The 98,347-nt window shown below is 65.0% G+C and carries 90 protein-coding genes, 1 tRNA gene, 1 rRNA gene and 2 pseudogenes; 50 read left to right on the plus strand and 44 right to left on the minus strand.

All coding sequences use genetic code 11. The annotated features are described in order from the left end of the window. Positions 1 to 159: 159 nt before the first annotated feature. From MKI88_RS07300 to MKI88_RS07310, 3 genes are read right to left on the minus strand one after another with little or no spacing between them, the layout of a single operon-like run. Entirely contained in the window at positions 160 to 477 is a 318-nt protein-coding gene (locus MKI88_RS07300) for a DUF3325 family protein (RefSeq protein ID WP_241630353.1), read from the minus strand. Beyond that, on the minus strand, positions 467 to 2,056 hold the full coding sequence (locus tag MKI88_RS07305) for a PepSY domain-containing protein (protein WP_241630355.1): 1,590 nt from the start codon (positions 2,054 to 2,056) through the stop codon (positions 467 to 469). Before MKI88_RS07305 ends, MKI88_RS07300 begins: the two co-directional genes overlap by 11 nt. Then, a complete protein-coding gene (locus MKI88_RS07310; protein WP_241630357.1) occupies positions 2,053 to 2,352 on the minus strand; it encodes an iron transporter in 300 nt (99 codons plus the stop codon). Before MKI88_RS07310 ends, MKI88_RS07305 begins: the two co-directional genes overlap by 4 nt. Positions 2,353 to 2,442: 90 nt before the next feature. Between MKI88_RS07310 and MKI88_RS07315 the strand changes: the two genes are divergently transcribed. Beyond that, positions 2,443 to 4,758 carry a TonB-dependent siderophore receptor gene (locus MKI88_RS07315; RefSeq protein WP_241630358.1) on the plus strand — a complete coding sequence of 772 codons (2,316 nt, stop codon included), beginning with the start codon at positions 2,443 to 2,445 and terminating at the stop codon, positions 4,756 to 4,758. Positions 4,759 to 5,156: 398 nt separating this feature from the next. Then, positions 5,157 to 6,329: a MaoC family dehydratase N-terminal domain-containing protein gene (locus MKI88_RS07320; RefSeq protein WP_241630360.1), complete on the plus strand. Its 1,173-nt coding sequence runs from the start codon at positions 5,157 to 5,159 to the stop codon at positions 6,327 to 6,329. A gap of 86 nt (positions 6,330 to 6,415) precedes the next feature. On the opposite strand, the gene MKI88_RS07325 is transcribed toward MKI88_RS07320, so the two are convergent. Further along, a complete protein-coding gene (locus tag MKI88_RS07325) occupies positions 6,416 to 7,420 on the minus strand; it encodes an AraC family transcriptional regulator (RefSeq protein ID WP_241630362.1) in 1,005 nt (334 codons plus the stop codon). A gap of 322 nt (positions 7,421 to 7,742) precedes the next feature. Between MKI88_RS07325 and MKI88_RS07330 the strand changes: the two genes are divergently transcribed. The 7 genes from MKI88_RS07330 (at position 7,743) to arsH (ending at position 12,960) form a co-directional block, all read left to right on the plus strand. After that, a complete protein-coding gene (locus tag MKI88_RS07330) occupies positions 7,743 to 8,015 on the plus strand; it encodes a helix-turn-helix domain-containing protein (RefSeq protein ID WP_241630485.1) in 273 nt (90 codons plus the stop codon). Between the two features lie 6 nt (positions 8,016 to 8,021). Further along, positions 8,022 to 9,737, plus strand: coding sequence for a SulP family inorganic anion transporter (locus tag MKI88_RS07335; RefSeq protein WP_241630363.1), 1,716 nt, complete (start codon positions 8,022 to 8,024; stop codon positions 9,735 to 9,737). A 100-nt stretch (positions 9,738 to 9,837) separates the two neighbouring features. Then, positions 9,838 to 10,191: a helix-turn-helix transcriptional regulator gene (locus MKI88_RS07340; RefSeq protein ID WP_241630364.1), complete on the plus strand. Its 354-nt coding sequence runs from the start codon at positions 9,838 to 9,840 to the stop codon at positions 10,189 to 10,191. A gap of 88 nt (positions 10,192 to 10,279) precedes the next feature. Then, positions 10,280 to 10,711 carry an arsenate reductase (glutaredoxin) gene (arsC, locus tag MKI88_RS07345; protein ID WP_281063722.1) on the plus strand — a complete coding sequence of 144 codons (432 nt, stop codon included), beginning with the start codon at positions 10,280 to 10,282 and terminating at the stop codon, positions 10,709 to 10,711. A gap of 1 nt (position 10,712) precedes the next feature. Beyond that, positions 10,713 to 11,777 (plus strand): ACR3 family arsenite efflux transporter, encoded by a 1,065-nt coding sequence (gene arsB / locus MKI88_RS07350; protein ID WP_241630365.1) that lies wholly within the window; start codon positions 10,713 to 10,715, stop codon positions 11,775 to 11,777. 2 nt (positions 11,778 to 11,779) lie between these two features. After that, positions 11,780 to 12,217: an arsenic resistance N-acetyltransferase ArsN2 gene (gene arsN2 / locus MKI88_RS07355; RefSeq protein ID WP_241630489.1), complete on the plus strand. Its 438-nt coding sequence runs from the start codon at positions 11,780 to 11,782 to the stop codon at positions 12,215 to 12,217. Continuing rightward, the gene (gene arsH, locus MKI88_RS07360; RefSeq protein WP_241630367.1) at positions 12,217 to 12,960 is read left to right on the plus strand and encodes an arsenical resistance protein ArsH; all 744 of its coding nucleotides are present in this window, start codon (positions 12,217 to 12,219) and stop codon (positions 12,958 to 12,960) included. The genes arsN2 and arsH overlap by 1 nt, the downstream gene beginning before the upstream one ends. 79 nt (positions 12,961 to 13,039) lie before the next feature. Here the strand turns inward: arsH and MKI88_RS07365 are convergent, their stop codons facing one another. The 7 genes from MKI88_RS07365 to MKI88_RS07395 form a co-directional block, all read right to left on the minus strand. Continuing rightward, positions 13,040 to 15,295, minus strand: a complete 2,256-nt coding sequence (locus tag MKI88_RS07365) for a triacylglycerol lipase (RefSeq protein ID WP_241630368.1) — start codon at positions 15,293 to 15,295, stop codon at positions 13,040 to 13,042. A gap of 282 nt (positions 15,296 to 15,577) precedes the next feature. Then, on the minus strand, positions 15,578 to 16,024 hold the full coding sequence (locus tag MKI88_RS07370; protein WP_241630370.1) for a DUF411 domain-containing protein: 447 nt from the start codon (positions 16,022 to 16,024) through the stop codon (positions 15,578 to 15,580). Between the two features lie 28 nt (positions 16,025 to 16,052). Further along, positions 16,053 to 17,102, minus strand: a complete 1,050-nt coding sequence (locus MKI88_RS07375) for a copper resistance protein B (RefSeq protein ID WP_241630371.1) — start codon at positions 17,100 to 17,102, stop codon at positions 16,053 to 16,055. Continuing rightward, positions 17,099 to 18,940: a copper resistance system multicopper oxidase gene (locus MKI88_RS07380; protein WP_241630373.1), complete on the minus strand. Its 1,842-nt coding sequence runs from the start codon at positions 18,938 to 18,940 to the stop codon at positions 17,099 to 17,101. Before MKI88_RS07380 ends, MKI88_RS07375 begins: the two co-directional genes overlap by 4 nt. Before the next feature lie 74 nt (positions 18,941 to 19,014). Then, positions 19,015 to 19,578: an RNA polymerase sigma factor gene (locus tag MKI88_RS07385; RefSeq protein WP_241630375.1), complete on the minus strand. Its 564-nt coding sequence runs from the start codon at positions 19,576 to 19,578 to the stop codon at positions 19,015 to 19,017. Further along, positions 19,575 to 20,018 (minus strand): periplasmic heavy metal sensor, encoded by a 444-nt coding sequence (locus tag MKI88_RS07390; RefSeq protein WP_241630376.1) that lies wholly within the window; start codon positions 20,016 to 20,018, stop codon positions 19,575 to 19,577. The genes MKI88_RS07385 and MKI88_RS07390 overlap by 4 nt, the downstream gene beginning before the upstream one ends. Further along, positions 20,015 to 20,290 carry a hypothetical protein gene (locus MKI88_RS07395; RefSeq protein ID WP_241630378.1) on the minus strand — a complete coding sequence of 92 codons (276 nt, stop codon included), beginning with the start codon at positions 20,288 to 20,290 and terminating at the stop codon, positions 20,015 to 20,017. Before MKI88_RS07395 ends, MKI88_RS07390 begins: the two co-directional genes overlap by 4 nt. A 132-nt stretch (positions 20,291 to 20,422) precedes the next feature. Between MKI88_RS07395 and copC the strand changes: the two genes are divergently transcribed. The 5 genes from copC to MKI88_RS07420 all read left to right on the plus strand — a co-directional run bounded on the left by copC (position 20,423) and on the right by MKI88_RS07420 (position 25,039). Continuing rightward, positions 20,423 to 20,809: a copper homeostasis periplasmic binding protein CopC gene (gene copC, locus MKI88_RS07400; RefSeq protein ID WP_241630380.1), complete on the plus strand. Its 387-nt coding sequence runs from the start codon at positions 20,423 to 20,425 to the stop codon at positions 20,807 to 20,809. Positions 20,810 to 20,812: 3 nt separating this feature from the next. Beyond that, a complete protein-coding gene (gene copD, locus MKI88_RS07405) occupies positions 20,813 to 21,745 on the plus strand; it encodes a copper homeostasis membrane protein CopD (protein ID WP_241630382.1) in 933 nt (310 codons plus the stop codon). 78 nt (positions 21,746 to 21,823) lie between these two features. Then, entirely contained in the window at positions 21,824 to 24,190 is a 2,367-nt protein-coding gene (locus MKI88_RS07410; protein WP_241630384.1) for a heavy metal translocating P-type ATPase, read from the plus strand. After that, positions 24,187 to 24,576, plus strand: coding sequence for a Cu(I)-responsive transcriptional regulator (gene cueR / locus MKI88_RS07415; protein WP_241630385.1), 390 nt, complete (start codon positions 24,187 to 24,189; stop codon positions 24,574 to 24,576). Before MKI88_RS07410 ends, cueR begins: the two co-directional genes overlap by 4 nt. Positions 24,577 to 24,694: 118 nt before the next feature. Further along, positions 24,695 to 25,039, plus strand: coding sequence for a Rap1a/Tai family immunity protein (locus MKI88_RS07420; RefSeq protein ID WP_241630388.1), 345 nt, complete (start codon positions 24,695 to 24,697; stop codon positions 25,037 to 25,039). Positions 25,040 to 25,221: 182 nt separating this feature from the next. Here MKI88_RS07420 and MKI88_RS07425 read toward each other — a convergent pair whose 3' ends face one another. From MKI88_RS07425 to MKI88_RS07440, 4 genes are all read right to left on the minus strand, one after another. Further along, positions 25,222 to 25,608, minus strand: a complete 387-nt coding sequence (locus tag MKI88_RS07425; protein WP_241630389.1) for a nuclear transport factor 2 family protein — start codon at positions 25,606 to 25,608, stop codon at positions 25,222 to 25,224. A gap of 61 nt (positions 25,609 to 25,669) precedes the next feature. After that, positions 25,670 to 26,116: a hypothetical protein gene (locus tag MKI88_RS07430; protein ID WP_241630391.1), complete on the minus strand. Its 447-nt coding sequence runs from the start codon at positions 26,114 to 26,116 to the stop codon at positions 25,670 to 25,672. Positions 26,117 to 26,169: 53 nt separating this feature from the next. After that, positions 26,170 to 27,495, minus strand: a complete 1,326-nt coding sequence (locus tag MKI88_RS07435) for an MFS transporter (protein ID WP_241630393.1) — start codon at positions 27,493 to 27,495, stop codon at positions 26,170 to 26,172. 162 nt (positions 27,496 to 27,657) lie between these two features. Continuing rightward, positions 27,658 to 29,787 (minus strand): hypothetical protein, encoded by a 2,130-nt coding sequence (locus MKI88_RS07440; RefSeq protein ID WP_241630395.1) that lies wholly within the window; start codon positions 29,785 to 29,787, stop codon positions 27,658 to 27,660. 203 nt (positions 29,788 to 29,990) lie between these two features. Between MKI88_RS07440 and MKI88_RS07445 the strand changes: the two genes are divergently transcribed. From MKI88_RS07445 to MKI88_RS07465, 5 genes are all read left to right on the plus strand, one after another. Beyond that, complete coding sequence (locus MKI88_RS07445; RefSeq protein WP_348636246.1) at positions 29,991 to 30,224, plus strand: RtcB family protein; 234 nt, start codon at positions 29,991 to 29,993, stop codon at positions 30,222 to 30,224. A 3-nt stretch (positions 30,225 to 30,227) separates the two neighbouring features. Continuing rightward, the gene (locus MKI88_RS07450) at positions 30,228 to 30,461 is read left to right on the plus strand and encodes an RNA 3'-terminal phosphate cyclase (protein WP_241630397.1); all 234 of its coding nucleotides are present in this window, start codon (positions 30,228 to 30,230) and stop codon (positions 30,459 to 30,461) included. 132 nt (positions 30,462 to 30,593) lie between these two features. Further along, positions 30,594 to 32,195: a DUF4153 domain-containing protein gene (locus MKI88_RS07455; RefSeq protein WP_241630398.1), complete on the plus strand. Its 1,602-nt coding sequence runs from the start codon at positions 30,594 to 30,596 to the stop codon at positions 32,193 to 32,195. A gap of 11 nt (positions 32,196 to 32,206) precedes the next feature. After that, on the plus strand, positions 32,207 to 32,911 hold the full coding sequence (locus MKI88_RS07460) for a response regulator transcription factor (RefSeq protein ID WP_241630401.1): 705 nt from the start codon (positions 32,207 to 32,209) through the stop codon (positions 32,909 to 32,911). Further along, on the plus strand, positions 32,908 to 34,482 hold the full coding sequence (locus MKI88_RS07465) for a HAMP domain-containing sensor histidine kinase (protein WP_241630403.1): 1,575 nt from the start codon (positions 32,908 to 32,910) through the stop codon (positions 34,480 to 34,482). Before MKI88_RS07460 ends, MKI88_RS07465 begins: the two co-directional genes overlap by 4 nt. Positions 34,483 to 35,193: 711 nt before the next feature. On the opposite strand, the gene MKI88_RS07470 is transcribed toward MKI88_RS07465, so the two are convergent. Beyond that, on the minus strand, positions 35,194 to 35,424 hold the full coding sequence (locus tag MKI88_RS07470) for a hypothetical protein (RefSeq protein ID WP_241630405.1): 231 nt from the start codon (positions 35,422 to 35,424) through the stop codon (positions 35,194 to 35,196). 212 nt (positions 35,425 to 35,636) lie between these two features. Here MKI88_RS07470 and MKI88_RS07475 point away from each other — a divergent pair, with 212 nt between their 5' ends. The 3 genes from MKI88_RS07475 (at position 35,637) to MKI88_RS21520 (ending at position 36,665) form a co-directional block, all read left to right on the plus strand. Beyond that, positions 35,637 to 35,858, plus strand: coding sequence for a hypothetical protein (locus tag MKI88_RS07475; protein ID WP_241630406.1), 222 nt, complete (start codon positions 35,637 to 35,639; stop codon positions 35,856 to 35,858). A gap of 274 nt (positions 35,859 to 36,132) precedes the next feature. Continuing rightward, a complete protein-coding gene (locus MKI88_RS07485) occupies positions 36,133 to 36,423 on the plus strand; it encodes a HigA family addiction module antitoxin (RefSeq protein ID WP_407073314.1) in 291 nt (96 codons plus the stop codon). A gap of 71 nt (positions 36,424 to 36,494) precedes the next feature. Continuing rightward, complete coding sequence (locus MKI88_RS21520; RefSeq protein WP_407073316.1) at positions 36,495 to 36,665, plus strand: Lar family restriction alleviation protein; 171 nt, start codon at positions 36,495 to 36,497, stop codon at positions 36,663 to 36,665. 23 nt (positions 36,666 to 36,688) lie between these two features. On the opposite strand, the pseudogene MKI88_RS07490 reads toward MKI88_RS21520, so the two are convergent. The 3 genes and pseudogenes from MKI88_RS07490 to MKI88_RS07500 form a co-directional block, all read right to left on the minus strand. Beyond that, positions 36,689 to 37,066: pseudogene (locus MKI88_RS07490) on the minus strand (tyrosine-type recombinase/integrase); the annotation flags it as partial. A 55-nt stretch (positions 37,067 to 37,121) separates the two neighbouring features. After that, positions 37,122 to 37,256: pseudogene (locus tag MKI88_RS07495) on the minus strand (Arm DNA-binding domain-containing protein); the annotation flags it as partial. A gap of 151 nt (positions 37,257 to 37,407) precedes the next feature. After that, positions 37,408 to 37,483, minus strand: a tRNA-Thr gene (locus MKI88_RS07500). A gap of 160 nt (positions 37,484 to 37,643) precedes the next feature. Here MKI88_RS07500 and MKI88_RS07505 point away from each other — a divergent pair. The 6 genes from MKI88_RS07505 (at position 37,644) to MKI88_RS07530 (ending at position 46,844) form a co-directional block, all read left to right on the plus strand. Further along, complete coding sequence (locus MKI88_RS07505) at positions 37,644 to 38,924, plus strand: hypothetical protein (RefSeq protein WP_241630410.1); 1,281 nt, start codon at positions 37,644 to 37,646, stop codon at positions 38,922 to 38,924. Positions 38,925 to 39,028: 104 nt separating this feature from the next. Next, entirely contained in the window at positions 39,029 to 43,702 is a 4,674-nt protein-coding gene (locus tag MKI88_RS07510; RefSeq protein WP_241630413.1) for an NAD-glutamate dehydrogenase domain-containing protein, read from the plus strand. An 83-nt stretch (positions 43,703 to 43,785) separates the two neighbouring features. Beyond that, positions 43,786 to 44,457, plus strand: a complete 672-nt coding sequence (locus MKI88_RS07515; RefSeq protein ID WP_348636245.1) for a PepSY-associated TM helix domain-containing protein — start codon at positions 43,786 to 43,788, stop codon at positions 44,455 to 44,457. A gap of 10 nt (positions 44,458 to 44,467) precedes the next feature. Further along, on the plus strand, positions 44,468 to 44,995 hold the full coding sequence (locus MKI88_RS07520) for a DUF2271 domain-containing protein (protein ID WP_241630416.1): 528 nt from the start codon (positions 44,468 to 44,470) through the stop codon (positions 44,993 to 44,995). A gap of 14 nt (positions 44,996 to 45,009) precedes the next feature. After that, positions 45,010 to 45,837, plus strand: a complete 828-nt coding sequence (locus MKI88_RS07525; RefSeq protein WP_241630418.1) for a DUF4198 domain-containing protein — start codon at positions 45,010 to 45,012, stop codon at positions 45,835 to 45,837. Between the two features lie 80 nt (positions 45,838 to 45,917). Further along, a complete protein-coding gene (locus MKI88_RS07530) occupies positions 45,918 to 46,844 on the plus strand; it encodes an FAD:protein FMN transferase (protein ID WP_241630420.1) in 927 nt (308 codons plus the stop codon). A gap of 31 nt (positions 46,845 to 46,875) precedes the next feature. Here MKI88_RS07530 and MKI88_RS07535 read toward each other — a convergent pair whose 3' ends face one another. The 4 genes from MKI88_RS07535 to MKI88_RS07550 all read right to left on the minus strand — a co-directional run bounded on the left by MKI88_RS07535 (position 46,876) and on the right by MKI88_RS07550 (position 52,235). Continuing rightward, complete coding sequence (locus MKI88_RS07535) at positions 46,876 to 47,115, minus strand: hypothetical protein (protein WP_241630421.1); 240 nt, start codon at positions 47,113 to 47,115, stop codon at positions 46,876 to 46,878. A 68-nt stretch (positions 47,116 to 47,183) separates the two neighbouring features. Then, entirely contained in the window at positions 47,184 to 47,867 is a 684-nt protein-coding gene (locus tag MKI88_RS07540) for a Fe2+-dependent dioxygenase (protein ID WP_241630424.1), read from the minus strand. A 99-nt stretch (positions 47,868 to 47,966) separates the two neighbouring features. Next, complete coding sequence (locus tag MKI88_RS07545; protein ID WP_241630490.1) at positions 47,967 to 50,297, minus strand: TonB-dependent siderophore receptor; 2,331 nt, start codon at positions 50,295 to 50,297, stop codon at positions 47,967 to 47,969. Positions 50,298 to 50,450: 153 nt separating this feature from the next. Continuing rightward, complete coding sequence (locus MKI88_RS07550; protein ID WP_241630425.1) at positions 50,451 to 52,235, minus strand: ABC-F family ATP-binding cassette domain-containing protein; 1,785 nt, start codon at positions 52,233 to 52,235, stop codon at positions 50,451 to 50,453. Between the two features lie 87 nt (positions 52,236 to 52,322). Here MKI88_RS07550 and MKI88_RS07555 point away from each other — a divergent pair, with 87 nt between their 5' ends. From MKI88_RS07555 to MKI88_RS07570, 4 genes are all read left to right on the plus strand, one after another. Further along, positions 52,323 to 52,637 carry a PepSY domain-containing protein gene (locus MKI88_RS07555; protein ID WP_241630426.1) on the plus strand — a complete coding sequence of 105 codons (315 nt, stop codon included), beginning with the start codon at positions 52,323 to 52,325 and terminating at the stop codon, positions 52,635 to 52,637. A 65-nt stretch (positions 52,638 to 52,702) separates the two neighbouring features. Next, positions 52,703 to 53,368 (plus strand): response regulator transcription factor, encoded by a 666-nt coding sequence (locus tag MKI88_RS07560; RefSeq protein ID WP_241630428.1) that lies wholly within the window; start codon positions 52,703 to 52,705, stop codon positions 53,366 to 53,368. 42 nt (positions 53,369 to 53,410) lie between these two features. Further along, a complete protein-coding gene (locus tag MKI88_RS07565; protein WP_241630429.1) occupies positions 53,411 to 54,793 on the plus strand; it encodes a HAMP domain-containing sensor histidine kinase in 1,383 nt (460 codons plus the stop codon). After that, positions 54,790 to 55,284: a GNAT family N-acetyltransferase gene (locus MKI88_RS07570; protein WP_241630430.1), complete on the plus strand. Its 495-nt coding sequence runs from the start codon at positions 54,790 to 54,792 to the stop codon at positions 55,282 to 55,284. Before MKI88_RS07565 ends, MKI88_RS07570 begins: the two co-directional genes overlap by 4 nt. 9 nt (positions 55,285 to 55,293) lie before the next feature. On the opposite strand, the gene MKI88_RS07575 is transcribed toward MKI88_RS07570, so the two are convergent. After that, positions 55,294 to 55,572, minus strand: coding sequence for a chorismate mutase (locus tag MKI88_RS07575; protein WP_241630431.1), 279 nt, complete (start codon positions 55,570 to 55,572; stop codon positions 55,294 to 55,296). Between the two features lie 101 nt (positions 55,573 to 55,673). Between MKI88_RS07575 and MKI88_RS07580 the strand changes: the two genes are divergently transcribed. The 3 genes from MKI88_RS07580 to MKI88_RS07590 all read left to right on the plus strand — a co-directional run bounded on the left by MKI88_RS07580 (position 55,674) and on the right by MKI88_RS07590 (position 59,516). Further along, positions 55,674 to 56,690, plus strand: coding sequence for a polyprenyl synthetase family protein (locus MKI88_RS07580; RefSeq protein ID WP_241630432.1), 1,017 nt, complete (start codon positions 55,674 to 55,676; stop codon positions 56,688 to 56,690). Positions 56,691 to 56,718: 28 nt separating this feature from the next. Next, the gene (gene hrpB, locus MKI88_RS07585) at positions 56,719 to 59,172 is read left to right on the plus strand and encodes an ATP-dependent helicase HrpB (RefSeq protein WP_241630433.1); all 2,454 of its coding nucleotides are present in this window, start codon (positions 56,719 to 56,721) and stop codon (positions 59,170 to 59,172) included. Between the two features lie 65 nt (positions 59,173 to 59,237). Beyond that, positions 59,238 to 59,516, plus strand: coding sequence for an ETC complex I subunit (locus tag MKI88_RS07590; RefSeq protein WP_241630434.1), 279 nt, complete (start codon positions 59,238 to 59,240; stop codon positions 59,514 to 59,516). Between the two features lie 43 nt (positions 59,517 to 59,559). On the opposite strand, the gene MKI88_RS07595 is transcribed toward MKI88_RS07590, so the two are convergent. Together MKI88_RS07595 and panC are read right to left on the minus strand one after the other, a co-directional pair. Beyond that, on the minus strand, positions 59,560 to 59,856 hold the full coding sequence (locus MKI88_RS07595) for a hypothetical protein (RefSeq protein WP_241630435.1): 297 nt from the start codon (positions 59,854 to 59,856) through the stop codon (positions 59,560 to 59,562). Positions 59,857 to 59,975: 119 nt separating this feature from the next. Continuing rightward, entirely contained in the window at positions 59,976 to 60,815 is an 840-nt protein-coding gene (panC, locus tag MKI88_RS07600; RefSeq protein ID WP_241630436.1) for a pantoate--beta-alanine ligase, read from the minus strand. 78 nt (positions 60,816 to 60,893) lie between these two features. Between panC and MKI88_RS07605 the strand changes: the two genes are divergently transcribed. From MKI88_RS07605 to pgmG, 3 genes are read left to right on the plus strand one after another with little or no spacing between them, the layout of a single operon-like run. Beyond that, positions 60,894 to 61,679: a division plane positioning ATPase MipZ gene (locus MKI88_RS07605; RefSeq protein ID WP_241630437.1), complete on the plus strand. Its 786-nt coding sequence runs from the start codon at positions 60,894 to 60,896 to the stop codon at positions 61,677 to 61,679. Continuing rightward, positions 61,679 to 61,954, plus strand: coding sequence for a DnaJ domain-containing protein (locus MKI88_RS07610; RefSeq protein ID WP_241630438.1), 276 nt, complete (start codon positions 61,679 to 61,681; stop codon positions 61,952 to 61,954). Before MKI88_RS07605 ends, MKI88_RS07610 begins: the two co-directional genes overlap by 1 nt. Positions 61,955 to 61,969: 15 nt before the next feature. Next, positions 61,970 to 63,352: a phosphoglucomutase/phosphomannomutase PgmG gene (gene pgmG / locus MKI88_RS07615; protein ID WP_241630439.1), complete on the plus strand. Its 1,383-nt coding sequence runs from the start codon at positions 61,970 to 61,972 to the stop codon at positions 63,350 to 63,352. Between the two features lie 258 nt (positions 63,353 to 63,610). Here the strand turns inward: pgmG and MKI88_RS07620 are convergent, their stop codons facing one another. Next, on the minus strand, positions 63,611 to 64,438 hold the full coding sequence (locus tag MKI88_RS07620) for a LytTR family DNA-binding domain-containing protein (protein WP_241630440.1): 828 nt from the start codon (positions 64,436 to 64,438) through the stop codon (positions 63,611 to 63,613). A 67-nt stretch (positions 64,439 to 64,505) separates the two neighbouring features. On the opposite strand from MKI88_RS07620, the gene MKI88_RS07625 reads away from it, so the two are divergent. Further along, entirely contained in the window at positions 64,506 to 64,964 is a 459-nt protein-coding gene (locus MKI88_RS07625) for a hypothetical protein (protein ID WP_241630441.1), read from the plus strand. Between the two features lie 690 nt (positions 64,965 to 65,654). Here MKI88_RS07625 and MKI88_RS07630 read toward each other — a convergent pair. Both MKI88_RS07630 and MKI88_RS07635 read right to left on the minus strand, forming a co-directional pair. Next, on the minus strand, positions 65,655 to 66,653 hold the full coding sequence (locus MKI88_RS07630) for a ligase-associated DNA damage response exonuclease (RefSeq protein WP_241630442.1): 999 nt from the start codon (positions 66,651 to 66,653) through the stop codon (positions 65,655 to 65,657). Between the two features lie 6 nt (positions 66,654 to 66,659). Continuing rightward, positions 66,660 to 67,097, minus strand: coding sequence for a hypothetical protein (locus MKI88_RS07635; RefSeq protein WP_241630443.1), 438 nt, complete (start codon positions 67,095 to 67,097; stop codon positions 66,660 to 66,662). Between the two features lie 144 nt (positions 67,098 to 67,241). Here MKI88_RS07635 and MKI88_RS07640 point away from each other — a divergent pair, with 144 nt between their 5' ends. The 4 genes from MKI88_RS07640 (at position 67,242) to pdeM (ending at position 71,948) form a co-directional block, all read left to right on the plus strand. Next, positions 67,242 to 69,650: a ligase-associated DNA damage response DEXH box helicase gene (locus tag MKI88_RS07640; RefSeq protein WP_241630444.1), complete on the plus strand. Its 2,409-nt coding sequence runs from the start codon at positions 67,242 to 67,244 to the stop codon at positions 69,648 to 69,650. Positions 69,651 to 69,785: 135 nt separating this feature from the next. Beyond that, positions 69,786 to 70,766 carry a retroviral-like aspartic protease family protein gene (locus MKI88_RS07645; protein WP_241630445.1) on the plus strand — a complete coding sequence of 327 codons (981 nt, stop codon included), beginning with the start codon at positions 69,786 to 69,788 and terminating at the stop codon, positions 70,764 to 70,766. Then, positions 70,766 to 71,245 (plus strand): MgtC/SapB family protein, encoded by a 480-nt coding sequence (locus tag MKI88_RS07650; protein ID WP_241630447.1) that lies wholly within the window; start codon positions 70,766 to 70,768, stop codon positions 71,243 to 71,245. The genes MKI88_RS07645 and MKI88_RS07650 overlap by 1 nt, the downstream gene beginning before the upstream one ends. Before the next feature lie 40 nt (positions 71,246 to 71,285). Continuing rightward, positions 71,286 to 71,948 (plus strand): ligase-associated DNA damage response endonuclease PdeM, encoded by a 663-nt coding sequence (gene pdeM / locus MKI88_RS07655; protein WP_241630449.1) that lies wholly within the window; start codon positions 71,286 to 71,288, stop codon positions 71,946 to 71,948. Between the two features lie 221 nt (positions 71,949 to 72,169). Here the strand turns inward: pdeM and MKI88_RS07660 are convergent, their stop codons facing one another. The 5 genes from MKI88_RS07660 to pabB all read right to left on the minus strand — a co-directional run bounded on the left by MKI88_RS07660 (position 72,170) and on the right by pabB (position 77,348). Then, positions 72,170 to 73,192, minus strand: coding sequence for a bestrophin family protein (locus MKI88_RS07660; protein ID WP_241630451.1), 1,023 nt, complete (start codon positions 73,190 to 73,192; stop codon positions 72,170 to 72,172). Positions 73,193 to 73,237: 45 nt separating this feature from the next. Next, positions 73,238 to 73,915 carry a peptide-methionine (S)-S-oxide reductase MsrA gene (msrA, locus tag MKI88_RS07665; RefSeq protein WP_407073315.1) on the minus strand — a complete coding sequence of 226 codons (678 nt, stop codon included), beginning with the start codon at positions 73,913 to 73,915 and terminating at the stop codon, positions 73,238 to 73,240. Between the two features lie 78 nt (positions 73,916 to 73,993). Continuing rightward, positions 73,994 to 74,137: a hypothetical protein gene (locus MKI88_RS07670; protein ID WP_241630498.1), complete on the minus strand. Its 144-nt coding sequence runs from the start codon at positions 74,135 to 74,137 to the stop codon at positions 73,994 to 73,996. Between the two features lie 141 nt (positions 74,138 to 74,278). Continuing rightward, entirely contained in the window at positions 74,279 to 75,481 is a 1,203-nt protein-coding gene (locus MKI88_RS07675; RefSeq protein WP_241630453.1) for a pyridoxal phosphate-dependent aminotransferase, read from the minus strand. A gap of 82 nt (positions 75,482 to 75,563) precedes the next feature. Then, a complete protein-coding gene (pabB, locus tag MKI88_RS07680) occupies positions 75,564 to 77,348 on the minus strand; it encodes an aminodeoxychorismate synthase component I (protein WP_241630494.1) in 1,785 nt (594 codons plus the stop codon). A 66-nt stretch (positions 77,349 to 77,414) separates the two neighbouring features. Between pabB and MKI88_RS07685 the strand changes: the two genes are divergently transcribed. Then, entirely contained in the window at positions 77,415 to 79,328 is a 1,914-nt protein-coding gene (locus tag MKI88_RS07685; protein ID WP_241630455.1) for a prolyl oligopeptidase family serine peptidase, read from the plus strand. A 121-nt stretch (positions 79,329 to 79,449) separates the two neighbouring features. Further along, complete coding sequence (locus MKI88_RS07690; RefSeq protein ID WP_241630457.1) at positions 79,450 to 80,829, plus strand: L-serine ammonia-lyase; 1,380 nt, start codon at positions 79,450 to 79,452, stop codon at positions 80,827 to 80,829. A gap of 190 nt (positions 80,830 to 81,019) precedes the next feature. Here MKI88_RS07690 and MKI88_RS07695 read toward each other — a convergent pair whose 3' ends face one another. From MKI88_RS07695 to MKI88_RS07720, 6 genes are all read right to left on the minus strand, one after another. Then, complete coding sequence (locus MKI88_RS07695; RefSeq protein ID WP_241630459.1) at positions 81,020 to 82,594, minus strand: carboxylesterase/lipase family protein; 1,575 nt, start codon at positions 82,592 to 82,594, stop codon at positions 81,020 to 81,022. Next, complete coding sequence (locus tag MKI88_RS07700) at positions 82,581 to 83,591, minus strand: sugar kinase (RefSeq protein ID WP_241630461.1); 1,011 nt, start codon at positions 83,589 to 83,591, stop codon at positions 82,581 to 82,583. The genes MKI88_RS07695 and MKI88_RS07700 overlap by 14 nt, the downstream gene beginning before the upstream one ends. 18 nt (positions 83,592 to 83,609) lie before the next feature. Further along, the gene (kduD, locus tag MKI88_RS07705; protein WP_241630463.1) at positions 83,610 to 84,365 is read right to left on the minus strand and encodes a 2-dehydro-3-deoxy-D-gluconate 5-dehydrogenase KduD; all 756 of its coding nucleotides are present in this window, start codon (positions 84,363 to 84,365) and stop codon (positions 83,610 to 83,612) included. Then, positions 84,362 to 85,201 (minus strand): 5-dehydro-4-deoxy-D-glucuronate isomerase, encoded by an 840-nt coding sequence (kduI, locus tag MKI88_RS07710; protein ID WP_241630466.1) that lies wholly within the window; start codon positions 85,199 to 85,201, stop codon positions 84,362 to 84,364. Before kduI ends, kduD begins: the two co-directional genes overlap by 4 nt. Positions 85,202 to 85,225: 24 nt before the next feature. Continuing rightward, positions 85,226 to 86,674: a glucuronate isomerase gene (uxaC, locus tag MKI88_RS07715; RefSeq protein ID WP_241630468.1), complete on the minus strand. Its 1,449-nt coding sequence runs from the start codon at positions 86,672 to 86,674 to the stop codon at positions 85,226 to 85,228. Between the two features lie 99 nt (positions 86,675 to 86,773). Beyond that, positions 86,774 to 87,808 (minus strand): LacI family DNA-binding transcriptional regulator, encoded by a 1,035-nt coding sequence (locus MKI88_RS07720; RefSeq protein ID WP_241630496.1) that lies wholly within the window; start codon positions 87,806 to 87,808, stop codon positions 86,774 to 86,776. 104 nt (positions 87,809 to 87,912) lie between these two features. Here MKI88_RS07720 and MKI88_RS07725 point away from each other — a divergent pair, with 104 nt between their 5' ends. Both MKI88_RS07725 and MKI88_RS07730 read left to right on the plus strand, forming a co-directional pair. After that, complete coding sequence (locus MKI88_RS07725) at positions 87,913 to 89,403, plus strand: UxaA family hydrolase (protein WP_241630471.1); 1,491 nt, start codon at positions 87,913 to 87,915, stop codon at positions 89,401 to 89,403. Beyond that, positions 89,400 to 90,836 carry a mannitol dehydrogenase family protein gene (locus tag MKI88_RS07730; RefSeq protein ID WP_241630473.1) on the plus strand — a complete coding sequence of 479 codons (1,437 nt, stop codon included), beginning with the start codon at positions 89,400 to 89,402 and terminating at the stop codon, positions 90,834 to 90,836. The genes MKI88_RS07725 and MKI88_RS07730 overlap by 4 nt, the downstream gene beginning before the upstream one ends. A 3-nt stretch (positions 90,837 to 90,839) precedes the next feature. Here the strand turns inward: MKI88_RS07730 and MKI88_RS07735 are convergent, their stop codons facing one another. Next, a complete protein-coding gene (locus MKI88_RS07735) occupies positions 90,840 to 91,691 on the minus strand; it encodes a DUF6807 family protein (RefSeq protein WP_241630474.1) in 852 nt (283 codons plus the stop codon). A gap of 82 nt (positions 91,692 to 91,773) precedes the next feature. Between MKI88_RS07735 and MKI88_RS07740 the strand changes: the two genes are divergently transcribed. Both MKI88_RS07740 and MKI88_RS07745 read left to right on the plus strand, forming a co-directional pair. Continuing rightward, a complete protein-coding gene (locus tag MKI88_RS07740) occupies positions 91,774 to 92,589 on the plus strand; it encodes a 2-keto-4-pentenoate hydratase (RefSeq protein WP_241630476.1) in 816 nt (271 codons plus the stop codon). A gap of 14 nt (positions 92,590 to 92,603) precedes the next feature. Then, positions 92,604 to 93,890 (plus strand): MFS transporter, encoded by a 1,287-nt coding sequence (locus tag MKI88_RS07745; RefSeq protein WP_241630478.1) that lies wholly within the window; start codon positions 92,604 to 92,606, stop codon positions 93,888 to 93,890. Between the two features lie 82 nt (positions 93,891 to 93,972). Here the strand turns inward: MKI88_RS07745 and MKI88_RS07750 are convergent, their stop codons facing one another. The 3 genes from MKI88_RS07750 to MKI88_RS07760 all read right to left on the minus strand — a co-directional run bounded on the left by MKI88_RS07750 (position 93,973) and on the right by MKI88_RS07760 (position 96,777). Further along, the gene (locus tag MKI88_RS07750) at positions 93,973 to 95,322 is read right to left on the minus strand and encodes an alpha/beta fold hydrolase (protein ID WP_241630480.1); all 1,350 of its coding nucleotides are present in this window, start codon (positions 95,320 to 95,322) and stop codon (positions 93,973 to 93,975) included. 103 nt (positions 95,323 to 95,425) lie between these two features. Continuing rightward, positions 95,426 to 96,178 (minus strand): TetR/AcrR family transcriptional regulator, encoded by a 753-nt coding sequence (locus MKI88_RS07755; RefSeq protein ID WP_241630482.1) that lies wholly within the window; start codon positions 96,176 to 96,178, stop codon positions 95,426 to 95,428. A 98-nt stretch (positions 96,179 to 96,276) separates the two neighbouring features. After that, complete coding sequence (locus MKI88_RS07760; protein ID WP_241630483.1) at positions 96,277 to 96,777, minus strand: MarR family winged helix-turn-helix transcriptional regulator; 501 nt, start codon at positions 96,775 to 96,777, stop codon at positions 96,277 to 96,279. Positions 96,778 to 97,449: 672 nt separating this feature from the next. Between MKI88_RS07760 and MKI88_RS07765 the strand changes: the two genes are divergently transcribed. Then, a 16S ribosomal RNA gene (locus MKI88_RS07765) occupies positions 97,450 to 98,347 on the plus strand; the annotation flags it as partial.

Consider the following 98,347-nt stretch of genomic DNA (forward strand, 5'->3'; position numbering starts at 1 on the left):
TTAATACCCAAAACACAACACTCACAGCCCCTCGGCAACCAAGCCCAGGGGCTTTTTTCATGGCACCAGCACCCCACGACCGACAACAATACGCGGCGGCCAGAACGCCATAGGACGCCGCCGACAGGCCGTGCACGCGGAACGCGACAAAACTGTCTGCTACAACAAGGCCAGCAAGGTACCGGTGAGTGCAATTGGCGCCCAAAGGCCCAGAGCCAGTTCGCGCGACCTCGACATCAGCAAGACCAGCGCCAGCCCGCCAAGCGACAACAGGCCGATCCAGGCAACCATGCCCTGATATGGACCAAATCGCATCCAGGCGAGCACTGCCGACAGGATAAGCAGCGCGATCCCCGCGACGATCGCCGCGGGGCGCGGGATAGCGCTGCGCAGCGGCCGTGCCGGACGATAGCGCCTGCTGGCGAGGGCGATATTGGCAAGCCCGGCATAGGCGATAAGGGCCGATTCAAGCGGCATCGACTACCTCCCTGCTGGCCGTTGTGACCGGTCGCCGTAGCGCTCTGCCGCGCGCCGGCGCTCCTCGCGCGATCGCAACGCGCCAGGCGGCAAAGCCGAGAGCCGCAGCGATCGTCAGCGCGACTATATCGAAAGCCATGAACAGTTCGTCGCCCGCCATGAGCGAGCGGATGAAGGCGCGATCGGTGGTGAGCGCGTTGACCAGCGGGATTGCGGCAAATGCGGCGGCAGACGCCGTCAGCGTCACGATCCAGGCGCGGCGGACCGAGAGCAGTACCGACAGCGATGCGAGCCCGAACCATGTCCAGAACATCGCGGCAACCTCGATGTCGGCACGCCCCGGCAGATCGGCGGCAAGCAGCCGATTGGCGAGCAGAAATGCGGCGAGCCCGGCGGGCAGGCAGGCGATCGCGCCGATATTGAGCCTTTCCACCACGCGAAATCCGAAAAAGGGCCTTGCGCCCGGCTTACGCCGTTTTGCCGTCCAGAGCACAAGGCCCGTTCCGACCATGGCCGTGCCTGTCAAACCGAGGAGGAAATAGGTCCAGCGCAGCGTCGGTCCTGCAAAGACGCCAAGGTGCAACCCGAGCATCACGCCGGCGGTGGTGATGGCAGGGCCCGGCGCCGGCGAGCCAGAGATTCTCCGTCCGTTCACGGCCGAATAGGTGACCGACTGGCCGCGTGCGTTGAGCGTATCGGCGTTGCTGCGGATCAGCGTCACCGTGGCGGCCATATCATTGGGATTCTGCACGACGATCCGCGCGGGCTGTCCGCCTGACCATTCGGCGGTCGCAGCGGCGGCGAGGCGCGATATCGGGATCATCGGTGCGCGCACGCCCGACGGCTCCTGCTCGGCCTCCATGCCGAAGGCCTCGGCGCTGAATGCGGGCGGCGACGCGTAGTTCGCGGCGATGGGCCAAGGCATGTACATCACCACGAGCGTGATCAGCCCGGTGTAAGTGATCATCGCGTGAAAGGGCAGCGCCAGCACTGCCGACACATTGTGCGCGTCGAGCCAGCTTCGTTGCCCTTTGCCCCATCGCAGCATGAAGAAGTCGACGAAGATGCGCTTGTGCGTGATTACGCCCGACAGGATCGCGCCCAGCATGAACATCGCGCACAGTCCCGCCAGCCAGCGGCCCCAGGGATGGGGAAGCTGGAGCTGGAAGTGGAAGCGGTAGAAATGCTCGCCCCCGCGCGTGTCGCGCGCCGTCAATGGCGTGCCCGTCGCGGGATCGAGGCGCAGTTCGGGCTTGCGCGGTTTGGGCGGCGCCTTTGGATCGGGATTGGGCCGCGCACGCGTGAATATGCGCGTCGTCGTCGTTCTGTCGTCGGGAAGGTAAATCGTCCATTGCGCGTCGTCGGGCGCTACCTTCTGCATGCGCGCGATAGCGGTTTCGGCGGCGCGGGTTGGCGATACCTGTGCGGGACGCAGTTCGGGCTGCATCCAGCGCGTGATCTCGGGCCGGAAATAGCTCGCGGTCCCGGTCAGGAACATCGCGAACAGGATCCAGCCCGCGACCAGCCCCAGCCATGTGTGGATCCACGCCATCGACTGGCGGACGCCATTCCCCTTCATGGCCGGACACCCAGAATCAGAACCGCGCCGATCGAGAGCAGCGCCGATCCCCAGACGACGCCCGCCACACGCCCCAGTCGCGGCTCGTGAAACGCCCAGAGGCCGAGGCATGCATAGATCAGGAAGGAGAGGATCATGCCCCAGCCGGTCGCCTCGGCGCGTGCCACGGGCAGCAGCCGCGCCATGAGGCTCGCCAGGCCCGCAGCCGCGGCATAGTTCCCGATCAGCGCAGTCGCGGAGCGCGCCGCAATCGCCAGTCTTCCTGCTCGTGTTCGCCCGAGCGTATGTCCAGCCACGGCCAATCCCTTATTGCAATCGACTTGCAACTAACACTTATTCGCCCTAACGGCAATTGCGAATCGGTATCAATAGCAAAGGGGTGCAAGATGCAAGTCGTTAACCGGCGCGGAAAAATTCTGGTGGGATTGTCGCGCGTGGCGCTGATCACCTCGGCGCAGACAGCGCCGGTGCCGGCATTCGCGGAAGGTGCCGATGACACTATCGCCAATGACACCATCGTCGTCACCGGCGTGCAGGAAAAGGGCACCGGCTCGGGCACCAAGACCGATACGCCGCTGATGGAAACGCCTCAGAGCATCACCGTCATAGACAATGAGGAGCTGACGCGGCGCAACGCGCTGTCGATCAACCAGGCGCTGACCTATGTCGCGGGTGTTTCCCCCAATCAGCGCGGCGGCATGGTGACGCGGTACGACCAGCTCATCCTGCGCGGCTTTGCGCCCGGCCTCTATCTGGACGGAATGCGGCTGATCGCAGGCCCCTATTCGACGCCGCAGATCGACTTCAACCGCGTCGACCATATCGACGTCGTCAAGGGGCCGGCCTCGGTGCTCTACGGCAACTCGACGCCCGGCGGCCTCGTCAACCTGACAAGCAAGCTGCCCGAGGCCGATGCCTTTGGTCGTATCGAACTGCAGGCGGGCAATTACGACGCGCTGCGTGGCGCGATTGACGTCAACCAGCCACTCGACGCTGACGGACGCCTGCTCTTTCGCGTCGTGGGCGGTTGGCAGAAGAGCGACGGCCTCACTGCGATGACCGAAAGCGAGCGCTATCACGTCAGCCCGATGCTGACCATTGCGCCGGGCCCCGACACCAGTTTCACGCTCGTTGCGGGCTATCAGCATTCGCCCTCGGGCGGCGGCTATTCGGGCGTGCCAGCCTATGGATCGGTGCTGCCCAATCCGGGTGGCGAATTGCCGCGCGACATCAATACCGGCGATCCGGGCTATGAGCGCTACAATCATCACCAGCGCTCGATCGCAGCCTTTTTCCGCCACGATTTCAACGAGCACCTGACCTTCCGCTCGAACGCGCGCTTCCAGAACAACGAGCTCAGCTACCGTCAGCTCTATGTCGCCGGGTTCGCGACGACGGGCACGGGCGTCAACCGCAATAGCAACTATTCGATCATCACGCGCGGCGGCGGCGGGGCCGACGAGGATTATGACACGCTGACGCTCGACAATCATCTGAACGCGAAGTTCGCGACCGGTGCGCTTCGCCACAACGTGCTGGTGGGCATCGACTATCAGAACATCACGGGCGAGAATGTCCAGCAGTTCAACACCGGGCAGACCGCCAATCCGGTGACGAGCATTCCCAACCTCAACCTGTTCAACCCCGTTTATGGCGGGACGTTGCCGAGCTTCGACCTGACGGCTCTCTCGGCGGGTTATGTCAACACCTATGGCAAGCGCAATCAGGTGGGCATTTACCTGCAGGACCAGATCGCCATTGGCCGGCTGCAGTTGATCGCAAGCGGGCGCTATGACTGGTACGATCAGACCACGCGCAACAAGAAGATCGCGGCGGGCCAGCCGGGCGCGGTGACGACGCTGTCGCAGACCGCCTTCACGATGCGGCTCGGGGCGCTCTATGAGTTCGAGTTCGGCGTCTCACCCTATTTCAGCTATTCGGAATCCTTCGAACCACAGGCGGGACAGACCTGGGACGGCATCCCGTTCGACCCGGTCACCGGACGGCAATATGAAGCCGGCGTGAAGTTCCAGCCCAAGGGCACAAACGCGATCTTCACCGCCTCGGCCTATGACCTGCGGCGCCAGAAGGTACCCGTGGGCGATCCTGCCGCGGGCACCGGGGGAATCCCGACCAATGCCCAGATCCAGATCGGCGAGGTGCGCGTGCGTGGCGTGGAACTGGAAGGTCGCGGCGAGATTACGCCCGGCTTCGATATCGTCGTCGCGGGCACCTATACCGATGCGATCATCACCAAGGGCGCGCCCGCCATCGCGCCGACCGCCACCAACAGCGGCACGCCGACGACCACGGGCACGCGCCAGCTCGGCACGCCCGAATGGCTCGCCTCGACGTTCCTGTCCTATGATCTCGGACGCAACACCGGGATCGAGGGGCCATTGGGCGGCCTTACCTTCGGGGGTGGCGTGCGCTATGTCGGCGGCTCTGACGGCACCACCAATTACGCGGTGATCAATGGCGTCACGACCTTCCAGCGTTTTCACACCGACGGCTTCGTCCTGGTCGACGCACTGCTCGGCTATGACCTCGGTCGGGTGAGCACGGCGCTCGAGGGCGTAAGCCTTGCGCTCAACGCCGCCAACCTGTTCGACAAGCGGCACGTTAGCGCCTGCCCCTTCCAGAACAGCTGTTATTTTGGAGCGGGCCGCACCGTGATGGGCTCGGTGCGCTTCGGTTGGTGATGCAGCCATCGTCTTGCCGTGACTCGGCCAAGCCAGACACCTGAAATCCTGATTGCGACGGCTGCTTTTCAGCGTGAAAGCTCGAAAAGCAGCCGTTGATCGCAATCAGCTGCGAAAGCCCACCTTGTCTCTCGCAGCGATGGTTGGCGCAGGGGGCAGCCGGCGTGAATCCTGACCTATCGAACCCCTCGTCCTTTTGACGCTTGCGGCCGTCCGATTTCGCCTGAAATCGCTCACGCGAAGCGTGAGACTTGTCCAAATCGGTCAAGTCATCCAGGGTCGGCCCCACTAGCGTACCCGGCTGACTGCTGTCTCCGGATGCACATCAGGCTGCAGAGCAGCGACCCAGAGCTTCGTCAAATGGGCAGCCGGAGCGCAAATATGACAGGAGAAGATGTGTGACAACGCCGACGCTCGATTGCTCTGATATCGATCGGTATCTGGGCAAGCCAATGCAGCCCGCCCGCATGGTGGAACCTTTCGCCAACAACGACATCCGGCGCTGGGTGCAGGCGATGCACTATCCCAACCGCCTGCACTATGACGCGATGTACGCGATGCAGAGCCGCTTCGGGCAGCTGATCGCACCGCAGAGCTTTCCGGTGACGATGGACGACGGGCACGGATCGGCGCCATCGTGCATCGGCCTGATCCCCGATTCGCACATGCTGTTCGGGGGCGACGAATGGTGGTTCTACGGCCCGCGCATCGTCGCCGGCGACCGCGTGTGGAATGAGCGGATCCCGTTCGACTACACCGTCAAGGAAACCAAGTTCGGCGGGCCGACCTGTTTCCAGCGCGGCGACAATTTCTACTACAACCAGCATGGCGATCTGATTGCCAAGCAGCGCTCGACCTCGATCCGCTACAGCCAGGCCGCCGGCCAGTTGAACACGCCGACCGACAATCAGGACGATCCCGTCTGGACCGACGACGAACTGGAGGCGCTTGAGGCGCGCAAATATGAGTGGATCAAGATGCTCCACGATCTGGGGCACTCGGCACGCTATTGGGATACGGTGAAGGTCGGTGACACGCTGCCCGAGCGCGTGTTCGGCCCGCATTCGATCGTCAGCTTCACCACCGAGTGGCGCTCCTACACCTTCACCCAGTGGGGCTCGATGCACCGCCGCACCGATCTCAACATGGCCGAACTGGGCTTCACCGGCCCGATGGCGGGGCCGGAGCAGGACCCGACCGAGGAGGCGAACAATCCCGAGAATACCGACGGCGCCTATATCGGCCCGTCGCGCGGCCATCTCTTCCCGCGCTGGGCGCGCTTCATCGGCATGCCGCGCGGCTATGGCTATGGCGCGTCGATGGGCGCGTGGATCACCGACTATTTCTCGGGCTGGGCCGGCGAATGGGGCATGGTCCGCCATTCTGCTTGCAACTATCGCAGCCCGGCGCTGACAGGCGATATCACCATCACCACCGGCAGTATCCTCGACAAGTTCGTCGACGAGGCCGGCCGGCATATGGTGCAGGTCGATTGCAGGATGACAAACCAGTCGGGTGCCGTACTGGCGACCGCCAAGGCTGAAATTGAACTGCCGAAAAGGCCGGCCTGATACGACCCAAGCGAGCGGATGAGCGTCCGCTCGCGCCTTCCTGTCGGATCGCTGCGGTTCAAATACTGACCAAATGCAGCGTCGGCTCAGCCGTTCTGAAGACGGCGCTCGGCGCGGATTCGTGTCGGTGAAACCGAAAACCAGCGGTTGCAGCTCCGTGTCATCACCGATTGCTCCGCGAAGCCCAGCTTTTCGGAAATAGCGGCAAAATCCAGGTCGGTCTGCTGAAGATAGTAGAGCATGATGTCGCCGCGGACCTCGTCCTTGATCTGTTGAAACGAGGTTCCCTCCGCCTTGAGTCGCCGGTGCAGAGTGCGCGGATGCAGATTGAGATCCGCGGCGATGTGCTCGTTCGAGCACTCGCCCGTCCACACCCGCTGCATGATGAGCCCGCGCGCCTGCGCATGGAGCGGGGGATGTCGCCGCGTGAATTCGCGGTCGATAAACGCGGTCACCGCGGCATAGGCCTTTGCGTCGGGATCTGTGATCGCACAGGCCAGATCCTCATAGGAAAAGGTCACGCCGTTTTCATTCTGGCCAAAATGGACATCGCATCCGAAAGCCTGGCGGTAAGCTTTGAGCGATGACACGGGCTGATGCCGGAAGTGGACACGGCGTACCTGTGCGCGTCCTCCTGTCAGCTCCATCGCCGCGAGATGGCCGAGCAACAGCATCTGCTCAATCGCCTGACCCTTGTTCGGCATGCGGTCCAGCAGGATGTCGTGCCCGACAAACACGTGCTTCACCGACGGGAAATGCCTCAACCAGACATGCACCGCGAGGCTGTGCGCGTAGCTGTGCTTACAGGCATAATCGAGCGCCTCGCCGAACGTTCGTGAATAGCGCATCGCAAAACCCAGCGGCCCGAACATGCTGCCGCTTTGACGCTTCGCCAGTCGCATCCCGAAATCGGGACAATCGAGTTCGGTGGCCGCAAGCTCGAGAAGATGGACCATCTGCCGGTAGCTGATGGCGGGCTCGACCTCCGAGAGTGCCCCTGACCCGAATCCGGCCTTCCGGAGCATGGCTTGCAGGTCGCCGCCCAGCTCGGCGACGAGATCGGGGAAGAAGCGCAGCACTCTTGCGTGCACGACGTCGAAATCCTCGCTGGACCGGGATCTTTCTTCGACCGGCGACCTGGGCACACTTGCGTGCACGACGTCGAAATCCTCGCTGGACCGGGATCTTTCTTCGACCGGCGACCTGGGCACACTGTCTCCTGATATCTGCGCGCAGGAGCGCACGAGCGCACGCGCATTTTCGCGATGCGCTAGCGAGCGCAAATGTCCGAAAAGATCAAGCGGTCATCGCCGTTCCGCTCGACCTCGGCGATGACCAGCAGATCACGGACCAGTGCTCTTGGCAGGGTCCAGCACATGACTTATGATGCATGAAGCATCAGGAGTGAATGATATAATTACTGCAAGCCAGCTTCGTGCCGCACGGGCGCTACTCGGCCTCGACCAGCGTCAGCTCGCCGAACGCGCTGGCGTGTCACTCCCCACAATCCAGCGGATGGAGGCCTCGGACGGTGTGGTGCGAGGGGTGATCGATACACTGATGAAAGTGATCGAGGCGCTGGAATCGGCGGGGATAGAACTTATTGGCGAGAACCAGCAGAGCGCCGGGACCGGGCGGGGCGTTCGTCTGCGGGAGCCGGCACCGCGGCCACCCAGGGAAGGCTGAGCGGCGATGCCGATGTTCGACACGATGGCCGATCGGCTGAATGCGAGACGGCGGGACAGGGTGCGCGCCCCGCGCGAGCCAGGCGGTTTCACGCCCAAGCTCCTGACCGTGTTGCGCGAGGGTTATGGATTTGATCGCTTCCGCGCTGATGTCGTTGCGGGGTTGACCGTCGCAATCGTGGCGCTTCCGCTCGCCATGGCGCTTGGCGTGGCCTCGGGGGCGTCGCCCGACAAGGGGCTCATCACCGCTATCGTGGCCGGCCTCTTCATTTCGTTGCTGGGTGGCTCGCGCGTCCAGATCGGTGGGCCGACGGGGGCGTTCGTCGTCGTCGTTTTCAATGTGATCGCCGCGCATGGCTATGACGGGCTGATGCTCGCGACATTGATGGCGGGCATAATCCTGATCGCAGCGGGCTACATGCGGTTTGGGCGGCTCATTCGCTACATCCCGCATCCCGTGATCACCGGTTTCACGGCCGGCATCGCGGTGATCATCGCATCGAGCCAGATCAAGGATTTCCTGGGGCTCGCCGTCGTTGACGTTCCCGCGGACTTCATCCCCAAATGGATCGCCTATGCGCGCGCAGCGGCCACGACTGATCCGGCAACCGCGGGCATCGGTCTGGGTGCGCTCACACTGATCCTCATGCTGCGCCGTTTCGCGCCGAAGCTTCCCGCCTATCTGATCGTGATCGTCCTCGCGTCTGTCGCAGTGACGCTGTTCGGCATAGCGGTCGAAACGATCGGCTCACGCTTTCCCGACATGCCGCACGGGCTCCCGATGCCGACTTTGCCCGCCTTTTCGCTTACCAAGGTCCAGGAAGTCATGCCCGCGGCTTTCACCATCGCCTTTCTCGCGGGGATCGAGGCGCTGCTTTCCTGCGTCGTTGCCGATGGAATGACAGGCTTTCGTCACCGCTCCAATCAGGAGCTGGTCGGTCAGGGCGTGGGCAATGTCGCCTCCGCTCTGTTCGGCGGGCTTCCCGCCACCGGTGCGCTCGCACGCACGGCCACCAATGTGAAGGCAGGCGGACGCTCGCCCGTATCGGGAATTTTTCACGCGTTGTTCCTGCTTGTCTTCGTGGTCTTTGCCGGCAAGCTGATGGCCTATGTGCCGCTTGCGGCGCTTGCGGCGGTCTTGCTGATGATTGCCTGGGGGATGAGCGAGGCCGAGCGTTTCGTGGCGCTTCTCCGCATGCCGATTGGCGAGCGGGGCGTGCTCATCCTGACTTTCCTGCTCACGGTGCTCGTTGACCTGACGGTCGCGATCGGCGTCGGCGTCACGATTGCGAGCCTGCTTTTCATGGCGCGGATGAGCGAGACGGTGACCGTCACGGCAACGCGGATCGACGAGAGTGAGGACGCGGCGCAGCGCGACCGGTTGCCCGAGGATGTCGAGGTGTTCCGGATCGCGGGGCCGTTTTTCTTCGGCGTGGCCGGGGAGTTGCTCGATGCGCTCAAGCGAATCGGTCGCCTGCCGCGCGTCATCATCCTCCGCCTGGAGCTCGTGCCCTATCTCGACGCGAGCGGTGTTGCGGCGCTGCAGGAGTTCATCGCGCAGGCGCGTGCCGACGGCACGGTGGTGATCCTGTCAGAAGCCCGGAGCCAGCCCTTTCGTCTGCTCAAGCGCAGCGGGCTTGGCCGATCGACCGGCGTGGTGCGGCATGCACGGAATTACGATGCCGCGCTCGTTCTGGCTCGAAAGCTGAGCATCATCGACTGACAGAGCTTGCAGCCCTCGGCTGCCAGTTCGGCGGAGATCGGGCCCTTCACCCAAATGTAAGGGGTTGCGTTATCATCAATACTTCCATTAATCTGGATACATGGATAATGAGTCGGCGATTGGCGCGCTCGGTGCGCTCGCACAAGGGACGCGCCTCGATACATTCCGCCTGCTGGTGCGACATGAACCTCATGGCATCGCGGCGGGCGAGATTGCCCGGCGGATCGACGTGCCGCAGAACACGATGTCCGCGCACCTTGCGATCCTTGCGCGCGCTGGACTCGTCCGGTCCGAGCGCCAGAGCCGCTCGATCATTTACCGCGCCGATCTGGAGCGCCTGCGCGAGTTGACCTTGTTCCTGATCACCGATTGCTGCGGTGGCAGTGCGGACGCGTGCGCGCCGCTCATCGCCGAGCTTATTCCATGCTGCCCCGACATGGTGGCCGTGCCGTGAATACCGAACGCCAGCCCAAGGGCGAGATCGGGAGCGATTTCGGGCGTGCAGACATCAATTCCCAGACGGAGCCTCCGGCGTGAGCGACATCGACATCATCATCTACCACAATCCCGATTGCGGCACCTCGCGCAACACGCTGGCGATGATCCGCAATGCCGGCATCGAGCCGCATGTGATCGAATATCTGAAGACGCCGCCATCGCGCGCAATGCTCGTCTCGCTGGTCGCGCGGATGGGCCACGGGCCGCGCCCGCTGCTGCGCGAGAAGGGCACGCCCCATGCCGAGCTCGGGCTCGGCGACGAGACGCTCTGTGATGAGGCACTGATCGACGCGATGATGGAGCATCCGATCCTGATCAACCGGCCGATCGTGGTATCGCCGCTTGGCGTGAAGCTCTGTCGCCCGTCGGAGGAGGTGCTCGATCTGCTGCCGGTCGCGCAGCAGGGCGCCTTCACCAAGGAGGATGGCGAACATGTCGTCGACGCCGCGGGCAACCGCGTCTCGCAAGGCGCCTGACATGGCGACCGCCGCTTCCGCAGCCCCACCCGCGATCAGCAGCTTCGAGCGCTGGCTCTCGGTCTGGGTGGCACTGTGCATCGTCGCGGGGATCGCGCTCGGCTACGCCTTTCCCGGCCTGTTCGCGCTGATCGCATCGGCCGAGGTCGCGCGCGTCAATCTTGTCGTCGCGGTGCTGATCTGGCTGATGATCATCCCCATGCTCCTGAAGATCGACTTCGGCGCGCTGGGTTCGGTCAGGCAGCACTGGAGGGGGGTCGGCGTCACGCTCTTCATCAACTGGGCGGTCAAGCCCTTCTCGATGACGCTGCTCGCCACCTTTTTCCTCGGCTGGTTGTTCGCGCCTTTGCTGCCCGCGAGCGAGATTTCGTCCTATATCGCGGGGCTCATCATCCTTGCCGCCGCACCCTGCACCGCGATGGTCTTCGTCTGGTCGAACCTGTGCGAAGGCGAGCCCAACTATACGCTGAGCCAGGTGGCGTTGAACGACCTGATCATGGTGTTCGCCTTTGCGCCGATCGTGGGGCTGCTGCTCGGCGTCGCCGCGATCACCGTGCCGTGGAACACGCTGCTCCTGTCGGTCGTGCTCTATATCGTCGTGCCCGTCATCATAGCGCAGCTGGTCCGCCGCAATGTGCTTGTGCGCGGCGGGAAGCCAGCGCTCGACCGGCTGCTGGGGGGGCTTGGACCGGTCTCGCTGGTCGCGCTGCTCGCCACGCTCGTGCTGCTCTTCGGCTTCCAGGGCGAAGCGATCGTCGCGCGCCCGCTCGTGATCGCGCTGATCGCGGTGCCGATCCTGTTCCAGGTTTATCTGAACGCGGGGCTGGCCTATTGGCTGAGCCGCCGCTTCGGCGTCGCATGGTGCGTAGCGGCGCCCGCCGCGCTGATCGGCGCATCCAACTTCTTCGAGCTGGCGGTCGCTGCCGCGATAAGTCTTTTCGGCCTCAATTCGGGGGCCGCACTCGCGACCGTGGTTGGTGTCCTCGTCGAAGTGCCGGTGATGCTCTCGGTCGTCAGCCTCGCGAAGCGGACGCGGCCATGGTACGAACGCGGGGCCGTGGCTTGACCGTGCTGCAGGGATTGAGGCTTGATCCCGCGAATCTGGGTGAGCTGGCGAACGCGCTCGCGGCCGAGGGGCTTCCCGTCGCTGACCTGGCCGAGCCCGGGCGCATCTTCTTCCGCTTCGATGACGGGACGCTGGCGGGCTATGGCGGGCTCGAGGGCACGGGCGCCGACCGGCTGCTGCGATCGCTCGTCGTTCCTTTCGGCCGGCGATATGCCGGCGTTGGTTCGTCTTTGCTTGCTGCGCTCGAAAAGGAAGCGGTCGCCCTCGGCGTCGCGCGCCTGCATCTGCTCACCACCACCGCCGCGCCCTTCTTTCGCGCGCATGGCTATGTCGACGCACCCCGAGCGGCCGCGCCTGCAACCATCGCGGCCTCGGCCGAGTTCACGGCGCTCTGTCCGGCAAGTGCCGCCTATCTCATCAAGACACTGGAAAACCGATAATGCGCCTTCGCACGCTTTCTGATCCGGATGGCCTTCCCAACCTCGACGACCGATTTGCATATGGGCGCCCCGCGTTCGGCCTCGGCGCCGTTGACCCGGCCCCGCGCATCCTGTTGCTCTATGGTTCTTTGCGCGAGCGATCATTTTCGCGCCTGGCCGTGGAAGAGGCTGCGCGGCTGCTTCAGTATTTTGGTGCCGAGACGCGCATCTTCGATCCTTTCGACCTGCCACTGCCCGATCAGGTCCATGGTGACGATCATCCGGCAGTCCATGAGCTGCGCGAGCATGCGATGTGGTCGGAAGGCATGGTCTGGTGCAGCCCCGAGCGCCACGGCCAGATCACGGGCATCATGAAGGCGCAGATCGATCATCTGCCGCTTGAAATGAAGGGCATGCGCCCGACCCAGGGGCGCACGCTGGCGGTGATGCAGGTTTCGGGTGGCTCGCAGTCGTTCAACGCGGTCAATACGCTCCGCCTGCTCGGACGCTGGATGCGGATGTTCACGATTCCCAACCAGTCGTCGGTTGCGATGGCGTGGAAGGAATTTGACGAAGCGGGTCGCATGAAGCCCTCGAGCTACTATGACCGCATCGTCGACGTGATGGAGGAGTTGGTGCGGTTCACCGTGCTGATGCGCCCCCACGCCGTCCAGCTCGTCGATCGCTACTCCGAGCGCAAGTCAGCCGGCCTTGTCGTCGATCCCGCAAGGGACCTGTCCAGCGTGGCCATAACGGGCAGGTAAGCCGGGGCACGATCTCTCCGCCGAAATGATCGACAACCCGATTCGAACGCCGTCGCCGGCGGCAGCAGCGTTCGCGTCGTCAATGGGCGTTCGACCAGGTCGAGAGGACGACCTCCCGTTCGGCTTGGTCCTCGTTTTGCAGTGTCAGTGTCCAGTTTCCCCTGGCGATCGGGTGGGCGACGAAGAAGGATCGAAAGATCTGGCTGGCTTCGGGCGTGCCGGTCAGGCTGGTGCCCATAACCGCGCCCTTGTCGTCGATCAGCGTCGCCGACACCATGTTCGCGGCGACGAACGTCAGGCCGAAGTTCCGTGCATCTTCGACCGGGAGGGACACCTTCATGGTCTCGCCCGGAGCAAGCCGCACGATCTTCGCGAAATCGGGCGCTACCGAAACGGAGCCTGTCAGCTGCTCAAGAGACACGAGCAAGGCGAGACTGGCAGGTGCAGCGGCGAGCCCGCCCGCGGCTCCGCTGGATGACGGCTTCTGCGCGGATGGATTGCTGCCCGATTTCTGCTTGTCGGGCCCGATCGCGATGCGCGGCCTGACAAAGGACGAGAAGACCGAGGCGGTCGCCATTTTGATGTGAATAACGTCCTGCTGCGCATTGTCCTCGATCGTCCAGGTCGCAGACGGCACGGTGACCACCCCGTCATTGCGGTCGAACATATAGCAGACGACGGGCAGCGGGTTTCCGGCGAGGATCGAGAACTCCACGCCCTTGCGGTTGGTGTGCTCGGAGTTGAACTGCGCCACCACGCTCGGCCGCAATTCGCGCAGCGCGTTCATCGTCCGGTCGGTCGTCTCCAGCGGCGCGCTGATCAGGTCGGCGCAGCGGCTGCCCATATTGGGCGTGCCGAGCATGACGAGATGCGACACCTGCGGCTTGCCATCGGGATAGACCGGCATCGCCGCGTGGATGTAGCGCCGGCTGATCAGCCCGCCCATCGAATGCGCGACGAGATCGACATGCCAGGCGTTGCGGTCCTTCTGGGCATAGTTGATGTAGCTGCGCAGCTCACTGGCGTTGTCGGCGATCGTGTTGGTGGGCCCAAGATTGCCGACGAACTCGCCGGTGCTCATCTTGCCGTGCTCGGCCTTCTGCCCGACCGGGAAGGCTTTCCAGTCATAGCTATGGGCGCTGGTCAGGATGTTCTGCCAGCTTTCCCACGCCGTCCAGTTCGACCACAGACCATGCACGAGCACGACCGGCCTGGGCGCGACCTTCAGGTTCCTGGTCGTTTCGTCGACCGTCTTGCCCGAATCCACGACCTCGGCCTTGATGCGCTGCGTCGTCCGCGGGCGCCCGTCATCGTACCAGGCATAGCCCGAGCTATCCCATTCGAACGTCACTTCGCGCTCTTCGCCGGAGGGCACGGTGACCGAAAGCTCCTCGAGCAACCCGTCGGGGCGTGCGCCGTCCCATCTGTCGCCCTTATAGGTGTCGCGGAACTTGATCGTCGCTGATTTCTCTTCGGGACCGTCATTGGCGACGACCGCGGTGATCTGGACGAGGTTGCCGTCGATCGTGCCGGTCTGCTCCGGAATTTCCTGCCATTCGCCCCAGTTGGGAAAGCGCATATGCTCGAACTTGACGTCGACCAGGCGCAGCGCACCGCCGCAGCGGCGCAGGTTCCAGCGAAGCGTCTCGGTCACGTTGTAGGCGGTGACCGAATGGCTGCCCGCGAGCCGGTCGGGGCTGGACGGGTTGAACCGGTCTTCGCCGCTGCTGGAAAAGCGCACCCCGTCGATCGTCGTCGGCATGTCGGCGATATTGTTGCTCGTGCCCTGTCTGGCAGTGCACTGGCCGCCGAAGCTCGACGAGGTCGATCCCGATACGGTTCCCTGCACCTCGGGGAGCCGGACGCCAACGCTGTAGGTGCCGTCCGAATCCATAGTGACGTCGACATCGGCGTCCAGCCCGCTGCCACTCGCCCGGGTCTGGCTTTGCGTGATGAAACTGCCCGACATCGAGCGCGGGGTGCGCTCATGCGGGCAGACATAGCGATCCTGCGCGGATTTGGTCTCGGTCGAGACAGAGTTCAGGCTGATATTCGCCTTGCCGGCGCTGACATCGGGATCCGGCGTCTCGCGGACCGCCACCTGCGCGGCATAGTCATAGGTCATCGACCAGTTGGTGGTTTCGTTGCCCTTGCCCGTAACGCGTTGCTCGGTCCTGGAGTCGCTGTTGGACTGGGATCGCGTATATTGCACCGATCCCGTCCAGCCGCGCGCACATCGCGCGGCGGACCCCGACGCGCTGGCCGTGACCGGGATGGCCGCGCCCGACAGCATCAATCCGATCGCGAGTGCCGGCAAGGTGCGCGCAACGATCATCCATATCCTCCAGTTCGTGCTGCGGCGCAGATTCGCAGATACGCCGCGCTGGCGAAGGATGCGCCCCCGGGTCCGCGATTAGTCGCGGGGCACGACGGCGCATCTCACATGCTGCCAATCCGGGGGGCTGCGCGACGCAAACGTTGCCCGGCGATGAGATCCGTCCTGGGTGCGACGAGGCCGTCCGCAAAGGACCTCGCGCGCGATCATCAGGACAGTCCGGGCAGCTTCAGCACCGCCCGTACATGTGCGGGACGGAGATGGCAGCGTGCATGACGTTCCTCAGCTGTTGTGGCGTGCGTAGACGCGCCGACCGGCCGGCCCGAACGCAATGACGTCATAGGCCTGGGGCCGGACGCCAGCCACTTCCATGCCGGGAGAGCCGAGGGGCATGCCTGCGACCGCCAGCCCCTTGATCCCCTTGGGACGCTGAGCCAGCACACGCTTCATGTCGGCGATCGGCACATGTCCCTCGAAGACCATGCCGTCGACAATGGCCGTGTGGCACGACGACAGATCCGCCGGCACACCGCGGGTCTTCTGAAACGCAGCGCGCCGTTGATCGTCGATCATGGTGACGCGCCGGCCGAATTGTTGACGGACCTGCGCGGTCCATTTTTCGCAACAGCCGCAGCCTGGGTCGCGATGGACGAGAATGTCGCTGGCGGCGATCGCAGCGGCAGGCGCGCCAAGCGCCAGCAGCGCGGCCAGGAACGTCGGCTTCTTCATCCAGCATCTCCCTTTGATCTTCGGCTTCTCAAAACCAGGCGCGCACGCCGACGACGAAGCTCGTGGCCTCGACATCCTCGCCTTCAGCGCGCGCGAACCGCGCCGTGTCGCCGATCCGGCGGTCCCACGACACGCCGATATAGGGCGCGAATTCGCGTGCGATCTCGTAGCGCAGCCGCAGGCCCAGCTCGACGTCGCTCAAGCCGGAGCCGATGCCCGTTTCGGGCACGTCCTGCGCGGCGAAGTTGAGTTCGGCACGCGGCTGCAGGATCCATCGCTGGGTGATGCGCTGGTCGTAATAGCCTTCCAGCCGGCCGAGCACATCACCCTTGTCCGAGACGAACAGCGCGCCTTCGACCTCGAACCAATAAGGCGCCAGGCCCTCGAAGCCGATGGTCGCGTAGGTGCGCGACGGATTGGGCTTGATGTCGTAGCGAACACCCGCCTGAACGTTGAAGTAAGGGCCGATCGCACGGGCATAGAGCGCCTGGATCTCGGCATCCTCGACGCCCTCGCCAAAAGCGCCGGAGCCCTCGGACTTCACGACCAGGCGGTTGATGTCGCCACCGAACCAGCCTTCGCCATCCCAGCGGAATCCGTCATGGCCATTTTTGACCTGATATTCCGCGAGGTTGAACATCAGCTGCGAGAACGTGCCCCCGCCATGCTCCTGGCGGAGCTGCCGGCGCGAGCCGGACATCGCCGCCTCGCCCCAGACGGTATCCGCATAATTGGGCTCGGACGCTGCCGGCGCCGGCGCTTCGCCCGGGGCAAGCGCGGTGCCGCCCGTGCCATGGCCGGACATCTCCTGGCCGCCCGTTTGCCGCATCGTCGACATGTCGTGCCCTGCATGGGGATCAACTGGCAGCGTGTCGGCCGGTTGCGGTGGAGCATTTTTGCGGGCCGGCGTGGGGGTGCAGTGCCCCATGGCGGCGTGCTCCGGCGGGCAGTCCGCCTGTTCCTGCGTGGCCGGCTTCGCAGGCGCCATGTGCATCTGGCCATGGTCCATCGTCTGCGCCCCGGCAGGGGCGGCGACGGCCAGGAGCGAGCTGCCTGCGAGAAGACGCAGCACCTTCATGCGCCTTCTCCAAGGCGCGGCCGGACGGTCACGACCTGCATCATGCCGGCATGCATGTGGTAAAGCAGATGGCAGTGAAACGCCCAGTCCCCGACCGCATCGGTGGTGACGTCGAAGGTCACCTTGCCGCCCGGCTGGACCTGCACCGTGTGCTTTCTCGGCGCATATTCACCGTGACCTGTCACCAGCTCAAAGAAATGGCCGTGGAGATGGATGGGGTGTCCCATCATCGTGTCGTTGACCAGCGTGACACGGACGCGCTCGTCCTTGAGGAAGGGGATAGGCTCCTTCACCTCGCTCAGCTTCTCGCCGTCGAACGCCCACATATAGCGTTCCATATTGCCGGTGAGGTGGATTTCCATCGCGCGGTCGGGCGCACGGACGTCGGGATTGCGCCCGAGCGCCATGAGGTCGCGATAGACCAGCACCTTGTGGCCCACATCCTCGAGCCCCTGTCCGGGTTCGCCGGTGCGATCGACGGGCATCGGCGAGATCGACTGGACAGTGGGCGTGTCCTTCACGGTCGGCGCAAGCGACATGTCGCGCATCGAATGCTTCATCCCGCCGGCGCCATGATCCATGCCAGCCATTTCGGCGCCGCCTGCCGGCATGGCATGCCCCATTGCCGCATGGTCGACCGCCGGTTGCGCGGGCGTGCAATGACCCATCGCGGCATGTTCCGGCGGGCAGTCCCCTGCGGCGGGCGTGGTACCCGTCTGACCATGGTCCATCCCGCCCATGCCCATGTCCTTCATCGTCGCGAGCGGGCGCGGGCGGAGCGGAGGAATCTCGGCGGCCATGCCCGCGCGCGGCGCGAGGGTCGCGCGCGCCATGCCTGACCGGTCGACGCTCTCGCCGACGAGCGTATAGGCACGGTCGTCCGTGGGCTGGACGATGACGTCATAGGTCTCTGCGACGGCGATCTGGAATTCGTCGACCGTGACCGGCCTCACATTGAGACCGTCGGCCTGCACGACCGTCAGCTTCAGACCGGGAATGCGCACGTTGAACGTCGTCATCGCCGATGCGTTGACGAAGCGCAGACGGACGCGTTCGCCCGGGCGGAACAGCGCGGTCCAGTTGTCCATCGGGCCATGGCCGTTGACGAGGAAGGTGTAGGTCGATCCGGTCACGTCGCTGACGTCGGTCGGGTCCATCCGCATGCCGCCCCACATCATTCGCTCCTTGAGAGGCTGGTCCTTCCCCTTGAGAAGCCCTGCGAGCGTCTGCTTCTGGTAATTGAAATAGCCGCCCTGCAGCTTGAGCTTGCGGAAGATCGCATGCGGATGGAGCTGGCTGTGGTCCGACAGCACGATCACATGCTCGCGGTCGGACTGGATGGGATCATCACCGGCGGGGTCGATGACGATGGGCCCGTAATGGCCCATCTGCTCCTGAAGACCCGAATGACTGTGATACCAATAAGTGCCCGCCTGCTGGATCGGGAATTCATAGGTGAAGGTCGAGCGCGGCTTGATGCCGGGGAAGCTGACGCCGGGCACCCCATCCATCTGGAAGGGTACGAGCAGCCCGTGCCAGTGGATCGAACTGTCTTCGTCGAGATCGTTGGTCACCGACAGGCGGACCGTGGTGCCTTCCTTCAGGCGAACGAGTGGCGCGGGCACGGTGCCGTTGACTCCGATCGCATGGCTTTCGCGTCCGTCGATCATCATCATCTGATGCGCGATCCGAAGCGAGATGTCGGTTCCCGACACCGTGGGCAGCGGCTTTGCGATCCCGGCCGACACCGGTTGGGCCCAGGCGGGGAACCAGGCCGACAGCGCGGCCGTGCCGCCTGTGAGCGCCGCGCCGCGCAACAGCGTCCGGCGATCGAGCATGGATAAGGTCATTTTTGTGCGGGCGTCCCTGAACGTTGCGTATGTCCCATGAAGACCAATACGCAAGGGCGCGTTCAATCCCTCAACATTTCTTCCAGTTTCTTCCGCGCGCGATAGAGGCGGGTCTCGACAGTTTTTTCACTGACACCAAGCACTTGCGCTGTTTCGGCCTGCGAGAGGCCCTCGATCATGCGCAGCACCAGCGGCTCCTTCAGCGACGCGGGCAGAGCCGCGATCGCCTCGGCTGCACGGGCCAGTTCTCCCCGGTCGGCCAGCGCGACGTCGATCGGAACCGCGGTGTCCGCAACCTGCTCGGCATCGCTGATCGGTGCGGCAAAGGTCAAAAATCTGCGAACGAGGCGTCGCCGTGCCCAGTCATGGCATTTGTTGAGCGCGATGCGCGAGATCCACAGGCGAAAGGGTCGTGACCCATCATAGCGCGCAAGTGCCGAAAAGGCAGCGATGAAGCTGTTCTGGGTGACGTCGAGCGCCTCGTCAGCATCGCCGATATTGCCGCGCACCAGCCGGTATACCGCATCGCGATGGCGCCGCATCAGTTCGGCATAGGCGGCCTGCCGCCCCGACAATGCGAGCGCTGCCAACTCGCCGTCCGAACGATCGGCAAGGTGTGGCGTCACCGGTCCGCGGCCGTCAGCGCTTTCACCACGGCCTCGTCGAACCTGGCGGCCTGGTCGGGCCTGAGCACGCCGCGCATCGCAAAGATGTGTTCGAGCGTCTCCTTCTGGAGCTGTCCCATCGCCGCATGCGAACGATCGACCGCCGCGCCGACCTTCGGCCCATATCCGCGTTCGGCCTCGATGGCTTCGGCGAGGCGCGCATTGTCGGCCCGGAGTTCGAGTTCGAGCGCGCGACGCCGCACCGCGAAACGCTTCTCGATCAGCTCGATCTTTGCGTGCTGGGCGGCATCGAGTTTCAACTCCTGGTGCAGCAGTTCATGAAGTTCGTTCTCGACCGGTCGTTCGGGCACCACGAATTCGCGGCCAACGATCACGCCCGCGATCGCCGCAACGAAGGCGATCACGGCCATGAGGACGATATATTTATTGTTCCGGGTCATTCGGTGCCGAGCAGCGTCGAAGGCGCAAGCTCAGACGGAGCCCCGAAGGGCGAGATCGGTGCTGCCCTGGCCGGCGCGCCAGGCATTGCGGAGCCGGCCACGCCGATGATGAGCGCGAACGCGGCCGCCATGCCGAGCCCGGTCGCGCCCGGTGTCGCAGGTGCGTTCGCTCGCGCCGCCAGTTCGCTGAAGACGGCGGTGTCGATCGTCGACAGCTCCGGATGAACCGGGCTTTGCGCCAGGCGCGCCAGCATGGCGTCAATGTCGGTCATGCATCATTCTCCCGTGCATCATTCCCTATACGCAGCCGCAGCGATTTTCCCTCACCGGGCTTTTGCGAAATGTTCTCGAGGGATCGGCCCCCGGCCTGCGTATTGAGCATATCGCCCCTGAAGGAGATACCAATGAACTTTGCGCGTACATTCATCGCCTCGGCCTTGCTCGGTGGTCTGGCCATGGCCTCGCCTGCGCTTGCGCACCCCAAGCTCCTGTCGTCGCAGCCGGCGGCGAACGCCACCGTCAGCAAGCCGACGCGCATCACGCTCGCCTTCAGCGAAAAGCTGGTGCCGCAGATGTCGGGCCTGAGCGTTGTGATGACGGGCATGCCCGGCATGGCCAATCATGCGCCGATGAAGATGAGCGGCTTCAAGACTACGGTCTCGCCCGACGGCAAGACGCTCGTCGCGACCTTCGCGCGTCCGCTGCCCGCAGGCACCTATCAGGCAGAGTGGCATGTCGTCTCGGCCGACACGCACCGTGTGGAGGGCAAGGTCGCCTTCACAGTGAAGTAAGCCGTGGACGATTGGCCGGTCATCATCGTCCGCTTCGGGCTCTTCGCCGATCTGGGGCTGTTGTTCGGCATCCCGCTGTTCGGGCTTTATGCTATGGGCGGCCGGGCGGATCGACATGACCTCGTGCCGTTTCGATCGCTGATCCCGGGTCTCGCGGTCGGTGGCATCGGCCTCTCGCTCCCTGGCTTTGCACTCCAGGCCGCGGCGATGGCGGGAACGCGACCTGAGGAGGTGGATAGCGCGACGCTCGCCATGCTCGTGACCGAGACGAGCCTTGGCTGGGCGCTCATCGCACGATTGGCTGCGCTGCTTGTGGCGGCGGGATGCGCCTTTGCGTTCGCGGGACGGCCGGCTGCGGCCCTGACGATTGCGACGGTTGCCGGAGCCATCGCCGTCGCAACGCTCGCCTGGTCGGGGCATGGGGGCGCGACCGAAGGTGCCTTGGGCATCGTCCACCTGCTTTCCGACATCCTCCATCTTCTCGCGGCGGCCGCGTGGCTCGGGGCGCTTCTCGTCTTCCTGATCCTCGTGGTTCGCCATCGCACCCGCGAGGACGCCGGAATGGCCCGGCTGGCCCACCGCGCACTGGCGGGATTTTCGGTCGCAGGCACGATCATGGTCGTGCTGATCATGGCAACCGGGCTGGTGAACGGTGTGTTCGTTGTCGGGCTGGCGCAACTCCGGGACTTGCCAGCGACGCTCTATGGCCAGCTCCTGCTCGTGAAGCTGGCGTTGTTCGCAGCAATGCTGGTCCTTGCCGCAATCAACCGCTTCCATCTGACACCGACGTTTGAAGCCGCGATCGAAGCGGGCGACATGCGAGAGGCGATATGGCGATTGCAGCGCAGCCTCGCGGTGGAGACCGGTTTCGCGCTGTTGATCCTCGCGCTGGTGGCCTGGCTCGGGACGCTCGCACCCCCGGCGGCCGCGGCATAGCGCGGCCAAGTGGAATCGCTCTTGACCCTGACATGATGTCAGACCCTAGATCGGTCCGCGTCGAAAAGGAGAAGAGCAATGACCGATTCGAAACCAGCGACGCACTCCACTGCGCATGGCGGTTGCGGCGGGCACGATGGTCATGCCGCGCACGCCGTGGCGCACGATCCGGTTTGCGGCATGACCGTCGATCCCGAACAGACCCCGCACAATGCCCGCCATGCAGGAAGTATCTATTATTTCTGCTGCGCCGGATGCCAGGCCAAGTTCGTGGCCGATCCCGGGCGCACATTGTCCGACAGCCGCTCAGAGCCCGCTGAGGTGCCGCCCGGCGCAATATGGACCTGTCCGATGCATCCCGAAATCCGGCAGGATCATCCGGGCGCATGCCCGATCTGCGGCATGGCGCTCGAGCCCGAAATGGTCAGCGCCGATAGCGGCCCGAGCCCCGAACTTGCCGACATGTCCAGGCGATTCTGGGTGGCCCTGGCGCTGACCGTCCCCGTCTTCCTTCTCGAAATGGGCGGCCACCTCATCCCCTCGCTCCATCATCTGGTGACGCCAAGGGTATCGACCTGGATCCAGTTCGCGCTGGCCACCCCCGCGGTGCTATGGGCGGGCTGGCCGTTCTTCGAGCGCGGCGGGGCTTCGGTCAGGACGCGCAACCTCAACATGTTCACGCTGATCGCAATGGGAACGGGGGTGGCCTGGGCCTACAGCGTCGTCGCCACCCTCGCTCCCGGCATCTTTCCCGCTGCCTTTCGGGCAGCGGATGGATCAGTTGCCGTCTATTTCGAGGCGGCGGCGGTCATCACGGTGCTCGTGCTCCTTGGTCAGGTGCTCGAACTTCGTGCCCGCGAAAGGACATCGGGTGCGATCAAGGCGCTCCTCAACCTCGCGCCCAGGACCGCGCGCCGTATCGGTGCGGGCGGGGACGAGGAGGAGATCACACTCGACCTGGTCGACGTCGGTGACCGGTTGCGCGTCCGCCCCGGCGAGAAGGTGCCGGTCGACGGCGTTGTGGAGGACGGGCGCTCGTCGCTCGACGAATCCATGGTCACCGGGGAATCGATGCCCGTCACCAAGTCCATGGGCGACGTCGTGATCGGTGGCACGCTCAACCAGACCGGCGCGCTCGTGATCCGTGCCGACAAGGTCGGACGCGACACGCTGCTCGCGCGGATCGTCCAGATGGTCGCCGAGGCGCAACGCTCGCGGGCGCCGATCCAGCGCATGGCGGACCGCGTATCCGGTTGGTTCGTGCCGCTGGTACTCGGCGTGGCGGTGAGCGCCTTCATCGTCTGGGGCATATGGGGGCCGGAACCGCGCTTCGCGCATGGTCTCATCGCCGCGGTGGCAGTCCTCATCATCGCCTGCCCGTGCGCACTGGGGCTTGCGACGCCCATGTCGATCATGGTGGGCGTGGGGCGCGGTGCGGGCCTTGGCGTGCTCATCAAGAATGCCGAAGCGCTCGAGCGCATGGAGAAGGTCGACACGCTCGTCGTCGACAAGACCGGTACGCTCACTGAGGGACGCCCCTCGGTCACCCGGATCGTTGCGGCCGAAGGGTTCGAGGAAGGCGAGGTGCTGCGCCTGTCCGCCGGCGTGGAGCGCGCATCCGAGCACCCGCTGGCACTCGCGGTCGTAGCTGCCGCAACCGACCGGAAGATCGCGATACCCGATGTCGCGGAATTCGACTCACCGACCGGCAAGGGCGCCCTGGGAACCGTCGAAGGCAAACGGATCGCGCTCGGCAATGCCGCCTTCCTCCAGGAAATGGGGGTCGACACATCGTCGCTCGAAGGTCAGGCCGATGCGCTTCGCGCGGATGGAGCCACAGCGATCTTTGCCGCGATCGACGGTCGCGTTGCGGGAATCCTCGCGATCGCCGACGCGGTCAAGCCGACGACGCCCGAGGCGCTCGCGGCTCTGCGCGAGGCGGGCATTCGCGTGGTGATGCTGACCGGCGACAATCGCACCACGGCCGAGGCGGTTGCGCGGCAACTCGGCATCGAGGAGGTCGAAGCCGAAGTGTTGCCCGATCAGAAAAGCGCGGTCGTCGCGCGTCTGAAGGCCGAGGGGCGTGTGGTCGCGATGGCAGGCGACGGCGTCAACGACGCGCCGGCGCTCGCGGCAGCGGACGTCGGGATCGCGATGGGTTCGGGCACCGATGTCGCGATCGAGAGCGCCGGCGTCACCCTGCTCAAAGGTGATCTGAACGGAATCGCGCGCGCCCGAAGGCTCAGTGAGGCGACGATGTCGAATATCCGCCAGAATCTCTTCTTCGCGTTCATCTACAATGCGGCAGGTGTGCCGATCGCCGCCGGGCTGCTCTATCCCGTCTTCGGCATCCTGCTTTCACCGATCATCGCTGCAGCGGCGATGGCGCTCTCGTCGGTGAGCGTCGTCGCCAACGCGCTGCGTCTCAATCGGGCGTCGTTGTGAACATCGGGGCGGTGTCGGAGGCGAGCGGCGTCTCGCAGCGGATGATCCGGCATTACGAGAAGATCGGTCTCATCCCGGCACCGCCCCGCCGCGACAGCGGCTATCGCGACTATTCGCAAGCCGATGTCTACCGACTGCGCTTCATCGCCAATGCGCGCGATCTTGGCTTTCCGATCGAGGAGCTCCGCGCCCTGCTTGGACTATGGTCGGATTCCGCTCGCGCCAGCAGTGAGGTCAAGCGGCTCGCGCTTGCCCGGGCCGAGGAGCTGAAGCGCAAATCCGAAGCGCTCGATGCATTGCGCAGGACGCTCGTCGATCTCGCCGAGCGGTGCCATGGGAATGAGCGGCCCGAATGTCCCATCATCGATGCGCTTGCGGCCCGTTGACCATGAAGTGGTCCGCGACGCTGTTGCGGTTGCCTGGCAAGCGACATCGGCTCTAGCCGACTTGCCCGGCCCCGCCGGGCGTTGCATTGTCAGCGCGTTCTAATTCCGGGAGGAATGAATGAAACGGCTTATCGGTGCTGTTACGATCGCGATGTCGATCGCGATTTCGACATCGCCAGCGCAAGCGAAATGGATGGATGGCAATGAACTGCTGGCCATTTGCGACAGCTCTGACAGCGCCGACAAGATACAGTGCATGGGCTATATTCAAGGGGTGCTGGATGCGTCGGATTCGTCGCTCGGCTCGAAGGAAATCCCGCCGGTCGACACGCCCGACAACGTTACCGCCGGGCAGTTGAAAGATATTGTGATCGCCTATCTGAAAGCAAATCCGGAAAAGCGGCACACGCAAGCCTCTGATCTGGTGTTTACCGCTTTGGTGCGCGCATTTGGCCAAAAATGACCTGGCCCCGAATTTTCCCAATTGTGCCGAGAGACAACAATTGGGCCGCGAGCAGCGGGAAGCGCCTCGTCTCTTTCATAGGGTCTCCCGGTCTCTTTCCTTTCGGCGCCTTGCCACCCGCATCGCTCCCTGCGGCGGTGCAGAGGACCGAACCGCCGAATGCGCGGTGGGTAAGAACGGCGTCAGTCATAGAAATGGCGCTCCTCTGCGATCTGGCCGCCGCGCACGGTGTAGAGGGCGATTTCGGTGAAGGGCTGGCGCTCGCCGCTGGCGCGGTCGACGATCACCATGTCGAGAAACAGCGCGAACTGGTTGCCGGTCACGAACGGGCCATCGATGCCGATTTCGTCGATTCGGGAGCTGCCGAAGCGGGCATTGCACTTGATCCGCGCCGCATCGATTCCCGCAGCCGTGGCCTGAATGCCGCCGGGCAAGGCAGCCGGTTCGATGCTGGTCACGTCCGGCGCCCAATATCGATCCCCGGCGGCCTCGAACCGGCCCGCGCGCAGCATTGCGGTGAAATCGCGGGCGATCTCTTCGATGGATGCCATGGCCGCCTCCCCGGACATTGGTGAACGTGGCAGGCGGTGCGGGGGTATGTGCCGCCTGCCATGATCCCGGAATGGATCCCTATTTCAGGATCAGTTCCTGATATTCGGTGCTGCCGAGCTGTTCGCGCATCTTGCCGCGCTCGCCCGAGGCCGCGACCGCCTGGCGATCGTCCTGCGACAGCAGGGCGTTGACCTTTTTCCGCATCGCTTCCTGCTGCGCGGTGGTCTGGTAATCCTTATATTCGACGACCAGGACCAGATCGGGCTCGCCGGCGCGGGGGTTGTTTGTCGCCAGCACATGATAGTTGACGACCACGCCTTCGGTCTTGCCCAATTCCTGGATCTTCTTCCAGCTGGTCGCCAGCCAATCCATGTAATTTTCGAACTGGCCGGGCAGCACGTCGATGCGACCGACCTCCCAGACCGTACCGGGCTTGTAGCTCGATTCCTGCGCCAGAGCGGGCGTGACCTGCGCGGCGGCGATCAGCATCGCGGCCCCGGCAACGAATGTTTTCATCATCGTCATTGTCTCCTCCTCTCAACCTGCCGCCCGGGTTCGGGCGGCCATTCACGAACGAGCTAGGCCGGCACGGCGCCTGCAGAGATGTCCCGCATGCGCAGTTGATGGCGCAGAAGCAGGATCAGCGCCGACATCAGCAGCGCGATGAGCGAAAAGGCGATCAGTGCGAGCTGGAAGCTGCCGGTCGCATCCCTGGCCGCGCCCCATCCATAGGGGGCGACGAAGGCCCCGATCTGAGAAATGGTGTTGATCGCCGCCGCCCCGATGGCGAGCTCGCGCACATGCAGAGCTTCCGCCCAGCCCGACGACGTCAGCATCGGAATGGCGAAACACAAGGTCGCGAAGGCGAGATAGGCGATGCAAACCAGAAGCGGCGACGGCGACAGGCCCATGACCAGCACCGCGCCGGCGAGCATGATGCCGCACCAGAAGGCGGCACCCCAACGGTCGCCGCGGCGGTCGGCATGGTTGCCGAGCACAAAGATGGCTGCCGCGCCCGAAAGACCGCCGAGCGCGACCAGATAGCCGATCGACCTGGTATCCAACGGGGTCGCGTCATGCAGGATCAGCGGTGCGTTGAGGATCACCGTCGTGATCACGCCAATCAACAGAAAGCCGATCGCGCCGAGCAACAGGACGCGCGGATTGCGGAATGCAGCCAGGACATTGTGCCCCATGGGCGCGCCGATCCGTGCCTGTTCGCGCGCCAGCGCGGTATGGATCCACTCCTTTTCGGCCGGCGTGAGCCACGCCACCGTTGCCGGTGCATCGGGCAGGTAGCGCAGCACCACCAGTCCGAACAGGACGGTCGGAAGGCCCTGCACGAGGAACAGCCATTGCCAGCCATGCAGTCCGCCGGTGCCATCAAGCGCCAGCAACCATCCCGACATGCTCCCCATCGCCACCGATGCCAGCGGCGAGGCGATGAAGAAACGGCTGACCGCGCGGCTGCGATGGCAGGGCGGAAACCAGCTCGCGAAATAGAAGATGACGCCGGGGTAGAACCCGGCTTCCGCCACGCCGAGCAGGAAGCGGAGCGCGTAAAATTGCAATGGCGTCGCGACGAGCATCATCGCCGCGGAGAGCAGTCCCCATGTGATCATGATCCGCGCAATCCATTTGCGCGCGCCAAAGCGCACGAGCATCAGGTTGGACGGGATTTCGAATAGAGCGTAACCTAGGAAGAACAGGCCGCCACCGAGACCGTAGATCGTTGCGCTGAACTTCAGATCCTCGTTCATGTGCGCCGCTGCGAAGCTGACGTTGACGCGGTCCATATAGGCAAAGAGATAGGCGACCAGGATCAGCGGCAGGATGCGCCAGAACGCCTTGCCCATCGCCGAGCGTCCTATCGCCGATACGTGCCTGGGGTGGTCCGCCGCCATGACCTTCTCTCCGGTGCAGACACGGTTTCCCCGTCGCCGGAACCGGGGGTTTCCCGGCTCGCGCCAGCCGTTTCAAAATGTCTGCGATGTCCGCCGCGGAGTGTGCGTTTCCGTAACGTCAGCCGTCAACCGCGCCTTCGTCAATAAAGCGTCAATCGGGCGTCAATTCGATGAGGATGGCGGCGTTTCCACGCGATTGCCGGGCGATGGCAACAGGTCGGGCCAGCCATATTTGTCCCACGCGGCCGCCATGCCGATGCGCTGGGCAAAGGGAATGAATTCGGGGTGCTGCCAGATTCGCCGGATCGGATCGACATCGGCCCAGATCGACAACAGGCATAGCGTGTTGGCGGGCGTGATCGCCCTGCCGACCGCATCGAACAGCCGTTCGGCGTGGCCCGTGAAGATCGCGGGCAAAACGATCGTGGGATCGGCGGGATCGTGCAACTGCGTCTGCAACATGTCCAGCATGGCGCAATAGGTCGCGCGATCCTCGTCACGGCCACTGCACACGCCCCTGGCAGCGACCTGCCAATAGGCGTCCATCACGGCCGGAGGCATCGGCTCGGTCCCGGCCGGCGGGAAGATGACCTTGTTCAGCAGCGCCCGGGTTTGCTGATATTGCGCGACGGCAAGGTCGTGCTGACCCGATGCCGCGGTTGCCACCGCAAGCCACATCGAGGGAAAGCCAAGATCGACCACGCGCTGCCCCGCCTCGATCGCCGCATCGATGTCGCCCAGATTGAACTGCCCGACCGATCGCAGGTTGAATTTCCTGCCATCGACCGGATCCTGATCGATCGCCGCCTCGACATATTGCATCGCTTCGGAGGTTCGTCCGCAATACAGCAGGAACGAGCCGAGCCGCATGCAGACCGCCGGATTGTTGGGTTCAAGCCGATAGCCCCTGAACGCCAGATCGAGAGCTCCGACGATATCGTTCCGGGTCCACTGATGGACCCCCAGCAGCGAATAGGCGTAGCCAACGCCGGGGGCCAGGCCGATCGCGGTGCGCGCGCAGTCTGCCATGCGTTCTGATTCCGCGGCCCGGTCGAGGCATGGCGTATAGACCGCGATGAGCTGATGCGCTTCGGCCAGCGCGATCCACGCTTCGGCAAATTGGGGATCGAGCGCCACGGCCTGCTCGAGCAGGCCGACCGCAGTGCCCAGCACCCCATCGCCGAACACCCGCGCGCTCAACGCGCGGCCTTGCAGGAACAGGTCGTAGGCTTCCTTGCTACGGGTCATGCCGCGCGCGGGCGGCGACGCCATCGCGATACCAAGTGCATTGCCGATCGCACTCGTCACGGCCTGCGCCACGGTTGCCTGCAGCGCGAATATTCCGTCGAGCGATCCATCGTAGCGCTGGCCCCAGCTCTCGAAACCCGTCGCGCCGTCGATCAGGTGGATATGGATGCGCAACTTTTCGCCTTGCCGTTGAACCGAGCCTTCGATGAGGTGCGATACGCGCAATGCTTTTGCGATTTCGGGCGGCGCCAACGGCGAGTCCCTGAAGTGGAACGAAGAGGTCCGCCCGGCGACCAGCAATTGCGGCACCTGACCAAGTGTCGTGATCAACTCCTCGGCGAGGCCGTCGGCAAAATATTCCTGCGCATCGCGCGCACCGACGGACTGGAAGGGCAGGACCGCGATTCGCGTCCGGTCGCCGCCCGCTGCAGCGATTGCGACCGGCGGCACACCAGAGCTTCGCATGGGCCAGGCACCGCGCAGCCGTGCGTGCATCTCCCGGTTGCCCGCGCGTTCCAGCGCGGCCAGCGCCGCCTCCACTATGGCGTGCAGCCGCTTCTCGGAATCGCCGCTTCGCCGCGCAAGCCATTGGTTGAACAGGCCGCCAAAGTCCATCTGGTCGAGAACCGGTTTCGTGCCGATGGCATGGAGTTGCTCGATGGCGCCCGCAAAATCACCGCCCGCCAAAGCGGCCTCAAGCGCATCCAGATCGGTCAGGATCGAACCGGGACGAAGCGCGACGCTGTTTCGCGAGACATCGAGAATCTCGGCTCCGCGTGGAGCGAGCAGCTTCCCGAGATCGAGCAGACATTGTCGCAAGCTCGCTCTGGCATGCGCTTCGAAGCGGCCGGGCCACAGGAGCTTGCTCAGGAAATCACGTTCAATCGCTTCGTTCCGGGCAAGGCACAGCATCGCGAGCAAGGCGCGCGCACGACGGTTGGTGATGATGATTTCGTCGTTGTCGGCGGTGCGGAGCTGGAACGTGCCGAACAATGTGGCGTAGGCCGCCGGCTGGATTGGGCCTGGTGCCCCCACCTTTTCCATTTGCCAGATCCCACCCTCCCGGCCAATGCCTGTCACTAGCGCAGGCTCGACCGAACCGGCAATCGCAATCTCTCGCGGTCTCAATCCTCGAAGCGATGCGACGACAGCTCTGTGGGTCGTCATGGTATCCCTGACAGTGAAAGAACGGCGCGCGATGCCGGGCGAATCACGACACCGGGAACGCCAAGCCCTTCGACGCGGAGCTGGAGGCGGTGAACTGCCATCACAATTATGTGACGCGCGAGAACCATTTCGGCGCGAACGTGCTCGTCACCCGCAAGGGGGCGGTGCGCGCGGCGATGGGCGTGATGGGGATCATCCCCCGCTCGGTGGGGGCGCAGGCCGACCTTGTCGAGATCGTCCACACATTGAAGCAGCTCGTGTGCGTGAAAGGCGAAGAGCCTTTTCGCACACCACAGGGGATATCACGATCATAATCGATGGATCCGAAGGGGAGGGCGGAGGCCAGATCGTCCGCAATGCCTGCGCACTGGCGCTGGCCACCGGCCGACCAGCTTCTGCTGCCATTCGCGCTGGCGGGCGGAGGGCGGTTCACGACCGTCAAGCCGAGCCAGCACGCGCTGACTGCGGCCGATGTGATTGCGCTCTTCACGGACAGGCGATGCTCGTTCGAACAACAGCCGGACGGCGTGCATCTGGTGTCGGTGGCGTAAACCGCGATGAGATCCCGTGCGGCGCGCTGCACGGGATCTGCACAGGATCGAGACGGTTTGCGCGCACGTTGCCCGCACGCATTTGGGATTCGATCGGGCATATCTCTCCGGGTATCAACCGGGGAGAGATTTGTGGCCTCGATTTTGTTGCCGCCGCGGCGGCTCACATTTGCTTTCAAGGTCTGTGTCGCGGTCGCGCTTGTCGTGGTCGCGGACATACTGTTCTACCAGCGTCAGCAATTTGGCGGGTTCATCGGCCTGTTCGCGCTCATATGGCTCGTCGGTACTGCGTTCTGTGCCCCTGCGCTCTGGCGGCGTAGAAGCGCATGGATCGCGGCGCTGTGCGCGGTGCTGGCGGGCGGCGCACTGGTATTCGATCCCAGCCTGCTGGCCTGGACCTTGTTCTGGACCGCGCTCAGCATGGCGGCACTGCTTCCGGCGACCGGGCGGTTCGACGATGGCTGGCGATGGTTTCAGCGCCTTTTGATTCATGCCGTCCGCAGCATTGCCGGGCCGATCGCAGACGTCTTCAGGCTTCGACGGATCCGCCGCGGTCGGCGGGTGATGTCGGCGGTTGTCGCCATGTTGCCGGTGCTGGTTCTACCGATAGCCGGCAGCGCCGTCATTCTGCTGCTCTTCGCGCTGGCAAATCCGGTCATCGGCGACGCGCTCGGCGCGATATCGCTACCGGAATTCTCGCCGACCACCATCGCTCGCTCGCTCTTCTGGGCCATACTCTTCACGCTCGTCTGGGGGACGCTGCGTCCCAGGCGAGCATCCCAGCTGCTTGCCACGTTCGATGGCAGCGGCGATGTCACGCTGGCTGGCGTAAGCCTTGGATCGGTGACGCTGTCGCTCGTCCTCTTCAATCTGCTCTTCGCGCTGCAGAATGCGCTCGACATCGCCTATCTGTGGGGTGGCCTGCCGCTCCCCGATGGCATGACGCTGGCCGAATATGCGCATCGCGGCGCCTATCCCCTGATCGCGACCGCGCTTCTCGCCGGGCTTTTCGTGATCGTGACGCTGCGGCCGGGTTCACAGACGGCGGCCAATCCGCGCGTCCGCCGGTTGCTCGTTCTCTGGATCGCGCAGAATATCCTCCTCGTCGCCTCCACGATCCTGCGGACGCTCGACTATGTCGACGCCTATTCACTGACGCGCCTGCGCATTGCGGCGCTTGCGTGGATGGGGCTGGTTGCGCTCGGCCTGGTCCTGATCTGCTGGCGGATGCTGAGGGGCAAGAGTTCTGCCTGGCTCATCAATTCGAACCTGATCGCCGCGGGCTCGCTACTCATGGCATTCTGCTTCGTGGATACCGGCGCGGTTGCCGCGGCGTGGAATGTGCGCCATGCCCGTGAAGTCGGCGGCAGGGGAACGGCGCTCGATCTCTGCTACCTGAACGCCCAGCGCGGTTCGGCGCTGATTTCGCTCGTCGAACTCGAGCAGCGCAGGCTCGCCCCTCAATTCGGGGCTCGCGTCCGCGCGGTGCGCCATCGGGTGATGGCCGATCTGGCCTATCAGCAGAACAATGGCGGCTGGACATGGCGAAATGCCCAACGCCTGGCTGCAGCGCGCCAACGTATCGGCCAGCAACCCGACATCCCGGTGCCGGGCCAGCGCGATTGCGCGGGGCGCCTCATGCCGCCGCCCGAACCGCAGTTGACGCCGGATGAAGCCGAGACACCCTCCCCCGCGACCCCACCCGCGCCGTTGACACCGGAAGCGCAACGATGATCATGTGTCCCATGCCCCGCAAGATATTGATCGTCGACGACGATCCGCACATTCGCCAGCTCCTTGCCTTTGCCTTCGGCAAGGCCGGGCTCGAGGCTCTGGAAGCGCGTGACGGCGAGGCAGCGCTGGAGGCCGTGGCGGCGCACGCGCCTGATCTTGTCGTGCTCGACATCAACATGCCCCGCATGGATGGGCTCGAGGTCTGCCGTCGGCTGCGTGCCGAGGGCGATGTACCGATCCTCTTCCTGTCGTCGCGCGACGAGGAAATCGATCGCATTCTCGGGATCGAGCTGGGCGGCGACGATTATGTCGTGAAGCCATTCAGCCCGCGCGAGGTGGTGGCAAGGTCGATGGCAATCCTGCGCCGGACGGCGGGGCATCCGCCCAAGGTGGAAGCCGCGCTCGTCGCGCGGCACGGGGACCTGTCGCTCGACGCCGAGGGCTGGCAGGCACGTTGGCGCGATCGCGAGGTCACGCTCACCGTGACCGAGTTCACGATATTGCGGACGCTGGTTTCGATGCCCAACAAGATCTTCAGCCGTGATGCGATCATCGATCGCCTGCACGGACCGGGTTTCGCGATCACCGACCGGACGATCGACAGCCATGTCCGCAACCTGCGACAGAAGTTCGCGTCGGCGGGGTGTGACGATCTGATCGAGACGCGCGCCGGCATCGGCTATCGCCTCGGGAGCTGCACCGGCTCTGCCGCATGATCGGACGCTTCAAGTCTTTCGTGAAACGGCACTGGCCCGTGCTCAGGCTGCGGACCATCATCTTCGCAATCCTGTTGTTTGTTGCCGCACTGCCCGGCATCAGCGCCCTGTTCCTGCGCGTGTACGAGAACACTTTGGTCCGCCAGACCGAAGCCGAGCTCCTTGCCCAGAGCGCTGCGCTCGCCGCTACCGCCCAGGCGCTGTGGCCGCGCGGCACGCCGCCGGCATCAGATCGCGCGCGGGTGGTGGTCGATGCCTCGCCGCAGTGGACGGCGATCGATCTGCGGACGTCCGATATTCTGCCCGAACGCCCGGGGGCAACGCCAGCTACCTTGCCACCCGACCAGGACGCGCAGCGCGTTGCGCAGCTGCTGGCCCCGATCCTCGAGACGACCGAAGCCAGGACGCTTGCCTCGATACAGTTCATCGATCGCAACGGGGTGGTCGCGACCGGTTATGAAGCGGGCGGCAGCTATGCGGCCTTGCCCGAAATTACGTCGGCGCTTGCGGGCAGGCCGGCAACGGTCTTTCGACGCAACGGCAATTACCGTCCTCGCTATTCGTTCGAGTGGCTCAGCCGCGCGTCGGCGCTGCGACTGCATCATGCCCATCCCGTGATTGTCGGTGGGCAGGTGAAGGGCGCGCTGCTGCTCTCACGCTCACCGCGTGCATTGTTCCGTGGACTGTACGAGGATCGCGGCAAGATCCTGCTGGGCGTGGTGGCGATATTCGGGCTGCTCGTCCTGCTCTCGGGCGTGCTCTCACGCGCCATCGTCCGCCCGATCGAAGCGCTCAGCCGGGCCACGCGCGATGTCGCGGCCGGGCGCGGCAGCGTCCCGCCCGACCCGGACCTGTCGGTGACCGAGATCCGTGCGCTCTATGAGGACTTTCGTGTCATGGCCGAAAGCCTTGCGCATCGCTCGCGCTACGTGCGCGATTTTGCCGCGTCGGTAAGCCATGAGTTCAAGACGCCGCTCTCGGGCATTCGCGGTGCGATCGAGTTGCTCGAAGACCATGGCGAGAGCATGACGAGGGCCGAGCGTGGTCAGTTTCTTGCCAACATATCCGCCGACGCCGATCGCCTCTCGCATCTGGTGGGGCGCCTGATGGAACTCGCCCGCGCCGACATGCGCGTGCCCGATTCGAACTCGCGCGCCGATGTGCTGCAGGGTCTCACCCGCGTGGCCGACGGTTTCCGCACGGAGTCGTTCCATGTCGATATCCGACAAAGCGTGCCGCTTCCCAAGGTGCGGGCCGAACCGTCGACGATCGAGGCGGTGGCGGCGACGATCATGGAAAACAGTCGTCAGGCCGGCGCCTCGACATTGACCATCGCCGGTGCTGCCGATCGCGACTGGGTCATCATCGACTTGCGCGATGATGGCCCAGGCATTCCCGCAAGCGACCGGGAACATATCTTTGCCCCCTTTTTCACCAGTAAAAGAGAGGCGGGCGGCAGCGGTCTCGGGCTCGCCATTGCCAGGTCGCTCGTTGAGGCAAGCAGGGGGCAACTGCTGCTGGTTCCATCGGCAATCGGCGCGCATTTCAGCCTTCGATTACCTTCCGTTTAGGCCATCCGTTGTTGGATGCACGTCCCAGCGGCGAAGCGCCGCCCTTCCCGCTGTCGGCGGCGTTCAATACTCGATGCTGGAACTGCGGCGGCGCTCGGATGCGGGGGCCGGGCTGTTGCCCTCGGTGCGGAAGATAGATCGGAGGCCAGCAGAGCTTGCGGGGGGCAATGGCAAATACCCGCCGCGCTGGCTTCGGGGAGGAAGCCAAGTTCGACCAATATCTTCTGACCACTGTTGCGGATCGGGGGACTTTGTCCCCTGCGCCCCCGATCCGCATCCCCTCCCAGTATCCCCGCCACATCCCCCAAAATGAATTCCGAGTTCGTTGCGCGGTGAGCACGCCAACGGGCACGCCATGTCAGCGCTGCGGCAGATTGGTGCGCGGCAAGCAGAGCTTATGCGGTAGACACTGCCCGCCGCGCTGGCATTGCAGGAAGACAAAATGCGGCGAGCCGATCCTAATAGGGGGAAGGATAAACCCGTCGTATGTCGTTCTGCGTCTCAACTGTGAAAGCGAATTGCGCGGCGCGCCTTAACATAGGTCAGCCTTTGGCTAGGCGAATTGCAATTTCCACCGCGCGGGCCGCTCACTCCGGTCGAGCGAGAGGTGTGACGCGGATCGGGGAAATTTCAACGAGGGGATTTGCCCGGCCCGGTCGGTGTATATCCAAGGGCGCCGGGATGCCGCCCGCGCTGCGGGAGCGCCCGCCCTCACTGACAGTCGGCGATATCGTCGACGGTGACGCCAAGCGCCGCCGCGACGCGCTCAAGCTCGTAATGTTCGAGAATGTCGTCGTCGGTGGCGATCGCGTGAAGCTTGGCGACCGGCACATTTGCAATTACCGCGATCTCGTCGAAGCTCATCTCGATCTCGTCGGCGAGAACGGTAAGCCAAGGCGCGCCGTTGACGATGCGGGCGTGACAGTCCGGGTTGATCGGCATTTGCGAGCCTTTCGAATCGCCAAAGCGCGATGATCCCGCTTCGAGCTCGGACATTCAACCGCTGGGCTGGATAATTCGGCGCTCCGAAGTGCGCTGTCCTAAAAGCCCGCACCTGTCCATGATCGCTTGCATGCCCGAAGCGCGCTTTGTCTTTCCCGAGTACTCCCGCCGATCCGCCGCCGTATCCCGGCGGGCGAGCCCTGGCTTTGCGTTTGGCATCAGCAGAAGGCGCGATCGTCGAGCGCGATCACGCGGAAAACCAAATCCCGCTCGACGACCTCATTTCAATGACACAAGGCGCGATCGAGCCCGACGCCGATCAGCCAGGGGCGAGCGCGGCCGCGCTCGGCGTGACGGTCGCGGAGATCGGGAGGAGCCGCATGCGGCCAACGCCAACGCGACGCGAAAGCCTTCGCGTTATTGCGGTGCCATGAACCGCTTTGCAGAAGAAAATTCGGCGCGCCAATGTCCGATCCGCGGCACAGACACACTGCTGCATACGCTGCCCAAAATACTGGCTATATCTGAGGGAGCACATAGCGAGCCTCCGTTCGAAGCGGCAGCTCTGCAATAGCATCCGCTCACCGGCGATCGTGCCGGAACGTGGGCGATGACGGTGACCAGAAACTGGCGCATGACGTTTGTAAAGATCGATGACCGGACGATCGCCGATGTCGATTTGGAGGATTATCACTGATGGCTCTGACTATGCACCCCTCGCTTGCCGTTCACCCGGGCGACTGGCTCAAGACGGAGATCGTCGAAGCGCACGGCGTTGGCATCAGCCTGCTTGCCGAGAAGTTTCATGTCAGTCGCCAGGCGTTGAGCGCGGTCCTGAACGGACGCTCCGCTCTCAGCGCCGACATGGCGATCCGCTTCGAGAAGGCGTTCGGCGTGAAGGCCGACACGCTCATGCGAATGCAGACGGCCCATGATCTGGCGGTGGCCCGTGCGCACCAGGACGAAATCAAGGTCGACCGGGTCCTTGAAGCGGCCTGAAGAATAGGCTTGCCAGCAAGACCGAGTCACATCGAGCGATGAAACCCGATAACGTGCAGTTCGTCTCAAGGATGGGAAGCGATAGGTTGGCGCCGTGTCCGTTCTGCGGCTCCATCGACATCGGCTTCTATGAATATCATTATGCACAGCATTTCGCCGTTGCCTGTGGCGCGTGCGGTGCTCAAGGCCCGAGCAGGCCCGAGAGAGACGCGGCAATCGCACTCTGGAACGGCCGACCGTAAGGCGTGCCGGGATCGGCCTGGCTTTATCTTCTCAATGAAATCGGAACCACCTCACCGCGGCGCCGATACAAGTCCAGCTGGTCTGACCACCATTGCGCCATTTTTACGCGCTCCGGCCAATGGGCGCCGCGATGATAGGCGGCCCGCACGCGATCGCTGTCCTTGTGCGCAAGTGCGCGCTCGATCGCATCCGGATGCCAAAGACCTGACTCGTTCAGGAGCGTGCTCGCCATCGCGCGGAAACCATGGGCGGTCATTTCCTCTTTCGAATAGCCGATCCGGCGGAGCGCGCAGTTGATTGTGTTCTCGGACATGGGTCGGTGAATCGAATGAATTGCCGGAAATACAAATCGACCCGGACGCCCCAGCCACCGCAATACGTCGAACAGCTCCAGTGATTGCCTCCGCGATGCTCGTGCAGGGGTATTGGCCAAGCGACAATTTGCGCTCCACGCCTCGGCAGTGATATTTCAGTCGCCAAAGTTTGGACCCTGAGGCCTGGACGAGAACGTAAAGTCCCTGGCCGTCGGCAAGCTTGTAGGGCCTGTCTGATGGCGCGGCATTGAGATTGTCCGAATCTTGCAGTTTCATAGCGGGGCCACGAAATATTATTTTCCTCGCGGCCCCCAATATGGCCCCAAATGGCCCCGGATTGGGGTGGATTTGGGCGGACAAAATGGATGGCCAACTGCTCCGAAACTAGCAGATTTCTGCGATTTTTCAAGGTTTTGGAAGTGGTGGCTGGTGCCGCTTACAGGACTCGAACCTGTGACCCCCGCATTACGAATGCGATGCTCTACCAACTGAGCTAAAGCGGCGCGCGCGCTCCATGAGGAGCGTTTGAGCGGGGTGCGCTTACCAGCGCATCGGACTTTGCACAAGCGGGCAACGCCAAAGAAATCGCTGGCCCGGCTTAACCCGGTGTCAACCATGTCGGTGCACAATATGGCAGTTCGGCGGCTGCCGTGGGGGGCTTGAATGGACAGTTTACGCGGTTTTGACGGGGAAGAGGCGATCGTCGACCATGACGATTCGGACCATTCCGGCGTGGAAACCCCGCTTGCGATCGGCGCGGATGAGCGCCGGATGCATGTGCGCGCCTATAACCACTGGGCTTCGCTGCTGTACGGCCGCGCCTTTCCCTCGATCGAGGATCTCGAGCCCGACGCGGTCGAGGATTTCGGGCCGCATAGCGTATTGCTCGATTTCACCGCAGGCGCAGAGGCGCCCGCGATCGCCTATCTCGGTCACCGGCTGCGCCGCGAATGCGCGCTCGACGAGGGGATCGACTCGGTTGCCGACGTGCCCAGCCGGTCGCTGCTGTCGCGGCTGACCGATCACTATCTCCAGATCATCGCCAATCGCGCGCCGATCGGGTTCGAGGCCGAGTTCATCAGCCAAGGGGGCGTCAACACACTCTATCGCGGAATTCTGATGCCCTATTCGTCCGATGGCGAGACGATCGACTTCATCTATGGCGTGATCAACTGGAAGGAGCGTGCAGATCCGACGCTCGAGGCCGAGCTGGTGCTCGAGGTCGAGCAGGCGATACTGAGCGCGCCGCGCGCCGCCGAACATGCGCCGGTCTGGCCCGACGAGCCCCTCGGGGCCGATGCGGACGGCGGGATCGAAGACGATGAGATTCTCGATCTCGACATGCCCGTGATCGACGAGGATGCCGGGCTTGCCGATCTGCTCGACGCCGCGCGCCAGGGCGCCGACGCGGTGCGCGTCGCCGATGGCCGCAGCCGCGCCGCACTCTACCGCGCGCTCTCGCTCGCCTATGATTTCGCGCTGGTCGCGGCGGCGCGTCCGCAGGAATATGCCGAACTGCTCCAAGATTCGGGGCTCAAGGCGCAGGACCGCGCGCCGATGACGCCGATCGTGAAGCTCGTCTTCGGTATCGACTATGATAAGACGCGCCTGACCGAGTTCGCGGCCGCGCTCGCGCATGGCCGGCGCGCGGGGCTGGGTGTCGGCGAGCTGCGCGATCTGCTCGAAAAATTCCCGGGCGGGCTGAAAGGCATCGTCAGGGCCGAGCGTGCCGCGCGTGCGCCCGCGCCCCGGCCGCCGCGCGACGAGGCCGCCGCCGAACAGCTTCGCCGGATGGCGCCGCAAGCGATCGTCGAGCTCGATTCGGGCGATGGCGAGTTCGTCGTGCTGGTTGCCCGACGTGTGAGCGAGCGCGGGCTCGCGGTCCTGGGCGCCGTGCTCGACGACGCGCTTGTCGCACGTGCCATGGTCAAAGCCGCCAAATAACTGCCCTGACGGGTTGAGTTTGCGATCCGTCAGGCGTAGTTCCGCCTTATAATAATATTGCGCGGCTCCGTTTCGTGGGACCGCGGATTTGCAGGCGGAGATACATGGCGGACTCGAGCGATTCGCAACCCGAGGCGCGTGCGAAGGCATTTTGCGCCCCGATTTCAGCAGCCCTGGTCGAGGGCGCATTGCCCGGAGAGATTCAGGACTTCGGCAAGAAAATGCGCGAGGAGGCTGCCGCCTTCATTGCCGGGACCGCTTTCGTCCGGCGGCAGGACACACCCGCAATCAGCCTCGAATCGATCGGCGCCGACGACGATAGCGGCCTGCGCCGCATGCGGCTGGCGGTGATCAACCGCGACAAGCCATTTCTGGTCGATTCGGTTGCGGCGACGGTCGCGGCGCATGGGCTCGCGATCGACCGTGTGCTCCACCCGGTGGTGCCCGTCGCGCGCGACAAGGACGGCGCGCTGGTCGCGATCGGCAAGAAGGCTGGCAAGGACGCCGAGCCCGAATCGATGATCTATATGGAGATTGAGCGTGCCGACGCGAAGGATCGGCGCGCGCTTGTCGCCGCGATCCGCAGCACGCTCACCGATGTCCGTGCGGCGGTGCGCGACTGGCCGAAGATGCAGGCGGCTTTGCGCGCCGATGCCGAAGCGCTGGGCGACAGCGAGGGCGGGGCGCTGCTCCACTGGTTCCTTGACGGCAATCTGACGCAGCTGGGACATGAGGTGCGGCTGCGCGACGGCACGACCGAGTCGGCGCTGGGTATCGCATCGACCGCGGGCGACGAAACCCCGACCCTCGCGGACTCCTCGCGCGAGCGGGCATTCAAATGGTTCGAGACCAAGGGCAATTCCGCGCCGCTGATGCTCAAGTCCAACCGCCTCGCCACGGTGCATCGTCGCGTGCCGATGGACCTTGTGATCGTGCCCGTGATGAAGGGCGGCAAGATCGTGGCGATCTCGATCCATAGCGGGCTCTGGACCAGTGCCGCGCTTGCGGCTGCGCCGGGTAAGGTTCCGGTGCTGCGCGCGGGGCTTGCGCAGATCCAGCAGAAATACGGCTTCAGCGCGAGCGGCCATGCGGGCAAGGCGCTGGCGCATGCGCTATCCGAGCTGCCGCATGACCTGCTGATCGGCTTCAAGCCGGAGGCGCTCGAGGACACCGCGCTCACCGCGATGTCGCTCGCCGACCGGCCGCGACCCGCGATGATGCTGCACCGCAGCCCGCTCGGCCGGCATCTGTTCGTGCTGGTCTGGTTGCCGCGCGACGAGGTCTCGACGGGCCGGCGTACCGCGATCGGCGAGATGCTGAAGCGTGCGTCGGGTGCCGAGATCCTCAACTGGGCACTCGAACTCGACGACAGCGAGGTGGCGCTGCTGCGCTATACACTCGATCTGCGCGACGGTGGGCAGGTGCCCGATGCCGCCGAGCTCAATCGCGAACTTGTCCAGATGGTGCGCGGCTGGGTGCCCGGCGTCGAGGCAGCGCTCGCCGAACTGGGTGAGGGGCAGCGTGCTGCGCGGCTTGCGATCCGCTACGCCAATTTCTTCCCCCAGGCCTATCGCTCGGCCTATGGCGCCGCTGAGGCCGCGCGCGACATTCTGCGTCTGCGCGATCTCTCGAGCGAGGGGCATCGCGGCGCGCGGCTGTTTCACCGCGAGTCCGATGGCGAACGCAAGCTGCGCCTCAAGGTCTATCATCTGGGCGGTTCGATCCCGCTTTCGGACATCGTGCCTGCGCTCGAGAATTTCGGCTTTCGCGTGCTCGAAGAATTGCCCACCGCGCTCGACGGCGGCTTCGGCTATGTGCACGACCTGTTGCTCGAGGCTTCGGGCGGCACGACCGCGAAGGATATGCTGGCGCGCGCCGATGTGATCGAAAGCGCGATCGCGGCGGTGCTCGAAGGCCGCGCCGAGAACGACTCGTTCAACCAGCTGATCGGCTCGGTCGGGCTCGATCCATCCGCGGTCGTGCTGTTCCGCGCCTGGTTCCGCTATCTGCGCCAGACGGGCATGTCCTATGGCCTCGACACCGTTGCGGGCGCATTGCGCCGCGCGCCGGTGGTGGCCAACCAGATCATCGCATTGTTCAACGCGTTCCACGATCCCGCGCAGGCGAGCGAGACCGCGGCCAGGGTTGCGGGCGAGGCGATCGATGCCGCGCTCGCCAAGGTCGCGGCGATCGACGACGATCGCATATTGCGGCGCATCCGTGGCGTGGTCGACGCGACGCTCAGGACCAATTTCTTCTCGCACGCGGCGCAGGAAGCGCTGGCCTTCAAGCTCGACAGTGCCGCCGTGCCCAACCTGCCCGCGCCGCGTCCGTGGCGCGAAATCTGGGTCTATAGCCCCCGCGTCGAGGGCATCCATCTGCGCGGCGGCCCGATTGCGCGCGGCGGGCTGCGCTGGTCCGACCGGCGCGACGACTTCCGCACCGAGATCCTCGGGCTGATGAAGGCGCAACTCGTCAAGAACGCGGTGATCGTCCCCACCGGCGCCAAGGGCGGCTTCTATGCGAAGCAGCTCCCTTCGCCGGCTACGGACCGCGACGCCTGGCTCGCCGAGGGAACCGAGAGCTACCGCATCTTCATCCGGACGTTGCTGTCGGTCACCGACAATATCGTCGAGGACGCGGTGGTGCATCCCGAGCGCGTCGTGATCCGCGATGGCGAGGATCCCTATTTCGTCGTTGCCGCCGACAAGGGCACCGCGAGTTTCTCGGACGTGGCCAACGCCATCGCGCTCGAACGCAATTTCTGGCTGGGCGACGCTTTCGCGAGCGGCGGTTCGCAGGGCTATGACCACAAGGGCATGGGCATCACCGCCAAGGGGGCCTGGGTTTCGGTCACGCGCCACTTCGCCGAAATGGGCGTCGACGTTCAGAAGGATCCGGTGACCGTCGCGGGCTGCGGCGACATGTCGGGCGACGTGTTCGGCAACGGCATGCTGCTGTCGAAGAGCCTCAGGCTCGTCGCGGCGTTCGATCACCGCCATATCTTCCTCGATCCCGACCCCGATCCCGCCGCGAGCTGGAAGGAGCGCGCGCGCCTGTTCAAGCTCCCGCGCTCGTCCTGGGCCGATTATGACGAGAAGCTGATCTCGAAGGGCGGCGGCATCTTCCCGCGCACGCAAAAGGAGATTCCGCTCTCGAAGCAGGTCGCCGCGCTGCTCGGGCTCGATGCCAGGTCGGTCGATCCTTCCACGCTGATCGCGGCGATCCTGAAGGCGCCCGTCGACCTGCTCTGGTTCGGTGGCATCGGCACCTATATCAAGGCGCGCGACGAGAATAATGCGGAGGTCGGCGATCCCGCCAACGACGCGCACCGCGTCAATGGCGAGGAGGTTCGCGCCAAAGTGATCGGTGAAGGCGCCAATCTGGGCGTCACACAGGCGGGCCGTATCGGCTTTGCCGAAAGGGGCGGTCGCATCAACACCGACTTCATCGACAATTCGGCGGGCGTCGATTGTTCGGACAACGAGGTCAACATCAAGATCCCGCTCAACCGCGAGATGCGCGAGGGCCGTCTCAAGTTCGACGATCGCAACACCTTGCTCGCCAGCATGACCGACGATGTCGCCGCGCTGGTGCTCGAAGACAACCGCCTCCAGACGCTGGCACTTTCGCTCGCCGAACGCGGCGGTGCGGACGCGCTTCCCGCGCAGGTCCGTGTCATCGAGATCATGGAGACGGCGGGCCGTATCGACCGCGCGGTCGAGGGGCTCGAAAGCTCCGACGATCTCCTGCGTCGGGCGCAGGACGAAAGGGGGCTCACGCGCCCCGAACTCGCGGTCATATTGTCGCACGGCAAGCTCGCGCTCCAGAGTGCGATCGAAAATACGGCCATCACGGGGGATCCGGCGCTGACGCCGCTGCTCCGCGCCTATTTCCCCGGCGCGATGCAGAAGCGATTTACCGCAGCGATCGACGCGCACCGGCTGCGCCCGCAGATCATCGCGACCAAGATGGCCAACCGCGTCGTCAACCGGCTCGGCCTCGTCGCACCCTTCGAACTCGCCGAGGAAGAGGGCGTGTCGCTCTCGCAGGTCGCTGCCGCCTATTTTGCGGCGGACATGATCTTCGGGCTCGAGGGCGTGATGGAGATGATCGAGAAGGCGGCATTGAGCGAGGAGAACAGGCTGGCGCTGTTCGATCTCGCCGCGGCGGCCGCGCGCCTCCATGTTGCCGACCTGCTGCGCATCACCAGCGCCGAAGCGCAGCCCGGGACGGTCGCCGAGCGGCTCCGTAGCGGCGTGAAGCGGCTCGATCAGGCGCGCGACAAGCTGCTCAAGGCCGAGGCGCGCACGCAGGCGAACACGCTGCGCGCGCGCGTCGAAAGCCATGGTGCGCCCGGCGCGCTTGCGGACCGCATCGTCCGGCTCGACGAACTCGACGGCGCGGTCGGCATCGCCGATCTGTGCGAGACGCGCGGCTTCGATGTCATCGCGGCGACGCAGGCCTATGTCCGGCTCGGTGAAGCGCTGGGTATTGACTGGGCCAAGGCCGCTGCGCTGCGCTGCATCGCCGTCGACCAGTGGGAGCGCCTGCTGATCGCCGGCCTCAGCAGCCATTTCGAGCAGCTCCGCTTCGACTTTCTCGCAAAGATCGGGGGCAACGATCCCGAGAGCGCGGTCGAGCAATGGATCGCCGCCAATGCGCCGCGCGTTGCGCAATTCCGTGCGCTCGTCGAGCGTGCGCGCACCGCGGCTGTGCCGACTCCTGCGATGCTCGCACAGATCGGCGGACAGGCGCGCATGCTGCTGTTGCGCTGAGCCAGCCTAAGCGCCCCCGCTTGCAGAAGAACGGGGGCGCTTTACTGTTGTAATTGAGAATCGTTCGCGTTATGCGGCGGCGCATGAGAGATGGCGCCGAAGTGACCGCGATTGATCGCCCCGCGTCCCTGCGCGCCGCGCCCAGGCGCGGCCGCAAGACCTTCTGGCTCAAGCAGTTGCACACCTGGCACTGGATGAGTTCCGCGATCAGCCTCATCGGGCTGCTGCTTTTCACGATCACGGGCTTCACGCTCAACCACGCCGCCGAGATCGAGGCGGCCCCCGTCATCACCGAGCGCAATGCGCAGCTCCCCGCCGACCTGTTACCGCAGATCGCGCCCGACGACGCGTCCGACGCGAAAAAGCCATTGCCGCCCGCGGTCGCGGCGTGGGTGGGCAAGGAGTTCGGCGTGAAGTCGGGCGGCGACGCCGAATGGTCGGCTAACGAAGTCTATCTCGCGCTGCCGCGCCCGGGCGGCGACGGCTGGGTCGCGATCGACCGCGCTTCGGGCGCGATCACCAGCGAAAACACCGATCGCGGCTGGATCTCCTATCTCAACGATCTTCACAAGGGCCGCAATTCGGGCGCCGCGTGGAAATGGTTTATCGACATATTTGCGGCCGCCTGCCTGGTCTTTGCGATCACCGGGCTGGTCCTGCTTCAGCTCCACGCCGCCAAGCGCCGCAGCACCTGGCCGATCGTCGGCTTCGGGCTGCTGATCCCGGTGCTAATCGCCGTCATCTTCATCCACTAGGGGTATATATATGCAGCTTACCCACCGCATCGTGCTCACGGGCGCCTCGCTCGGCGCAGCGCTTGCCCCGGGTGTCGCGCTCGCGCAGACGATGGATGTCAGCATCGCCATCCCTCGCCTGACGGTCGCCGAATATCATCGTCCCTATGTCGCGGTGTGGATCGAGGCGCCGGGTGCGCCCGCCAGGACGCTGTCGATCTGGTACGATTTCGACATGAAGGGCGACGAGGGCACCAAATGGCTGCGCGACGTGCGCCAGTGGTGGCGCGTCTCGGGTCGGAGCCTCAAAATGCCCGCCGACGGGATCACGGGCGCGACGCGCGCGCCGGGCACCCACAAGATCAGCTTCACCAATGGACGCGGGGCGCTGGGCACTCTCGCGCCGGGCAATTACACGCTCGTCGTCGAGGCGGCGCGCGAGGTTGGCGGCCGCGAACTGCTGCGCCTGCCCTTCGCCTGGCCTCCCAAACCGGGCCAGACCGCACGCGCGGCGGGAACATCCGAGCTCGGCGCGGTCAGCGTCGCCTTCAAGCGTTGAACAGGGGAAGAAAGATGAAGAAGACCGTCGCACGCACGTTTTCTGCCGCCGCGCTGCTCGCAGCACTGGTGACGCCCGCAACGCTCAACGCGCATCGGCAGTGGATGCTGCCCTCGTCGACCGTCGTTTCGGGCGACGATGTCTGGATCACCGTCGATGCCGCGGTCTCCAATGACCTCTTCTATTTCGAGCACCAGCCGCTGCGGCTCGAGACCATCAAGGCATGGGCGCCCGATGGCAGCGAGGTGAAGATCGAGAATGGCGCGACGAGCCGCTATCGCAGCACCTTCGACGTGCACCTGCTCCAGAAGGGCACCTACAAGATCGCCGATGCGCGCACGATGGTCGGCGGCACCTATATGCTCGCGGGCAAGCAGGAGCGTCTTCCCCGCGGCGTGACCGCCGACAAGCTGGCGACCGCCATCCCGGCGGGCGCGACTGATGTGAAGATCAGCGAGAGTCAGAACCGCAACGAGATCTTCGTCACCTCGGGCGAACCCACTGACACCGTGCTCAAGCCTTCGGGCAAGGGGCTCGAGCTGGTCCCCGTCACGCATCCCAATGATCTGGTCGCGGGTGAGGCTGCGACCTTCCGGTTCGTGATCGACGGCAAGCCCGCCGCCAATCTCGGCGTCACCGTGATTCCGGGCGGCATCCGCTACCGCAACGACCTCAAGCAGGTCGATCTGAAGACCGACGCCGAGGGCAAGGTCACGATCAACTGGGCGGAGCCGGGCATGTATTGGGTCAACGCCAGCGCGACCGACAGCAAGACCAGCGTGCCCGCAGCCACCGAGCGGCGGCTGGGCTATGTCACCACGCTCGAGGTGCTCGCCCCCTGAGCGCCGAAGCCGCCCGCGTCCTGATCCCGCTCACGCTCTCCCCCGCCGCCTTTGCCACGCGCGAGGCGAAGGGCCGGGTCGTGACGCTTCAGGGTTTGACGATGGGGACGAGCTGGTCGGTCCGGCTCGTCGCCCGGCCGTCTGGCGTCGCCGATGCTATGCAGGGCATCGAGCGAGTGCTCGACCGCGTCGTGGCGCAGATGAGCAACTGGGAAACCGGCAGCGACATCAGCCGCTTCAACCGCTCGACGCCGGGCACATGGCTATTGCCGCCCCCCGAGTTCCTGACGGTGCTCGACGCCGCGCTCGAGATCGCGCGGCTCAGCGATGGCGCGTTCGATCCCGCAATCGGCGCGCTCGTCGATCTCTGGGGTTTCGGGCCCGCCGGACCGCGCAAGACGCCGCCCGCCGACGACGCGGTCGCCGACGCGCTGGCCCGCTCGGGCTGGCGGCGGATCGAACATGACATGGCCGCGCTGCGCGCTCGCCGCACTGCCACGGCGGCGCTCGATTTTTCAGGCATCGCCAAGGGCTTCGCCGTCGATCGGGTTTCCGAATGGCTGGCGGGGCAGGGGCTCGTCCATCATCTTGTCGAGATCGGCGGCGAACTTCGCGGATCGGGGCTCAAGCCCGATGGCCAGCCCTGGTGGGTCGATCTCGAAGCGCCGCCGGGGGTTGCGGTGCCGGTCAACCGCGTCGCGCTCCACGGATTGTCTGTCGCAACCTCGGGCGACTATCGCCGCTGGTTCGAACATGATGGTCGCCGCCACGCGCACAGCCTCGATCCGCGCACAGGCCGACCGATCGCAAACGGCGTGGCATCGGTGACGGTGCTTCACCCGAGCTGCATGCTGGCGGACGCATGGGCGACCGCACTCACGGTGCTCGGCACGGAGGCCGGGCTGGCGCTGGCCGAGGCGCAGGGACTGGCGGCACGCATCATCGAACGCGCGGAGCAGGGCGTGCGGGAATGGCATTCGTCCGCGTTCCGGGCGATGGCGGGCTGAGCCGTAAGCGCGTAGTCACCAGGCCGCGAGATCACCCCTCGCTGTTCAGTCTCTCGGCCAGTTGCGCGATCTCGTCGGGCTCGAGGATCCAGGTGCGCGTTTTCCTGCCTTCGCGGTGTACTGGCACGGTCAGCAATATCCGGGCCTGCGCCTTTGCAAAGGGTTTGAAGATCGCGAAATGCATCGCGCAATCGCGGATCGTCCCGATGAAGGGCGCCTTGCCGTCGAGATCGATCAGCGTCGCGGGTTGATCCCAGGGGATTGGGGACATGTGCTACCTTCCATTTTCTGCCCCCTCTCAAAACACCCGGAGCGTTTCGGAAGCAAGCGCGGCGTCGCTCAGCTGTCGGCCCAGCGCCGCAGCAGATTGTGGTACACGCCCGTCAGCTGGATGATCGCGGGATCGGTCTGGCCGCGATCCTGCGCGATCGTCTGGATCGCGGTGTCGAGTTCGAACAGGCTGCGCCGGGCCTCGCCGTCGCGCACCATCGACTGGATCCAGAAAAAGCTCGCGATCCGCCGCCCGCGCGTCACCGGCTCGACCTTGTGCAGGCTGGAGGCGGGATAGAGGATCATGTGCCCCGCGGGCAGCTTGACCGCCTGCGCACCGAACTGGCCCTCGACCACCAGCTCGCCACCGTCATAGGCTTGCGGGTCCTCGAGGAAGAGCGTCGCGGAAAGGTCGCTGCGAATGCGGAAATCGGTGCCGCGCTGGATGCGCACCGCATTGTCGACATGCACGTCAAAGCCCTGACCGCCCTCATAGGAATTGAACAGCGGCGGGAAGATTTTGAGCGGCAGCGCGGCGGCGATGAACAGCGGCACGCGGCCGAGCGCGTCGAGAATGATCGCACCGGCTCGCCGTGCCGCGCCACTGTCCTCGGGCAGCTGGAGGTTGCGCTTGGCGAGCGCCGACTGGTGGCCCGAGGTGGCGTTGCCGTCGATCCAGTCGGCCGCGTCGATCAGCGCGCGAACCTCGGCGAGCCGCGCGGCATCGAGCACGTCGGGGATCTGGATCATCATGGTCTTGTGCCTCCCTCTTTACCGGCGTGTACGGCCGTGACGGGGATCAGGCAAATGGCCGGCAGAGAGGGGATCCGCCGGCCATGCCCCCTGTTGGCGTCAGAAACTGTAGAACAGGCTCAGCACCGCCGAACGGTCCTCGCCCGGCATAGCCCAGCCGCCGCTCACTGCGCCTGTCGTCGCATTCACATTGTTGCGGATGCCGGTGAAGTAGCGCTCATTGGTCAGATTGGTGACGTTGAGCTGCGCGGTCAGGCCGTTGTCGAAGGCATAGGACAGGAACGCGCGGTGGGTCAGATAATCGTCCGACCGAAATTGAGCGGATTGCAACGCGGTGCGCTGGTTCAGTGCGAAGCTGCCCTGATAGGTAAGGCCATAGCCGATCTCGAGGCCGAAGGGCAGTTTATAGGTGGTGAACAGGCTGCCCGAATGCTTGGGCGTCTGGATCAGCACATCACCACGCTGCGGATCGGTGGCCCCGGCATCGCGCTGGAAATCGGAGATGCTCTGCAGCACCTCGCTGTCGAGATACGTATAGTTGGCGAAGATCGTCCATTCGGGCGTGATGTTGCCCGTGGCGCCCAGCGCGATGCCGTCGACGCGCGAGCGGCCATCGAGCACCTGAAGCCCTGCGGGCAACGACGGATCGTTTGAGGGGACGCGGAAATTGCTGCGCTCGTTGCGGAAGAGGGCCGCATTCAGTTGCAGCGTGCCTTCAAGCACATCCGCCTTGGCGCCGACCTCGTAGTTGCGCGCCTTTTCGGGGGCGACCGCGCAGGGGTCAGCCGCGCCCGGTGTCGCGATCACGCCGCAGCCTGCGCGCACTGTGGCTGAAGACGGCGTCTTCGAATTGCCATAGGCGGCGTACAGGCTGACACTCCGGGCGGGCTTGAACACCGCGCCGAAGCGATAGGAGAACAGATCCTCGTCGCTCACCTGCAGCGCCTGCTGCGCGGGCGTCAGCGGGGTCGTTCCCGCCGGATAGAAGGCGAGCGGGATATTGCGGAATTCGCCGCGATTATTCTCGTAGCGAAGCCCGGCGTTGAGTTCGAACATCTCGCCGATCTCGAGCGTGTCGAAGGCATAGACGGCCTTGTTGCTCGAGTGACTCTTCGACTTCGAGGTGACGGTGAAGTTGATCGGCCCCGTATAGATGGTGGCGGGGTTCGCAAGGTTGATCGGCGGCAGCGTGACCGCCGAGCCGTTCGCGTTGCGCGGCAGCGACGCCTGGGTGATGCTGTAATCTTCCCGGGTGAACGACGTGCCGACAACGAGCGTGTTGCGCAGCTTGCCCTTTTCGCCCGAAATGACGCGCAGATCGGTCTGATTGTGGAGCAACTGGTTTTCCTGATCGCGCACAAGCCCGCGAGGACCAGAGGGATTGAAGAAGCCGGGCGCGAGGCCCGCGGGGCAGGCAAGCCCGACGGTCGCGGTGCCGTTGGCGCCCACTGGCTGCAGTCCCGTCGTCGAAAGGCAGAAAGTGCCCTGCGGCGCGCTCGTCTGGCTGTACTGGCCGACGCGTTGCCAGCGGGTCAGGTTGCGGATCGAGATGGTATCGCTGAACTCGTGGCGGAAGGTGGCGGTGAGGCGGTCGACCGTGATTTCCTGCTCATCGAGATTCTCGATGCCGAAATAGTCGCTGTCATTCACTTCCTCGAGCGGGCCGTCATTCACGAAGCTCTTGAAATAGGGGACGCCATAGATCGGCGTGTTATCGTCGCGCTGGTGGACATAGGCGAGCGTCAGGCTGGTCGGGCCGTCGATGCCCAGCGTGATCGAGGGCGCGATGCCCCAGCGCTTCAATTCCTCGACGTCGCGGCCGGGAATGTCGTTGCGGTGGTACATGGCGTTGAGCCGCACCGCGATCAGATCATTGACGCGCAGGTTGCTGTCCACTGTCGCGCGATAATAATTGTCCGTGCCGATCGCCGCCTGAAGGATCGTCAGATCCTCGGGCTGGGGCACCTTGGTGACGAGGTTGATCGTCCCGCCGACCGAGCCCGATCCGTTGAACGCCGAGTTGGCGCCGTTATAGACCTCGATCTGCTGCAGGTTGAACGGGTCGGTGCGGCTGTACTGCGCGCTGTCGCGCACGCCGTCCTGCGTCAGGTCATTGTTGGCCGAATAGCCGCGCAGGTTGATCGAGTCGCCATAACCTCCGCCGCCTTCGCCTGCGCCGAAGGTGATGCCCGGGATCGTCGTCAGCGCGTCGCGCAGCGTCAGCAGGTTCTGCTTGCGCAGCGTCTGGTCCGAAATCACCGTGATCGTCTGCGGCGTGTCGAGCAGCGGCGCGGTCGCCTTCGGTGACTCGACCTCTGCGCCCGGCTCGCCTGTTACGATGATGACGCGCTGCTCGGTCGGGTCGATTGCGGGGGCATCGGCCGCGTCCTCCGCCAGTGCGGGCGACGTGAGGAATCCGACACACGCCATCGCGAGAAAGGCGGGCGATGCGACACTGGATGCGGGCTTGGACGAAGACTCGATGGACACGGCAATAGACCCCCTTTGTTGTCGGGGGTGCTGCTATTGAGAGCCACTCGCATTGTCAATGATATTGCGAGCCATTCTTAATACTGTCGCAAATTAACCCAGCGCCTCGACCATCTCCGCCAGTTCCAGCCAGCGTTCCTCGGCCGCATTGCGTTCGACGCGCGCCGCGTCGATCGTCCTGGTAAGCTGCTCGAAAAGTGCAGGGTTTTTCACATAGAGATCCGGATCGGCGAGCGCGGCCTCATCGCGCGCGATTGCCGCCTCGATATCCTCGATCCGGCCGGGCAGAAGGTCGAAATCGCGCTGATCCTTGTAGGAGAGCTTGGTGCGCTGCTGCGGCCTGGGCTGTTCCACATTCGCCGCGGGGGCCTTGCCGGCCTTTTTGGGTTCGGCGCGCGCAACGCGCTTGGCTTCCCAATCGGCATAGCCGCCCGCGACCACGTCGACCTTGCCCGAACCGTCGAGCCCGAGCGTCACCGTCACGGTACGGTCGAGGAAGTCGCGGTCGTGGCTGACGATCAGCACGGTGCCGTCATAGTCCGCGATCACCTCCTGCAGCAGGTCGAGCGTCTCGAGGTCGAGATCGTTGGTCGGCTCGTCGAGCACGAGCAGGTTGCTCCGCCGTGCGAACTCGCGCGCGAGCAGCAATCGCGATCGCTCGCCGCCCGAAAGCGTGCCGACCTTCGCGTCCGAAAGCCCGGGCTCGAACAGGAACTCCTTGAGATAGCCCTGGATGTGCTTCTTGACGCCGCGCACTTCGATCCAGTCACCACCCTCTGCGAGCACGTCGCGCACGCGCTTTTCGGGTGCCATCAGGCTGCGCTGCTGGTCGATGATGACGCCGTCGAGCGTCTTGGCGAGTGTGACCTTGCCCTCGTCGGGCGCAAGCTCGCCGGTCAGCAGCTTGAGGAGCGTCGTCTTGCCCGCGCCATTGGAACCGACGATGCCGATGCGGTCGCCACGCTGCACCTTGAAGCTGAAATCCCTGATGACGGCGCGTTCGCCGAAGCGCTTGGTGACGCCCTCGGCGGTGATGACGCTCTTGGTCCGGACGTCGTCGCTCTCGATCGCGAGCTTGGCCGCACCCTGCGGGCCGATCATCGCGGCGCGCTGCGCGCGCATCTTGTGCAGTGCCTCGAGCCGGCCCTGATTGCGCTTGCGCCGCGCGGTGACGCCGCGCGCAAGCCAGTGGAGTTCGAGCTTCAGCTTGGCGTCGAGCTTCTCGGCGGCGCGCTCCTCCTCCGCGTAAACCTTCTCGGTCCACGCATCGAAGCCGCCAAAGCCGATCTCGTTGCGCCGGATATTGCCGCGGTCGAGCCACAGCGTCTGCCGGGTCAGCCGCGTCAGGAAGGTGCGGTCATGGCTGATCGCGATAAATGCCCCGGAATATCGTCCCAGCCAGTTCTCGAGCCAGTCGATCGCAGCGAGGTCGAGATGGTTGGTCGGCTCGTCGAGCAGCAGCACGTCGGGCTTCATCGCGAGCGCCCGCGCGATCGCGGCGCGGCGGCGTTCGCCTCCCGACGCGGTCGCCGCCTCGCGCGACAGGTCGATGCCGATCTGGTGCGCGATCGCCTCCACCTCGTGCTGTTCGGGCGCGTTCTCGCCCCCCAGCGTGAAATCGAGCAGCGTCGCGTGCCCCGCCATCGCGGGTTCCTGTTCGAGCAACACGACATTGGTGCCGGGCACGATCGTGCGCCGGCCCTCGTCGCAGTCGATCGTGCCCGCGATCAGCTTGAGCAGCGTGGTCTTGCCCGCGCCGTTGCGGCCGATCAGAGCGAGCCGGTCGCGCTCGCCGATGAACAGGTCGAGCCCGCGGAACAGCCATCCGCTCCCCTGGACGAGGCCGAGATTTTCATAGGCAAGAACGGGGGCGGACATGGCGATTCTCTGAAATGCTGTGGATGACGCAGGGATGAAGCGGCTATTCATGGCCTATTCAACGCTTTCACCCTATGCCACAAGCCCATGACGACGATGAACCGCCTCTTTTCCCCGCTTGCCGCTGCCATTGGTGCGACACTGCTGATGGGGTCCGCCGCCGCTGACGCACGCCGTGGTGACCAGGATTCGGCCTATGAGGCGCGTCAGAAGGGGCAGGTCATGTCGCTCCGCGAGATCGAATCGCGGGTGCTTCCCTCGGCGCGCGGCGCAGAGTATCTGGGACCGGAGTTCGATCGCGCGCGTTCGGTCTATCGTCTGAAATTCCGGCGCGACGTCCAGGTCTTCTGGGTCGATGTTGACGCGCGCAATGGCCAGGTCATCGGCCGTTCGGGCCGCTGAGGCATCCAGCCCAAAGATGTGAGTGACCGGGCCATTTTGCCGGCCCAGGATATGAAGGGGAATGCATGCGCGTTTTGATCGTTGAGGACGAACCGAGCCTCGGCCAGCAGCTGCGCCAGACGCTCGAGGGTGTCGGTTATGCCGTCGACCTCGCCACCGACGGCGAGGACGGCCATTTCCTTGGCTCGACCGAAAATTATGATGCGGTCGTGCTCGACCTCGGGCTGCCTGAGATCGACGGGCTGACCGTGCTCGACCGCTGGCGCAAGGAGGGCAAGGTGATGCCCGTGCTCGTGCTCACCGCGCGCGACAGCTGGTCGGACAAGGTGGCGGGGCTCGATGCGGGCGCTGACGACTATCTCGCCAAGCCCTTCCAGTCCGAGGAACTGATCGCGCGGCTCCGCGCGCTGATCCGCCGCGCCTCGGGCAATGCCTCGTCGGAGCTCATCGCGGGCGACGTCCGTCTCGATACGCGCTCGGGCAAGGTCACGCTTGCGGGCACGCCGGTCAAGCTGACCGCGCAGGAATACAAGCTGCTCAGCTATCTTCTCCATCACAAGGGCAAGGTGGTCAGCCGCACCGAGCTGATCGAGCATATCTACGATCAGGATTTCGATCGCGATTCGAACACGATCGAGGTGTTCGTCACGCGTATCCGCAAGAAACTGGGGGCGGACGTGATCTCGACGATCCGCGGGCTGGGCTACAGCCTCGACGACCCACTGGGCTGAGCTGGACGGCGCCGCTCAAGCGCGGCGCAGCCCGCCTTCGCAATGACCGAAGTCCTCCAGATCACCGAAACGTCCCCACGCAAGCGCCGCACCACCGGATCGCTCACGCGCCGGATGATCACGATCGCGGCGCTCTGGATCCTGTTGCTGCTGGTCGGCGGCGGCCTCGCGCTCGACCGCGTGCTGACCAGCGCGATCACACGCAATTTCGACGCGCAACTCGAATATGTGCTGCGCTCGATGGTCGCATCGGCCGAGATCGGTCCCGAAGGCGAGATGCGATTCAGCCGGGCGCTTGCCGACCAGCGTTTTCTTGAGCCCAATTCGGGTCTCTACTGGCAGGTGACGGGCAAGGGGTTCGAGCCCTTTCCGTCGCGTTCGCTCTGGGATCGCCGGCTCGCGACGGGACCATCGCATACCGACAGCGACGCCCACGCCTATGACAGCCGCGAATTTCCCGATGAGGCGCTGCGTGTTCTCGAGCGCGACATCCGGCTGCCCGATTCGTCCATCCTCTGGCGCTTCCAGGTCGCCGAAAGCCGCGTCGGCCTCGACGAGCAGATCGCGGTGCTGCGTCGAACGCTGGTACGCAGCTTTGCGCTGCTTGGGCTGGGGCTCATCGTGCTGGCGGGGCTCCAGACGCTCTATGGGCTGTGGCCGCTCAACCGGATCAGGCAGTCGATCGGCGAGATGCGCGCGGGGCGCGCCAATCGCGTCGAGGCATCGACGATGCCCAACGAGGTTCAGCCCATGGTCGAGGAGCTGAACGCGCTGCTCGAGCATAATGAGAAGCAGGCCGAGGAGGCGCGACGTCACGCCGGGAACCTCGCGCACGCGCTGAAGACACCGCTCACCGTGATCATGAACGCCGCGACCGCGCAGGCGCCCGATCTTGCAGACACCGTGATACGCGAAGCGGCGACGATGCGGCGCCAGGTCGACCACCATCTCGCGCGCGCGCGCGCCGTCGGGCGCCGCGGCCATGCGCATAGTCGCGCGGAGGTCTGGCCCAGCCTCGAATCGGTCGAGCGCGCGGTCGGAAGGCTCTATCCCCATGCCCGTTTCGACATGGATGGCCCGCGCGATCTGTCGGTGCACGTCGAGCGTCAGGACCTCGACGAGATGCTCGGAAACCTCATTGAGAATGCCGCCAAATATGGCGGGGGCAGCGTGTTCGTGACAATCGCGCTGGCGGGGGATTTCGTCGAGATGCTGGTCGAGGATGACGGCCCCGGCATTCCCGAAGAGGAGCGCCAGCGCATTTTCGATCGCGGGGTGCGGCTCGACACGGGGAAACCGGGGACGGGGCTCGGCCTCGCCATCGTTCGCGACGTCGCCGAGATATACGGCGGCAGCGTCTCGCTCGAGGAAAGCGAGGATCTGGGCGGGCTGCTTGCGCGTCTGCGCCTGCCGGTGGTGGCGTGACACCGCTGATCCGGCGGTTCGAGCCTCGCGATATTGTTGCCGCCTACGCGCTCCAATGCGAGGCCTATCCCGATGCGCTGCACGATTCGCCCGCGGCGTTCATGAGCCGTCTGGACTTTGCAGATGGGCTGAGCCTCGTGGCCGAACATGATGGCGCCTTGACGGGCTATATCCTCGCGCATCCCTGGCCAGCGGGCTCGCCGCCGCCGGTCGATGCCATCCTGACGTGCCCCGCAGGCCCCGGACTGGTGCACTATGTCCATGACATGACGCTGGCGCGCGGGGCGCGCGGATCGGGGCTTTCCCGGCAGCTTTTCGAGGCCAGCGCGGCGCGCGCCCGCGAAATCGGGCTCGGACGCGCCGAGCTTGTCGCGGTTGGTGGCGCCGCCGTGTTCTGGGTCAGGCTCGGCTTCATGCCCGTGGATGTTGGCGCCGGCCTGCGCCGGAAGCTGAGCGCCTATGGCACCGACGCGGTTTACATGGCGCGTTGAGCGCCTGAATCAGCCGCGCAGCCGCTCGTGATGGCGGATGACCTCGTCGATGATGAAGCGCAGGAACTTCTCGGAGAATTCGGGATCGAGATTGGCGTCCTGCGCCAGTTTCCTCAGCCGCTCGATCTGGCGCTCCTCGCGCCCGGGATCGGCGGGGGGCAGGCCGTTCTCCGCCTTGTAGCGGCCAACCGCCTGCGTCACCTTGAATCGTTCGGCGAGCATGAAGACCAGTGCTGCGTCGATATTGTCGATGCTCTCGCGGTAACGCTTCAGCCGGTCGTCACTCATCCACAGTCTCCTTGCTCGCGCGGCTTTTCGTTGCATGGCTCTACGAAAGCAAGGCCATATCGCTTGCATAACGCGGTGCACGGGGCCAGAGCCACAATGTCATGACCGCAACGATTCACCGCCTGAACCCGTCCGGCCGCGTGCCCTCGCTCGAACCGATGATGGCGCTCGTCGCCAACGACATGAATCAGGTGAACAGCGTGATCCTTGCGCGAATGCAGTCGGACATTCCGCTGATTCCCGAACTGGCCGGCCATCTGATCGCGGGCGGCGGCAAGCGGATGCGGCCGATGCTGATGCTCGCCTGCGCGCGGATGCTCGACTATACCGGCACGCGTCAGCACAAGCTCGCCGCCTCGGTGGAGTTCATCCACACGGCAACGCTGCTGCACGACGATGTTGTCGACAAATCGGACCTGCGTCGCGGCCGCCGCACTGCCAACCTGATCTGGGGCAATCCTGCGAGCGTGCTTGTGGGCGATTTCCTGTTCAGCCGCTCGTTCGAGCTTATGGTCGAGGACGGCAGCCTGAAGGCGCTGCGAATCCTGTCCAATGCCAGCGCGGTCATCGCCGAGGGCGAGGTCAACCAGTTGACCGCGCAGCGCCAGGTCGAGACGGGCGAGGACCGCTATCTCGAGATCATCGGCGCCAAGACCGCCGCGCTCTTTGCCGCCGCGTGCCGAATCGCCGCCGTGGTTGCCGAACGCCCCGAGTCTGAAGAGCTCGCGCTCGACGCCTATGGCCGCAATCTCGGCATCGCTTTCCAGCTCGTCGACGACGCGATCGACTATGCCTCGGACGAGGAAACGATGGGTAAGGGCGTGGGCGACGATTTCCGCGACGGCAAGGTGACGCTGCCCGTGATTCTCGCGCATGCGCGCGGCAGCGCCGAGGACCGCGCCTTCTGGCGCGATGCGATGCACGGCCACCGCATCAGCGACGCCGATCTCGCGCACGCCAAGACCCTGCTCGAACAGACGGGTGCGCTGGCCGATACGCTTGAGCGCGCGCGCCATTATGGTCAGCGCGCGATCGACGCGCTCGGCAGCTTCGGCGCCAGCCAGGCCAAGGCGACGCTGGTTGAGGCGGTCGAGTTCGCGATCGCGCGGGCCTATTGATTCTGCTTCCGCTGGACGGGCGGGGCCGATGACGCTTCCCATCCACGCCATCCTGCCCGATCTGCTCGCGACGCTGCGCGCGCAATCGAACGCGGTGCTCGTTGCCCCCCCCGGTGCGGGCAAGACCACTGCGGTCGCGCCGGCATTGCTCGATCAGCCATGGTGCACCGGACAGATCCTGCTGCTGTCGCCCCGCCGCCTCGCCGCGCGCGCCGCCGCCGAGCGCATGGCGATGCTCGCGGGCGAACCCGTGGGCAGGACGATCGGCTACGCCACGCGCATGGACAGCAAGCAGTCCGCCGCGACGTGCGTGCTCGTCCTGACCGAAGGAATCTTCGTCAACCGCATCCAGACCGATCCCGAACTCGTGGGCGTCTCCGCGGTGCTGTTCGACGAAGTCCACGAGCGCAGCCTCGACAGCGACTTCGGCCTCGCGCTCGCACTCGATGCGCAGGGTGGACTCCGCCCCGATCTCCGTCTCGTCGCGATGTCGGCGACGCTCGACGGCGCGCGCTTCTCGGGCTTGATGGGTGACGCGCCGGTGATCGAGAGCGAGGGGCGCAGCCATCCGCTCACCCTGCGCCATCTCGGCCGCCGCGCCGAGGCGCGGATCGAGGACGAGATGGCCGCCGCGATCCGCCGCGCGCTCGCCGAGGAACAGGGCGGTGTACTCGCCTTCCTCCCCGGCGTCGCCGAGATCGAGCGCACCGCCGAACGGCTGACCGGGCTGCCGGGCGACATCGACCTGCACCGGCTTCACGGCACGCTCGACCCTGCCGCACAGCGCGCCGCGATCGCCGCCGCGCCTGCGGGCAAGCGCAAGCTGGTGCTGGCCACCAGCATTGCGGAGACCAGCCTGACGCTCGACGGCGTCCGCATCGTGATCGATTCCGGACTGGCGCGCCGTCCGCGCTATGACCGCGCGGCGGGCGTCACGCGCCTTGTTACCGAGCGCACCAGCCAGGCCGCCGTCACGCAGCGCGCGGGCCGCGCCGCGCGCCAGATGCCGGGCGTCGCCTATCGTCTCTGGGAAGAGGCGGCGACTGCGGGGCTGCCGCCCTTCGATCCGCCCGAAATCCTCGAAGCCGATCTCTCGCCGCTGCTGCTCGATTGCGCACTCTGGGGCGTCGCCGATCCCCGCACGCTCGGCTGGATCGATCCGCCGCCCGAGGCCGCGATCGCCGAGGCCCGCCGCCGGCTGCAGAGCCTTGGCGCGCTCGACGGCGATGGCCGCCCGACGCCGCACGGTGCGGCGATCGCGAAGCTCCCGCTGCCGCCGCGTCTCGCGCACATGCTCGTCGAAGCGGGTACGCGCGGCTGGGGGCGCCTCGCGGCACGCGTCGCGGTATTGATCTCGGAGCGTGGGCTCGGCGGCACCGACGCAGATCTCGAACTGCGCCTGCGCCGCTGGCAGGGTGAGCGCGGGCAGCGTGCGCAATCGGCGCGCGGCCTCGCCGAACGCTGGCAGCGGCTCGCGGGCACCAGCGCGTCACAGGATGACGGCGATATCGGTGCCTGTGTCGCATTGGCCTTTCCCGACCGGCTCTCGAAGCGCCGCGATGCCGATGGCGCCAACTGGATTTCGGTCGGCGGCCGCGGTTTTCGTCTTGATCCCGCCTCGCCGCTCGCGCGCGCCGAATGGCTCGCGGTCGCCGAGATACAGGGCGCGGCGTCGGGCGCGCGAATCCTGTCGGCCGCGCCGATCGATTTTGCTGACGTCGAGGCGCTGTTCGGCGATCGCATCGAAAGCGGCGCGCACTTGACCTTTGATCCCGCAACCGGGGGCGTGAAGGCGATGCATGGCCGTTGGCTTGGCGCGATCCAGCTCGCCAGGGGGCAGGACGCCAGGGCCGATCCCGCCGCGATCGCCGCAGCGCTCGTCGAGGGCGTCCGCAGCCATGGCCTCGATCTGCTGCCATGGAGCGAAAATGCCCGGGCGCTGCGCCGCCGTGCCGCATTCGCACGGGCGCACGACGCGGAACTCGCCGATCTCTCGGACGAGGCACTTCTCGCCACCCTCGACGACTGGCTCCCCGCGATCGTATCGGGCAAGCGAAGGCTCTCCGACATTGATCCCGCGGCGCTGTCGGGCGTGCTCGACATGTTGCTCGGCTGGGACGGGCGAAAGCGTGTCGATGCGCTGACGCCGCCCGAGTTCACCACGCCCGCCGGCAGCAGCCACGCGATCGACTATGCGGCGGAGGGCGGCCCCACCGTCACCGTGCGCGTCCAGGCCTTGTTCGGGCTGGCAACCCATCCCGCAGTCGCGGGCGGACGCGTGCCGCTCGTGCTCAGCCTCACCTCGCCGGCGGGCCGGCCGATCCAGACGACGCGTGATCTGCCCGGATTCTGGGCGGGAAGCTGGACCGATGTCGCCAAGGAGATGCGCGGACGCTATCCCAAGCACCCCTGGCCCGACGACCCCGCCGGGGCCAGCGCGACGCTCCGGACAAAAAAGGCCGATGCGCGTGCGCGGTCGTGACGGCGCACTTGACGACTCTGCCGCGCTTCGGGCACTGGACGGGCGCTGAAATCAGGGAAACGGACATGGCCGCGCGTATCTACCAGACCCCCAAGAATGCGATGCAGTCGGGCAGGGCGCTCACGAATCGCTGGGTGCTGGAATTCGAGCCCGCAGAGGCCAAGCGCGCCGATCCGCTGATGGGCTGGGCAGGCTCGGGCGACACGCGCGAGCAGGTGAAGCTGTATTTCGCCGACGCCGATGCTGCGAAGGCTTATGCCGAGCGCCAGGGCATCGGGTATCATGTCGTCGCCGCGCCCGAGCGCAAGCTCAAGCTTCAGGCGTACGCCGACAACTTCCGCTAAGCGGCCTCAGGCCGCGGCGCGGCCGGTTTCCTGCAACCAGGCCTCAGGCCGCGGCGCGGCCGGTGTCCTGTAGCCATGAACGCGCCTGACGCTGCGCCTCGGCGATTTCCCAGCCGCTCATTTCGTGCGCGATCTCGGCGCGGCATTCCTGCCCGCGCACATTGCCCTTCAGCGCGGCAAGGTTGAACCATTTGTGCGCCTGGATCAGATCGACTTCGACCCCGCCGGTTCCCGATGAATAGGCGATGCCAAGATCGAAACATGCCTTCGAGTCGCCGCGGACCGCATCGCGCATCCGGCTTTCGGTCAGCAAGGCCTCGCTGCTAAGACTATGAGCCATTTCCCCAACCCCCATTTGACACTTCTGTCACTGGGAGCTTCGGCGAGAGGGTTTAAAAAAGTGGTTAACGCAAATCAGCTTTGATTTGTGTCCAGTTCAATAACCATGTTTTCAATGAGTTACTCGACAGGCAAATTGTCGATCAGCCGCGTGCGCCCGATTCGCGCGGCCGCAAGAAGCCGTGCGGGTCGATCAAATGCCGACAGTGGCACGAGTGTTTCGGCATCGTGGAGTGCTACATAGTCGATCGGATCGAAACCTGCCTTGGCGAGCATTGCCCTGGCCTTGGTCAGCGCCTCGTCAACGTCTCCGCCCGCCGCGATGGCGCGTGCCGCCTCACCGAGTGCGCGGGGAAGCGCGCGCGCGGCCTCGCGCTCCTCGGGCGACAGATAGACATTGCGCGATGACAGCGCGAGCCCGTCTTCCTCGCGCTGGGTAGGCACGCCTTCGATCTCGATGCGGAAATTGAGGTCGGCGACCATGCGGCGGATGACCGCGAGCTGCTGGTAGTCCTTTTCGCCGAACAGCGCGATGTCGGGCTGGACCTGGTTGAAGAGCTTCGAGACGACCGTGGCGACGCCGTCGAAATGCCCCGGGCGCGCGGCGCCGTCGAGGTGCTCGCTCACGCCCGATACCGAAATATTGGTGGCATAGCCTTCGGGGTACATGACCTCGACCGGGGGCAGCCACAAAAGCGCACAGCCCGCCGCTTCGAGCAGTGCGGCATCCGCATTTTCCTTGCGCGGATAGGCGTCGAAATCCTCATTGGGGCCGAACTGCTTGGGATTGACGAAGATCGATGCGACGACTCGGTCCGCCCTGGCTTTCGCGGCCTCGATCAGCGCCAGATGCCCCGCATGCAGCGCGCCCATGGTCGGCACCAGCGCAATGCGGTGCCCTTCCGCCTTGAATGCGTCTATTGCTGCCCTCAGAGAGTCGAGATCACGGACCGTTTGCACGCTGCCTTTGCCTCCGATATTGCCGGAGGGCTGCTCTTAGGGGGGCAAGGTTGCATTTTAAAGGGGCGGAAATTCTGCATGGCGGTCAATGGCGTTCATCTGATTGTGTTCGCGAACGAAAAGGGCGGAAGCGGTAAATCCACCAGCGCCGTCCATACCGCGATCGGGCTCGCAAAAGCGGGGCGGCGCGTGGCGGCGCTCGATCTCGACGGTCGGCAAAAGACGCTGGCACGATACCTGGAGAATCGGCAGGACACCGCAAAGCGGCACCTGCTCGGGCTCGACATCCCTGCGTTCGACGTGGTGAGCGACGGCAGCCCCGACACCTTCGAGACCAAGCTCGACACGCTGACGCGCGGCGTCGAATTCCTCGTCATCGACACGCCGGGCCGCGACGATCCGCTCGCACGCGCCGCGGCGAGCAGGGCGGATACGCTGGTCACGCCGATCAACGACAGCTTCATCGACCTCGACCTGATCGGGCAGGTCGATTCGGAAACCTACAAGGTCAAGCGGCCGAGCTTCTACGCCGAGATGGTGTGGGATGCGCGCAAGGCGCGCGCCAAGGCCGATGGCGGCACCGTCGACTGGGTGGTCCTGCGCAACCGCCTCCAGCACGTCGAGGCGCGCAACATGCGCCGCGTCGGCGACGCGCTGGCGGAACTTTCGAAGCGCGTCGGCTTCCGCGTCATTCCCGGGCTCGGCGAGCGCGTGATCTACCGCGAACTTTTCCCCAAGGGGGTTACGCTGCTCGACCTGCAGGAGCTCGGCGAACTCGGCATCAGCCATATCGCAGCGCGGCAGGAACTGCGCGAGATGATCTCGGGGCTGGCGCTTCCCGAAGCGACCGCGAACGCCGCCTGATGGCAAAGCTGATCCTCCTTCTCGGGATCGTCGCGATCATCTGGCTCTGGTGGAAGGGGCACAAGGCCGGCCCCGCCATGTCGCCAGAGGAGGCGCGACTGTTGCTGGGTGTCCAGCCGGGCGCGGCGCCCGACGAGATTCGCGCGGCGCATCGCCGGATCATCGCGCGCGTCCACCCCGACGCAGGGGGCAGCGAGGAGCTTGCGAGAAAAATTAATGCGGCGCGTGACCTGTTGCTCAAGTCGGGCGTTCAGGCACCGTCCCAAACCGACTGAACCACGGAGCCTTTGATGAGCCATGTTTTCGACCCGACGACGCTGCGCGAATATGACATTCGCGGAATTGTCGGAAAGACGCTGCACAAGGACGACGCTTATGCCATCGGGCGCGGCTTCGGCACGCTTGTCCGCCGCGCCGGCGGCACCCGCGTCGCGGTCGGTTATGACGGCCGCGAATCCTCGCCGATGCTCGAGGCGGCGCTGATCAATGGCCTTACGACAAGCGGCGTCGATGTCGTCCGCGTCGGCCTCGGACCCACGCCGATGCTCTATTATGCCGAGGCCGTGCTAGAGGTTGATGGCGGCATTCAGATAACCGGCAGCCATAATCCCGCCGATTATAACGGCTTCAAGATGGTGCTTCAGCATGCGCCATTTTACGGCGAGGACATCACCCTGATCGGTGCGATGGCTGCGCAAGGCGACTGGCTCGAGGGCGCGGGCACCGTCTCCGACGTGGACATCATGGACGATTATGTCGGGCGGCTGCTCGCGGGCTATGCGGGCGGCGCATACCGGATCGGCTGGGATGCGGGCAATGGCGCCGCGGGCCCGGTGATCGAGAAGCTCGTCAAGCTGCTTCCGGGTGAGCATCATCTGCTGTTCACCGATGTCGACGCGAATTTTCCGAACCATCATCCCGATCCCACCGAGGAAAAGAATCTCGCGCATCTGAAAGCGCTGGTCGCCGAAAAGAAGCTCGATTTCGGCGTGGCTTTCGACGGCGATGGCGACCGGATCGGCGCTATTGACGGCGAAGGCCGCGTGATCTGGGGCGATCAGCTGCTCGGCATTCTCGCTGAACCGGTGCTGAAAGCGGTTCCCGGCGGCACGATCATCGCCGATGTGAAGACCAGCCAGGCGCTTTACGACCGCGTCGCCGAACTGGGCGGCAAGCCGCTGATGTGGAAGACCGGCCATTCGCTGATCAAGGCCAAGATGAAGGAGGTCGATTCGCCGCTGGGGGGCGAGATGAGCGGCCACATCTTCTTCGCGTGGGACTATTACGGCTTTGACGACGCGATCTATGCGGCGGTGCGGCTGATGAGCGCGGTGCGCCAGTCGGGCAAGTCGCTGACCGAAATCAAGGATGCGATGCCCGACATGGTCAACACCCCCGAAATGCGCTTCCAGGTCGATGAGAGCCGCAAGTTCGCGGTGGTCGGCGAAGTGCTCGCGCGACTGAAGGCCGACGGCGCCGAGGTCAACGACACCGATGGCGCGCGCGTGAATACGCCCGATGGCTGGTGGTTGCTGCGCGCGTCGAACACGCAGGACGTGCTCGTGGCTCGCGCCGAGGCGAAGGACGAGGCGGGACTCGAGCGCCTCATGGGCCAGATCGATTCGCAGCTGGCGGCGTCGGGCATCGCACGCGGGCCGCAGGCGGGGCACTAAGTCTGTCGGGATGACATCGGATTATCGGATGATTGCAATTTTTGCATGTCCACCGATGTCATTCGCACTTGCACAATATCATGCTGCAGTGCACATAGAGCGGGCCTTTCAGGCATCCTCTCCTAAAAACTTTCCAGGTCGTCCTTTCAGGGCGGCCTTTTTTTGGCTGAAGTCTGGCCTTGCAGCCTGTGCGCAGAGCCCCCTTCACAACCCGCAACCTGACGGTTCGGCCCGGTAAACCCGGTCGGTTCGATAGAGCTAATCTGTCAAAACTGTCCGCGCGGCCGACAAATATGTCCTGCTGATCGGAACTGCCGTGTCATCAACCAGCCGGGCAATTGCTCGTCCGGGCGATCTTTCCACCGCGCGAACACCGTTTTTGGCGACCCACCAGCTACGGTGCACGCGAAGGCCCAGCCGGGGATCGATGATCGCCGCCGCGTCCGCCAGCCGCATCAGGACCAGTGCCGAGCCGTGGAGAGTATGCACGCGCACGTAATGATCCTCGGCTTCAAGCGCGAGTATGTCCCGGCGCAAAGCAACCGGAAGCTTCGACACGAACTCGGACGGGTATTCGGGAGCGGCGGCTGGCTGTTCCGCGGGTGCGGCCACAGCTATCTGGTCGTCCGGCATCTGGTCGTCCGGAGATATGACGCGGGCAATCAGCAGCTGGACCAGCGCCACGTACGGGAACAAGGCGAGCAGTTGAACGGGACTGAACGTTCTGCCTGGTCGGACCACCCCCATGGCCCACGCCACAAAGAACGTCATGGGCACCGCGGATGCGGCTGCCACTGCGACGATCCGTGTTGCCGTTCTCCTGCCCGGCGAAGTGGAAGGAAGGACTCGCCCCGCGGCAGCAGCGGCTCCAAAGCCGACGAGTGCGATGATCATCCAGAAAGGATATCTCACGGCCGGGCCGAGAGATGTTTGCGATCCGAATGGACCCGTCACGCCAAGCAGCGCGCCAAAAGCGACGGCGCTTAGCGGCCCCCGCCACTTCCCCATCATCCGCCATTCACGCATCGCCAACTGCATCGGTCCACCGGTCACGAAATTGCGGAAGCTATTCACGATTTTCGCCATTGTCGACAGGCATCACGACGCGTCAACCGGCCAGCACAAACGTCCAGATGTTGGCATGGAGAAAACAATGAAACGGATTATCGCTGGTGTGGCATTGGCATTTGCAGCTGTTCCGGCGGCGGCAAGCGAGCCCGTAAACATGCGGTTTGAGTGCGGCGCGGGCGCCGCTACGACAGGCGGCGAGGCCCCGAACCTCCACGGCAACTGGGATTTCCTGATGGATGTCGGGGGAGAGCCCAGTTTCGGCCTTATGTCGATCGGCTTTGTCGGCAACGCCTATGGCGGATCGCTCACGCCGGTGAGGACCGCGCCCGTTGTCGTGCGCACAATCACCCTGACCGGCAACAGCATCCACATGGCTGTCGCCTCGCGCGAGGGCGATGTCCTGTTCGACGGCACGCTCTCGGCCAAGGGCGACCGGATGTGCGGAACCGTTACCTATCATAGCGGCCGCAGCTTCCCGATGGTGGCGCACAAGCGGCCTTCAACGTACCAGTCGCAGCCTCAGGCTCAGCGGGCGCGGTAATCGGCTAAACGGGCGGGCGGCGCCAGACGCGCAGAGCCTCGCCGCGGAACAGGTGGAGAGTACGGCGGCTGATGAGGTGTGGCTGGGTATAGAAGGTGATCAGATTCTGGCTTCGAGCGCGAAATCAACAGCGACGCATTTTTGCGGCTGCCCGATCCGATAGCGCCCGATACCGTCACGCTCTCCATCCCGGCTTGGGCGGGTTCCGACCGCTCACCAGCTGACTTATGTGACGAGCAACAACGAGCGTTGTGGCTACTGCCATAATGTCCGAAAAGTCGTGGTTAGTTGCCGTTCCCGCCGGAGCCCAATAGCCTAGACGCGAGTATCTCGCAGCTTTGTTCTTTTAGGTCGCAGAGCTTGGCTACGGGGAACATTTGCAGCTTGGCGGGATCGCTCCCCACATAAAGCGCGTTCGCATCCGCAGGAAGCCATGGAGCGGTATAGGAGACGCCGGAAGCGAGCTTTTGCGCGTGTGGTGGTCTTGGAACGCCGCTCTTGATGAAATCGGCATACACAGTCGCCTGCGTGTCGTTTTTCAAAGTCGTCGCCGGACCGCACCCGGCGAGAGCGGTACAAACCGACAGCCCAATTACCCTGAACCACCCCATCATGTGGTGAACCTGCCATCTGAACACGACGTCCACAATGTCGGCGCTTCCAGTCCTTCAAACTTATAACTTCGCGCCCCTAATCGTCTTCGTCGTCATAGCCGGCAAGATCGAGCGCGCGCGCCTTGATCTGGTGCGTCTGGCACCAGTGAACGAGTGCATCCTCGCGGCCATGCGTGACCCAGACCTCGCGCGGTGCGATCTCGGTCAGCGTGCGCGTCAGTTCGTCCCAGTCGGCATGGTCCGACAGGATCAGCGGCAGCTCAACCCCGCGCTGCACCGCGCGCTGGCGCACGCGCATCCAGCCCGATGCCATGGCGGTGATCGGATCGGGCAACCGCCGGCTCCAGCGATCGTTGAGCGCGGACGGCGGTGCGATGACGATCGCGCCGCGCATTTCGTCCTTCGAGGCGTCGGTCGCGGGGCGCAACTCTCCCAGTCGCACGCCATGTGCTTCATAGAGGTCGCACAGCGTCTGGAGCGCGCCGTGAATGTAGATCGGATCGGCATGGCCCAGCGCGCGCAGTTCCGCGATCACGCGCTGCGCCTTGCCCAGCGCATAGGCGCCGACGAGAACCGAGCGTTCGGGATTGGCGCGCAGTGCGGCCAGCAGCTTGTCGATCTCGTCATGCGTTTCCGGATGGCGGAAGACGGGCAGCCCAAAGGTCGCCTCGGTGATGAAGACGTCGCATGGCACGGGCTCGAAGGGTGCGCAGGTCGGATCGGGCCTGCGCTTATAGTCGCCCGAGACGACGATCCGCTCGCCGCGATGATCGAGCACGATCTGCGCCGAGCCGAGCACATGACCCGCGGGCGCAAACGTCACGTCAACGCTGCCCATTGCCAGCCGCTCGCCATAGCCGACCGCAATGCCCGGTTGCGCTCCGTAGCGCACCTCCATGATCGCGAGCGTCTCGCGCGTGGCCCACACTTCGCCATGCCCGCCACGCGCGTGATCCGCATGGCCGTGCGTCACGAGCGCGCGCGGCTTTGGGGTCGAAGGGTCTATCCAGATATCGGCGGCGGGCACATAGATGCCCTCCGCATGGGGTTCGATCCAGGATCCGGGCCGCGTCACATCGGCCTATATCGGGTCGCCCCCGGCATTTTCCAGCGCATTGCGCGTGGCGACCCATCCACCTGCCGCGCCCGCCGCGATCTTGGTGCCGTAGGACAGCGCCAGCATGCCCCAGGGAATGCCCACCGGACCGGCGAGCGAGAGCAGTAGCAGGAAGTCGATCACCGTATAGGCGATACCGACCATTGCACCCGCGCGCGCGCCTTCGCCCGCGTCCATGTCGCGCGCCATGAGCCAGCCCATGCAAAACAGGATGGGCAGACCCGTCACGACCGCGATCAGCGGCGCCGATCGAATCGCATAATCCTCGTAGAAGGCCAGTTCCTGTCCGGGTGCGATCACCGCCGAATAGAGCGCCACCCACACGATGGTGAAGAGAACGCCAAGTAGCATCGCCGCGATGGCGAGCACGATGGCACGAAGGACTTGTCGACCCGTCAGCATGGCGCTTGTCTAGAGCCTGATCGGTTGAGGAGGAAGCATTTTGTGCTTCCGCCGATGCCGTGAATCAGGCTCTCGTCGGGCATGCCGTGCGATATGGACAAGCGGCGCTATCGTCTTTCGCCGTCACGATTATAGTGGCGCGCGATGACGCCCCTGCCGCCCGCGCTGACAAAGTGGTTTACCACGCGCGGCTGGGCGCCGCGGCGGCACCAGATCGCAATGCTCGATGCCGCGCGCGCGGGACGGCATGCATTGCTCGTGGCGCCGACGGGGGCGGGCAAGACGCTCGCCGGCTTCCTGCCGACGCTCGTCGATCTGATCGAGGCCCCGACCGAGGGGCTCCACACCCTCTATGTCTCGCCGCTCAAGGCGCTTGCGGTCGACGTGCAGCGCAACCTGCTCAATCCGATCGGCGAGATGGACCTCGACATTCGCGTCGAGACACGCACCGGCGACACTCCCGCCGACCGCAAGGCGCGCCAGCGCGTGCGACCGCCGCAGATCCTGCTGACCACGCCCGAATCCCTGAGCCTGTTGCTGAGCTATCCCGACAGCTTCCTGATGTTCGAAGGGCTGAAGACCGTCGTCATCGACGAAGTTCACGCCTTCGCCACGCAGAAGCGCGGCGACCTTCTCTCGCTCTCGCTGTCCCGGCTTCAGGCGATCGCGCCCGCCATGCGCCGCGTGGCGCTTTCGGCGACGGTCGCCGATCCCGACGGCTATCGCGGCTGGCTGGCGCCCCATGGCGATATCGACATGGTGGCCAGGGTCACCGGCGATCCCGGCGCCGAGCCCGATATCTCGATCCTCCTGCCCGAGGACCGCGTGCCCTGGTCGGGTCATTCGGGGCGCTACGCTGCCGAACAGGTCATGGCCGAGATCGAGACGCACCGGACCACGCTCGTCTTCTGCAACACGCGCTCGCTCGCCGAGCTGATCTTTCAGGATCTGTGGAAGGTCAACGAGATGAAGCTGCCGGTTGGCATCCACCACGGTTCGCTCAGCCGCGAAGCGCGGCCCAAGGTCGAGGCGGCGATGGCCGACGGCAAGCTGCGCGCGCTTGTCGCGACCGCGAGCCTCGACCTTGGCGTGGACTGGGGGGATGTCGACTGCGTGATCCAGATGGGCGCGCCCAAGGGATCGTCACGCCTGCTCCAGCGCATCGGGCGCGCCAACCACAGGCTTGATGAGCCGAGCGAGGCGGTGCTCGTGCCCGGCAACCGCTTCGAATATCTCGAGGCGCGCGCGGCGCTTGACGCGGTCGAGGCGGGGGAACTCGATACCGATGTTTTCCGCCCCGGCGCGCTCGACGTGCTCGCGCAGCATCTCATGGGGTGCGCCTGCGCCGCGCCCTTCGATCAGGATGCCATGCTGGACGAGGTGCGTTCGGCGCTGCCCTATTCGGCGCTCGACGCCGAGACGTTCAGCCGCGTGCTCCATTTCGTCGAAAATGGCGGCTATGCGCTCAGGGCCTATGACCGGTTCCGGCGGCTCGCCCATGCGCCCGATGGCCAATGGCGCGTCACCCATCCCGATTTCGTCAAGCAGCACCGGCTCAATGCGGGGATTATCGTCGATGCGCCCTTACTCGACGTACGCTTCAGGAACGGGCGCAAGCTGGGCACGGTCGAGGAGAATTTCGCGGCCTCGCTTTCGACGGGCGACACCTTCTTCTTCTCCGGCCTCAGCCTCGAGGTCGAGAAGATCGACCAGACCGATCTGATCGTGCGCGCCACCACACGGCCCGCGCGTGTACCGACCTATATGGGCGCACGCATGCCGATCTCGACCAACCTCGCCGCGCGCGTGCAGGCGCTGATCCATGACCGCGACGAATGGGCACGGTTTCCCGCCGATGTGCGCGAATGGCTCGAAATCCAGGACCATCGTTCGCGGCTCCCCGAACCCGGGCGCCTGCTCGTCGAAACCTTCCCGCATGAGGGGCGGCATTACATGGTCGCCTACAGCTTCGAGGGCTGGAACGCCCACCAGTCGCTCGGCATGCTCATCACGCGGCGGATGGAGAGTCAGGGGCTCAAGCCCATCGGCTTTGTCGCCAGTGATTATGCGCTCGCCACCTTCAGCCTCGAGCGCGTGACCGACCCGCAAGGCCTGTTCTCGCCCGACATTCTCGAAGACGAGTTCGTCGAGTGGGTGCAGGGATCGCACCTGCTGAAGCGCGCCTTTCGCGAGGTTGCGGTGATCGGCGGCCTCGTCGAGCGCCAGCACCCCGGCAAGAGGAAGACCGGGCGGCAGGTGACCTTCTCGACCGACCTGATCTATGACGTGCTCCTGAAATACGAGCCCGACCATCTGCTGCTCAAGGCCGCCTGGGCCGATGCGCGCGCCAGGATGACCGATGTCGGACGCCTCGCCGACCTGCTCGAGCGCGCCGCCGACACGATGGTGCATGTCGATCTTGATCGCATCACGCCGCTCGCGGTGCCTGTGCTCGTGCTGATCGGGCGCGAGCATGTCGCGCAGGGCACTGTCGACGATGCGCTGCTGATGGAAGCCGAGCACCTCGCCGCCGAAGCCATGCGGCTGGATTGAAGCGACTGGCGGCGCAGATTTCGACGAAGGCGCGAAATCCGGCGCTCAATGCGGACTCCATGGGCCGTCGCGGCCTTGCCGCCCTGCGGGCAGAGGCGTAGTCTTTGCAAAACCGCCCCTTGGAGAGGGTCCGCCATGCACAAGTTCTCGCTGCTCACGCCTTTGATGCTGGGCGCCATATGGTTCGCCGCCGGGGGCGCAGGCCAACCGCCCGTAACGCCCCCGCCCGCCGACGGGGCGAGCGAGACGGTCGAGATGGGTGAGGACCGCGCCAAACGCATGACCGTGCCCGTCAGCATCGGCAACAAGGGGCCCTATCACTTCGTCGTCGATACCGGCTCCGAGCGCACCGTGATCTCGCGCGAGCTTGCGGGCGAACTCGGGCTCGCCGCGGGGCCCGTCGCGCGGCTGCATTCGATGACGGGTGAAGATGATGTCAGCACCGTCATCATTCCTCAGCTCGGCGTGAACCGCGACAGGATGCACGACGTCCGTGCGCCGGCGCTCTCGCGCGCGGATCTGGGCGCGGTGGGGATGCTCGGGATCGACAGCCTCAGGAAAAACCGCGTGCTGCTCGATTTCCGGCGGCAGACGATGACGATCGTGCCGTCCGAAACCCCGCTGGGGCGCCGCGATCCCGACGAGATCGTCGTCACCGCGAAGAGCCGCTTCGGCCAGCTGATCCTCACCAATGCCGAGGCCAACGGGCATATCGTGAATGCCATTGTCGACACGGGGTCGCAGATCACGATCGGCAACATGGCATTGAAGCGCAAGCTTATGCGCGGATCGCTCCACGGCAAGCCCAAGACCATAGAGCTCATCGGGGTGACCGGCGAGACGATGATGGCCGAATATATGTTCGTCTCCAAAATCAAGATCGGCGGGGTGACGCTGACCAACCTGCCCATTGCTTTCGCCGAGGTGCACCCTTTCGAGAAGCTGGAACTGACGCGCAAGCCCGCGCTGATGCTGGGGATGAACGCGCTCAAGGCCTTCGATCGCGTGTCGGTCGACTTCGCCAACCGCAAGATCCGTTTCCTGCTGCCCGAGGGCGGCCGGCGCGATGACGAGGTCATGCTGGCGATGCGCATACAGGGCCGACCCGGCTCCTGATGCTGATCGCCGACAGCTGGGCCGAACTGTCGCTGCGCATGGGGCTGGCGACGCTGGTCGGCGCGCTGCTCGGACTCGACCGCGAACTGCGCGGAATCGATGCCGGGATACGCACCAATGCGCTGGTTTCGCTCAGCTCGGCAATGGTGATGATCTGTTCGCTGCTGCTCTATGATCAGCTCCATGCGCTCGACGAGACCAACAAGACCGATCCGCTTCGCGTCATTCAGGGCGTCGCGCAGGCGATCGGCTTCATCGCCGCCGGACTGATCTTCGTGCGGCGCAACGACGTTCACAACGTCACCACTGCAGCCAATCTCTGGGTTGCCGCCGCGGTCGGGATCGTTGCGGGGCTTGGCCAGTACAAGCTGCTCGCGATCGGCACCGCGTTCGCCATATTGCTGCTCGTTTCCGAACCGCTGTTCCACCGGCTGCGGCCCGACCATGGTGATCGCGACACTGACGAACCGGCGAAGTGAGGCGCTTGTGCGCGCGGCATGACGCGCGCTACACGGGGACATGGTTCCCTTTTCGTTCGCAGGGCATGAGCTTGCCGCACTTCCCCAGGGCGCACTGTTCTGGCGCGCGCGCAGGGCGCTGCTCGTCGCCGACCTGCATTTCGAAAAGGCGAGCTGGTTCGCCGCGCGTGGCCAGATGCTGCCGCCCTATGACTCGCTGGCGACGCTGTCTGAACTCACAGCGCTTGTGGCGGCAACGGGCGCGCGCGAGGTCTGGTGCCTCGGCGACAGTTTTCATGATGCCGATGGCGGCGCGCGCCTGTCGGGCGATGCGCGCACGGCGCTGCGGCGCCTGACCGACGCGACGTGCTGGACATGGGTGACGGGCAATCACGATCCCGCGATCACGCCCGGCCTTGGCGGCAATGCGGTGGACGAGGCCGAAGTCGATGGGCTGGTGCTGCGCCACGAAGCCGATCCTGCCGATCCGCGCCCCGAGCTTTCGGGGCATTTCCATCCCAAGCTGCGCGTGCGTGTCCGCGGGCGCAGCGTCGCAAGGCGCTGCTTCGTCGCGACGGGCGCCAAGCTGATCCTGCCCGCCTTCGGCGCGCTGACAGGCGGGCTCGACGCGGCGCATCCCGAGATCCTCCGCGCGCTGGGCGGCCCCGCCGAGGCGCTGGTCCCCGTCGAGGACAGGCTGCTGCGTTTCCCGCTCGCGGCGTGACGTGAGACCGGTGCGGGCCAGCGACCCGCAGGCGCAGGAATGACGGCTGGCTCGGGGCGGGGCGCCCGCGCCCTAGAATGGCGTGCGCTAAACCTGACGCGTTACACAGAGTACCCCGGCGAAGGCCGGGGTCCAGGGGCGCAGGCTGCTGTGTGCGTGACTGCTGGGCCCCGGCCTTCGCCGGGGTACTCTGTGCATGATTCCGACTTTGCGCTCGCGCTCTAGAAAAGGATATTGCCTCGCGCTTCGATCGGTTTGAGTTCGGTCTTCTCGCCGAGCATGTTGCGCATCTCGATCTCGATGCGCCGCGCGATGGACGAGATCGGATCATCGTTGGCGCCACCCTCGAACGGATTTGAGGAATTCTCTCCGACTTTTTCCAGCGAAACAAAGACCCATCCGACGACCACGCTGAAAGGGACATTCAACCAGACCGCCCAATGGCCGATTGCGGCAGTTTCTCCCAGTTCCTGGGCGTAGGTAAAGAGACCGAACGGGACAATCGCGACAAAAATAACCAGAAGAAACACGGCGATTGAATAGTAGTTTCTCGCATATGGATAGTTTTTCAACCGCATCAAGCCACCCTGCAATCGAACCATGTCGTCGAGTGCGGAAGACAAACCCATCAGCACAAATTCATTGATCAGATTCTTGTTGTACAGATCGTTGATGGATTCATATTGCCATCGGAGAATCAGTGATAATTTTTCGCCATTATAGGTCATGACCTTCTGGACGTCAGTGTCGGACAAATAGGTCTTCAGTTCATCCTCAAGCGCTGCCCCGCTTTCCGGCGTCGGAAACGCGGCAAGAAATCGGGCATTCCCCCGCTCCGACATATTTTCCCAGGACTTCCTTCCGCGCAGGAAGAAGCGCAGCGCAGTCAGCCAGGCCAAATGGCGATAATATAATTCTTTCAGATCCGGGCCGGGATGCGCGGCATCCAGATTGCCGAGCGCGGACGTCAGCCTGTTGGCGAAGATGAAGCTGTTCGAATTGAGTTGACCGGCAAGCCCAAGGGCTTCGTTGAAGCGCGAATAGCATTGCGCATTCTTGAAGCCGATAATGATTGCCAGCGCCGATCCGATGATCGCGAGAACGGGGGCTGGCATCGTCAGAAAATTCCACTGCGAGACGTGCAGGAACAGTGTGACGAATAGAGACCAGCCGATCAGATAGAGGGCCTCCCGACCCGTCCAACCGACAAATTCGGTGAATTTATACTTCTTGCCGAGATGCATGCGTCAAAGAGTGCGCAGGTTTGCAGCTCTGCGCAAGCGCGTGTTTCAGCGCGCCAGCGAAGGATAGCCCGCGCGGAAGGCCGCGAGCTTGGGCTTGTCCCAGCGGACGATGTAGGGATGGTTCGGATTTCGCGTCATGAAATCCTGATGCCAGGCCTCTGCGGCGTAGAAGCGGCCGCTTTCGATCTTTGTCACGATCGGGCGCGGGAACGCGCGGGCGGCGGTCAGTTGCGCGATATAGGCGCGCGCCACGCGCATCTGGTCGGCATTGACCGGGAAGATCGCGGAGCGATAGCTGGGGCCGCGATCGGGGCCCTGGCGATTGAGCTGGGTGGGATCGTGCACGACCGAGAAGAAGACGCGCAGCAGCGTCGCATAGCTTATCTGCGCAGGATCGTAGACGATCTTCACCGCCTCGGCATGGCCCGTCTTTTCGCCGCTCACCGCGCGGTAATTGGCGGTCTCGGCGGTGCCCCCGGCATAGCCCGAGGTCACGCTCTTCACGCCCTTCACATGCTCGAACACCGCCTCGACGCCCCAGAAACAGCCGCCCGCGAGGATCGCGGTCTGCGCGCCCCTGGCGCCCGTCGCGTCCATTGTCGCGCGCGGGATCGCAACCGCGCGCTCGGCGCTCGCGGGGGCGATCATGATATGGGGCCAGGCAAAGCTGGCCAGCGCCAGCGAAAGCGCGGAAAGCGGAAGGGCTGCCTTTGACAAACGCATCGCTACAACCTCGTTGCCGACGATAGCGCAGATACCGACGAAGGGACGAAAAGGTTACGTACCCGCCCGCAAAAAATTTCAGGCGATGCCCGCTGCCGCCTTGATCGCTTCGACGAATGGCCAGGCATCGGCGGGCTGGAGCGCGACGATCGCAACGGCGCCAATTACGAAGCCGCCGGCGAAACGCTGGAACAGTTCGGACTTGAGCATCGTGATCATCATCTTCTTCCCTTGGCGTTCGCTAGCGCCAAATAGTTACGAATCGTTACGCAGCCCTGGATGCCACCGCGCAAATGACGCCGCAGTGAACGGGATCACAGGCTTTCAGAAAGGTTTTGCGACGCCCCTTGCGTCGCGTGCCTCTCAGCTCAGCGCCGCACAGGCTTCCTGAATGCGCGAACATGCCTCGGTCAGCACGCTTTCCGAGGTCGCATAGCTGACGCGGAAGGCGGGCTCGAGCCCGAAGGCAGCGCCGTGTACGGCCGCAACCCGCGCGTGATCAAGGAAATAATCGATCAACACCGCATCGTTTTCGATCAACTGCCCCGCGGGAGTCTCCTTGCCGATCAGTCCCGACACGTCGGGATAGACATAGAAGGCGCCTTCGGGTGTCGGGCAATGCACGCCGTCGATCTGGTTCAGCATCCCGATCACGAGGTCGCGGCGGCCCTTGAACGCGATGTTGCGCTCCTGAAGGAAGCTCTGGTCGCCATTGAGCGCCGCGGTCGCCGCGGCCTGTGCGATCGAGCAGGGGTTGGAGGTCGACTGCGACTGGAGCTTGGCCATCGCCTTGATCAGCCAGGCGGGGCCGCCCGCAAAGCCGATGCGCCAGCCCGTCATCGCATAGGCCTTGGAACAGCCGTTGACGGTCAGCGTGCGCTCGTAAAGATCGGGCGCGACCTGCGCGATCGTCGTGAATTCGAAATCGTCATAGACGATGTGCTCGTACATATCGTCGGCCATCACCAGCACGTGCGGGTGGCGGCGCAGCACGTCGGCCAATGCTTCCAGCTCGGCGCGCGTATAGGCAGCACCCGACGGGTTGGAGGGCGAATTGAGGATCAGCCATTTGGTCTTCGGCGTGATCGCCGCGTCAAGCTGCGCGGGCGAGATCTTGTAGTTCTGCTCGGCGCCCGCCTTGACGAACACGGGGGTGCCGCCGGCGAAATTGACGATGTCGGGATAGCTCACCCAATAGGGTGCGGGGATGATCACTTCGTCGCCCGGATCGACGCTCGCGACCAGCGCGTTGAACAGCGTGTGCTTGCCGCCGACATTCGCGCTGATCTGCGCGGGCGAATAGTCCAGCCCGTTGTCGCGCCTGAACTTGGCCGCGATCGCGTCCTTCAGTTCGGCGGTGCCGTCGACATTGGTATATTTGGTCTGCCCCTTGCGGATCGCCTCGATTGCGGCGTCCTTGACGAAATCGGGGGTGTCGAAATCGGGCTCGCCCGCGCTCAGCCCGATCACGTCGACGCCCGCGCGTTTCAGCTCGAGCACGCGGCTGGTCATTGCCAGCGTGGCAGAGGGCTGGATGCGGCCGAGCGCGGCGGAAGGCTGAGACATTTTCGGGGCTCCCTGATGGACGCCCGCGTCCTTAGTCCCGCTCGTGCTGCGCCGCAACGGGCGGATCCCCAAGAATTTCTATTCAGGCATCCGCAGCGGGGCTTGCAAGCCGTGCGGGCAACAGGCCGCGCACCGCATTGCCGATCCAGAACGATCCCGAAAGGTCGGCGGGGGTCAGGTCGGCCTCGATCGCGCGCCCTTCGTCGATCAGCGCGCCGCGCAGCACGCCGGGCAACAGGCCGCGCGACAACGGCGGGGTCAGCAGCTTGCCGCCGCGTTCGACGAAGATGCTGGTGAAGCTGCCTTCGGTCAGGAAACCCGAAGGATCGCGAAAGACGACCTCGAAGCTGCCCGCAGCGCTGCGCGCCTGCTCGTGGAATGCGCGATCGCTGGTCTTGTGCCGCAGCCGGAAATCCGACGGGTGGACGGGGAGCGGCACGATGGAGACCGCGGCGGGGCCCTGGGGGGCGCGCGGGATCGCGCGGATCTCGACCGCGAGCGCGCCGCTGCGTCCCAGCATCAGCCGGACGCGTGCGGGCGCGCGCAGCCGGAAGGTCGCCGCCTGCAGTTCGTTGCGCGCGGCGTGGTGGTTATAGGCAAAGCCGAAAATTTCGGCGCTGGCGCGCATCCGCGCGAGGTGCCGCTCGAGATGGAGCACCCCTTCCGAAGGGTCGAAACCCATGGTCTCGACAATGTCGAACCCGCTATCCGCCCCGTGCACAAACGCCCCCTTCGCCAGACATTCGCTCCATTCGTCGTCGCTGCGCGAATCCGCCACGATCCCCGATCCCAGCCCCATCACCGCACGCGTCTCCTTCTCTTTTAGATGAAGCGTGCGGATCGCGACATTGAACGCGGCATCGTCGTTCGGATCAAGCCTGCCGATCGCGCCGGTATAGGCATGGCGTGGTCCCGCCTCGACCTCGGCGATCACCTCCATCGCGCGGATCTTGGGCGCGCCGGTGATCGAACCGCAGGGATAGATCGCGCGGATCACGTCGACCGCGCGCTTGCCCGGCGCAAGGCTCGCGGTAACCGTGGAGGTCATCTGGTGGACGGTGGGATAGGTCTCGACCTTGAACAGATCGGGCACTTGCACCGATCCCGCGACCGCGACGCGCGACAGGTCGTTGCGCAGCAGGTCGACGATCATCAGATTCTCGGCGCGCTGCTTGGGATCCTCGCGCAGCGAGCGGATCGCGGCGGCATCCTGCGCGGTCGTCTTGCCGCGCGTCGCCGTCCCCTTCATCGGGCGCGTCGTCAGCCTTCCGCCCTGCAACGCGAAGAACAGCTCGGGCGAGAGCGAGAGCAGCCAGTCATGCCCCGTGAAGACCACGCCGCCATAGCCCGCCTGCGCGCGCTGTCGGAGCTTGGCATAGAGCGCCAGCGGATGGCCAAGCGTCTTCACCTCGGCCTGGAAGGTCAGGTTGGCCTGATAGATATCCCCCGCCGCGATATAATTCTGCACGCGCGCGATCGCGACCTCATAGGCGCCACGCGTGATCAGTGGTCTCGGGGGCGATGCCCAGGCGCCCGCCGGATCGGGAAGCAGCGCGGGCACGGCATCGGGCGCGATCGTCTCATAGCGTTCGAACAGCCCGAACCAGATCAGCGGCAGGTCGCCACCCGGATGCTGGAGCGCGCGCAGCCGCGGTTCGAGCGCATGGCCGAGCTCGTACGAGAGGAATCCGACGGCATGCAACCCGCGCACCTGCGCCGCCTCGACCTTTTCGAGCGCGGCGCGCACACTGCCCGCACCCTGCGCGGTGACGGTATCGACCGGCGCTGTGTAAAGGCGCGCAGGCGCCGCACCCGATGCGCGCGCATCGTCGAGCAGAACAAACGGTTTGGTCGTATCCAACGCCATGTTCATGCTGTTGCCTCGAATGGCGCCCCTCCGTAAAGCACAAGTAATAAAATTGCGGAGGATCCGATGCGTTTCATGTTGTTTCTTGGCGCTGCACTATTGCCCCTTTCGCCGGTCCATGCCGATGCCGAAAGGCCCGCGGCGCTGGTCGCCGACGGCATTCCTGCAATCCCCGACGCGATCGTCGCCGAAACACGCCCCTATATGGAATTCCGCACCGCGGGCTTTTCGGGCTGGAACCCGCTCGACAAGTCGATGCTGATCGCGACGCGCTTCGCCAACACCGCGCAACTCCATGTCGTGAAGGCGCCGCTCGCCGCGCGCACGCAGATCAGCTTCGAGGCCGAGCCCGTCGGCGGTTCCTGGTCGCCAAAGGGCGACGTACTCGTCGTCCGCAAGGACAAGGGCGGTGACGAGTTCTTCCAGCTTCATACGCTGAAGGATGGCAAGCTCAGCCTCATCACCGACGGCAAGAGCCGCAACGAATTCGGCGCGTGGAGCAAGGACGGCCAGTGGGTCGGCTACAGCTCGACGCGGCGCAACGGCACCGACAGCGACCTTTACATCGTCGATCCGCGCGACCCTTCGACCAATCGCCTCGTCGCGCAGGTCAAGGGCGGCGGCTGGCAGATCGCCGATTTCACCCCCGACGGCAAGAAGGCGGTCGTCACCGAATATGTGTCGGTCACCAAGTCCAACCTCCATTTGCTCGATCTCACGACGGGCAAGTTGACGCCGGTCGGCGATCACAAGAAGGCCATTGCCTATGGTGGCGCCGAATTCGCGCCCGATGGCACGCTCTGGGTAACCTCCGACGAAGGCTCGGACTTCCAGCGGCTTGGAACGGTCGACCTCAGGAACGGCAAGTTCACCGTCGTGAGCAAGGACCCCAAATGGGACGTCGACAGCTTCGACATCGCTGACGATGGCAGCTTCATCGCCTATGTCACGAATGAGGCAGGCGCCAGCCGCGTCAAGCTGCTCGATCCCCGATCGGGCGCGGTGCGCAGCGTCGACGCGCTGCCGCTCGGCGTGATCGGCGGCGTTCAGATCGCCCCATGGGGCACGGTCGGCCTCACGCTGTCTTCGGCCCGCAGCCCGGCTGACGCCTATGCGATCGATCCGAAGACGCTTGCCGTCTCGCGCTGGACGCAGAGCGAGACGGGCGGGCTCGATCCCAACGTCAATGTCGAGCCCGAATTCGTCGAGGTGAAGAGCTTTGACGGCGAGCCAGTATCAGGCTTCCTCTATCGCCCCGACGCGAAGAAATTCCCGGGCAAGCGTCCGCTCATCGTCAACATCCATGGCGGGCCCGAGGGCCAGTCGCGGCCGGGCTTTCAGGGCCGCAACAACTATCTGCTCAACGAACTGGGCGTTGCGATCTTCTACCCCAATGTCCGCGGCTCGACGGGCTTCGGCAAGCGCTTCGTCAGCCTCGACAATGGCCCGTTCAAGCGCGAGGATTCGGTGAAGGACATCGCCGCCTATCTCGGCGTGCTCGAAAAGGACGCCGCGATCGACCCTGCGCGCATCGCGGTCACGGGCGGCTCCTATGGCGGCTATATGTGCTACGCCTCGGCGATCCGTTACGGCGCGCAATTGAAGGGCGCGAACTGCGTCGTCGCCATCTCCAACTTCGTCACCTTCCTCGAAAACACGCAAAGCTATCGCCGCGACCTGCGCCGCGTCGAATATGGTGACGAGCGTGATGCGAAGCAGCGCGCCCAGCTGATGGAGATTTCGCCGCTGACGCGCGTTGAGGAACTCAACATCCCGCTGATGGTGGTGACGGGGGGCAACGATCCCCGCGTGCCCGCGTCGGAGGCGGACCAGATCGTCAAGGCGGTCCGCGCCAAGGGCGGCACCGCCTGGCATCTGCTCGGCCAGAATGAGGGGCATGGCTTCGGCAAGAAGGAAAATGCCGATTACCAGTTCTGGGCAAGCCTGTTGTTTTGGCAACGGACGCTGCTCGCGAAATAAGCGAACGGGCATCAATCCCCGTTTGGGCTGAGCCTGTCGAAGCCCTATCTTGACCTTTGGAACAAAAAGAAGGGCTGGGCTTCGACAGGCTCAGCCCAAACGGCTTTGGAGTGCATAGTACATGGTCGCGAGCACATTCGACCTCTTCAAGATCGGGGTCGGTCCCTCAAGTTCGCACACCATGGGGCCGATGAGCGCCGCCGCGGATTTCGTCGGGCGCCTCGCAGACACCGGCATGCTTGTCCGCGTCGTGCGCGTCGATGCCGCGCTGTTCGGCTCGCTCGCGCTCACGGGCAAGGGACACGCCAGCGACCGTGCGGTGCTGATCGGCCTGAGCGGCCAGCGCCCGGCCGGCATAGATCCCGATGCCGCCGACGCGCTGGTGGCAACGATCCGCGAGACGAAGCGGCTGGCGCTGGACGGCAGCCACGAGATCGGTTTTATCGAGGATCGCGATCTGCGCCTGCTCCAGCGCGAGCGGCTCGCCTTCCACTCCAACGCCATGACCTTCACCGCCTTCGAGGCGGACGGTGCGCCGCTCGCGCAGCGCACCTATTATTCGATCGGCGGCGGCGCGATCCTCGATGAGGATCAGACCAACAAGAATGCGCCCGATGAAGGCGGCTGGGATGTTCCGCACAATTTCCGCTCGGGCGACGAGCTGCTCGCGATCGCCGGACGCACGGGCAAGAGCTTCGCGCAACTGATGCGCGAGAACGAGGAAAGCGCGCTTGCGCCCGAAGAAATCTCGGCGCGCTTGAAGGCGATCCGCGATGCCATGTCGGCGTGCATCGATCGCGGCATCGCCTCGGGCGGCATCCTGCCCGGCGGATTGAAGGTCAAGCGCCGCGCGCCCACCATCTATCGTACGCTGATCGAACGGCAGGAACGCGCGCTCGCCGATCCGCTGGCCGTGATCGATTGGGTCAACCTCTGGGCGCTCGCGGTCAATGAGGAGAATGCGGGGGGCGGCAAGGTCGTGACCGCGCCCACCAACGGCGCAGCGGGGATCATCCCCGCGGTGCTGCGCTATTATGAGCGCTTCGCGCCCAAGGCCTGCAGCAATGGTGTCGAGGATTTCCTGCTGACCGCCGCCGCCGTCGGATCGCTGTTCAAGGAGAACGCCTCGATCTCGGGCGCCGAGGTCGGCTGCCAGGGCGAGGTCGGCGTCGCCTGCTCGATGGCTGCCGCCGGGCTCGCAGCCGCGCTCGGCGCCAGCCCCGAGCAGATCGAGAATGCAGCCGAGATCGGCATGGAGCATAATCTCGGCCTCACCTGTGATCCCGTGGGCGGGCTGGTGCAGGTGCCGTGCATCGAACGCAACGCGGTGGGCTCGATCAAGGCGATCGAGGCCGCGCGGCTGGCGATGCTCGGCGATGGTACGCACCGCGTCAGTCTCGATCAAGTGATCGAGACGATGCGCAAGACCGGGCTCGACATGTCCGAACGCTACAAGGAGACCGCGCTTGGCGGCCTTGCCGTCAATGTGGTCGAGTGCTGAGCGGATCGATACGGGCCCAGGGGGCGCTGGTTTCCGACGTGCCCGCTCCTCCGGATAGCAGCCGCTGTCCTACAGATGCATGTTCCTGCTATGTTCGCGAAGGGGCCGTCTGCATGTCCCGGCGGCGGAGAGAGGCGGGATGCGCGTTTGTGAGAAAACTGTGAATCTAAGTGAAGCTAAGCGCGACCGTTCAGCTTCCCGGCTGGATATAGGGTACGCGCGCGAACAGCTCGCGTTCCCATTGGCGCGGGTCGTTGACGGCGCGCGTCTCTGTGTCGAAAACCATCGTCGCGCGTTCCGGCAGCGCATAAGCGGGCCAGTCGGGAAGGCGCGCGTGACCGGGGCTTCCGCTCCGTGCCAGCGCGGCGAAGGCCGTCATCATCTGCGCGCTCACGCGCTGCGCATCGGCGCCCGTCCCGGTCAGCGATCCTTCGGCGTCGAGCGTGCCGAAGACGAGCGGGATGTCATGCGCGTGCGGTGCGCCGCGCTCGGGGCGGGTCGGCGACCGGAAATCGAGCTGATAGACCCAGGTGCGCGCGGCGCCCGCCCGCGCGCGCGCATCGGCCTCCTCGACCTGACCGCGCCAGCTTCGCCCGGATGTGGTCGCGGCATAGAAGATGTCGGCGGGCGAATATGCCGGATAGCGCTTGCGGAATTCGGCCACGACCCATTCGGGCAGGATATCGACCTTGAGTTCGGGCGCGATCCGCTCCGCGAGATTGTCCCAGTTCAGGCCCTGCAGCTTGGGGCCGTCGGGATCGATAAAGGCGCGCGTCTCGTCGCGCGTGTTGCCGAGGATCATCGGCATCGCGTTGGACTGCGGATTGGGATCGGGCCAGAAGGGGTGGCGCGTGAGCCATTTCATGTCGAGCACCGGGCCCATATAGACGCCGCCGCCAAGCACCGGATCGGTCGCCTCGAGCGCTTCCACAAGCCGCTCGGTCGGCAGGTCAAGCAGCGTGTCGAGGCTGGTCTCCGCCATACCCAGCGCGGCCAGGTAGGCGCGTGCGCGTGCGGTGGCATTGAGTGGCCCCGATGCGGTCACCTGCTGCCCGCTCATCGTCGCAGCAGCGTGGAACAGGCCCTTTGCGGCGGGCATCCCCATCATCGTCGCGATCTTGGCGCCGCCCCCCGACTGGCCGAACACCATCACGCGACCGGGATCGCCGCCGAACGCCGCGATATTGTCGCGCACCCATTGGAGCGCGAGGATCAGGTCGAGCTGCCCGGCATTGCCGCTATCGGCAAACCGTGGATCGAGCCGCGCAAGGTAGAGATAGCCGAGCGCGTTGAGCCGGTGATTGACCGTGACGACCACCACGTCCTCGCGCGCCGCGAGATGATGCCCGAAATTGAGCGGGTCGATGACGCTGCCCGTCGAATAGGCGCCGCCATGAATATAGAGCATCACCGGGCGCTTCGCGCGCGGATCGGCCTCGGGCGTCCAGATGTTGAGGAACAGGCAGTCCTCGCTGGTGCGCGCGTAACGGTCGCCCTTCTGCGGGCACGACGCGGCGAACTGGGTGGCCTGCTGGATCGTGCGGCTGACCCTGGGCGCAACGGGCGCGCTGAACCGGTTTTTGCGCGTGTCCTCGCCGTAGCGGATCCCGCGAAAGACCTTGATGCCGCTTTCGTCGAGCCCGGCATACCAGCCGCCGGACGCGCGCACATCGGCAGACGTACGCGCGGACAGGATCGAAGGCGCGATGCCGAGCGCTATCCCGCCGACCATCGCGGCGCGGCGCGTGACCTTAGCGTCGGACATCCAGTTCGCCGGACAGGAAGGCGTCGATATCGGCGCGGCCGAACAGGCTGGCATCGCCGGGCAGCGAATGTTTGAGGCAGGTGAGCGCGAGCCCTGCACGCACCGTCCAGTCGAGATCGGCGCCGATATGCAGCCCGTGCAGCACGCCCGCGGCAAAGGCGTCGCCCGCGCCGATCCGGTCGACGATGCCCGCGACGACCACCTCGTCGGTCTGGTGTTCGCCCTCGCGCGTGTCGATGCGCGCGGCGATGCGGTGCCGGTCCGCGTCGTCGACATGGCGCGCGGTCGATGCGATCAGCCTGAGCTTCGGAAAGGCGGCAAAGGCGGCCTCGGCCGCCTCGCGCCGTCGCTCGGGGCCGTCGCCGTGGAAGGTCTCGCCAAGCAGCAGCGATACGTCGCGGTGATTGCCGAACAATATGTCGGCATGGCCGACCAGCTTCGTCAGCACCGCCTTGGGGTCGCTGTCCCAGCTCTCCCAGAGCCGCGCGCGGTAATTGCCGTCGAACGATACGGGCACGCCAAGCGCAGACGCCGCCTCGGCCGCGGCGATCGCGGCAGCGGCGGTCGCGGGGCCAAGCGCGGGCGTGATCCCCGAAAGGTGCAGCCGGCTTGCGCCCCTGAGCAGTGCGGGCCAGTCAAAGGCGTCGGCGGGCGCCTCGGCGAAGCTCGAACCCGCGCGGTCATAGACCACCTCCGACGCGCGCAGGCCCGCCCCGGGGGTCAGGAAATAGAGGCCCATCCGCCCTTCGCGACGCTGCACCGCGCTGCAATCGACACCGTGGCCGCGCAGCGCCGATACGGCCGCCTGTCCCAGCGGATTGGTGGGGACCGCGCTCACCATCGCGGTCTCGTGATCCAGCCGCGCCAGTCCAACCGCGACATTGGCCTCGGCGCCGCCGACATGCACGTCGAGATGGCCCGATTGCAGCAGCAGTTCGCGCCCCGGCGCGGTCAGGCGGAGCAGCAGTTCCCCGAAAAAGACGATGCGACCGGCCAAGCTGTCCCCCCTGTCGTATCAGCGCGCGAGCCAGCCGCCGTCCACGGCCAGCACATGGCCCTGGACATAATCGGCCGCCGGGGACGCCAGGAACACCGCAGCGCCCCCCATGTCTTCGGGGCGGCCCCAGCGACCCGCGGGAATGCGCTCCATGATCTGGCGGTTGCGCGTCTCGTCGTCCTGGAGCGCCGCGGTGTTGTTGGTGGCGATATAGCCGGGCGCGATCGCGTTGACGTTGATGCCCTTGGCCGCCCACTCGTTTGCGAGCAGCTTGGTGAGACCGCCAATGCCGCTTTTGGAGGCGGTATAGCTCGGTACGCGGATGCCGCCCTGAAAGGTCAGCATCGAGGCGATGTTGATGATCTTGCCGCCGCCATTGGGGATCATGTGCCTTGCGGCGGCCTGGCACAGGAAGAACACCGATTTGAGGTTGGTGTCGATCACCGCGTCCCAGTCTTCCTCGGTGAAATCGACGCTGTCGGCGCGGCGGATGATGCCCGCATTGTTGACGAGGATGTCCAGCCCGCCGAGCTTGTCGAGGGTTTCCTCGACGACACGCGCGACGGGTTCGATCGTCGACAGGTCGGCGCTGATGATCTCGGCGCGCCGTCCCATCGAACGAACCTTGAGCACCGTTTCTTCGGCGGCCGAGCGTCCCACCGCCGCGATATCTGCGCCGGCCGCGGCAAGCGCGAGCGCGATGCCCTGGCCGATGCCCGTATTGGCGCCGGTGACGACCGCCACCTTGCCCGAAAGATCGAACATGCCGCTCACGCCAGCTGGCAGATGTCGAGGACGTTCATGTCGGTATAGTCCTGGTTCTCGCCCGCCATCGCCCAGATGAAGGCATAGGCCTTGGTGCCCGAGCCCATATGGATCGACCAGGGCGGCGAGATCACCGCTTCCTCGTTGGCCATCACGATGTGGCGCATGGCTTCGCCTTCGCCCATGTAGTGGAAGACGCGGTCATTCTCGCCGTCGAGCTCGAAGTAGAAATAGATCTCGCTGCGGCGCTCATGGATGTGCGGGGGCATGGTGTTCCACACGCTGCCGGGCTTGAGCACGGTCAGCCCCATGACGAGCTGCGCGCTGTCGCAGACGCCCGGAATGACGAGCTGGAAGATCGTGCGCTCGTTCGATTCCTCGAGGCTGCCGCGCTCGAGCGCATTGGCGTCGGCGATCGAGAGCTTGCGCGTGGTGAAGGCTTTGTGCGCGGGGCAAGACGCAAGGTAGAAGCGCGCGCCTTTGCCCGAGAACACCACGTCCTTGGCGCCCATCGTCACATAGAGGCAATCCTTGTTGCTCAGCGCGAAGCTCTCGCCATCGACGGTGACGGTGCCGTCGACCTTGCCGACGTTGACGATCGCCAGTTCGCGGCGCTCGAGGAACGGGTGGCCCACGGCCGAGGGCGGCTCGGTCTGTGCGGGCAGCGTCACCGGCGTGGCCTCGACCTGCACGCCGCCGATGACGAAGCGATCAGCATGGGTGTAGTTCAGCACGCATTCGCCCGCGCGGAAGAGGTTCGAGATCAGGTAGCGATCGCGCAGTTCGTCATTGGAGACGCACTCCATCATGTCGGGGTGCGTGGCGTAATAGGTACGGTCGAACATCATCTACTCCATTGGGCGATCGGTTCAGGCTGCCGCGGCAGCCGGAAAAAATGCGGGGTCGTCGAGCTTGTAGGCCTTTCTGACGAGGCCATAGGTGAGCTCATGCGCCAGCTCGGCGGCCTCCCAGTCGGCAAGCCGGTGCTCGGCCACCAGCCGCGCGAGGAAGGCGCAGTCGACGCGGCGCGCGACATCGTGGCGCGCGGGGATCGAGAGGAAGGCGCGCGTATCGTCGTTGAAGCCGACGGTGTTGTAGAAGCCCGCGGTCTCGGTCGTCATCTCGCGGAAGCGGCGCATGCCTTCGGGGCTGTCGTGGAACCACCAGGCGGGGCCGAGCTTGAGGCACGGATAATGCCCGGCAAGCGGCGCCAGCTCGCGCGCATAGGTGGATTCGTCGAGCGTGAAGAGGATGATCGACAGCCGCGTCTCGGTGCCGAAACGGTCGAGCAGCGGCTTCAGCGCATGGACATAGTCGGTGCGCATCGGGATGTCGGCACCCTTGTCACGGCCATGGCTTTCGAACAGCCGGTGATTGTGGTTGCGGCAGGATCCGGGGTGGATCTGCATCACCATGCCGTCCTCGACGCTCATCGCGGCAAGCTCGGTGAGCATTTGCGCGCGGAACAGTTCGGCGTCGGCGGGTGTCGAGTTGCCCGTCACGATGTGGCGGAAAAGCCGCTCGGCCTCGTCGCTGGACAGGTTCGCGGTGGCGGCGGTCGGGTGCCCGTGATCGGTCGCGGTGGCGCCCGCTGCGCGGAAATCAGCGCGGCGCTTGCGATGCGCGGCGAGATATCCCTTCCAGTCATAGACATCTTCGCCCGTCAGTTCGGCAAAGCGCGCCATGGCGGTTGCGAAATCGTGATGCTCGGGATCGACGACCGCGTCGGGACGATAGGTGGTGACCACGCGTCCCTTCCAGCCCGACGCGCGGATGGCGCCGTGATGGTCGAGATCCTCGTGCGCGCCCTCGGTGGTCGCAAGCAATTCGATCCCGAACCGCTCGAACAGCGCGCGGGGGCGAAAGGCGGGTGTCGCCAGCGCTGCGCCGATCGCATCGAAATGCTGATCGGCGGTCTCGGCCGACAGCGCGGTGTCGAAGCCGAAGACCTCGGCAAACACATGATCCAGCCACATGCGCGACGGGGTGCCGCGAAAAAGGTGAAAATGCGACGCGAGCACGCGCCAGGCGTCGCGCGGGTCGGTTGCCGGCGCGCCATTGCGGTCGGGCACGCCCAATGCGTCGAGCGCAATCCCCTGGCTGTAGAGCATGCGGTAGAGATAATGGTCGGGCGCGAGCAGCAGTTCGGTGGCGTTGCTCCACGGAGCATCGCTTGCAAACCACGCGGGGTCGGTATGTCCGTGCGGGCTGATGATGGGGAGGCTGGCCACCTCGCGATACAGCGCCCGCGCAATGTCGCGCATGCGCGCATCCGCCGGGAACAGCCGGTCGTCGTTCAATTGCAGCGGCCTTTTCATCGCTCTCCCGAGTCCCTTGTGCGGGCCTGAATGGCCTAGTGGTAACCGGTGTCAGAAAATTCTTCAAGGCCCGAAAAACGGGACCTGCCATTGTTCCGTTCAATCGCCATTGGGCGGCGCCGCGACCGAGGCGCGGCGGATCAGCGAGGACAGGAACATCGACGGCTCGGCCTCGGCATTGCCCTTGCCCGTCGCATCACCGACCAGCTTCAGCGCGGCCGAGCGCGCCATGGTCGCGATCGGCCAGCGTACCGTGGTGAGTGGCGGCCAGATATGCGCCGCGATCGGATTGTCGTCGAAACCGATCACCGACAGGTCGCGCGGCACTTCCAGTCCGCGCTGCCGCGCCGCATGGATGACCCCCGCCGCCATTTCGTCGTTCGACGCAAAGATCGCGGTGGGGCGGGGGAGATGGTCGAGAAGGCGGTCGCCGCCGGCGAGGCCGGATTCGAAGGTGTAGTTGCCTTCAGCGATCAGGCTGCCGGGCAGCGCGATCCCCGCGGCCGCGATGGCGTCCTCAAATCCCTGGCGCCGCTCCTGCGCTGATCGAAAGCCGTGGGGGCCGAGGACCAGCCCGATCCGGCGATGCCCGGTTTCGATCAGATATTCGGTGGCGGCGCGTACGGCCTCGCGATCGTTCGAAGCAACCATGTGTTCGGCGGTATCGAGCTCGGCCGAGCCCATGCGCACATAGCGGCAACCGATTTCGTCGCACAGCCTCGCGAGCTGGTCGTTCTCGGAGATCGGGGGCATCAGCATCACGCCAAACAGCCGCTGCCGCTCGAGGAAACGACGAATGTCGTCCAGCATCGTCGTCGAGCCGCGGTTGACCGGGTGGATCACAAGCTCGAACTCGGTTTCGCGCAGGGTTTCCAATATGCCCTGCTGCACGCTCAGCACGGTTTGCGCGGTCGGGTTGTCGTGAACGAGTCCGATCAGGAAATTGCGCCGGAGCGCAAGTGCACGCGCCTGAGGGTTCGGAATATAGCCGAGCTCGTCTATGACACCGAGCACGCGCTTGCGCGTGTCGTCATTGAGGAGTGGCGAATGGTTGATGACGCGACTGACGGTCTTCTTGGACACGCCGGCAATACGGGCAACATCATTGATCGTCGGTTGTGCGCTCTTTTTCATGGGCATTGGCATAGCTCTAAGTCCCGCGCGCGCCAATCGCCCCCGACGGGAATTGCTTCGTTCGCTGACACCGGTTACCAAAGAGATGAGGAGAGGATCAAGCCGTGACCGAATCTGCGATCATCAGGATTACGCCCGAGGACAGCGTCGCAACCGTGTTGCGCGATGTTGCGGCAGGCGAATTGCTGACGATCGGCGAGGCGAAGCTTGTGGCGGCGGAGGCCGTACCCGCCGGACACAAGATCGCGCTGGCACCGATCCGCGCGGGCGAGCCAGTGATCAAGTTCGGATATCCGATCGGCACGGCGAGCGCCGCGATCGCCGCGGGCGACCACGTTCACAGCCACAATCTGGCCACCGCGTTGACGGGCGCGCGCGACTATCGCTTCGTGCCCGATACCCGTCAGCCGGCGAAACCAGAGCAGCCGGCACGCGGCTTCGAGGGATATGTGCGCGCCGATGGCCGCGTGGCCACGCGCAATGAGATATGGATATTGCCGACTGTTGGATGTGTCGCGCGCACCGCCGAGAAAATCGCGGCGATCGCGCATGCCCGGCATCGCGGTGCGGTCGACGGCATTTACGCCTTCACCCATCCCTTTGGCTGTTCGCAGCTTGGCGATGATCTGGAGAACACCCGTTCGACGCTTGCAGGGCTCGCAAGCAACCCAAATGCGGCGGGCGTCCTGATCGTCGGGCTCGGCTGCGAATCCAATCAGACCGCCGCGCTGCTCGACGCGATCGCTCCCGAAATCCGCCGCAATGTGCGCGTGCTGGGTGCGCAGGAGGCAGGCGACGAGGTGGCGGAGGGCGTTGCGCTGGTCGATGCGCTCGTCGCGACCGCGTCGCTCGCGCAGCGCACCACGGTCGCGCTCGACAAGCTCGTCATCGGCGTGAAATGCGGTGGTTCGGACGGCTATAGCGGGTTGACCGCCAATCCGCTCGTGGGGCGCATCAGCGATGCAGTCACCGATGCGGGCGGTGGCGCCATCCTGACCGAAATCCCCGAGATCTTCGGCGCCGAGGAATTGCTGATGCGCCGCGCGGCCGACAAGCATGTCTTTGGCGCGACCGTGGCGCTGGTGAACGGCTTCAAGCAATATTTTCTCGCGCACGGCGAGCCCGTTTCGGAGAACCCCTCGCCCGGCAATATCGCGGGCGGCATCACGACGCTTGAAGAAAAGTCGCTCGGCGCGGTGCAAAAGGCGGGGCACGCGCGCGTCACCGATGTGCGCCTCTATGGAGAACGCATACGGCGTTCAGGGCTGACCCTGCTCGAGGCGCCCGGCAATGACGCGGTGTCGTCGACTGCCCTCGCTGCCGCCGGCGCGACCATGATTCTGTTCACGACGGGGCGGGGGACGCCACTCGGCTTTCCCGTGCCCACGATCAAGATCGCATCGAACAGCGAGCTCGCCCGGCGCAAGCCCGGCTGGATCGATTTCGATGCGGGCATCGTGCTCACCCGCGGCTTCGATGTCGCGACCGAGGCGCTACTTGATGTCATGCTCGCTGCGGCGTCGGGCGCGCCGACTGCTGCCGAGCGCAATGATGAGCGCGAAATTGCCTTGTGGAAGCGCGGGGTGACGCTGTGAAACGGCTCTCGCTCGCCACGCTTGCACAGCTGCCGGCCGCGATCGGTCGCCCCGCATATCATCCCGCGTCGATCGCGACGGGCATCGTCCATTTCGGTCCCGGCGCCTTTCATCGCGCGCATCAGGCCGATTATTTCGACCGGCTGCTAGCCAGCGATCCGCGCTGGGGGATCGCCGCCGCGTCGCTGCGTACGCCCGACACGATCGAGGCGCTGGCGCGGCAGGATGGCCTCTACAGCCTGTCGATCCTCGACGAGGCACCCTCGACGCGCGTCATCGGCGCACATCGCGCCTGGCTGGGACCGCGCGATTCCGAACGGCTCGCGGCATTACTGGCCGCGCCCGACACGCATATCGTGACCACGACGGTGACCGAAAAGGGCTATTGTCTCGACGGCACTGGCGAACTCGATCTCGGTCACGGCGACATCCTCCACGACATCGCCAATCCGGCCACGCCGCACAGCGTGATAGGGTGGCTGGTGAATGCCCTGGCCGCGCGACGCAGCGCGCAATTGCGGCCCTTCACCGTCCTGTGCTGCGACAATATGACCGGCAATGGCGCAAAACTGCGCGCGGCGGTGCTCGCGCTCGCCGCACTGCGCGACGCCGACCTGTCGCGCTGGATAGCCGATAGGGCGCATTTTCCCGACACCATGGTCGATTCGATCACGCCGGCGAGCGACGCAGCATTTCTCGACCAGACGGCGGCACGGCTCGGCGTAGTGGATGACGCCGCCGTCCAGCGCGAAGGCTTTGCCCAATGGGTGATCGAGGGGGGGCCGATTTCGGGCGAGCCCGATCTCGAGAGCGTCGGTGTCATCCGTTCATCGAGCGTCGCGGGCTATGAGCGTGCGAAGCTGCGCATATTGAACGGGGCGCACAGCACGCTCGCCTATCTGGGCCTCGCGCTGGGCCATGAAAGCGTGCGCGAGGCGATGACCGACGCGGCGCTCGCGGCATTTACGGAACGCATGGTGCGCCAGGATGTCGTGCCGGGCCTGCAGCGCGTGGAGGGACTGGATCCGGGCGCTTACACCAGCGCAATATTCGCGCGCTTTCGCAATCCTGCGATCTGCCACCTGCTGTCCCAGATCGCGTGGGATGGGTCGCAAAAGCTTCCCTATCGCCTGCTCGACACGATCGGCGAGGCGCGACAGGCGGGGCGGCCGATCGAGCGGCTGGTCGTGCCCATCGCGGCGTGGATGGCCTTTGTGCATGATCGCGCGCGGAGCGGCGTTCCGATCGTCGATCCGCTGGCCGATGACCTGCTGGCGGCGGGCGGATCGGCTGAAGGACTGGTCGAACGTCTGCTCGCAATCCGTGCCATTTTCCCGCCTGCGCTGGCAACCGACCCCGAATTTCGGGCTGCGGTCTCGGACGCTTTCGATGCGCTTGCGAAGGGCAGGATCGCAGAGCTTCTCGCGCGCTGAGCCCTAGTCCTCGATCCCGATCTCGGCGGTCAGAACGACAGGTTTTCCGCGCGGAAGGCTGACAGGCGTCGCGCCCGGCCAGACACAATTCTGCATGCTCTTCTCGCGCCGGAGGATCCATGTCGAAATCGGCTTCCCGTCGACCGAACACCGCATCGTGATCGCACGGGGCAGGGACGGGTCGGGAGAATCCCAGGTGAAGCGCATCAAGGGCCCCGCCGCGACCGCCTGCCGCCGCGCTTCGACGGGCGTCGCGCCGCTTTCGAAGCGCAGCTTCTCGGCATCGCGCAACCGAAGCGAGATGCCGCCATAACCCTTGTCGTCGGCACTGCCGCCGAGCGCGAGGCCGTCAACCAGCGCCGAGAGCGTCACGCGCAGCGAGAGCCCCTGTGCGGTGGCTTCGATTTGCGCGTGCTCGCGCAGCACTGGGCGTCCCGCGACCACCCAATCGGTCGTCATGCTGCCCCGCCGGCCCTGATCGGTGACCGCGCTCGCAACGGGCCTGAAAGTCATTCCCGTCAACAGCCACCCATCCTCGCTCTGTACGCCGTCGAGCAGGATCTGGTGCCAGGCCCAGAACAGTCCGCGATGATGAATATGGTCCGCGGGATAGATCTCGGTCAGCACCGTCCCGTTGCCACTCAGCAGCGGATGCACAAATCCCGCCGGCGGCGTCGCCTGCACAGATGTCAGCCGGGGATCGGGCGCCGCGAGCGGGACGAGCTGGGCGACGCGTCGGCCATCGCGCTGCAGCCATAATTCGTCAGGCACCGAAAGCGGCGGCGTATTCGCGCACGCGGACAGCGCAACTGCGCCGAGAGAGGTCACACCGACCCGCCATGAAATGGGCTTCATCGCATTGCCTTCTTGCCAATGACACCGGTTTCCAATACGTCAGTGAGAAGCAATCGACAAGCAGTCAGGGGAGTAGCCGAGGGTGGAAGAAACGCAGGCCGGGATTGAGCAAGACCGGATCGCCGAGGCGTTTGTGTCGGCACGCCGCGCTGCGCGGGGTCTTGCCGACTATCCCGGAACCATCCCTGAATCGCTGAAATCCGCGTATTCAGTGCAGGATACGGCAATTCGGCTCCACGGCGACTCGGTCGCGGGGTGGAAGGTTGGCCGGATCATGCCGCCGCTGGACGCGCAGTTCGGTGCCGATCGACTCGCCGGACCGATCTTTGGCGCGACGGTATTTTTCGATCAGGTTGGGAAACCGGTTTCCATGACGGTCTTCGAAGATGGCTTCGGCGCGGTCGAGGCCGAATATCTGTTGCGCATCGGCACCCAGCCGGACCCCGCGAAGCGCCAATATTCGCTTGAGGAAGCTGCCGATCTGATCGACGCCGTTCATGTCGGGCTCGAGATTGCGAGCTCGCCGCTCGGCGCGATCAACGATCTTGGGCCGGCGGTCACCGCTTCGGACTTTGGCAACAATAATGGCCTGGTCGTTGGCGCGGAGGTCCTGGACTGGCGGAGCGCCGGGTTCGCGACCTGGCCCGTCACGCTGACGATCGACGGTGTAGTGGCGGGCACGGGACTGGCGGAGACGATGCCCGACGGTCCCCTGGGCGCGGCCCGCTTCCTGTTCGAGCTGATGGCGCAAAGGGGAATCGCGCTCCAAAAAGGCCAATGGATATCATCGGGCGCGGTGACGGGGGTTCACCGCGTGGCGCCGGGTGCGTCGGTTGAAGCGCGCTTTGGCGCGGACTATGCGGTGCGCTGCACGATAGAGGCAGCGGCCGCGCGATAAACGGGAGAGAGTGGATGACCTCGATCGAGGCAGATGGTGTCGCAAGGGCGGCCGCGCGTGCGGGCCGCTATCGCTGGGTAATCGTCGGGCTGCTCTTCGCCGCCACGGTCATCAACTATATCGATCGCCAGATGATCGGCGTGCTCAAGCCGACGCTTTCGGCCGAGCTCGGCTGGACCGAGACCGATTTCGCCAACGTCATCTTCTGGTTTCAGGCGGCCTATGCGATCGGTTACATCGGCTTTGGCCGCATCGTCGACGTCGTCGGCGCGCGCATGGGATACGCGGTCGCCTTCGTGATCTGGCAGGTCGCGCACATCGCGCATGGCGGCGCATATTCGGTAACGCAGTTCGCGATGGCGCGCTTCGGCCTCGGCATCGGCGAGGCGGGCAATTTCCCCGCAGGCATCAAGGCGGTCACCGAATGGTTTCCCGCAAAGGAACGCGCCTTCGCGATCGGCGTGTTCAACGCCGGCGCCAATGTCGGCGCAATCATCACGCCGCTGCTCGTGCCATGGCTGACCATCGCCTATGGCTGGCGCATGGCCTTCGTCATCACGGGGCTCGCCAGCTTCGTCTGGCTCATCGCATGGTGGCTGATGTATCGCCGCCCGCGCGAGCACAGCCGCGTTTCGACGCAGGAACTCGACTGGATCGAGCAGGATCCGGCAGACCCCGTGGTCGCCATCCCCTGGAAGACGCTGATCCGCATCAAGGAAACCTGGGCCTATGCGCTCGGCAAGTTCTTCATCGATCCGATCTGGTGGTTCTTCCTGTTCTGGCTGCCCGGCTATCTCGGCACGCGCTACGGGCTCGACCTGCTCAGCTTCGGTCCGCCGCTTGTTGCCATCTATCTGTTGTCGGATGTCGGCAGCATCGCGGGCGGCTGGATGTCGTCGCGGCTGATGAAGGCGGGACGCAGCGTCAATTTCGCGCGCAAGGCCACGATGCTGGCCTGTGCGGTCGCGGTGGTACCGATCTTCTTCGCGCAGAATATCGACAATCTCTGGCTCGCGGTGCTCGTGATCGGTATCGCCACCGCCGCGCATCAGGCGTTTTCGGCGAACCTCTATACGCTTCCTTCCGACCTCTTCCCCCGCGCGGCGGTTGGCTCGGTTGTAGGCATCGGCGGCACCGTGGGCGCGATCGGGGGGATGATGATGGCCAAATATGCCGGCTTCATCCTCGACAGCTTCGGCACCTACACCCCGCTGTTCGCGGTGGCGGGCAGTGCCTATTTCCTCGCCCTGCTGGCGGTGCATCTGCTCTCGCCGAAGCTGGAACGCGTCGAACCGCGCTGACGCGCGAAATCATGTTCTCAGCGGTTCAGGCGAGGGTGATGGGAACGGCGATCGTGACGTCTGAGACCGGACGCCGCAACGCCTATCGCCTGACATATGTAGCGTCGATCCAGTCCCCGATCGTTTCGACGATCGCGGGATTGAATCGGCGATCGGCGGGCGGCCAGGTTCCTGCGGCGCGCGCGCGGCGCACCTCCTGTGGCGAGCCGTCGATTCTCATCCCGTGGCCGGTGCGCGCGATCTCGATGAATCGCGCGCTGCCTGGCCGATAGTGATTGACGATGTCGACGATCATCCGCTGGTCGGCGCTGCTGATCGCCTCGACATCGCTTTCGCCATAGATTGAAAGCACGTTCGATTTGACATCGCGCCACGTCGATACGAGCCGCTGTGCCGCGAGGCCCTGCCAGAAGCTGTAATGGCGATCATAGATCTGCGTGCCGCCGTCCCAGGCCAGATATTCGCGCAGCAGCTTTCCGTTTTCGGGCGCTGCTGCCGCGATCTGCGCGGGCGTTTGGCGCGTGTTGAAGAAATCGTGGAGGATGCTGCGCATCGTTTCGCTGCGCCCCTCACCGACGACGGGGTCCTCGCTCGCGCCGACGAACCCCTGAAGCCGGAGCACATCCAGCATATAGTCCTGCCAGTTGCGCACCGCGGTGCCGTAAACCGCGACGCCCGCGGGCGCGCGATATTGCGCGAGCAGGGGCGCCTCGATTCCGCCCATCGAGTGACCAAGGATGAAGATGCGTTCGGGGGCGATGCCGCGCTTCGTCACCAGAGCGTCATAGCCCGCGCGAAATGCGGCCATTTCGGTTTCGAAATCGCTGGCGAGGCAGCTGGGGCCACCGCGGCTGTCGCCCGCCTGCGGCTTTTCGACGCGGTAGGTACTGATGCCCCGCGCCAGCAGGCCGTCGATCAACTGACGGTGCGCCGATTCCGGGCTCGCCGTTTCGACGGGATCGCAGGTATAGCCCTGCACGAGGAACAGCACCGGCCCTTTCGCGCCGCCCGCCGGCGTTGCCATGATGTCGCGCAGGAGCCCGCCCTTGAATGCCACCGCGCCATAGTCGGCGACGCCATTGGCGAAGCGTTCGCGCGGACGCTCGGGGGCCTTGCCCGTAAGCGCCCTGCGCGCACCCCCGCGATCAATTTCGAGCCGGATCGGCGCGCCCGCCGATTTGGCGGCGATAATACCCGCCAGCGTCGGCATATCAGGCGTCGGCTGCCCATCGACGGCCAGCAGGACATCGTCGACGCGCAAGCCGAGGGACTTCCCGCCATGGTCGTCAAGCAAGGTCTGGATGCGGACGCCCTTGTGCGTCTGATCCGCTATGCCGGTCACCCCCAGCGCGACGGGACGGGACAATTGTTCGGCGATGGCCGGCGAGCCCGCAGCAATGGCGGACGCCAACGCAATCCAGAAATGACGCATGAAATCGCTCCCCCAGAAAAGGCGCGGCCAGCGCCGCGCCCGCAGTCAAATCATTACGCATACAAAACGAAATGGCCGGGCCGCGCGCCTGGGAGCGCGCGGATCAGGCGCGACGCACGAGCTGTGCGCGCTCGGGCCGATAATATTGCGTCACGAACGCGCGGACCGCGCCTTCGGCATGCGCATCCAGCGCCGCACTGGTCTCTTCGTCGCGAAATACGCTGAGCGACATGGCGGCGGCGTCGAGCGTCCAGAGCAGTTGATAGCTTGCCCTGCGCGGATCGCGCGCGAACAGATGCGCGCGGTGGGCAATGCCGAAATAATGCTCGAGCGCGCCGCGCATCGGACCCTGGATTTCCCGGTCATAGGCCTGGGCCAGCCAGGGGTGCGCGCGGCCGTCGCGTACGATCGAGAGCATCAGTTCGATCTGGCGCGGGTCCGTGAACAGCCGGATCGCGCGATTGGCGAAGGCGCAAAGCGCGGCCACCGGAGGAAGGTCATGGGCGACCTCGGTGGGGGCCAGTGGCGCGATCGCCGCGAGCAGGCGTTTGCGCGACACCGTGAACAGGTCCGTCGTATTGGCGAAGTGGTTGTAGACCGTGCGCCGGACGAGCCCGGCCTCCTGCGCGACCAGTTCCATCGAAAGCGTATCGGCCGCGCGATCCCGCAGCAGGCGGTCGACCACGTCGAGGATCACCTCCCGCGACTGGCTTCGGCCACGCGTGACAGGCTTGCCGACCTCCACTGACGCATAATGTGAGATCATGTGGACAACCATGGTCGAACGGATCCTCAGGTCTTCGATGCTCGTCTGGACGCGGCCGGCAAATTCTCGCCAGTGCCGTCCTTCGGACATGTCGGTCGTTTCGGTGCCGACGCCGATAGGGCCGCGCAACGGGTGCAGCGACGAAGGGCGGTCCTGATGCTACCAACCGCGATTTCGACGGCGCGCCGTCATCGCTCGGTTTGAGCGGCGCCTTCTTCAGCAGCGCGGGCGCTGATCGGTCGCGTGCGGAGCGCGGACTCGAGGCGTGTCAGGCCAGCCAGCATGTCGAGGCCGATCTCGTCAAAGACCGCGGATATGGCGCGTTCGATATCCTTGTTGCACGCCTCCAGCCTCAAGGCCTGTTCGTGCCCCTGGCGCGTGAGCGCGACGACGCTCCGGCGCATGTCGTTCGGGTCGCTCGACGTTGTCGCCAGCTCCGCGTCGACAAGCTTGTTCGTCATCCGGATGATCAGCGGGTGCGACAGCCGCAGCCGCTGTGCGATCTCGGTGATGCCCATCGGGCCGTCGCGGTGCAGCAGCAGGACGGTGGATGCTCCGCGGCCGGGTATGGCAAGTCCGCGGCTGACGAGCAGCGCGCTGATATCGTCGACCAATGCCTCGGACGCCCGTTTGAGGCGATGCGCGAGGAACGCGGTTCCCATCTCTTCGATGAAATCCTTGTCATCCATGCCGTGGCCTTAATGCTGCGGGGGTCCCGGTCAAGCTTAGCGCGCTTTCCGGATGTGGCGCGGGTGCGAAGCCGCCACCCCGTCGGTCAGCCGGATCGACGGCATCTCTCGCCCGCGGGGGTGTCCATATTGCGGCTGAGACGGGGCGCCGGAGGATCATTGCGTACGATTCGCCGGTGCCGAATCGCGCATGCGGCATCGGGCTCGCGTTCCTGGCCCGCATCCGGGGGGCGCCGGCGCGGCGGGACAATCATTGAAACCGCGCATTTCAGCCGTTTTTCGGGGCATGGGAGGTAATTGCCGACCAAAAACGCGTAATTTGCACGATGGCTGTTGACGCGAATCAAAGTGCTCCATATATGCCCGTTCACCGCAGCGGCGGGGCACTTCGGAGCCCGGCAGCGGTCGCAAAAAACTAGGATGCGCGGTTTCCCCGTAAGAGGGGATGATCGAGCGTCCCTGTTTTTGGCTCTTTGACATTGTAGGTTTGATGAAGGGACATGTGGGCGGCGGCCCCGGGTTCGGACGGCTTCAAGGCGTTCGGTACTCGGTTAAAATAGCCGTTCCTATATGTCTCATTACATATCCACAGTAATATGTATTTGTGCAGGAACGGCTCCTTGAAATGAGCTGTGATATCGGGGTTATTCCACCTCGGTGTCATGGAACATCAAACTTGAGAGTTTGATCCTGGCTCAGAACGAACGCTGGCGGCATGCCTAACACATGCAAGTCGAACGAGATCTTCGGATCTAGTGGCGCACGGGTGCGTAACGCGTGGGAATCTGCCCTTGGGTTCGGAATAACAGTTAGAAATGACTGCTAATACCGGATGATGACGTAAGTCCAAAGATTTATCGCCCAAGGATGAGCCCGCGTAGGATTAGCTAGTTGGTGAGGTAAAGGCTCACCAAGGCGACGATCCTTAGCTGGTCTGAGAGGATGATCAGCCACACTGGGACTGAGACACGGCCCAGACTCCTACGGGAGGCAGCAGTGGGGAATATTGGACAATGGGCGAAAGCCTGATCCAGCAATGCCGCGTGAGTGATGAAGGCCTTAGGGTTGTAAAGCTCTTTTACCCGGGATGATAATGACAGTACCGGGAGAATAAGCTCCGGCTAACTCCGTGCCAGCAGCCGCGGTAATACGGAGGGAGCTAGCGTTGTTCGGAATTACTGGGCGTAAAGCGCACGTAGGCGGCTTTGTAAGTTAGAGGTGAAAGCCCGGGGCTCAACTCCGGAATTGCCTTTAAGACTGCATCGCTTGAATCCAGGAGAGGTGAGTGGAATTCCGAGTGTAGAGGTGAAATTCGTAGATATTCGGAAGAACACCAGTGGCGAAGGCGGCTCACTGGACTGGTATTGACGCTGAGGTGCGAAAGCGTGGGGAGCAAACAGGATTAGATACCCTGGTAGTCCACGCCGTAAACGATGATAACTAGCTGTCCGGGCACATGGTGCTTGGGTGGCGCAGCTAACGCATTAAGTTATCCGCCTGGGGAGTACGGTCGCAAGATTAAAACTCAAAGGAATTGACGGGGGCCTGCACAAGCGGTGGAGCATGTGGT

Origin of the sequence: Sphingomonas sp. LaA6.9 (assembly GCF_022601895.1) — a bacterium.
GTDB lineage: Bacteria > Pseudomonadota > Alphaproteobacteria > Sphingomonadales > Sphingomonadaceae > Sphingobium_A.

Excerpts from the sequence above, each read along its gene's own strand:
- MKI88_RS07300 (WP_241630353.1), bottom strand. The coding sequence starts at position 477 with ATGCCGCTTGAATCGGCCCTTATCGCCTATGCCGGGCTTGCCAATATC.
- MKI88_RS07305 (WP_241630355.1), bottom strand. The coding sequence starts at position 2,056 with ATGAAGGGGAATGGCGTCCGCCAGTCGATGGCGTGGATCCACACATGG.
- MKI88_RS07315 (WP_241630358.1), top strand. The coding sequence starts at position 2,443 with ATGCAAGTCGTTAACCGGCGCGGAAAAATTCTGGTGGGATTGTCGCGC.
- MKI88_RS07335 (WP_241630363.1), top strand. The coding sequence starts at position 8,022 with ATGCCGATGTTCGACACGATGGCCGATCGGCTGAATGCGAGACGGCGG.
- MKI88_RS07340 (WP_241630364.1), top strand. The coding sequence starts at position 9,838 with ATGGATAATGAGTCGGCGATTGGCGCGCTCGGTGCGCTCGCACAAGGG.
- arsB (WP_241630365.1), top strand. The coding sequence starts at position 10,713 with ATGGCGACCGCCGCTTCCGCAGCCCCACCCGCGATCAGCAGCTTCGAG.
- arsH (WP_241630367.1), top strand. The coding sequence starts at position 12,217 with ATGCGCCTTCGCACGCTTTCTGATCCGGATGGCCTTCCCAACCTCGAC.
- MKI88_RS07365 (WP_241630368.1), bottom strand. The coding sequence starts at position 15,295 with ATGATCGTTGCGCGCACCTTGCCGGCACTCGCGATCGGATTGATGCTG.
- MKI88_RS07370 (WP_241630370.1), bottom strand. The coding sequence starts at position 16,024 with ATGAAGAAGCCGACGTTCCTGGCCGCGCTGCTGGCGCTTGGCGCGCCT.
- MKI88_RS07375 (WP_241630371.1), bottom strand. The coding sequence starts at position 17,102 with ATGAAGGTGCTGCGTCTTCTCGCAGGCAGCTCGCTCCTGGCCGTCGCC.
- MKI88_RS07380 (WP_241630373.1), bottom strand. The coding sequence starts at position 18,940 with ATGCTCGATCGCCGGACGCTGTTGCGCGGCGCGGCGCTCACAGGCGGC.
- MKI88_RS07390 (WP_241630376.1), bottom strand. The coding sequence starts at position 20,018 with ATGACCCGGAACAATAAATATATCGTCCTCATGGCCGTGATCGCCTTC.
- MKI88_RS07395 (WP_241630378.1), bottom strand. The coding sequence starts at position 20,290 with ATGACCGACATTGACGCCATGCTGGCGCGCCTGGCGCAAAGCCCGGTT.
- copC (WP_241630380.1), top strand. The coding sequence starts at position 20,423 with ATGAACTTTGCGCGTACATTCATCGCCTCGGCCTTGCTCGGTGGTCTG.
- MKI88_RS07410 (WP_241630384.1), top strand. The coding sequence starts at position 21,824 with ATGACCGATTCGAAACCAGCGACGCACTCCACTGCGCATGGCGGTTGC.
- MKI88_RS07420 (WP_241630388.1), top strand. The coding sequence starts at position 24,695 with ATGAAACGGCTTATCGGTGCTGTTACGATCGCGATGTCGATCGCGATT.
- MKI88_RS07425 (WP_241630389.1), bottom strand. The coding sequence starts at position 25,608 with ATGTCCGGGGAGGCGGCCATGGCATCCATCGAAGAGATCGCCCGCGAT.
- MKI88_RS07430 (WP_241630391.1), bottom strand. The coding sequence starts at position 26,116 with ATGACGATGATGAAAACATTCGTTGCCGGGGCCGCGATGCTGATCGCC.
- MKI88_RS07435 (WP_241630393.1), bottom strand. The coding sequence starts at position 27,495 with ATGGCGGCGGACCACCCCAGGCACGTATCGGCGATAGGACGCTCGGCG.
- MKI88_RS07440 (WP_241630395.1), bottom strand. The coding sequence starts at position 29,787 with ATGGAAAAGGTGGGGGCACCAGGCCCAATCCAGCCGGCGGCCTACGCC.
- MKI88_RS07450 (WP_241630397.1), top strand. The coding sequence starts at position 30,228 with ATGGATCCGAAGGGGAGGGCGGAGGCCAGATCGTCCGCAATGCCTGCG.
- MKI88_RS07460 (WP_241630401.1), top strand. The coding sequence starts at position 32,207 with ATGCCCCGCAAGATATTGATCGTCGACGACGATCCGCACATTCGCCAG.
- MKI88_RS07465 (WP_241630403.1), top strand. The coding sequence starts at position 32,908 with ATGATCGGACGCTTCAAGTCTTTCGTGAAACGGCACTGGCCCGTGCTC.
- MKI88_RS07470 (WP_241630405.1), bottom strand. The coding sequence starts at position 35,424 with ATGCCGATCAACCCGGACTGTCACGCCCGCATCGTCAACGGCGCGCCT.
- MKI88_RS07485 (WP_407073314.1), top strand. The coding sequence starts at position 36,133 with ATGCACCCCTCGCTTGCCGTTCACCCGGGCGACTGGCTCAAGACGGAG.
- MKI88_RS21520 (WP_407073316.1), top strand. The coding sequence starts at position 36,495 with ATGGGAAGCGATAGGTTGGCGCCGTGTCCGTTCTGCGGCTCCATCGAC.
- MKI88_RS07505 (WP_241630410.1), top strand. The coding sequence starts at position 37,644 with ATGGACAGTTTACGCGGTTTTGACGGGGAAGAGGCGATCGTCGACCAT.
- MKI88_RS07510 (WP_241630413.1), top strand. The coding sequence starts at position 39,029 with ATGGCGGACTCGAGCGATTCGCAACCCGAGGCGCGTGCGAAGGCATTT.
- MKI88_RS07515 (WP_348636245.1), top strand. The coding sequence starts at position 43,786 with ATGAGAGATGGCGCCGAAGTGACCGCGATTGATCGCCCCGCGTCCCTG.
- MKI88_RS07520 (WP_241630416.1), top strand. The coding sequence starts at position 44,468 with ATGCAGCTTACCCACCGCATCGTGCTCACGGGCGCCTCGCTCGGCGCA.
- MKI88_RS07525 (WP_241630418.1), top strand. The coding sequence starts at position 45,010 with ATGAAGAAGACCGTCGCACGCACGTTTTCTGCCGCCGCGCTGCTCGCA.
- MKI88_RS07535 (WP_241630421.1), bottom strand. The coding sequence starts at position 47,115 with ATGTCCCCAATCCCCTGGGATCAACCCGCGACGCTGATCGATCTCGAC.
- MKI88_RS07540 (WP_241630424.1), bottom strand. The coding sequence starts at position 47,867 with ATGATGATCCAGATCCCCGACGTGCTCGATGCCGCGCGGCTCGCCGAG.
- MKI88_RS07545 (WP_241630490.1), bottom strand. The coding sequence starts at position 50,297 with ATGGCGTGTGTCGGATTCCTCACGTCGCCCGCACTGGCGGAGGACGCG.
- MKI88_RS07550 (WP_241630425.1), bottom strand. The coding sequence starts at position 52,235 with ATGTCCGCCCCCGTTCTTGCCTATGAAAATCTCGGCCTCGTCCAGGGG.
- MKI88_RS07555 (WP_241630426.1), top strand. The coding sequence starts at position 52,323 with ATGACGACGATGAACCGCCTCTTTTCCCCGCTTGCCGCTGCCATTGGT.
- MKI88_RS07560 (WP_241630428.1), top strand. The coding sequence starts at position 52,703 with ATGCGCGTTTTGATCGTTGAGGACGAACCGAGCCTCGGCCAGCAGCTG.
- MKI88_RS07565 (WP_241630429.1), top strand. The coding sequence starts at position 53,411 with ATGACCGAAGTCCTCCAGATCACCGAAACGTCCCCACGCAAGCGCCGC.
- MKI88_RS07575 (WP_241630431.1), bottom strand. The coding sequence starts at position 55,572 with ATGAGTGACGACCGGCTGAAGCGTTACCGCGAGAGCATCGACAATATC.
- MKI88_RS07580 (WP_241630432.1), top strand. The coding sequence starts at position 55,674 with ATGACCGCAACGATTCACCGCCTGAACCCGTCCGGCCGCGTGCCCTCG.
- hrpB (WP_241630433.1), top strand. The coding sequence starts at position 56,719 with ATGACGCTTCCCATCCACGCCATCCTGCCCGATCTGCTCGCGACGCTG.
- MKI88_RS07590 (WP_241630434.1), top strand. The coding sequence starts at position 59,238 with ATGGCCGCGCGTATCTACCAGACCCCCAAGAATGCGATGCAGTCGGGC.
- MKI88_RS07595 (WP_241630435.1), bottom strand. The coding sequence starts at position 59,856 with ATGGCTCATAGTCTTAGCAGCGAGGCCTTGCTGACCGAAAGCCGGATG.
- MKI88_RS07605 (WP_241630437.1), top strand. The coding sequence starts at position 60,894 with ATGGCGGTCAATGGCGTTCATCTGATTGTGTTCGCGAACGAAAAGGGC.
- MKI88_RS07610 (WP_241630438.1), top strand. The coding sequence starts at position 61,679 with ATGGCAAAGCTGATCCTCCTTCTCGGGATCGTCGCGATCATCTGGCTC.
- pgmG (WP_241630439.1), top strand. The coding sequence starts at position 61,970 with ATGAGCCATGTTTTCGACCCGACGACGCTGCGCGAATATGACATTCGC.
- MKI88_RS07620 (WP_241630440.1), bottom strand. The coding sequence starts at position 64,438 with ATGGCGAAAATCGTGAATAGCTTCCGCAATTTCGTGACCGGTGGACCG.
- MKI88_RS07625 (WP_241630441.1), top strand. The coding sequence starts at position 64,506 with ATGAAACGGATTATCGCTGGTGTGGCATTGGCATTTGCAGCTGTTCCG.
- MKI88_RS07635 (WP_241630443.1), bottom strand. The coding sequence starts at position 67,097 with ATGCTGACGGGTCGACAAGTCCTTCGTGCCATCGTGCTCGCCATCGCG.
- MKI88_RS07640 (WP_241630444.1), top strand. The coding sequence starts at position 67,242 with ATGACGCCCCTGCCGCCCGCGCTGACAAAGTGGTTTACCACGCGCGGC.
- MKI88_RS07645 (WP_241630445.1), top strand. The coding sequence starts at position 69,786 with ATGCACAAGTTCTCGCTGCTCACGCCTTTGATGCTGGGCGCCATATGG.
- MKI88_RS07650 (WP_241630447.1), top strand. The coding sequence starts at position 70,766 with ATGCTGATCGCCGACAGCTGGGCCGAACTGTCGCTGCGCATGGGGCTG.
- pdeM (WP_241630449.1), top strand. The coding sequence starts at position 71,286 with ATGGTTCCCTTTTCGTTCGCAGGGCATGAGCTTGCCGCACTTCCCCAG.
- MKI88_RS07660 (WP_241630451.1), bottom strand. The coding sequence starts at position 73,192 with ATGCATCTCGGCAAGAAGTATAAATTCACCGAATTTGTCGGTTGGACG.
- msrA (WP_407073315.1), bottom strand. The coding sequence starts at position 73,915 with ATGCGTTTGTCAAAGGCAGCCCTTCCGCTTTCCGCGCTTTCGCTGGCG.
- MKI88_RS07670 (WP_241630498.1), bottom strand. The coding sequence starts at position 74,137 with ATGATGATCACGATGCTCAAGTCCGAACTGTTCCAGCGTTTCGCCGGC.
- MKI88_RS07675 (WP_241630453.1), bottom strand. The coding sequence starts at position 75,481 with ATGTCTCAGCCTTCCGCCGCGCTCGGCCGCATCCAGCCCTCTGCCACG.
- pabB (WP_241630494.1), bottom strand. The coding sequence starts at position 77,348 with ATGGCGTTGGATACGACCAAACCGTTTGTTCTGCTCGACGATGCGCGC.
- MKI88_RS07685 (WP_241630455.1), top strand. The coding sequence starts at position 77,415 with ATGCGTTTCATGTTGTTTCTTGGCGCTGCACTATTGCCCCTTTCGCCG.
- MKI88_RS07690 (WP_241630457.1), top strand. The coding sequence starts at position 79,450 with ATGGTCGCGAGCACATTCGACCTCTTCAAGATCGGGGTCGGTCCCTCA.
- MKI88_RS07695 (WP_241630459.1), bottom strand. The coding sequence starts at position 82,594 with ATGTCCGACGCTAAGGTCACGCGCCGCGCCGCGATGGTCGGCGGGATA.
- kduI (WP_241630466.1), bottom strand. The coding sequence starts at position 85,201 with ATGTTCGACCGTACCTATTACGCCACGCACCCCGACATGATGGAGTGC.
- uxaC (WP_241630468.1), bottom strand. The coding sequence starts at position 86,674 with ATGAAAAGGCCGCTGCAATTGAACGACGACCGGCTGTTCCCGGCGGAT.
- MKI88_RS07720 (WP_241630496.1), bottom strand. The coding sequence starts at position 87,808 with ATGAAAAAGAGCGCACAACCGACGATCAATGATGTTGCCCGTATTGCC.
- MKI88_RS07735 (WP_241630474.1), bottom strand. The coding sequence starts at position 91,691 with ATGAAGCCCATTTCATGGCGGGTCGGTGTGACCTCTCTCGGCGCAGTT.
- MKI88_RS07745 (WP_241630478.1), top strand. The coding sequence starts at position 92,604 with ATGACCTCGATCGAGGCAGATGGTGTCGCAAGGGCGGCCGCGCGTGCG.
- MKI88_RS07750 (WP_241630480.1), bottom strand. The coding sequence starts at position 95,322 with ATGCGTCATTTCTGGATTGCGTTGGCGTCCGCCATTGCTGCGGGCTCG.
- MKI88_RS07755 (WP_241630482.1), bottom strand. The coding sequence starts at position 96,178 with ATGTCCGAAGGACGGCACTGGCGAGAATTTGCCGGCCGCGTCCAGACG.
- MKI88_RS07760 (WP_241630483.1), bottom strand. The coding sequence starts at position 96,777 with ATGGATGACAAGGATTTCATCGAAGAGATGGGAACCGCGTTCCTCGCG.